Origin of the sequence: Rhizocola hellebori (assembly GCF_016862955.1) — a bacterium.
In the GTDB taxonomy this organism is placed as follows: Bacteria; Actinomycetota; Actinomycetes; order Mycobacteriales; family Micromonosporaceae; genus Rhizocola; species Rhizocola hellebori.
In genome coordinates, this window is the sequence record NZ_BONY01000018.1 from 1 (window position 1) to 115,343 (window position 115,343).

The 115,343-nt window shown below is 65.5% G+C and carries 95 protein-coding genes, 1 tRNA gene and 2 pseudogenes; 43 read left to right on the top strand and 55 right to left on the bottom strand.

The features are described 5' to 3' along the window. The coding region (locus tag Rhe02_RS16610; RefSeq protein ID WP_203909144.1) for a hypothetical protein at positions 1–233 on the top strand (233 nt) is incomplete at its 5' end. Positions 234–1,020: 787 nt separating this feature from the next. Beyond that, complete coding sequence (locus tag Rhe02_RS16615; protein ID WP_203909145.1) at positions 1,021–1,380, top strand: hypothetical protein; 360 nt, start codon at positions 1,021–1,023, stop codon at positions 1,378–1,380. A gap of 940 nt (positions 1,381–2,320) precedes the next feature. Here Rhe02_RS16615 and Rhe02_RS16620 read toward each other — a convergent pair. After that, the gene (locus Rhe02_RS16620) at positions 2,321–3,289 is read right to left on the bottom strand and encodes an LPXTG cell wall anchor domain-containing protein (protein WP_203909146.1); all 969 of its coding nucleotides are present in this window, start codon (positions 3,287–3,289) and stop codon (positions 2,321–2,323) included. 289 nt (positions 3,290–3,578) lie between these two features. Here Rhe02_RS16620 and Rhe02_RS49825 point away from each other — a divergent pair. Together Rhe02_RS49825 and Rhe02_RS16630 are read left to right on the top strand one after the other, a co-directional pair. Then, positions 3,579–4,097: pseudogene (locus Rhe02_RS49825) on the top strand (hypothetical protein); the annotation flags it as partial. A 240-nt stretch (positions 4,098–4,337) separates the two neighbouring features. Continuing rightward, entirely contained in the window at positions 4,338–5,309 is a 972-nt protein-coding gene (locus tag Rhe02_RS16630) for an IS110 family RNA-guided transposase (RefSeq protein ID WP_203909147.1), read from the top strand. A gap of 284 nt (positions 5,310–5,593) precedes the next feature. Here the strand turns inward: Rhe02_RS16630 and Rhe02_RS16635 are convergent, their stop codons facing one another. The 3 genes from Rhe02_RS16635 to Rhe02_RS16645 form a co-directional block, all read right to left on the bottom strand. After that, on the bottom strand, positions 5,594–6,547 hold the full coding sequence (locus Rhe02_RS16635) for a hypothetical protein (RefSeq protein ID WP_203909148.1): 954 nt from the start codon (positions 6,545–6,547) through the stop codon (positions 5,594–5,596). A gap of 1,328 nt (positions 6,548–7,875) precedes the next feature. Continuing rightward, positions 7,876–8,277, bottom strand: a complete 402-nt coding sequence (locus tag Rhe02_RS16640) for a hypothetical protein (protein WP_203909149.1) — start codon at positions 8,275–8,277, stop codon at positions 7,876–7,878. A gap of 99 nt (positions 8,278–8,376) precedes the next feature. Next, positions 8,377–8,802, bottom strand: a complete 426-nt coding sequence (locus Rhe02_RS16645; protein WP_203909150.1) for a hypothetical protein — start codon at positions 8,800–8,802, stop codon at positions 8,377–8,379. A 1,708-nt stretch (positions 8,803–10,510) separates the two neighbouring features. Between Rhe02_RS16645 and Rhe02_RS16650 the strand changes: the two genes are divergently transcribed. Further along, the gene (locus tag Rhe02_RS16650; RefSeq protein ID WP_203909151.1) at positions 10,511–11,191 is read left to right on the top strand and encodes an Rv1352/Rv1906c domain-containing protein; all 681 of its coding nucleotides are present in this window, start codon (positions 10,511–10,513) and stop codon (positions 11,189–11,191) included. Between the two features lie 474 nt (positions 11,192–11,665). On the opposite strand, the gene Rhe02_RS16655 is transcribed toward Rhe02_RS16650, so the two are convergent. The 5 genes from Rhe02_RS16655 to Rhe02_RS16675 all read right to left on the bottom strand — a co-directional run bounded on the left by Rhe02_RS16655 (position 11,666) and on the right by Rhe02_RS16675 (position 20,222). Next, positions 11,666–12,184: a monooxygenase family protein gene (locus tag Rhe02_RS16655; protein ID WP_203909152.1), complete on the bottom strand. Its 519-nt coding sequence runs from the start codon at positions 12,182–12,184 to the stop codon at positions 11,666–11,668. Positions 12,185–12,752: 568 nt separating this feature from the next. Then, complete coding sequence (locus tag Rhe02_RS16660; protein ID WP_203909153.1) at positions 12,753–13,226, bottom strand: hypothetical protein; 474 nt, start codon at positions 13,224–13,226, stop codon at positions 12,753–12,755. Positions 13,227–13,579: 353 nt separating this feature from the next. Continuing rightward, a complete protein-coding gene (locus tag Rhe02_RS16665) occupies positions 13,580–15,100 on the bottom strand; it encodes a hypothetical protein (protein WP_203909154.1) in 1,521 nt (506 codons plus the stop codon). Positions 15,101–15,257: 157 nt separating this feature from the next. Next, positions 15,258–19,712 carry a S1 family peptidase gene (locus tag Rhe02_RS16670; protein WP_203909155.1) on the bottom strand — a complete coding sequence of 1,485 codons (4,455 nt, stop codon included), beginning with the start codon at positions 19,710–19,712 and terminating at the stop codon, positions 15,258–15,260. Positions 19,713–19,913: 201 nt separating this feature from the next. Beyond that, entirely contained in the window at positions 19,914–20,222 is a 309-nt protein-coding gene (locus tag Rhe02_RS16675) for a trypco2 family protein (protein ID WP_203909156.1), read from the bottom strand. Between the two features lie 142 nt (positions 20,223–20,364). On the opposite strand from Rhe02_RS16675, the gene Rhe02_RS16680 reads away from it, so the two are divergent. The 3 genes from Rhe02_RS16680 to Rhe02_RS16690 all read left to right on the top strand — a co-directional run bounded on the left by Rhe02_RS16680 (position 20,365) and on the right by Rhe02_RS16690 (position 22,103). Beyond that, positions 20,365–20,619: a hypothetical protein gene (locus Rhe02_RS16680; protein ID WP_203909157.1), complete on the top strand. Its 255-nt coding sequence runs from the start codon at positions 20,365–20,367 to the stop codon at positions 20,617–20,619. A 450-nt stretch (positions 20,620–21,069) separates the two neighbouring features. Continuing rightward, positions 21,070–21,594, top strand: a complete 525-nt coding sequence (locus tag Rhe02_RS16685; RefSeq protein ID WP_203909158.1) for a hypothetical protein — start codon at positions 21,070–21,072, stop codon at positions 21,592–21,594. Between the two features lie 182 nt (positions 21,595–21,776). Further along, complete coding sequence (locus Rhe02_RS16690) at positions 21,777–22,103, top strand: hypothetical protein (protein ID WP_203909159.1); 327 nt, start codon at positions 21,777–21,779, stop codon at positions 22,101–22,103. A gap of 275 nt (positions 22,104–22,378) precedes the next feature. Here the strand turns inward: Rhe02_RS16690 and Rhe02_RS16695 are convergent, their stop codons facing one another. Further along, on the bottom strand, positions 22,379–22,657 hold the full coding sequence (locus tag Rhe02_RS16695; protein WP_203909160.1) for a hypothetical protein: 279 nt from the start codon (positions 22,655–22,657) through the stop codon (positions 22,379–22,381). 52 nt (positions 22,658–22,709) lie between these two features. Then, positions 22,710–22,925 (bottom strand): hypothetical protein, encoded by a 216-nt coding sequence (locus Rhe02_RS16700; RefSeq protein WP_203909161.1) that lies wholly within the window; start codon positions 22,923–22,925, stop codon positions 22,710–22,712. Between the two features lie 272 nt (positions 22,926–23,197). On the opposite strand from Rhe02_RS16700, the gene Rhe02_RS16705 reads away from it, so the two are divergent. After that, positions 23,198–24,682 (top strand): hypothetical protein, encoded by a 1,485-nt coding sequence (locus Rhe02_RS16705; RefSeq protein WP_203909162.1) that lies wholly within the window; start codon positions 23,198–23,200, stop codon positions 24,680–24,682. 1,422 nt (positions 24,683–26,104) lie between these two features. Here Rhe02_RS16705 and Rhe02_RS16710 read toward each other — a convergent pair. Beyond that, positions 26,105–26,263 (bottom strand): hypothetical protein, encoded by a 159-nt coding sequence (locus tag Rhe02_RS16710; protein ID WP_203909163.1) that lies wholly within the window; start codon positions 26,261–26,263, stop codon positions 26,105–26,107. Between the two features lie 223 nt (positions 26,264–26,486). Here Rhe02_RS16710 and Rhe02_RS49830 point away from each other — a divergent pair, with 223 nt between their 5' ends. The 4 genes from Rhe02_RS49830 (at position 26,487) to Rhe02_RS16730 (ending at position 31,109) form a co-directional block, all read left to right on the top strand. Further along, positions 26,487–27,776 (top strand): ricin-type beta-trefoil lectin domain protein, encoded by a 1,290-nt coding sequence (locus tag Rhe02_RS49830; protein WP_239123871.1) that lies wholly within the window; start codon positions 26,487–26,489, stop codon positions 27,774–27,776. 158 nt (positions 27,777–27,934) lie between these two features. Further along, positions 27,935–28,177, top strand: a complete 243-nt coding sequence (locus tag Rhe02_RS16720; protein ID WP_203909164.1) for a hypothetical protein — start codon at positions 27,935–27,937, stop codon at positions 28,175–28,177. Between the two features lie 170 nt (positions 28,178–28,347). Next, on the top strand, positions 28,348–30,009 hold the full coding sequence (locus Rhe02_RS16725; protein WP_203909165.1) for an MFS transporter: 1,662 nt from the start codon (positions 28,348–28,350) through the stop codon (positions 30,007–30,009). A 65-nt stretch (positions 30,010–30,074) separates the two neighbouring features. After that, positions 30,075–31,109, top strand: coding sequence for an RNA polymerase subunit sigma-70 (locus Rhe02_RS16730; protein ID WP_203909262.1), 1,035 nt, complete (start codon positions 30,075–30,077; stop codon positions 31,107–31,109). 282 nt (positions 31,110–31,391) lie between these two features. On the opposite strand, the gene Rhe02_RS16735 is transcribed toward Rhe02_RS16730, so the two are convergent. Then, positions 31,392–31,793, bottom strand: coding sequence for a S24/S26 family peptidase (locus tag Rhe02_RS16735; protein WP_203909166.1), 402 nt, complete (start codon positions 31,791–31,793; stop codon positions 31,392–31,394). A 219-nt stretch (positions 31,794–32,012) separates the two neighbouring features. Next, positions 32,013–32,459 carry a hypothetical protein gene (locus Rhe02_RS16740; RefSeq protein ID WP_203909167.1) on the bottom strand — a complete coding sequence of 149 codons (447 nt, stop codon included), beginning with the start codon at positions 32,457–32,459 and terminating at the stop codon, positions 32,013–32,015. Here Rhe02_RS16740 and Rhe02_RS16745 point away from each other — a divergent pair. Then, entirely contained in the window at positions 32,443–33,675 is a 1,233-nt protein-coding gene (locus Rhe02_RS16745) for a sensor domain-containing phosphodiesterase (protein ID WP_203909168.1), read from the top strand. The genes Rhe02_RS16740 and Rhe02_RS16745 overlap by 17 nt on opposite strands. Before the next feature lie 5 nt (positions 33,676–33,680). Here the strand turns inward: Rhe02_RS16745 and Rhe02_RS16750 are convergent, their stop codons facing one another. Together Rhe02_RS16750 and Rhe02_RS16755 are read right to left on the bottom strand one after the other, a co-directional pair. Continuing rightward, complete coding sequence (locus Rhe02_RS16750; protein WP_203909169.1) at positions 33,681–34,034, bottom strand: hypothetical protein; 354 nt, start codon at positions 34,032–34,034, stop codon at positions 33,681–33,683. Between the two features lie 215 nt (positions 34,035–34,249). After that, the gene (locus Rhe02_RS16755; RefSeq protein WP_203909170.1) at positions 34,250–34,423 is read right to left on the bottom strand and encodes a hypothetical protein; all 174 of its coding nucleotides are present in this window, start codon (positions 34,421–34,423) and stop codon (positions 34,250–34,252) included. Between the two features lie 78 nt (positions 34,424–34,501). Here Rhe02_RS16755 and pepN point away from each other — a divergent pair, with 78 nt between their 5' ends. The 4 genes from pepN (at position 34,502) to Rhe02_RS16775 (ending at position 38,789) form a co-directional block, all read left to right on the top strand. Continuing rightward, entirely contained in the window at positions 34,502–36,964 is a 2,463-nt protein-coding gene (pepN, locus tag Rhe02_RS16760) for an aminopeptidase N (protein ID WP_203909171.1), read from the top strand. Positions 36,965–37,633: 669 nt separating this feature from the next. Beyond that, on the top strand, positions 37,634–37,831 hold the full coding sequence (locus Rhe02_RS16765) for a hypothetical protein (protein ID WP_203909172.1): 198 nt from the start codon (positions 37,634–37,636) through the stop codon (positions 37,829–37,831). Then, the gene (locus Rhe02_RS16770; protein ID WP_203909173.1) at positions 37,819–37,956 is read left to right on the top strand and encodes a hypothetical protein; all 138 of its coding nucleotides are present in this window, start codon (positions 37,819–37,821) and stop codon (positions 37,954–37,956) included. The genes Rhe02_RS16765 and Rhe02_RS16770 overlap by 13 nt, the downstream gene beginning before the upstream one ends. After that, the gene (locus tag Rhe02_RS16775) at positions 37,953–38,789 is read left to right on the top strand and encodes an oxidoreductase (RefSeq protein ID WP_239123873.1); all 837 of its coding nucleotides are present in this window, start codon (positions 37,953–37,955) and stop codon (positions 38,787–38,789) included. The genes Rhe02_RS16770 and Rhe02_RS16775 overlap by 4 nt, the downstream gene beginning before the upstream one ends. 410 nt (positions 38,790–39,199) lie before the next feature. Here the strand turns inward: Rhe02_RS16775 and Rhe02_RS16780 are convergent, their stop codons facing one another. Further along, positions 39,200–39,910: a hypothetical protein gene (locus Rhe02_RS16780; protein ID WP_203909174.1), complete on the bottom strand. Its 711-nt coding sequence runs from the start codon at positions 39,908–39,910 to the stop codon at positions 39,200–39,202. 346 nt (positions 39,911–40,256) lie between these two features. On the opposite strand from Rhe02_RS16780, the gene Rhe02_RS50900 reads away from it, so the two are divergent. Then, positions 40,257–40,421, top strand: coding sequence for a PH domain-containing protein (locus Rhe02_RS50900; RefSeq protein WP_373320642.1), 165 nt, complete (start codon positions 40,257–40,259; stop codon positions 40,419–40,421). A gap of 203 nt (positions 40,422–40,624) precedes the next feature. Here the strand turns inward: Rhe02_RS50900 and Rhe02_RS16785 are convergent, their stop codons facing one another. Further along, positions 40,625–40,837, bottom strand: coding sequence for a hypothetical protein (locus Rhe02_RS16785; RefSeq protein WP_203909175.1), 213 nt, complete (start codon positions 40,835–40,837; stop codon positions 40,625–40,627). A 28-nt stretch (positions 40,838–40,865) separates the two neighbouring features. Here Rhe02_RS16785 and Rhe02_RS16790 point away from each other — a divergent pair, with 28 nt between their 5' ends. From Rhe02_RS16790 to Rhe02_RS16810, 6 genes and pseudogenes are all read left to right on the top strand, one after another. After that, the gene (locus tag Rhe02_RS16790; RefSeq protein WP_203909176.1) at positions 40,866–41,474 is read left to right on the top strand and encodes a hypothetical protein; all 609 of its coding nucleotides are present in this window, start codon (positions 40,866–40,868) and stop codon (positions 41,472–41,474) included. Between the two features lie 334 nt (positions 41,475–41,808). Further along, complete coding sequence (locus Rhe02_RS16795; protein ID WP_203909177.1) at positions 41,809–42,738, top strand: WD40 repeat domain-containing protein; 930 nt, start codon at positions 41,809–41,811, stop codon at positions 42,736–42,738. Between the two features lie 422 nt (positions 42,739–43,160). Further along, complete coding sequence (locus tag Rhe02_RS16800) at positions 43,161–43,733, top strand: hypothetical protein (protein WP_239123874.1); 573 nt, start codon at positions 43,161–43,163, stop codon at positions 43,731–43,733. Between the two features lie 85 nt (positions 43,734–43,818). Then, a pseudogene (locus Rhe02_RS50905) lies at positions 43,819–43,917 on the top strand (DUF2716 domain-containing protein); the annotation flags it as partial. Positions 43,918–43,942: 25 nt separating this feature from the next. After that, the gene (locus tag Rhe02_RS50910) at positions 43,943–44,152 is read left to right on the top strand and encodes a DUF2716 domain-containing protein (protein ID WP_373320640.1); all 210 of its coding nucleotides are present in this window, start codon (positions 43,943–43,945) and stop codon (positions 44,150–44,152) included. A 66-nt stretch (positions 44,153–44,218) separates the two neighbouring features. Next, a complete protein-coding gene (locus Rhe02_RS16810) occupies positions 44,219–44,968 on the top strand; it encodes a hypothetical protein (protein ID WP_203909178.1) in 750 nt (249 codons plus the stop codon). 282 nt (positions 44,969–45,250) lie between these two features. Here the strand turns inward: Rhe02_RS16810 and Rhe02_RS16815 are convergent, their stop codons facing one another. From Rhe02_RS16815 to Rhe02_RS16825, 3 genes are all read right to left on the bottom strand, one after another. After that, on the bottom strand, positions 45,251–45,685 hold the full coding sequence (locus tag Rhe02_RS16815) for a DUF6210 family protein (RefSeq protein WP_203909179.1): 435 nt from the start codon (positions 45,683–45,685) through the stop codon (positions 45,251–45,253). 231 nt (positions 45,686–45,916) lie between these two features. Further along, positions 45,917–48,682 (bottom strand): M48 family metalloprotease, encoded by a 2,766-nt coding sequence (locus Rhe02_RS16820; RefSeq protein ID WP_203909180.1) that lies wholly within the window; start codon positions 48,680–48,682, stop codon positions 45,917–45,919. Positions 48,683–48,693: 11 nt separating this feature from the next. Continuing rightward, on the bottom strand, positions 48,694–49,116 hold the full coding sequence (locus Rhe02_RS16825) for a hypothetical protein (RefSeq protein WP_203909181.1): 423 nt from the start codon (positions 49,114–49,116) through the stop codon (positions 48,694–48,696). A 918-nt stretch (positions 49,117–50,034) separates the two neighbouring features. Between Rhe02_RS16825 and Rhe02_RS16830 the strand changes: the two genes are divergently transcribed. Continuing rightward, the gene (locus tag Rhe02_RS16830) at positions 50,035–51,939 is read left to right on the top strand and encodes an MFS transporter (protein ID WP_203909182.1); all 1,905 of its coding nucleotides are present in this window, start codon (positions 50,035–50,037) and stop codon (positions 51,937–51,939) included. Positions 51,940–52,065: 126 nt separating this feature from the next. On the opposite strand, the gene Rhe02_RS16835 is transcribed toward Rhe02_RS16830, so the two are convergent. Together Rhe02_RS16835 and Rhe02_RS16840 are read right to left on the bottom strand one after the other, a co-directional pair. Then, positions 52,066–52,371, bottom strand: coding sequence for a sigma factor (locus Rhe02_RS16835; RefSeq protein ID WP_203909183.1), 306 nt, complete (start codon positions 52,369–52,371; stop codon positions 52,066–52,068). A gap of 25 nt (positions 52,372–52,396) precedes the next feature. Continuing rightward, the gene (locus Rhe02_RS16840; RefSeq protein ID WP_203909184.1) at positions 52,397–53,821 is read right to left on the bottom strand and encodes an MFS transporter; all 1,425 of its coding nucleotides are present in this window, start codon (positions 53,819–53,821) and stop codon (positions 52,397–52,399) included. A 639-nt stretch (positions 53,822–54,460) separates the two neighbouring features. Between Rhe02_RS16840 and Rhe02_RS16845 the strand changes: the two genes are divergently transcribed. From Rhe02_RS16845 to Rhe02_RS16870, 6 genes are all read left to right on the top strand, one after another. Then, positions 54,461–55,177: a hypothetical protein gene (locus Rhe02_RS16845; RefSeq protein WP_203909185.1), complete on the top strand. Its 717-nt coding sequence runs from the start codon at positions 54,461–54,463 to the stop codon at positions 55,175–55,177. A 124-nt stretch (positions 55,178–55,301) separates the two neighbouring features. Continuing rightward, on the top strand, positions 55,302–55,814 hold the full coding sequence (locus tag Rhe02_RS16850) for a hypothetical protein (protein ID WP_203909186.1): 513 nt from the start codon (positions 55,302–55,304) through the stop codon (positions 55,812–55,814). Beyond that, positions 55,811–56,311 carry a hypothetical protein gene (locus Rhe02_RS16855; RefSeq protein ID WP_203909187.1) on the top strand — a complete coding sequence of 167 codons (501 nt, stop codon included), beginning with the start codon at positions 55,811–55,813 and terminating at the stop codon, positions 56,309–56,311. The genes Rhe02_RS16850 and Rhe02_RS16855 overlap by 4 nt, the downstream gene beginning before the upstream one ends. Beyond that, positions 56,311–56,505, top strand: coding sequence for a hypothetical protein (locus Rhe02_RS16860; protein ID WP_203909188.1), 195 nt, complete (start codon positions 56,311–56,313; stop codon positions 56,503–56,505). Before Rhe02_RS16855 ends, Rhe02_RS16860 begins: the two co-directional genes overlap by 1 nt. A 105-nt stretch (positions 56,506–56,610) precedes the next feature. Then, positions 56,611–57,078: a hypothetical protein gene (locus Rhe02_RS16865; RefSeq protein WP_203909189.1), complete on the top strand. Its 468-nt coding sequence runs from the start codon at positions 56,611–56,613 to the stop codon at positions 57,076–57,078. Positions 57,079–57,102: 24 nt separating this feature from the next. Next, a complete protein-coding gene (locus tag Rhe02_RS16870) occupies positions 57,103–57,432 on the top strand; it encodes a hypothetical protein (protein WP_203909190.1) in 330 nt (109 codons plus the stop codon). A gap of 13 nt (positions 57,433–57,445) precedes the next feature. Here Rhe02_RS16870 and Rhe02_RS16875 read toward each other — a convergent pair whose 3' ends face one another. From Rhe02_RS16875 to Rhe02_RS16915, 9 genes are all read right to left on the bottom strand, one after another. After that, positions 57,446–58,132, bottom strand: a complete 687-nt coding sequence (locus Rhe02_RS16875) for a hypothetical protein (RefSeq protein ID WP_203909191.1) — start codon at positions 58,130–58,132, stop codon at positions 57,446–57,448. Continuing rightward, a complete protein-coding gene (locus Rhe02_RS16880; protein ID WP_203909192.1) occupies positions 58,125–58,637 on the bottom strand; it encodes a SigE family RNA polymerase sigma factor in 513 nt (170 codons plus the stop codon). Before Rhe02_RS16880 ends, Rhe02_RS16875 begins: the two co-directional genes overlap by 8 nt. A 7-nt stretch (positions 58,638–58,644) precedes the next feature. Next, positions 58,645–58,980 carry a hypothetical protein gene (locus Rhe02_RS16885; RefSeq protein WP_203909193.1) on the bottom strand — a complete coding sequence of 112 codons (336 nt, stop codon included), beginning with the start codon at positions 58,978–58,980 and terminating at the stop codon, positions 58,645–58,647. 232 nt (positions 58,981–59,212) lie between these two features. Continuing rightward, complete coding sequence (locus tag Rhe02_RS16890; RefSeq protein WP_203909194.1) at positions 59,213–61,582, bottom strand: tetratricopeptide repeat protein; 2,370 nt, start codon at positions 61,580–61,582, stop codon at positions 59,213–59,215. Next, positions 61,579–63,918: a tetratricopeptide repeat protein gene (locus tag Rhe02_RS16895; RefSeq protein WP_203909195.1), complete on the bottom strand. Its 2,340-nt coding sequence runs from the start codon at positions 63,916–63,918 to the stop codon at positions 61,579–61,581. The genes Rhe02_RS16890 and Rhe02_RS16895 overlap by 4 nt, the downstream gene beginning before the upstream one ends. Continuing rightward, the gene (locus Rhe02_RS16900) at positions 63,912–64,556 is read right to left on the bottom strand and encodes a hypothetical protein (protein ID WP_203909196.1); all 645 of its coding nucleotides are present in this window, start codon (positions 64,554–64,556) and stop codon (positions 63,912–63,914) included. The genes Rhe02_RS16895 and Rhe02_RS16900 overlap by 7 nt, the downstream gene beginning before the upstream one ends. Positions 64,557–64,941: 385 nt before the next feature. Beyond that, the gene (locus Rhe02_RS16905; RefSeq protein WP_239123880.1) at positions 64,942–65,862 is read right to left on the bottom strand and encodes a tetratricopeptide repeat protein; all 921 of its coding nucleotides are present in this window, start codon (positions 65,860–65,862) and stop codon (positions 64,942–64,944) included. A gap of 109 nt (positions 65,863–65,971) precedes the next feature. Continuing rightward, entirely contained in the window at positions 65,972–68,215 is a 2,244-nt protein-coding gene (locus tag Rhe02_RS16910; RefSeq protein WP_203909198.1) for a tetratricopeptide repeat protein, read from the bottom strand. 16 nt (positions 68,216–68,231) lie between these two features. Next, positions 68,232–69,170 carry a CHAT domain-containing protein gene (locus tag Rhe02_RS16915; protein ID WP_203909199.1) on the bottom strand — a complete coding sequence of 313 codons (939 nt, stop codon included), beginning with the start codon at positions 69,168–69,170 and terminating at the stop codon, positions 68,232–68,234. Between the two features lie 389 nt (positions 69,171–69,559). Between Rhe02_RS16915 and Rhe02_RS16920 the strand changes: the two genes are divergently transcribed. The 4 genes from Rhe02_RS16920 (at position 69,560) to Rhe02_RS16935 (ending at position 74,529) form a co-directional block, all read left to right on the top strand. Further along, positions 69,560–70,738 carry a toll/interleukin-1 receptor domain-containing protein gene (locus Rhe02_RS16920; RefSeq protein ID WP_203909200.1) on the top strand — a complete coding sequence of 393 codons (1,179 nt, stop codon included), beginning with the start codon at positions 69,560–69,562 and terminating at the stop codon, positions 70,736–70,738. Positions 70,739–71,176: 438 nt separating this feature from the next. Then, on the top strand, positions 71,177–72,046 hold the full coding sequence (locus Rhe02_RS16925; protein ID WP_203909201.1) for a zinc metalloprotease: 870 nt from the start codon (positions 71,177–71,179) through the stop codon (positions 72,044–72,046). 144 nt (positions 72,047–72,190) lie between these two features. Next, positions 72,191–72,324: transfer RNA gene (locus Rhe02_RS16930), tRNA-OTHER, on the top strand. A 48-nt stretch (positions 72,325–72,372) separates the two neighbouring features. Beyond that, positions 72,373–74,529, top strand: coding sequence for a TerD family protein (locus tag Rhe02_RS16935; protein ID WP_203909202.1), 2,157 nt, complete (start codon positions 72,373–72,375; stop codon positions 74,527–74,529). Between the two features lie 16 nt (positions 74,530–74,545). Here the strand turns inward: Rhe02_RS16935 and Rhe02_RS16940 are convergent, their stop codons facing one another. Genes Rhe02_RS16940 through Rhe02_RS16950 form a run of 3 tightly spaced genes read right to left on the bottom strand, consistent with a single transcriptional unit; the run spans position 74,546 to position 77,459 of the window. Further along, the gene (locus Rhe02_RS16940) at positions 74,546–75,688 is read right to left on the bottom strand and encodes a sugar ABC transporter permease (RefSeq protein WP_203909203.1); all 1,143 of its coding nucleotides are present in this window, start codon (positions 75,686–75,688) and stop codon (positions 74,546–74,548) included. Continuing rightward, on the bottom strand, positions 75,685–76,407 hold the full coding sequence (locus Rhe02_RS16945; protein WP_203909204.1) for an ATP-binding cassette domain-containing protein: 723 nt from the start codon (positions 76,405–76,407) through the stop codon (positions 75,685–75,687). The genes Rhe02_RS16940 and Rhe02_RS16945 overlap by 4 nt, the downstream gene beginning before the upstream one ends. Further along, positions 76,407–77,459: a sugar ABC transporter substrate-binding protein gene (locus Rhe02_RS16950; protein ID WP_239123876.1), complete on the bottom strand. Its 1,053-nt coding sequence runs from the start codon at positions 77,457–77,459 to the stop codon at positions 76,407–76,409. Before Rhe02_RS16950 ends, Rhe02_RS16945 begins: the two co-directional genes overlap by 1 nt. A 132-nt stretch (positions 77,460–77,591) precedes the next feature. Here Rhe02_RS16950 and Rhe02_RS16955 point away from each other — a divergent pair, with 132 nt between their 5' ends. From Rhe02_RS16955 to Rhe02_RS16975, 5 genes are all read left to right on the top strand, one after another. After that, positions 77,592–78,770 (top strand): ROK family transcriptional regulator, encoded by a 1,179-nt coding sequence (locus Rhe02_RS16955; protein ID WP_203909206.1) that lies wholly within the window; start codon positions 77,592–77,594, stop codon positions 78,768–78,770. A gap of 143 nt (positions 78,771–78,913) precedes the next feature. Then, complete coding sequence (locus Rhe02_RS16960; RefSeq protein ID WP_203909207.1) at positions 78,914–80,515, top strand: beta-N-acetylhexosaminidase; 1,602 nt, start codon at positions 78,914–78,916, stop codon at positions 80,513–80,515. 61 nt (positions 80,516–80,576) lie between these two features. After that, on the top strand, positions 80,577–83,234 hold the full coding sequence (locus Rhe02_RS16965) for a glycoside hydrolase family 2 protein (protein WP_203909208.1): 2,658 nt from the start codon (positions 80,577–80,579) through the stop codon (positions 83,232–83,234). Between the two features lie 155 nt (positions 83,235–83,389). Continuing rightward, complete coding sequence (locus Rhe02_RS16970) at positions 83,390–84,382, top strand: CPBP family intramembrane glutamic endopeptidase (RefSeq protein WP_203909209.1); 993 nt, start codon at positions 83,390–83,392, stop codon at positions 84,380–84,382. Between the two features lie 354 nt (positions 84,383–84,736). Continuing rightward, positions 84,737–85,003, top strand: a complete 267-nt coding sequence (locus Rhe02_RS16975; RefSeq protein WP_203909210.1) for a hypothetical protein — start codon at positions 84,737–84,739, stop codon at positions 85,001–85,003. Here the strand turns inward: Rhe02_RS16975 and Rhe02_RS16980 are convergent. Further along, a complete protein-coding gene (locus Rhe02_RS16980; protein ID WP_203909211.1) occupies positions 84,985–88,674 on the bottom strand; it encodes an endo-1,4-beta-xylanase in 3,690 nt (1,229 codons plus the stop codon). The genes Rhe02_RS16975 and Rhe02_RS16980 overlap by 19 nt on opposite strands. Positions 88,675–89,112: 438 nt before the next feature. Here Rhe02_RS16980 and Rhe02_RS16985 point away from each other — a divergent pair, with 438 nt between their 5' ends. Beyond that, a complete protein-coding gene (locus Rhe02_RS16985; RefSeq protein WP_203909212.1) occupies positions 89,113–91,722 on the top strand; it encodes a hypothetical protein in 2,610 nt (869 codons plus the stop codon). A 38-nt stretch (positions 91,723–91,760) separates the two neighbouring features. On the opposite strand, the gene Rhe02_RS16990 is transcribed toward Rhe02_RS16985, so the two are convergent. From Rhe02_RS16990 to Rhe02_RS17070, 18 genes are all read right to left on the bottom strand, one after another. Beyond that, complete coding sequence (locus Rhe02_RS16990) at positions 91,761–92,438, bottom strand: TfuA-like protein (RefSeq protein WP_203909213.1); 678 nt, start codon at positions 92,436–92,438, stop codon at positions 91,761–91,763. After that, positions 92,435–93,772: a YcaO-like family protein gene (locus tag Rhe02_RS16995; protein WP_203909214.1), complete on the bottom strand. Its 1,338-nt coding sequence runs from the start codon at positions 93,770–93,772 to the stop codon at positions 92,435–92,437. The genes Rhe02_RS16990 and Rhe02_RS16995 overlap by 4 nt, the downstream gene beginning before the upstream one ends. Before the next feature lie 22 nt (positions 93,773–93,794). Further along, positions 93,795–94,517, bottom strand: a complete 723-nt coding sequence (locus Rhe02_RS17000; protein WP_203909215.1) for an ABC transporter permease — start codon at positions 94,515–94,517, stop codon at positions 93,795–93,797. After that, on the bottom strand, positions 94,514–95,425 hold the full coding sequence (locus Rhe02_RS17005) for an ABC transporter ATP-binding protein (RefSeq protein ID WP_203909216.1): 912 nt from the start codon (positions 95,423–95,425) through the stop codon (positions 94,514–94,516). Before Rhe02_RS17005 ends, Rhe02_RS17000 begins: the two co-directional genes overlap by 4 nt. Further along, positions 95,409–96,914 carry a nitroreductase family protein gene (locus tag Rhe02_RS17010; protein WP_203909217.1) on the bottom strand — a complete coding sequence of 502 codons (1,506 nt, stop codon included), beginning with the start codon at positions 96,912–96,914 and terminating at the stop codon, positions 95,409–95,411. Before Rhe02_RS17010 ends, Rhe02_RS17005 begins: the two co-directional genes overlap by 17 nt. Further along, entirely contained in the window at positions 96,911–98,041 is a 1,131-nt protein-coding gene (locus Rhe02_RS17015) for a thiopeptide maturation pyridine synthase (RefSeq protein ID WP_203909218.1), read from the bottom strand. The genes Rhe02_RS17010 and Rhe02_RS17015 overlap by 4 nt, the downstream gene beginning before the upstream one ends. Then, on the bottom strand, positions 98,038–99,036 hold the full coding sequence (locus Rhe02_RS17020) for a lantibiotic dehydratase C-terminal domain-containing protein (protein WP_203909219.1): 999 nt from the start codon (positions 99,034–99,036) through the stop codon (positions 98,038–98,040). The genes Rhe02_RS17015 and Rhe02_RS17020 overlap by 4 nt, the downstream gene beginning before the upstream one ends. Beyond that, entirely contained in the window at positions 99,033–101,732 is a 2,700-nt protein-coding gene (locus tag Rhe02_RS17025; RefSeq protein ID WP_203909220.1) for a lantibiotic dehydratase, read from the bottom strand. The genes Rhe02_RS17020 and Rhe02_RS17025 overlap by 4 nt, the downstream gene beginning before the upstream one ends. Beyond that, positions 101,732–103,306, bottom strand: a complete 1,575-nt coding sequence (locus Rhe02_RS17030; RefSeq protein WP_203909221.1) for a nitroreductase family protein — start codon at positions 103,304–103,306, stop codon at positions 101,732–101,734. The genes Rhe02_RS17025 and Rhe02_RS17030 overlap by 1 nt, the downstream gene beginning before the upstream one ends. 14 nt (positions 103,307–103,320) lie before the next feature. Beyond that, positions 103,321–105,294 carry a TOMM precursor leader peptide-binding protein gene (locus Rhe02_RS17035; protein ID WP_203909222.1) on the bottom strand — a complete coding sequence of 658 codons (1,974 nt, stop codon included), beginning with the start codon at positions 105,292–105,294 and terminating at the stop codon, positions 103,321–103,323. Continuing rightward, positions 105,291–107,330 (bottom strand): hypothetical protein, encoded by a 2,040-nt coding sequence (locus Rhe02_RS17040; protein WP_203909223.1) that lies wholly within the window; start codon positions 107,328–107,330, stop codon positions 105,291–105,293. The genes Rhe02_RS17035 and Rhe02_RS17040 overlap by 4 nt, the downstream gene beginning before the upstream one ends. Before the next feature lie 165 nt (positions 107,331–107,495). Further along, positions 107,496–107,759, bottom strand: a complete 264-nt coding sequence (locus Rhe02_RS17045) for a hypothetical protein (protein WP_203909224.1) — start codon at positions 107,757–107,759, stop codon at positions 107,496–107,498. Then, positions 107,708–107,881, bottom strand: a complete 174-nt coding sequence (locus tag Rhe02_RS50915) for a thiomuracin/GE37468 family thiazolyl RiPP peptide (protein ID WP_373320641.1) — start codon at positions 107,879–107,881, stop codon at positions 107,708–107,710. The genes Rhe02_RS17045 and Rhe02_RS50915 overlap by 52 nt, the downstream gene beginning before the upstream one ends. A 30-nt stretch (positions 107,882–107,911) precedes the next feature. After that, positions 107,912–108,076: a hypothetical protein gene (locus Rhe02_RS17050; RefSeq protein WP_203909225.1), complete on the bottom strand. Its 165-nt coding sequence runs from the start codon at positions 108,074–108,076 to the stop codon at positions 107,912–107,914. Between the two features lie 520 nt (positions 108,077–108,596). Further along, positions 108,597–109,367 (bottom strand): AfsR/SARP family transcriptional regulator, encoded by a 771-nt coding sequence (locus Rhe02_RS17055; protein WP_203909226.1) that lies wholly within the window; start codon positions 109,365–109,367, stop codon positions 108,597–108,599. Between the two features lie 3 nt (positions 109,368–109,370). After that, positions 109,371–110,108: a response regulator transcription factor gene (locus Rhe02_RS17060; protein WP_239123877.1), complete on the bottom strand. Its 738-nt coding sequence runs from the start codon at positions 110,106–110,108 to the stop codon at positions 109,371–109,373. Continuing rightward, positions 110,078–111,214 carry a sensor histidine kinase gene (locus tag Rhe02_RS17065; RefSeq protein ID WP_203909228.1) on the bottom strand — a complete coding sequence of 379 codons (1,137 nt, stop codon included), beginning with the start codon at positions 111,212–111,214 and terminating at the stop codon, positions 110,078–110,080. The genes Rhe02_RS17060 and Rhe02_RS17065 overlap by 31 nt, the downstream gene beginning before the upstream one ends. After that, positions 111,207–112,388 (bottom strand): sensor histidine kinase, encoded by a 1,182-nt coding sequence (locus Rhe02_RS17070; protein ID WP_203909229.1) that lies wholly within the window; start codon positions 112,386–112,388, stop codon positions 111,207–111,209. The genes Rhe02_RS17065 and Rhe02_RS17070 overlap by 8 nt, the downstream gene beginning before the upstream one ends. A gap of 593 nt (positions 112,389–112,981) precedes the next feature. Between Rhe02_RS17070 and Rhe02_RS17075 the strand changes: the two genes are divergently transcribed. Then, positions 112,982–113,560 (top strand): hypothetical protein, encoded by a 579-nt coding sequence (locus tag Rhe02_RS17075; RefSeq protein WP_203909230.1) that lies wholly within the window; start codon positions 112,982–112,984, stop codon positions 113,558–113,560. 769 nt (positions 113,561–114,329) lie between these two features. Here the strand turns inward: Rhe02_RS17075 and Rhe02_RS17080 are convergent. After that, the gene (locus tag Rhe02_RS17080; protein ID WP_203909231.1) at positions 114,330–115,040 is read right to left on the bottom strand and encodes a hypothetical protein; all 711 of its coding nucleotides are present in this window, start codon (positions 115,038–115,040) and stop codon (positions 114,330–114,332) included. Positions 115,041–115,343: the final 303 nt, after the last annotated feature.

Genomic DNA, 115,343 nt, shown 5'->3' on the forward strand with positions numbered 1-115,343 from the left:
GTGCAGGCTGGCTGTTTCCCTACAACGGGCGGGCCTATGTCGAGTCTGGTGACGTGTATCAGATGTTGGCGGGCAACCTGCCGGAGAAAACCACCGGTGGCGTGGACTTCGCAGGATCGCGCGACAAGGGCCCGCAAATAGTACCTATGGCAGGTGTCGCGTCCAGGCCAGCTGTGCTCGACACACACCGCTCCATACAGAGAAGGACGCGTAAGCCAGGTCAGATCTGCTGATGGAGGCAGCCGAGTAAATGCACACGGAGCCGACGTGATTCTGCACGGCTGCGCCTCGTGGTGGCCGGGGCGGTCGGCAGGTCCACTGGAATGGCGCCGCATTGTACTGGCTCGTTCGTTCAGAATATGAGCCAGTTTCTTGGAAGTGCGGATGCACCTACGCTCGTCTCGGACGCTGCCAGTTGTGCTGGCTTGCTGGGACTTTGATCGGAATCAAAGCCAAGGTCTTTGTCAGGAACGGCCCGATCGGTGTCACTGTGAACGCGGGAGAACTCACGTCGTGGATTAATGTCTACCGCAACAAGAACGGTTTCGTTCACGGAGCGCCAGGAAATGCACCATTATTGATCTTGCGCCGGTTCTTGATCGTTCTATGGCAAACGCGTCGCGACGGAGCCAGGACCTGTTCGTCGGCGAGCTGGATAGGCTTACGCGATTCACCAGCGCGCACGTGGACTGGGATGATGCAGCAGGGGAGGATTGGGCTCGTTTCCTTGACGGCGATTTGGTTGTGGGGTACTTGTCGAGGAAGATTCCTTTACTATTTGGCGACTCAATGTTCCGCGGCGTCGTCGGCGTGCCTGTGGTCTACGTTGAGGCTAGATCCGAAGATCCGGTTCTGTGGTGTGATGCTTCCGTTCTCCACGCTGCGTTCGGGCACTGCCCGCGGTTAGCTGGCCTGAACTCTAACAGCTTCTCACCAGATGATCTTTGGTACGCCACGGTGTAGGTGGGCCATGGACACCTGGAGGTGAAGAATCAAAAGGAGACCTTGGAGGAATCATCCGTGGATGAGAATGACGGCCTTTCGGCTGAACTGCGGCGGGCCATCGGGATGCTCAGTCGTGGATCAGAGGCGCAGCTGGCTTATTTGCGCGAGCTAGGAGTAGGCGATCTAGCCGACGAGTTGGCTTTGGAGTTTCATGACGCATTCATGGTGGCAAAGGAGCAAAGGTCGGGATCGATCTCAGTCGACGCTATGGCGGCGCTAGAGGATCTCGATGCACGCTTGGCCCGGTTGAGCGAGGACTCCGATGACGCCTGGCGCTCAGCTTCGCTGCGCACATCGGTGGCATGGGCTGACCTGCGCAAGGCGGCCGCGAATGCGCTAAGGCTGCTGGAGGTGCATGCGCCGGGTGTTCAATAGCATCCCAATTATCGCCCAACAAACTGGCCGCAAAAGAACGGATAGACCCCGGTGCCCCAGGGAGTCACCTCCATTCGCCTGCGTCACTAGCTCAGTGCCTCAATCATGCAGCAACAGGCATTTGTTGTAAATCGCCCGCAAGGAGGTCCGCCGAAAGAGCTGGGCGAGAAACTTACGTCAGGACGAACCGAAAGATCCAATGTGGATCCTGGAGCCGGCCGAGGTGCCCGTATAGCCATCGTGCGTGAGAATCTTCTGCGTACTGGTCATGTGAGAATTGGCTGCCAGCGCCCCTCCCTCGGACCCGACTCAAACAGCAATGTTCTGATGAGGACCCGCAATCGGACACTGCGAACGTCCTCATCGCGGCATGTGCGGACGTTGCCGAGGGCTGTCGGCGCGGCTGACACTCGTTGTTAGCGGCGGCGAACGGACCGCCGTCGGCTCCCAGCGCGTTAGGAGGGACGCATATGGGCTCAGTGCTTGTAAGTGTCATCGGTACTTTGCTGGGAGTCCTGCTCGGTGGTGCCTTCCGTCAGGTGCAGGCGTCCCCGGCGCGCAGGTGGCAGGGGCAGGATGAGCTCAGGGATACGAAGCGCTGTATACGCCGAATACCTGCGGTCGATCATCACGAGCTATGTGCAAGCGATATCTGGCCGTAAGCCATATTGATGTTGCTGGGCTCGGTGTGCCTTGGTCTGTGTCGACAGTCTGGGGTGGTGTTGAATCAGTGTGGGGCTGGTTGGCAGGCTGTCAGGCTTGGTGCCATTTCAGGGCGGTGATAGACCGGTGTGCCGGATATGCCGCCGGGTGGCCGGTGGTTTGTGACGTAGGGCGTGCTGCTCGCCGACCTTCCGTTGGGGCACCAGGATGAGGCGGTCCTCGCGTATGACGAGGACCCGGCCGGATCATCTTCGGCCGGGTCCTCGGTGTCGCTGGATCAGGCGACCACGCGACGGCGGCGCGTGATCATGAATAGGGTGCCGCCGGCGATGAGCATGATCCCGCCGATTCCCGCGATCAGCGCGACGTTCGTGCCGGTCTGGGGAAGGTTGCCGTTGCTACCGACGTACACGATGAAGTCATCGCCGTTGTCGGTCGGGTCGATATCCTTGTACTTATCGACGAGGCGGGCTGACGCGCCGGTGAACTTCTTCGCTGTGGCGGAGCGCGCCGTGGCGCTCTCGGGCTCGAGCTCGCCCATCGGCTCGATGGTGATGTTGCCAGGGGTCAGGTTCACCGGTCCGGCCACGGTCGAGGCCACCCTCACCGTCAACGGCTCGATGCCGTACCACGTGCTGTCGTCCTTGTGGCTGCCGCCGGTCGGAATGATCCAGTCCGGCTCGGTGCAGACCGCCTTTCGGTTGCCCTCGCTGTAAACACAGTGGGGCACCGCGCCCTCGAACGTTGCGCCTGCCGGCAGCATCACCGTCGTAACGACGCCCTTGGCCGCTGCCGTGCCCTGGTTGTAAAACGCGGCGATGAACGGGGCGGTCTCGCCCGGCTTGACCGGCACGATGTCGCCGTCCTCAGTGATGTCGGCGGCGACATCCCAGTTCAGGACCTTGAGGTCGACGCCGTCAGTCTCGCTGAGCATGACGTCCACGACAGCGACGTTGTTGGACGCATTGGGGTCTGTGGCGTCGGAGCTGACCGTGACCTTCAGCTTGCCGGCAGGGCCGGTCGTTGCTCCGCCTGTCGACCCTCCCGTCTTCAACAGTCTGAAGAAGACGGTGTCGAGGTTCTCGCCGGTGGTCAGTTGCACGCCCTCGGTGAACTCGCAGGTCTTGGTTGCCGTATCGCACCAGGCTGGCAGCTCGAGCCACACCATGGCGGGAGCGAGTTGGCTGGTGTCAAAAGTCAGCTTGATCCCGGTGGCGGCGCCCGGACCGTCGTTGATGATGCTCACAGCAATGTCCTTAGCGGACGCTCCGAGCGCAATGGTCGTGCCACCCGCGGATATCCGAAGGTCAGCGGTGGTCTCGGCGAACACCGGCGCGGAGACGGCCGACACGGCGAAAAATGCCACCGCGCCAACGGCGGCGCGGCGAAGCACTAGCTTCATTAGTTCTCCCCGTAGGGTCGATCGGAAACGACGGGTAGAAATATACAAGTAATGGTCCCGTTTGGCGGTCCCCGTCGCCGGACGAAGAAAGCGGATGGTTTTGAACGCGACCAGGGTGTGGTCGCCGCCAAGCCTCGGATGCGTCTACGTCGACGGCAGAAGGTGCGCCGACGTCCGAGTAGAGCACCCGACGTGGACACACGGAGTACTGGTGCAACGCATCCTGTCCGGCATCACCAGGGCGGAGCTGGTACGCCATGGGTACGCGGTCTTCGGCCGTTCGCCACGAGAGGTGTTGCCGGCAATAAGGGACGACGATGTTCGACAAGCCGCCCGCGCGGAACTCACCGGGTACTGGACCTGGGCCGCCCGGCGTCCGTGGCTGCGGCTTGACCCAGTCATCGCCGATCTCGGGTTCACAGCGATGGCCCGTGGGCGCTATGCGCTGCGCACCGGTGAACTCTTCACCAAGAGCCAGACGGTCGAGCAGGCTGACGCTCCCGCTTGGCTCATCAGCCAGCTACGCGCTCGGCGGCAAGGCGAAGACGTCACCTCACCCCGCCTTCGAACAGCTCTACTCGCCTGGCGCGACGCCCGCCGCACGCTGGACCGCATTCAGCGTACCGACACCCTCCCCGGCTGGGCACGCTAACGTCCGCTCATCGGCTTCTTATTAACTGGTGCTACGACCGTGGCCCGGCCAGGCTTGGTCGAGGTGACCGGCGGGGTGGCTCTCTTTTCGGCTGCCCACCGCGGTTTGGTGTGGCTCTCATCTGGCATGCGCTCTGCCGGTCGCCGTGGCGCGGAGAGGCTCAAGAGGGGTCTGACCAGCTCAAAGAAGCGTTGCCCTCCTCGCCGATATCAGCTCGGTTCGGATGAGGAGGAACAGCACATGGCACGCGTCATCATCGGCATGGACCCACACAAACGTTCCGCAACCATCGAGGTCATCAACGACCGTGAGCAGGTGCTTGCCCAAGGCCGATTTAGCACCGACCGTGACGGCTACCAGACGATGCTCAACCTGGGCCGCCAGCATAAGGACCGCGTTTGGGCGGTGGAAGGCTGCAACGGCATCGGCCGGCACCTGGCCCAACGCCTGGTCGCCGACGGCGAAACAGTCGTGGATGTACCCGCCAAGCTCTCGGCGCGGGCACGAGTGTTCGCCACCGGCCAGGGCCGTAAGACAGACGCCGTGGATGCCCACTCAGTGGCAGTGGTCGCGTTACGCACCAACGGATTGCGCCAAGTGGTCGTCGACGACACCGCGGTCGCGTTGAGGTTGCTCGTTGACCGTCGTGACGGGCTGGGCCGAGCCCGCACCGAGACGGTGAGCCATCTGCATCACCTGCTGCTAGAACTCGTGCCGGGCGGGCGAAGCAGTTCCTATCGGCTGCACAGGCCCGCCCTTGCTCAACACGGTGCGGCCGCGCGACATCGTCGGGCGTACCCGCCGCCAGCTAGCTCAGAGCTCATCACCGAACTGGCCGTCATCGACAAGAAGATCAAAGCCGCCAAGATCCAGCTGACCGAGTTAGTCGCGGCCACGGGCAGCAGCTTGCTTGAGCTCAACGGCATCGGCCCGTCCGGAGCCGCCCGGCTGCTCGGCGACATCGGCGACATCAGCCGCTTCGCCAGCCGCGATCACTTCGCATCCTGGAACGGCACCGCCCCGATCGACGCGTCCTCCGGCGACCAGCAGCGTCATCGCCTCTCCCGCGCCGGCAACCGGCGCATCAACCGGGCACTGCACATCATGGCCATCGTCCAGCTGCGTCACGACACCGAAGGCCGCGCCTACAACCGCCGCAGACTCGCCGCGGGCAAAACACCGATGGAAGCTTTGCGTAGCCTAAAACGATGACTGTCCAATGTGGTATATCAAAGGATGGTCACCGACGCCCATAAGGCGAGTCCGGGAGGGCAATCGGGGGCGACACTGACATCCAGCGCGGCCGGCTCAACCCCGACAGCCGACTCTTCGGATAAGCCACTTCCCGGACTCGACACCCACCCTACGCCACGCCCCATACCCTCCTCCACCAGCAGACCGACCCCACAACCCCCAACCAGGAAGAGACGATCTCTCACCAACGCTTGACATAGAGGGGTGCCAGATCCGGATGTGTAGTTGGCGGTCGGTGGTTCTCACGGGTATCGACGTGATGAGAATCCATGGCCATCAAGAACGAGTAACGCGGCCCGCAACGATGCCGCCGTCTCGCCGTCGTGATCGCCAGCCATCAGCTCAAGCGAGTCTCGGGATAGGGCCCCCAGCAGCTCTCGAAGCCGGCCCACGACGTCGTAATCACGATGCACCGCCCACCACTGAGCTGCATCCATCAGGTCGACGACAGACGATGCGTCGTTGCTCAGGCACTGCTGCGCAGTAGCAAGCCATTGCTCCTCGGCCGCGGCCAATGCCTCACGCACCACCGACGGATCGCGGTCGTGCGGCATCGGCACGGCCAATGCATGCAGAAACATGTTCCAGTGTTGGCGGCCGATCGCCTCAGTGAACGACTCGCCGGCCAGGAACACCGAAGCGGCCACCGCAGCCCGCCCGACCCGGCCGCCGGACTGCGTCAGCCGCTGCAGCACTGACGAACCGACCCGCGCAAGCGCCCGTTCGAGGTGCGGTCCCGGGTCGACACCGACCTCAAGCCACACCCACTCAGCCACCGCAATCAAGTCGTACACCGCGTCGTCGCGCACAGCGGCATCCTCGGCCAGGAGCTGAAGTCCGCCGAACGAGCCGGCATGCATCCAGAACCCGACCGCAGCCCACCGGGCAGTCTCGTCCGACGAATCCCGGACAACACACCGCTGCGCAAACTCGTCGACCTTGTACCACGTCGTACGGTTGTTGGTGCCAGACCAAAACTCATCGCTGCGCGGCAACGAATCCAAACGCGACCACATATTCTGCAACGCCAGATTCACCCGGTCGACAAGTGCGTCATCCTCGAACACGCCGCCCGCCCGCGCCACGCAACCACCAGATGAACCATGATCTCCAATGTTCACGCGGCGATTGTCCCAGCGTCCCAACCTCGGCAGCATCAGATATTCGAGGTGGCAGTCAACCACCGCGCCGATCAACCCCCTCCATTTGATCCGCGGTAATCGCATTCGCACGTTTAGTGGACCCGCAAGGGGACGATCAGATCAACGGCTCTGGGGCTCTTTCGGTGGTGACCGTGGGTGATCTCAGTTGAGCAGGATGCGGTGGCGTAGCAGTGCGAACCCGGCTCGGCCGTGTATCTGGCGCATGATTCGTTTGGTTTTGGTTTTCACGCCTTCGGTCCCGCCGTTGTGGTAGGGCGCTGTCCGTCGGCTCGGGCCGGGCCTTCCGGGGACCGCGGCCGCAGCTTCATCCTATGTCACCGGGCACCAATCCGAACCGATGGCCACGTCATAACAGGCTCTGCAGTGCAACGTGTTCGCTGCGAACCGCTGTCGCTAGGGGCAGGTTATTCGTGGTGGTGTGCAGGCAAGTGGACAGACTGAGATCACGTTATCGGCGTTGGTGGAAAATGGATCCACGATTCGAGCGGCGTTGCCAAATGCACAGCGTGCATCGCCTAAGCGGCATTTGACATTGGCGAAAGATGCCTCGGCAGGGTGACAAAGTGGATATCTCGCACATCGCGGGATAGTCCTTACCTAGCATCAGACCAGCAGCCTTTGACAACAGAGAGCGGCGTTCCAAACCGATGCGATCGGCCAGCCGCCGTTTGGAAACGCCGCAGGTTGAGGGCTCTAGCCCAATGGGAAAATCGCCGACAGGGTCAGGCGGCCAGGTTGGGCATTCGTCTGTGTCGATCCCGACACACGCCAAACTCCAACGCCGAGGTCAAACGAGTCCGTCGAGTCTCGTTGGGGTTCACCTCGACGGTGACTTGAACCCCAACCTGCATCTGCGCTTCGTCACAGCGGCGGTCTGGCCATCGCTGTCAAGTGCGGCGATGGAGGCTTGGCGGTGTTCGATGCAGTCATGGCGGCATGACATGCGTAACTGAGCGTGTCGGCGCTCGCCCAATTCCTCGTTTGTGCAAGATCGCGCTCAGGTAATTGGACACGACAGCCAGGATGCCAACGCGGCCGCTGTCCAACTGGGATGTCCTCGTTCGCTGTACTGGCGGAACACCCAACCCTTGGCTAAAGCGACTTCCTCTTCCAAGAGCCTCGATCCGCCAACCAGGCTTGTTGGCGTCGATGCCGTGATCCAGGAGGCGATGACGTGGCCACGGGTCCAGCCCACAAGCAGCGAGGGCGCACGGACATCCGCATCGGTAAGTATGCAAGGGTGGCGCAGCTCCGGGCACCGGAGCTAGTGATCTCCTCAACCGCGTTGATCGACCATTTCGAGTGCGTAGGTTTCTTTGAGGCATACGCTTTGCGACCTGGTTGCCCCGGCTCCCGCCGAGTCATTGTCGAATCTCGACACTTCCTCCGTAGTGCTGCTCAAAATCGGCGGCGAGCTCGGGACCGGCAAAGAGCAATGGCCTATCCCGCCACCAGGCACCGGCAGAGTCCGCATCCCTTGATCGTAGCAATTGCCTGAAACGACGATCCACCGTCTGCACCTTCTCGACCCACCAATCAAGGCGACTTCTAAGATCAAGATCGGCGTCGTTCAACAGCACTTCGATGAGGTCCCGTATCGATAAGTCGTTGTTGTACTCATAGATGTTTTCGTCGTATCCGCTCTCGCAGGCGACAACGAACCGCTCCCACTCCGCCGCAACCTCCGAGGCAGACAGGGATCGACTCCACCCAGCCCCCTGAACGGCTTCGCGAAACAATCGATCGATATCTGAGCTGATCATCACTGATTCCAGAAATAGGCGACGGGATCTCCATCTGGCCTGAAGAACGTGCGAATGGTCCCGGACAGTGATCTTACTCCGAAGTATCCGGTCGAGGGGTCAACCTTCACCGCCACCATCCCCACCGCCGCCCTGCCCGTCTACGCCGAAGCACTGCGCGAAGGAGACGGCCTCACTGCACCAGACAGCATCGATGTAGCCCGAGCAGTTCACGAACTGACCCGTGTCGGCCTGGCCAGCGCACACCCCGTCCTTAACGGATGGACACAGATCGTGCCAGTCCTGCCCTACTTCGTGCGCAGCAAACTGCGCGACCAGCCCAACCTTCATCACACCGCGACGCAGGTTCACTACCGCCTCTACACCCAGCTGGCCGTGGCGATCGAGCAAATGCTGGCAAGCCTCCAGGCAAAGCAACGCGCCATCGGCCACGTCCTGGCCGCGGCCGAGTACGCCAAACCTGACCTCCGCCGTCGAACACGCCCTCACCTCCGGGCAGCCCACCCTCCCGATCGTCAGAGCCATCGACCAGTTCCTCCGCCAAACCCAGCAGCATCAGCGGCGCCGCGGAATCCTCGACCGCACCATCAATCGCCACCGAATCTCGAAACCCCCGAACAACAACGGGAACTGCTGGACCTACACAACATGGCCGGCAACTGTTTGAAGTTGTCCACGCGTTGCTGTGCGTGTACCGCGTGAATGAGCTCGTAGATCGTCTGCGGTAGTCGCTCGCCTGGGGTCGTGTGGACCGATTTCGCCTGCCCTGGGGTCGGATCGGCCCTCCTTGACTGCGCGGTATCCGCCTCCCAAGCACGCATGCCTAGCTACCACCACCCTGCTGCGGCAGCCCGGGGGGAAGGTCTTTGCAATCAAGGAGAAAGATCAGCGTTACGGAGCGACGGCCATGCGGAAGCCGTCTCGCTCACCGTTTCCCGCGGGACAAGAACGAAGGCGCAGCAGGAAGATCCGGGCGGCTGCAGCCGTCATGGTGGGGCAGGAGATCTTTGGCTGGTCCTCGGGTAGGCACGCCAGTCGATTATCACTTATGGATCTCTAGCTTGGGTCTGAGACGATACAAGCATGCAGTCTGGCACAGAGGACGCGGTCCGCAGCGGTGCCCAATCGGGCGCGGTCGTGGATCTAGCGGGTGCTGAACTCTCCGCGGAGTTCCTGGGAGAGTTGCTCACCGTGCCAGACCCGCATGTCAAGGCAGTGCGCATCCGGTATGCGCGGATCGCGGGGGCGGGTGGCGGTTTTCGTTGCTTACAAACAAGCAATCCTGACTTGCGTAGGCGGGTGAGCATCTTGTCTCCGATCGGAAATCGGCTAGCGGCCGATACGGAACAGCTGGGTGTTGTGGCGCGAGGCCCCCCGGCATGGACTGGAGTTCAGCCGATGCGAAAACGTGGTGATTCCATCCGTTGCTCGGCGGGATGCTGTGATTGCAGTTCCAGCCCGCACCCCGTTGCCGGCGGCCCAAGTGAGAGCGACGTCGGCACTGTTGGCGCGGGCGGCGGAATGGGCGCTATGGCGGCGAGGGCACTAGCGGCAAGCGCCAACGCGACTGCCGCTGTGAGTGGTCGCCGGGATGACGCCACCGGTCTTCGGCTATGAGCCGCACGAGCAAAGGCGGCATCTCGAGACCGCGCACCATCACCCGCCAATGCTAGCCATAAGAACCGTGACATGACGAGCGCTGAGCGACCCGGCGCCCGACCGCTCCGCCTGCCGTCCCCAGAAACAGCACCGGATAGAACCGTCGCGCGCGACGACGCCATGCCAGCCGTCTCGGTCAACCTTCCCGTTCTGAGACATGGCTGCCGCTTCTGGTGAGGGCGCCTCAATGAGGCGAATGCCGTGATTGCAATGCATTAGCCGAGTGAAGATCCAGCTGTGTCGGTAGCGGATCAGATCCGAGTGTCACCGACGGTCATCGCGCCACCCGGCGTCCGTCTCAGATGGACCCCGCTATTCGGGCGGCCTTCAAGCAGTCTCAGTACGTACCCCACCCGGGCGACTTGGCGACTGGCTGGGTCCCGGGACAGATCAGGTGGACCAAGATCGAGGACAGTTCGGTCCGACGGCGCTGCACACGGCGGCCTTTGTCGTCGCCCAAGTCGGGCGGAAGTTTCGAGCATTCCCTCGCCGGATATGCCTGATAGCTACGGGACCTTCGCCGGGCCAGCCTCGCATTCATGCGTCGTCGGGTCACACCCGCCCGGTGACGGTTATGATCAGTAAAGAGGGCGTGGATTTGATGAAGCAACAACAACTGCCCAGCTCTGGGGTAAACCGACGCGATGTCAAAAGGCGCGCGCTTACCATCGCGGTCGCTGCTTTACTTGTCCTGCTCGGCCCTGTAGCAACTGGCACGGCGCACAGCGAACAGGCCCAACCCGATACAACGTTTGGTAGCGGGACGTTGGTCGTTGGCAAAGACGTGGCACCAGGGACCTATCAAACAGTCGTCCCGACAACGTCGGTTGGCTGCTATTGGGCACGGCTGAGTGACTTGACGGGCGAACTCGATGCGATCCTGGCCAATGCCAATCTGGAGCCCGGCGACATGGCCACCGTGACCATCAATCCCGATGATGCAGGATTTACATCAAGTCGTTGCGGCACCTGGCAGCCATCACAAAAGGTAGGCCCAACTGCTCCCGCAGCGACAATTGCCGGCGGAACCTGGATCGTCGGAGAGGACATACAGCCGGGTACTTACCGAGCGACCGTCCCCGATGAGTCAATCGGTTGCTACTGGGCAAGATTGAGCGGCCTGACCGGCGAACTCGATGCGATCCTGGCCAACGCCAATCTGGAGGCCGGAGACCGCGCCACCGTGGTCATCGCCGACGGCGACGCCGGCTTCACATCCAACCGCTGCGGTTCGTGGGAAAAGACAGACTCATAGGTACACAGGAGACGTGCAGCACATGCCAGGCAGCCAATGGCATACGACCACACAGCCAGCAGCATCCCGGACCTCCCGCCGATGTACACGTCCGATCAGGGATCGCTAACTGAGACGTATGCCGTGATCGCAATGCATTGGCCAGGTGAAGATCCAGCAATGTCGGTCGGCGACCCCTTATCGGACACGGAGAACGCGCCCATCGCGGCTAAATGAGGATGTTCCAGGATCCTCGTCGTAGAAGATGTGGGTGCACTCAATGCGGCCTTCACTGGCCGGCAAGCCCTGTACATCAGACCCTCCTCCGGGCCTACGGGATCCGCCGTGTGGCTGCCCGAAGCCGGCGGCCCCGCCAACCTCGATAACCCCACCCACTCAGCGCTGATCATGATGCTCGGCCACCATCCTCGACCTCGCCGAAATGCTCGACTGGCTCCGCGCTGTACCCGACGGCCTTGATCTATAACACAGAACCTAGTGCCCGGTCCCGGGGGCGTAGAGGTCGTCCTCGGTGACGACCGGGGCGAGGTCGTCCTCCGGGCGGCCGACCCGCGCGGCCGCGCCGAACATCGCGCCGCGGGCCGGGTGCACCGGGGCGAAGGATGCGAAGCCGCGGCGCTGCGGGATGTCGTCGTAGACCGCCTCCATGCCGCCGCGCAGCAGGTAGGTCTCGTGCCAGAAGCCGGTGCCGCCGCTGTCGCGCAGGAAGTCGCGCCACCACAGGCGGTGCGGCTCGGAGCGGGCCCAGGTCAGCAGTGCGGGCAGGTCCCGCCAGTACTGGCGGATGCCGAGGTGCATGGGGAACAACGACCAGAGGAGCGGCTCGTGCGCGAGCAGGCCCTCCGGCTTGTCGTCCGACCGGCCGATTCGCGGGCCGCGGGTCATCAGGGTGCGCAGGCCGTAGAGCCGGTTGACGCGCATACCCAGATAGACCACCACCAGGTCGGGATAGGACGACAGGTCGACGGTCTCTCGATTGACGCGGCTCAGCATTGCCGATCTCCTTCAGGTCAGGATCCTCCGATGGTAAGGTCGCGCACCGACCATCTACTTGATGCGCATCGGCGAATGGCATGGAGGATCGCGCGGCGTGCCCATACTGAGCTTGTCGACCTCGGCGACGCGCCGGTTAGGTCGCCGGCGACACGCTCCCGATCCGTTCCAGGATGTATGCGGCCAGTTTGTCCGACCGATCCATGATTGCGCACTCTGCGGGAACCCTTGCAGGAGAACGACTGTCTTTTGCGTCCACCTGCCCCTCGTCCAACACGGTGAACCGCATGCCGCTGCTGGAGAACGCTTCCACAACGTGGACGCTACCCTCCTGCGGTTCGGCAACGTTGGATGGCCCAGAAGTAGTGACGATCGAACCGTTTCGTTTCGATGACGTCGCCACCGAAGGCGAATCTGGTGAGGCCACGGAACCGGGTAGGCGAACATCCGCTCATCGGCAGATCCGCGTGTTTGTCTGGTCCACGACGAAGCCCAGCGTCCCCAATTCGGCAGGCTGGGCACTTGCGAACCCTCACTTCGCGACAGTCCGACGCCGATCTGCGACTTATCACGCCACATTATCGAGCGTTGTGCTGCTGCGCGATGGCACACTGGCCCACAAGGCCTGCAACGTCGGATACTGCTCAATCTCCCACAGCGCCTCGCGAAGAGCGCGGTCCATTTCAGGACCTGGACGTTCGAAGTAGAAGCCACTGTTCGACACATTCAACTGGTCAAGATCGGCAAGCGTGGCGTGATCCGGGAAAACCATGTCGAGTGAGACCTGCCAGTATTCCGGCTGGTACCACTCCTTATCCGTCCACTGTGCCCGGACGTCCACCGCTAGCTGCCTGGTGAACGAGAGACTAGGCAGCCCGTCATTCCAGCTATAGCGGCCCCACTGAACAATGAATCCGTCCGCGTCGCATTGGGGGTCAGTCTCAATACCATCAATGTCGACGGCGAGGAACCCACAAAACACACGCCACGCTGCCTTCGGACTCCCGACCCGCTCAGGATCCAATCCGTGATCACGAAGCATGTCACGTAGGCAGTCGGCCGAACCCCGCCAAGAGACGCGCACAAGGCAAGGTAGCAGAGGAGCACCATCTGCGCAGGTCACCGAGGCTCTGGCGATCAAAGCGCTAAGACCCGAACGAGTAGGCCTCCTACGCACCACAGGAACCGCTCCGCAACATTGGCAGGATTGTAAACGCCTTTCGTGACTGCATGATCTGGTGCGCTGTCATGAGCGGAATTGGCGACGAAGGCCCAGCGCAATATCCGCTCACCGGCAGATGCGGGCGTGTGATCTTGTGTGATGGTGGTCGTCAGCTGCGTCGGTTGGCGGCGTGTGAGCCGGGGTATCGGTCGGGAAGGTTCCGGGCGTTCGGGTCAGAAGTCCAGGTGCTCGTATTCGACGTTTGCCAGCCAACCGGTCAGCTCTGCGAGTTGGTCGCGGGTGACGCCGTGGGCGACCCATTCGTCCTGCTGGTCAAGCCGGAGGAACCCTTTTCCTGCGAAGGCGCGCCGCAGGTAGTCGGTGAAGGTCAGGCAATGCTCTTCGTCGCGGACGAGCGGATCTGCGCCGGCGTGGGGTAGCCAGACGGAGTATGGGGCGCCGCCGCTGATGTTGGCCTTATGTAGGTAGTCGGCGGCGATGGTGATTTCCAGCGGTCCGGCGATTTCGGGATGCAGTTCCGCCGATTCCTCCTGCCACTCCTCGACTGAGAACCACGCCGTGCTGAGGTCGATGATCTCCAGCGGGTCGGCGACCGTAAGTTGTTCGGGTACGCCGGGCGGGAACGGGGCGTCCCAGGTGCCGCGCGGGACGAGGTCGATCGTTCCGACGATGCGCCAGTAGGCGGCCAGCGCTGGCGGCACCGCCGATCCGGTGATCTGCTCCAGTTGTCGCAGCCGGTCCTCAACATCCGCGGCGGGGCCAGGTAGCGCCTGCTCGTTGCTGACCGGCCAGCCGCAGGCGATGAGAGCAGCGGTGAGGCTGGAGGCGTTTCGCCGGACGCGATCCATGGTCAGTACGGCTACCTGCTCGGCCTCCGCGCGCCACAGGTCGTCAAGGTGGGCGATTGCCCCGAGGTCGCGCCATACCCCGCGATGGTCTCCGTCCAGATAGCGTGCCACGAGATCCCCTCGTCGCAGGTGCCTGCCGGCAGGCGTTCTTGTCTGCGCCGCCCGTACGGCTCTGGCAGCGTCCAGTGCTGGACCGGTAACGGCGGGATCGGCATACCTGAGCACTTGGCGGGCCTGATGGCCCAGGACTTCGTGGTCGCGAAGACCGACGCACAGGTCAAGCCAGCGGTGGTCCTGCGACACCAGATCGCGCAGCTGCTCCGAGTGCCACTCAGGGCCCGATCGGGTAAACGACCACGGCGACAGCAGACCGAGAGCCTCGGCCGCAGCCGTCAACCCGGCCGTGGTTGCCAGGCATTCGTCGGAGAACAGGTGGGCGACGTTGTCCCAGGCTGTTCCGTCGTCAGTGAACATGACCTTCAGTGCCATGAAGCGGGCAAGGTGGTCGTGGTCATGGATCCCGTGCCGCAGGGCATCGCGGGCCTCGGCGGTCCCGATCCCGAAAAGCGCGTGGGCGGCGGCTACCGCGACCGGATTAACGGGGCACTCCTCCCACAGCCCGATCAAGGTCGGAACGGCCGGTTCATAACGCAGCTGGCCAAGTTCGCGAACCTGGTCGGCCACCGACTGCCAGCCAGCAGCACCACGGACGGCGGAGATGCCTTTGTCCTGATAGGCCTTCACTTCGCCCGCGGTAAGACTGCTCCACCGCTCGATGCTGACACGGGCCTGGCTCCCGACATCCGGCCATCGCCCGAGAGCCTCGAGGAGCGACTCCAACACACGCGCGCCACCGATCTCATCTCCGCCCGCGTCGCCCGCCACGCGCACAGTATGCCAGCGGCCAGATGATGAGCCACCGTCGCTCAACGCCACCGGCGGCCGATCCGGATGGTGGATTTTCGGCGTCTGGGGGCGGCCCTTGCTGCCGCCGTCCCGACAGGCGCGGCCGAGCCGGCATTGATGGCGGTCAATGACCTGTTCAGGTCGGCGTGGGGGCACTTTGCTCGATCCACTTGAGCGCGAGCTGCTGTAGTGCTGTCGGCTCAAGACGGCCCACGATGTCGTAGGCGTGGTACAGAGAATGCGGCGCCACGAGCGCCTGTGTGAGCAGGTGCCGGGCAAGGCTGTGGTCTGGGAGCGCGAGGGCCGTCCGCGCGAGGGTGAGCAACCTGCCTGGTCCGCCTGGCAGGTCGGCGTAGATGTGGCGTTCCTCGGCGAGGATGAATTCCTCCAACTCGGCGTGTGGCATGGTCAGGGCTGCGGCTGCCATGACTGTCTCTAGTGGACGGTTGTCGAACGCTGCGTCCGGCAGGTTGGCTCCGAGTTCCCTGATTTCGGCGAGGAGCCCGCTGACCAGCTGCTGATTGCCGATGTCCACGTGCGCGGCCATGATGGCGGTAAGAGCGTCACGCAGCAGGCTCGGCGAATCGGTGAAGGATCGGGCAAGGTTTTCGGCCTCGTCATGGAAACCGTGGCGGGCCAAGCCTTGCAGGACGTATTTCACCTTCGATTCCACGATGATCCGGGACGGGTCGGACACGGTGTCGAGGGCCTTGCCGACCATCCCCAATGCGCAGTACGCGCCGATGAGCAGCGCCGGGTCATATAGGTCGTCGGTGGTGGCGATGGTGGCTTGCGCATGTTGCAGCCAGCGGATCGCTCGCTGGCGGTCCTGTCCGGCGGCGGTTGAGGCCAGGCCGCAATATGCGCGGATCTTGGCCCAGTCGGTGATGTCCGTCGACGCCACCGCGTCGGCTTCGTCGTAGCGGCCGCGGGTGGCCAGCAATACGGCCAGCGGCGGGTAGGTCCGTCGGGTGAAATCCGGGTGCTTAGCGGCCAGAACCATCTCGGTGGCCTCATCCAGACGGTCGTGCTGCGCCAGTGCCTTCACAAGATCCGGGATGCTGTCGGCAAGGTAGTTCACGGTCTCCAGGATGGTGATCGCGCGTACGCCGTCTGGTGGCTGGCTGATGAACCGGGCGGCTGTCTGCTCGGCTCGGCCAGCGCGGGAGATGGCGGCGTCGAGCTGCTCGGTGTGGGTCAGGACGCGGATGGATGCGCCCAGGCCCCAGGGCGCGGTGAGCGGCTGGTTGGCCGTCTCCGCGAGCAATCCTGCCAGCGCGTGGTCGTCGAGGCCGAGCAGCGCCGTCACCGCATCGGTCATTCGCCAGGCTCGCCGGAAGGGGTGGGGCATGGCCGCTGCAGCCTCGTCGGCAGCGGTGGCGGCCAGGTGGGCGCGCTGCGGCAAACCGTTGGCGTGCATGGCACGAGCCAGCCCGGCGAAGGCGATGGCCTTATCCGAAGGATCCTCGATCTGGTGTGCCTGTTCGGCTGCACGGTCGTACTGCCCGTCGGCGGTCAGGGCCTCGGTGACGGCCAGGCATGCTTGCGGCCGATAGTACTTGGGGATTTCCGCGATGATCCGTTCGGCGTGGTGCAGGTGTGTGGGGGCCAGCGCGGCGAGGAGGCTGTGGAGCACCTCGTGGTGAACGTCTCGAAGCTGCCGGGCGAGAGCCTCAGCGCGCTCGGGGTGCCCGCCGGCGACGAGTGCCGCGACGACGATCGGGGCGCCTGCGGTCCTGGCGTCCTCGTCGTCCTCATCGGACAGCAGCTGTTCGGCCCAATCGCAGTCCAAGGCAGCCACAGCTTCGATGAGCTGTCGGAATGCATGCTTGCGCCGGTAGGCGCCGGAGGTGTGGCCTTCGGCCAGCTCGGCGACGATGCCGTCGACGATGTCGCGGGCGATCCGGTGCTGGCCTTGGGACATGGCATGACCGGACAGCTGCAGGAGCAGGGCTGAGCGCTCCTCGTCGCCTGGGATCTGACCTGCCATCAGCGTGGCCTGTGCGAAGTCACCGTTGTTTGCGAAGGCGTGCGCCAGCTCCGCGAAGGGGGCGCCGCGCCAGCTGGCGGTGGCGGCACGAATGTACGCCTCTGCCATGCCGGTCTCATGCCGCCTGGCCAAGGCCACGGCGACCTCGCCGATAGGTTCGTCGACGATTGCCGGGGAGGCAACGTCGTAGCGGACCAGACCCCAGGCCTTCGCCAGCGTCTCGGGTGCGATGCCGAGATCGACGACAAGGCCGGCGATCATGGCTGGCCAGGACTTCACGTCCGGCAGCAGCCGGCCCAGGACGATGGCAAGCGCCTCGGGTAGTTGCTCGGCGTCGTTGATCTGGCGCAGGACGGTGAAGGCATGCGTCATTCCGTCCGTATTGGACACAAGTTCCCGCAGCAGTTCGATGCGGACTCGTCGGCGGCCCGCCTCGTCCGGCACCAAACCGACCAGCGTTTCGGCGTCGGCGAGCCGGCCGGCAGCGATTGATGAGCTCACCAGGGCGCAGGCAACCGCTTCGCGGACATCATGGTGTGTCAATATCTCGATCAAGTGCGCCGCTTGGTGCAACTCGCCGGCGCTGACAAGCGAATCGGCGAGCGAGCTGATCGCGGGCTTCATCGAGGCCAGGACGGCGCTTCGCTCGTAGGAAATGGTGGGGGAGTCCACCAGGGCCAGCGCACGCATCGTCTGGCCAAGATCGGCCCACATACCCGCCAGCTCGATGGGAATCCATTCGGCGCGGCTGACCAGTTCGCTGCGCCTTTCCGAAAGCATGGTCAGCGCCCGCAGGTCGGCTGGCGGCGAGCCCACGATCGCGTCCTGGGCATGGCGGATCTCGGCCAGAGCCTGGGTGAATGCGCCAGTGGACAGGTACAGCCGTTCTTGGCAGGCGGGATCGAGCGCTCGGGCGAGCAGCGCATCGGCATCGCCGGCATCCCTGAGCACCCTGGGATATTCGAACAGCAGGAACGCCGGTGTGCCGGCCGGCCAGCCTTCGGCCCGCCAGCGCCGGGCCCAGGCATGGATTTCGCCGTGGCTTTGCTCGATCAGCGCGGGGCCGATGCCGGCCTCGGCGGCCGCAAGCAGCGTGTCGTGGGCGACGGCCAGGGTTGCACGGGCTTCGCCACCGGTTTGCCGGCTGCGTCGCCTCGGCACCAGTACACGTTTCATCCCGGCCAGCACCGTGTCGATTTCGAAGGGCAGCCGTCCGGTGAGCGATTGCAGCTCGCTGGCCGACAGGCCACCGCGCCCGGCGATGACGAGGGCGAGGATCTGTGCGCTGAACGTGTCGGTCAGCACCGCGGAAAGTTCCTGCCGGGCTTTGGTTTCGAGGCCCTGCGCGTGCGCGGACTGGTTCAGATGCATGATTCTGGCGCGGCGCAGCGGATGCTGCGGGTCGTCGGGCGGGCGGTGGTCGCTGCGGCTGCTGACGATCACCTTGAGGCCGGGCTCCGCCAGCGGCAGGATGTCGGCGATCTGCAGTGTCGTGCCGGTGTCCTCGTCGAGCCCGTCCACGACCAACACTAGCCGTCGGCCGTCGGCGTGGGCTCGTCCGGCGGCCTCCGAGATCAGGCGATGCAGGTGGGATGCGCGGGCGGCCAGCGGGATGTCCAGCTCGGCGTCGGGTCCCAGCAGCGCGCAAACCTGGCGCAGCAGGTTGTCGACGGCGGCCGCACAGTCGGACTGGCCCAGGCCGCGGCGGCTCACAAAGAAAGACAGCAGATCGGCGTCCGGTGGCGGGCTGGTCACGAACGTGGCCAGCAGGGCGGTCTTGCCTGCCCAGGGTTTGCCCTGGCACCACAGGTATGCGTCGCTGCCTTCGCAGAACTGCGCCAGCGCCAGCAGTTCCGGCTCGCGGGCACGAAGCCCTTCCGCGGGTACAAGGTCGCTGGCGATTCCGCCGTAGGCCGCAAAGACCCGGCTGCGGACGGCACGCGGTGCCACGTCGGGTATGTCGACTTCGGTGGGCAGCCTCAGGGCCTGCCGCAGACCGCGGTCACCGCCGGATGCGCTGAAGACTGGCAGGGCCACCAGGAAGGCTGGGCCTTCCCGCTCATGGTGTTCCGTCACCACGGCCACCAGGCGGCCGTCAACCAGCACCGGGGCCCCGGACATACCGCCCCAGGAGGGCCAGCCGCTCGGGGCGCCGGCCAGGGCGCGGATGTGAAGCTCGAAAGTCCCGGACCGGCGATTGGAACCCATCGTGAGATAGCCGGAGCATACTTGCAGATCCCGATAGGCGACCGGCGGTGAGGAGCGGACCTTCCGAGCCGGGTAGCCCGCCGTCTGCGCCGCCACCTCGGTCACCCCGCCAAAGGTGAGCCGGCCAAGGCTGGGCGGGCCCGCGACGTCGGGAAGGCTGCCGGGCGCCACCGAGACAAGGGCAATGTCGTCGCCCAGATTTCGTCGGTCAAGTGCCACCGACTCGGTGTGTGTGGCGGAACCTGCGATGTCGGCGCGGACGGTCACGCTGGTGGCGTCGGCGACCACATGCCAGGCTGTGAGCACGGCAGTGGAGGTGAGCCGGTAGCCCGTGCCCAGAAGGCGGCTATCGCCGATCTGCGCGACGATCTGAACGATTCGGTCCAGTTCCATCAGCTGCTCCCACTTTCTCGGCGGCTGGACACCGTTTGGCGCTACGGCTTGGCGTGGTCCCGCCGCGGACGCCAGGAAGGCACGTTGCCGGAGCCGGGTCTGCCCCAGCGGGTCGGCTCACGGGTCTCGCAGGCGTTGGCACGCGTTTCACCGCAGCGGCCCCATCCGGCTCCACGGCACGCGCGGCCAAGGCGCAGCGGGCTATTCTTCACCTGGCATCGGCTCGCCGGAAATGTGCGGCGACCGCCCGTCCGGGCCAATCGGCTGCAGTGTCAGCCTGATGCGGTGCACCGTCTGCGATGTGCGCGTGGCACCGGCCGAGGCGTCCACCAGCACCAGTTTGGCCGCCACCCCGCCGGAGCGGGACGTGTCGACCACAACAGACACTTCCAGCTCGATCGGGCCGACGACAAACTTCGGATCCTTGTCTCTGCCCTGCCATGCGGCCAGGTTCAGATCCCCGCGCAGCTGATAAATCAGGTCAGCCAGCGTCAGCGCATCATCGGACACGACCACCATCCTTAAGATCGAAGCTTCAGCAACCGTCATCATCACCCATGCGAAAAGATCAATACAGCCGCCGAACAGGTATCCCGCGTCGACGTGCCGTCATCTATATGAATGGGCGTGGTCGGCCGCCGATGGTGCGGCCGTGTTCGGCGACCTGGAACTGCATCGCGGCTTTCAACCGGATCCGCGCCCGCTGCACTTCGCGTTTGGCATGCACACCAAGCAGTTTCAGGAGAGACAAGTGCATCGAATCCCGGGTGTCGGCTGGCCCGTCGAGCTCTGGCAGCCGGACGGCCAAACCGAGGGCCTCGAACATCGGCGCCAAATGAAGCAGCTGATCACCGTAGAAGGCGCGCTCGAACTCTCCAACAACGACGGCTTCGAATCCGCGGCGTAGATCCCTTATGGCTGTGAGGAGTTTACGGCTTCGGGTCGTGATGCCCGGCCTCTGCTGCGAGTGAATCCTTGGTCGATGTATTCGGCCACGATCGTACCGTGCCCGGCGATAAGGTCTTCGGCCATGGCCCGTTGCCAGCCTGCGGAGGTGGCGAAATCGTGGAACGGGTCAGTCGACATCCGTCCGTAGAACACGACCGGATCCCGGCGGAGGCGGCAGTCTTGTTGTGGCGTATGGACCAGGCCGACTTGCGGTCGGTGCGGGCGGTCAAGGATCCCAGCAGATCCGGTCCGCGGTGGTGGTGGGGGAGCGGCGGCATGAGGGGTAACCTTCGTTCGCCTGCATCACTCAAGCTATGGGCTATACGATCTGACGATCTGGCTCAGATTCGGCCCATCGGGCGGGTGGACAAACAAACACACAGGCTACAACCACTGGGGCCGCACCGTCGTGGCCACCACGGCCACCCAGCCTAAGCCCGACAAGCTGACCTGGCTGCTCGACCAGTGGGCTGGCATCCAAACCAGCTCAGTAGACACACTTTGGAACGCGGGCAGAGGCATCGCGCAGGCGGCTTGGAACTGCAGCACCATCGCCATGGCCGCAAGCGGTGGAGGTTGCGGCGTCTACGACCTGGCGGCCCTGGCCATCGACGACCCAGGCGCGGCCGGATCAATGCTCTGGCACGGCGTAGCCGACCCGATCGCCAACGACTGGAGCAACGGCAACTACGGCTCCGCCGCCGGCCGCGCAGGCACCGAAGCCATCATGCTGGTTTGGGTCCAAAGGGCGCGGGATCACTCGGTCCAACGAGCGGTGTTGCCACCAGAGCGGCAGAGGCGTCCGGCGGCGCGGCCAGATCAGCCCCGGTGGCCGTTGTCTCCTCGACAACTGGCATGCATCAACGTTCGAGAATCGCCTTCGTTCGGTCCAATACCGCTTGGGCAGTCATGGCAAGGGGAGATCGGCCATTGACTGCCCGCGCGATGCCATGGATTTTTCAATCAGCACAGGCAGCCGGGCGTTTCAGTCACACTCAAAGGCGGGTCCCCGGGTATCCAGATCAAGACCAAGACGTAAAATTGCAGCTGGAAAATTCAGAGAGTCGGTGGCTGCTGGACCGATGCCTGGCAGACTCGTAATCTTTTGGGTTTGACATGTCGAAGAGTGATGCGCTACGTGCGGCAGTAGCAAAGTTGGAAGGCCTCGGTTATCCAGACCACGCCGATGGTGAGGATTTGGAGGCATGGTTGATGGATCTGCTGCAGACCGATGGTTACATCGCAGGCATCGCCGGCACAGTCCTCAACGGCGGCCACCATCATGGCCGGCTCGACGAGCTAACTTCGTTGAGCCGGCGGCTCGCAAAGATATCGGCCGATACGTTGCATGATCAAGAGGTCGTGGCTGCGAGCCGTGAGTACCTTAAGGCGCTCGGGGAAGTTGTGGCGGCGTTGAATGCGTATACAGGTCGTCACGGGTGAACGTGTAGGCGGTGTCTCATGACCGGGGCTGCCGGCATGCCTTATAGTGATAACACTTAATATGCGGGCCGCATATTATCCTTACGCAGCACGCACTGTCCCGATCACGTGGATCGGCCTGCGGTCGGCCGACCGGGGGGTGCGTTTCCTTTGAGGGAGTTGGAGCGTGGTGATGTGTCCGCTCCGGATGCGTCACCGCATTACCAGCTCGGGCAGCTCCCGATCGATTGGCGGCCGGCCGCAGCGTGCGTGTGGATAGGTCCGGTGCCGGGCGATCAGTTGCCGGTGCCAGCGCAGCAGTGTGGCTGGGGTGACGAAGAACGCCGGCCAATGTGGTCGGGGCAGCAGCCGCGATAGTGCCGCCAGCACCACCCGATCCTCAGGCTGCAGACCCGGGCGGTGTACCTGCCGCGCAGGACCGCCACCTGATTCCGCAGCACCAGAAGTTCGACGTCCTTGGCGCCGCCGTCGCGGGCAAGCTGGGTGAGCAATTGCAGAATCTGGCGCAAGAGAATGTACACCAATGAGGCCGACATGCTCTGGATCGTCGTCACCTATGCTCCCGGGACAGCGCACAAAACCTTACGTCACAGCAACGAATCGGATTTACGAGCACCGCAGGGTGATCGCCAGCCCGACAAGCCCGGCTACTGTGAACGCGAAGACCAGCGCCGCGATCAGTGATGCTGTCAGGTTGTAGCGGCCGCCAAGACGCTGCTGCCAGGAAGACATCCAAGCGTGGACGGTGAAGGCCAAAACGCTGGTCCACGGCGACCTCCGCTCGGGCAATGCCTGCGGGAGCGGCGCCAGCCGCACGATCATCGACTTGGGTACGTTTCAGGGGCAGCCCGGCTTCGACATTCTCTGGCTTTCCGAAACGTCTGTCCACGCAAGACGGTGAAGCATTCGTCGCCCACGGGCCAAGCCAAGCTTTGGCGCGATGCGTTCCCGGCTGCGACCCGCTCGCCGCTGTCGAAGCTCTGCGCCCTGCGACCGCACTGCGCAACGCGGCCGTCTACGCCAACTTCCTGGCAGAAGCCCATCGCCTGGCCGGCGCCCCCCACAGTGCACGGTGAGGCACTACTCTTCGACAGATGTCACTCCTTAAGCGGGGCCTCGCCGCAGCGGCCTGCGTGGCAACGATCAGCACAATTCCCGTCCCCGCGGCTGCAGCGGCCAAGTCACCGGTTGTTCTCGCCTTTGCAGAAACGCTGGTGCCCGACGACGGTGCCGCGGCTCGGCGCTTTTTCACGCTGCGCTCGGCGGAGAATTTCACTTTCACGCAGATCAAGTTAACCGTTGACCTGACCGGGCTGAGCGGCGTCGCTACGGTCACCACCTCGCCCAGCTGCACCACCGCAGCAGCCACGATCACCTGCACCTGGCATGAGATATCCGGTCCATACACCGCTCTACCTTGGACGTTCGACGTCAAAGCGGCCCCCGGTGCCAAGATCGGAGACTCCGGCCAGATCAAGGCGACCCTCGAGTCATCAGACCAGCCGACCATCACGGGCAACGGAAAGATCACCATCGCCGAGGGTGTCGACCTCGCCGCTGCCACCTTCGACAGCATCGGTGTGCAGCCGGGCGCGACTTTCGACCTCCCGCTCGCAGTCATCAACGCCGGAAAAAAGGCGGTCAACGGCGTCGCGGTTGTTGTCTACAAGGGCTTCTGGCTCTCCGGCCCAGCGAAGTACACCAACTGTCTTTACGACGCCGGTCAGGTGCGGGCCTGCGTCTTCGACAACGACCTGGCCGTTGGGGCGCGTTACGGAGCGGCATTGCCGATGACACTGCGCACCGATTCTCCGGCCGGGGAATACGCCAGCCTCGAAGCGATCTGGCTCACGACGGCCGAGCTGGAGCTGCTCAAGGCGGAGTTGGGGCAGGAGTGGTTCGGCAGCCCGGGTAGCGGCGGCGGCGAGCTCGACCTCATCCAGACGCCGACGGCCATGGACGACCAGGTCGACACCGATCCGTTTAACAGCTGGACCGGGTACACCATCGAGATGCTGGGCGACAAGGTCCGTGACTTCGCGGCTATCGGCGGCACAGGGTCAGGAGCGGTCGGCGACACGATCACCCTGGACGTCGGCATTAAGAACGTCGGAAACGCCACCCACTACGTGGAAGGCGACCCCTTCGAGGGCCGCTCACAGGTCACCCTCACCGTGCCGCCCGGTGCCTCGCTGAAATCGCTGCCTACCAACTGCCAAGCGGTGACCGAGCCTGGTGTCCCCGACGCGAATCCGAAGCGCCTCGACGCGTCCCTCTACGAGTGCCTCGGGCCGGAGTTGATCGAAGCGGGCAAGAGCTACACCTTCCCGATCAGCTTTGTGGTGAATTCGGTGATCAGCTCCGCGACCGGGTCCCTAGAGGAGACCTGGCTCACCGACGCGAACCCGGCGAACAACAAGGCACCCATAGTGCTCAACGCGCCCGGGGGCGGCGGCGGCCTGCCTATCACCGGCCCGAAGGTCACCCTGATCGCGGTGGTGGGCCTACTGCTACTTGCCGCGGGGCTCGTCATCGTCGTGGCGACACGCCGTCGTAAGTCCTTGCCTCTGTCTCGCTGACTTTCCCATCCCCAAAGGCGCGTCCCCACCTGCGGGGCGCGCCTTTCGACTGCCGCTCAAAGGATCGCGAGCGGGGGAAGAGGCCGCGGCGGCCGGGCGCTCCACCACGATCATCTCTATCCGTGCCACTGCCGCCGCCACCTGAGCCTGCGCCACACCAACGAAAGCGGCCCGCTCGGCGACCAGCGCGCCGATTTTCGGCTCGGGTCAGGCCCAGCCGCGCGTCGGACGCGAGCCGATCGGAAGGTGGTTTTCGGTCAGGCCCCGGCAACCGTGACCAGCGACGTCGATTTGCCCCGGCCACTTTGATGTGGACTGTGAGCAGGTCGTCAGTGTCAAAGCCCGTCACCGGCTCAAATCTGGCGGGTATGGGTCGGGATGCAGCGCACGATCGTCCTCATTGGAGGATCGACTCCGTAGCCGGTTCGCCGTGCCGATAGGAAGGCCATGGTGAAAGCCTGCGGCGTAGCCGTGGAGATGCTGCCGGGGCCTAGCTGGATGCCAAGCTGATCAAACGGTTATCGGTGAACACGGGAACATCTACGCGATCACTCCTACGCCCTGGAACCCATCCAGCGGCGCGATAGGCACGTCGTCGGCTGAAGGTCGGTAGATGGGCGGAGGCCCGGTAGTAGTCCTAGCGTGTTAACGGCACGAACACGGCGAAGGGGGCCAGCAAGTCAGCAGTGGAAAAGTGCGGGAACATCAGGAGGACGACGTCGGTGAATGCCGGCGAGCTGGACTCGGCAATATTGCGCTGAGGTCCGGGTACACCATATCCAGACCAAGCTGCACCGTGAGGCCGTCATACCCTGCGGGACTTATGGAGAGCCCGGTGCGTTGTAAGGCGCACGCCGGGTTCGGGAGGCGGCATGGGGAAACGGACCAGCGGCACCGCTGACACCGCGCCCCATACCGACCTCACACGGCGACCGATGACCCTTCGGTTTCGGACGGGGAGTGGATCGCGTTGCTCGCTGCGCTTGCGATCTATGTCCGGTGCGGGTTCCGAGATGAGACCGGGCCAGCGCTGTCCGATAAGGACCGGCCGGCTGAGACGGCGCTGACATATAGGGATGTTGGCATGGAAACGCCTGCACCGATCGCTCGCGGATCCTTTGTGGACACCCGACTTCGCTAGATCAACGCCCGCTTCGTGGCAGATGAGTACGCGGGCGGCGACTGCCTGAGGCTGCCGTTGTCAACGAGACTGGCTGGTCCTCCCAAATCTAGGGCGCGGGGTGGACGGCGACACTCACCCGGCAGCGCGTCATCGGTGTGCAGCTCCCATCGTCCCGCAGGGACCACCCGGATCTTGATTCGGTTGCGTTCACCCTTGCTCATGCCACCGTAAAGAGCCATGACGAGGTCGTGCGCGTCGCTGCCCGGGTCCACGGCGCCTCCGACCTCGGGAATCCACAGTTAAACGTCGTGGTGCTCGAAGGGCGGGAACGTCAAGCCGAACTGGTTGCCGTAGAAAGCGTGCTGTGGTTCGCCGATCACGACGCCCTCGAACCCGCGATGAGGATCGCGCAGTGCGGCCGCCTCGTGTTTGTCGCCTCCTGCGCGAGTTCGTTGCATTTACATGGCTGGTTATTGACAACAAGGTTTCCAGTCGCGCACTATGAGAGAGCGCTCTCACGTCCGTCCACGTGGGGGACTCGAACAGGCATTTCCGCCCATCGCACCACCTCCGCTCCTGCTCGAGAAGGGCACATTCGCTGTGGAGATTCAACAAGAACGCGCACCCCGCATGCCCCGTGGCCGCGCCGTGAACCGAGCGCTGTCACGCGGCCGGCGCCTCATGATCCTCCTCACCGCGGCCGTCACTGCACTCGCCGGCAGCGTGGTCGTCCAGCAGCAGCCCGCACAAGCTGCGTGGAACCTCGTGTGGGCCGACGAGTTCAACGGGTCCGGCGCGCCCAGCAGCGCCAACTGGAACTACAACGTCGGCAACGGCCTCAACCCCGGCCTCAATGCTTTCGACGGCTGGGGCAACGGCGAGTGGGAGTGGTACCGCCCCGAGAACTGCACGCAGTCCGGCGGCAACCTCGTGATGCGCGCCAACTGGCTCACGACGCCAATCGTGGTCAACGGCCGCAACTTCTACCAGACGTCGTGTCGCATGACGACGGACACCAAGAGGTCCTTCCAATACGGCCGTATCGAGGCGCGCATGGCGCTCCCGACCGCCACCGGCTCGTGGCCGGCTTTCTGGATGCTCGGTGACTCGTGCGACGAGACATCCACGAGCGCCTACAACCCGGCGCAGACCTACTACGACCGCCTGCCCACCAACTGGGCCAGTTGCGGCGAGGTCGACATCATGGAACACGCGAACGCGAACGCGACCGTCACGAACAACATCTTCTGGGATGTGCGGACCGGCGTGTTCCCGTGGACAGCGGGTCAGAACGCCAACTACGTCGCGAACCCCGCCGTCAACAACGCCGCGGCCTTCCACGTCTATGCGATCGAGTGGACGGCCGCGCAGATCCGCTGGTACATCGACGGTGTGCAAACGCACGTGATCGACACGACACCGGCGACCTTGGAAGAGTTCCGCAAGCCGTTCCACCTCATCTTCAACCTGGCGCTGGGCGGCACGTACCCCGGACAGAACCCCGTGCAGGGCCAGTTCCCGCTCACCGCATCGATCGACTACGTGCGCTACTACCAGGACGGCGGGAGCACGCCGGGTGGGCCCTCGACGCAGATCAACGGGCCGGGCGGCAAGTGCGTGGACGTGGCCGGAAACGACACGGGCGGCAATGGCGCGGCCGTGCAGCTGTGGACGTGCCAGGGGTCTGCTGTTTCGCAGGACCAGCAGTGGAGCTGGGACGGCCAGACCCTGCGCACGCTGGGCCGGTGCCTCGACGTCAACGGCGCGGGTACGGCCAACGGCACGAAGGTGCAGCTCTGGGACTGCAACGGCACCGGCGCACAGAACTGGGTCCAGGAAGGTAACCGGTTGCGCAATCCGAACTCCAACAAGTGCCTGGACTCCCCGGGAGGCTCGACGGCGGACGGCGCGCGACTGCAAATCTGGGACTGCAACGGAACGGCCGCACAGTACTTCGTGAAGGCCGCGTGACGGCCCGCCAAGGGGCACGCTGACGGGTCAGGGCGCGGGAGCGGATAGGCTCCCGCGCCCTGACCGCACGTTCCGGGATACGACTCGCGCCAGGGTCACCACGGTGCTGACGAAGGCGGGCCGTCGACGCCGGGTTTGGGATCCGGGTCCAAGAGATCATGGCCGCTTTCGCGGCACCGCGGCTGCGTCAGCCCGATCTCGTGGAGCAGGCGATGGCAGATCAGGCCATCGCGCTGATCGAAACAGTCGACACCGAAACGTCCAACATCGACACTCTTGCGACCACGCTGGACACGCTGTATCGCGGGCCGTTCCCGATGCCGAAACATCGACACAATGTTCTTCCTTACCCGAACTTGCCCGGTGCTCATGGATGGGATGGTGCCCGGTGGAGCTACTGATGTCGATCGTCGCCGATGCCCGTGACTGTCAAGGAGTGGCTTGACTGCGCCGCGGGTCATCTGCGCAACGGACTGGAACTTCTTTCGTGGCGATGAGTTTCGCGCAGGATTGCCGTCTCAACAGTTAGGCGGCTGCTACCTGGATGCGGCTCGACGACGAGGACCCAGCAATGACGACAATCGACGTTGCAGCCAAGGCGGGCAGGCGGGAGTGGCTGGCGCTGGCCGTGCTGTGTTTGCCCACCATGGTGGCGGCGGTGGACATCAACGTGATGTTCCTCGCGCTGCCGAAGGTGAGCGAGGACATGCGCGCCAACAGCACCGAGCAGCTTTGGATCACCGACATCTACGGCTTCCTCATCAGCGGCTTGCTGATCACGATGGGGACGCTAGGCGACCGGGTCGGGCGGCGGCGAGTGCTGCTTGCGGGCGGCGCGGCGTTCGTCATCGCATCGTTGTTGGCGGCCTACTCGACCTCAACCGAGATGCTGATCGTCTCCCGGGCCATGCTCGGCCTCGCGGGCGCCGCGGTGACCCCGTCGGTGCTGGCGATCATCCGCACCATGTTCCGCGACCCCAAGCAGATGGGCGTGGCGATGGGTGTCTGGGGCACCACGTTGATGGGCGGCATCGTGCTCGGCCCGGTCGTGGGTGGCCTGTTGCTGGGCGCGTTCTGGTGGGGTTCGATCTTCCTCATGGCGGTGCCGGTCATGGGTCTGCTGCTGGTGTTGGGCCCGCTGCTACTGCCCGAATCGCGCAATCTGACCGCCGGGCGGCTCGATGTGCTCAGCGTGCCGCTCTCGCTGGTGGCGATCTTGCCAGTCATATACGGCCTCAAGGAGGTGGGCCGCGCCGGCTGGGGGGCCGTTCCTGTCGTGGCCGTCCTGGTCGGCCTGGCTAGCGCGGTATTGTTCGTGGTCCGCCAGCGGCGTATCACCAACCCGCTGCTCGACCTGACTCTGTTCAGCAACCGGGCGCTGGCTGTCGCGGTGGTGCTGGCACTGCTCGCGCCGATGTTCTCCGGCGGCGTCACCCTGATGTCCACGCTTTACCTGCAGATGGTTGAAGGGCTGACACCCGCCCGGGTCGCGGTGTGGATGCTGCTGCCCTCGATCGCCATGATCGTGTTCGGCAACTTCGCGGCCGGCGTGTCGCAGAAGGTGAAGCCGGCGATCGTGTTGGGCATCGCCGGGGTCTTCGCCGCGGTCGGCATGTTCATCGTGTCGCAAGTAGACACTGGTGGGTTGGGCATGCTGATGACCGGTCTGACCATCGCGTTGGCCGGGGGCGGGGCGCTGGGCATCCTGAGCGCCACCCTCATCATGTCGTCGGTGCCGCCGGAGAAGGCCGGTTCGGCCGGGTCACTATCCGGCACGTTGGGAGAGTTCGGCACAGCCCTCGGCGTCGCGGTGCTGGGTGTGGTCGGCACGTCGATTTACCGGTCGCAAATTCAAGTGCCTGCCGGTGTACCGGATACCGCCGCGGGTGCCGCGCAGGAGAGTATCGCGGGCGCTGTACCGGTGGCGGCGCAGATCTCCGGCCCGGTCGCCGAGCAGCTGATGTCATCGGCGCGGCAGGCGTTCACCCATGGATTGAACGTGGTGGCGATGGTGGCGGTAGCGCTGTTCACGATCTTGGCAGTGCTGGCATTGGTGGGCCTACGACAGGTACCCACGACAAACGGGATGCCGATACCGGGTGGACCGCTGCCCGTTGCGGCTGACGCCGAACCGGCAACGGGTCCGAAGGCGGGCTACCGGACACAGGGTCGTGGTAGCGTGCCGCCACCTGTGCCGACCATTGGCCCATCCGAGAGTGGGGCGCATTCGTGAGCCGTCTGGAGGCCGAGCCCGGCCACGACGTGCGGGATGTCAAGCAAGCACCCGATAGGCCGGCGATGCGGGACCTCGACCAGGCGGCGTTCGCTTCGCTTGTCGAGGGACATCGCCGTGAGCTTCAGGTCCATTGCTATCGGATGCTCGGTTCGTTCGACGACGCCGAAGACCTGGTGCAGGAGACCTTCTTACGGGCGTGGCGCAAGCGTGAAGCGTTTGAGGGCCGGGCGTCGATACGTGCCTGGCTTTACCGCATTGCCACCAACGCGTGTTTGGACTTCCTCGACCGTAATCCCCGCCGGCCGGTCGCGCGTTCTGCCGGGTCCGCCGCCTTGACATCGGACTCGCCCGACGACGTCAACTGGCTTGAGCCCTACCCCGATCTGCTGCTCGAACCGGCGTTGCCGACCGACGCGGAGCCGGATGCCGCGCTGGTCGCTAAGGAAACCATCGAGCTGGCGTTCTTGGTCGCCATCCAGCATCTGCCACCCAAACAGCGAGCCGCGCTAATCATGCGCGACGTGTTGGGCTGGCCGGCCAGCCAGACGTCGGCGGTACTGGGGTTAACGGTCGCCTCGGTCAACAGCGCACTACAACGCGCCCGGGCCACCCTCAAGGAGCACCTGCCGCCGCGTCGGCTGGAGTGGGCGCCCGCCGAAGACCCGACGCAGGCCGAACGAAGGTTGCTCCAGCGGTACATGTGGGTCTTCGAGCGGGCCGACGCCCAAGCGCTAGCCGAGCTGCTACACGAAGACGTCCGGGTGACAATGCCGATGCTGACGGCATGCACACCGGGCATGCCCGATCCACTGTGGCTGGCCAGGGATCCGCTAGTGGCCGATCTGACGGCAGTGCTCGACCCGTCGTCACCTCGCTACCTGGGTCGATGGCGCAGCATCCCCACCCGGGCCAACAGGCAACCGGCCGTGGCCCACTACGTGCAGCGGCCCGGTGACACATGGTATAGCCCGCAGAGTCTCGACGTGCTGCGGCCGGTCGACGGGCGCATCGCTGAGATCACCACGTTCGGCCCCAGCCGGTTCCCGGCATTCGGCCTGCCCGCAACCCTCGGGCAGGCCGAGACACTGATGTCGTAGCAGCTCAACAGAGGATCAGCACGCAGGCGCGATATGTCACCGGGTAGGTGGTGAACGTGGTTGGCGCTGCCGGTCAGGCTACGGCGCCGGGGTCCTTCCGGGTGACCGCTTCCGCTCACCATGGCTTACCGCGGGACAGTGTGGCAGCAACGCGGTCGGCGAACCTGTCCGCTAACCGTTAGGAGTGTGAGACAGCGGCCGTGTGCATCGCACACTGGTGGCTGAGAACCTAACGCTGAGCTCACGGTCGGGCCTGCCCGCGTGGGCCGCCAACTGGTTCATCTACGCGGCGACATCACGTGCTGGGTCTGGTGCTTCAGAGGCGGACTTGGCGACCTTGCCGTCGACGCCAGGACGTGGTGTGCCTGCCACTGTCACACAGATGCCGTAGATCTTGCTGTGGTGGGTCCAGCCGTTGACGAGGCCGCGGTTGTTGCTGATCTGTACCTGTGCGTAGCCCCGGTCGACCACCGATACCCGGTGTAAGTAGACGGTGCCCGTGACCTTGGCCAGCACGATGTCGCCGACCTCGACTTTGGCTGGGTTCACCGGCGCCACCACGACCAGATCGCGGCTATGGATGAGCGGGGCCATGGACGACCCTGTTGGTCGGAACTGGACTGTCTGGCCCGCCGCGACGCGGGCGGCAACGGCTTGCAGAATCCCCACGGGTACACCATCCATGCCCTCAGCGTTCTCGCGCCACCGATTTTCGCCTCGCCTCGATCCGACCCGAAGCGAGCTAGGCGGATTCGTCTCTGTGGGCCGCGACCCGCCGCAGCGCTTCGTATGCAGGACAAGGTGATTCGTGCCGGACAGTGATCGCGTGCGTAGCGACCCGGGTCGCCACGCTCCCACCAAGCCACGGACGTCAGTCGATCGCGTTGCTCGCTTCGATCGCGATCACTTATCGGTGCGGGTTCGGAAGTGATAGGTCATCAGAGGTGCGGGTAGATCAACGGTGTTGTTGTGCCGGGGCTGTTTGGTGGTGCAAATCCCAAGAACAAAAGGCCGATCGGCGATGACGGCAAGCGTGATTGCGGTGGAGGCGAGCCCTGTTGCTTTGGCCGGCCGAACTCGGGATACGACCCGGATCACTTGACAGGCGACGTAGGCCCGCCCCAGCAAGTCCAGGCTAGTCCCGAGGGCTGTCTGACGGCCGCGTCCTGCCAGATGGCAACCGTCGCCGAGAAAACCTTGAGCTTCGAGGTGGGCAGAATTGGCCAACTCCGTGTTGACAGCGCTGCGGCCGCTATTGTTGATCACGTCATCATCAACGGCTGAGCGGGGAACGGTGACTGATCCGGCTGAAGCAGGCGAGTTCGAGAACATCATGGCGACGAAGGCCATCCGCCCGGTCTTCCAGCCGATCATTTCGTTGGCCACCAACCGGGTGGCCGGCTATGAGGCGCTTGCCCGCGGCCCGTCTGGCTCGACGCTCAGCACTCCCAGGGAGCTGTTCAGCCGCGCGCGGAACCTTGGACGCCTCGCTGATCTGGACTGGCTGGCCCAAGCCGCTGCCTACCGCGCCGCGTTGACCGCACAACTGCCGAAGGATGTACCTCTTTTCGTCAACGTGGAACCGTCTGCGTTGCGCAGCGCATGCCCGCCGAACCTGGCCCCGATCATCGATCAGGCGGCGCAGGAACTGCAGATCGTCATCGAGATTACGGAACGCTCTCTGGGCGACGACCCGGCAGCTCTGCTGGAATCTGTTGCGCTCATGCGCGAACGGTCGGCTCGCATCGCGATCGACGACGTCGGCGTCAACCCGTCGAGCCTCGCTCTCATGTCCCTTCTCGGTCCGGATGTCATCAAGATCGACCGTTCTGTCGTCCAGGGAAGGACTACCCGCGCGACAGCGAAAGTCGTCAACGCTGTCATGGCCGAGTCCGACCGCACCGGGGCGGTAATCCTCGCCGAGGGAATCGAAAACGAGGACCACCTCCGCACGGCCTTGTCCATGGGGGCAACCCTCGGGCAAGGATGGTTGTTCGGTCGGCCCGGGCCATTGCCCGCGCGACACGAACTTCCCGGCAACCACCTGCCCCGGCACGAACCAGCAAAGTCATCCGCCGGTACGCCTTTCGACGTCGCCCAGCGGCGCCACACTCCCGTGCGCACCACCAAACAACGGCTACTGCCACTCAGCAACCACATCGAGGCAATGGGAAGCCAAGCACCCGAAGCAATGGTCCTGCTCGCGACTTTCCAGCAACAGCAATACTTCGATGACGCCACCCGCCACCGATACACCGCCATGGCGGCCGGCGGCGCCCTCACCGCCGTCTTCGCGCAGGACATGCCCGCTGAACCCGCCAAAGGCATCCACGGCTGCCCGCTGGACCCAGCCGACCCGCTGATCGGCGAATGGACCGTCATCATCCTCAACAGCTACTTCGCCGGCGCCCTGTTCGCCAAGGAAGTCCCGTCAGCACTCCCAGATCCGCAGCGCGAATTCGACATGATCGTCAGCTATGACCGCGCGACGATTACCGAAGCGGCCCACCAACTGCTGCACCGGATGCCGCCGACCTCATCACCCGTCGAAAACGCGCAGGGATAGGGTATCTATGTCAGCCGCGGGGGAAGATGAATCGTGCCGCTCTGCGGGTCATAGAGCACCAAGTCGTGACGTTGGGCAATCTCGATGAGCGTCGAGAGCATCGCGGCTGCGTGATCCCACACAATGTTGAGCTCAATGACGGGAAGCTCCTCGTCGCCGACCAATGGCCAAGAGGCCCACGGCGAATCGACGTCGTTGCCGGCGCCATCGTAGGCGGGCCATCGGGAGCTGCACTCGTCGATCATCGCGCGCATACGAGCGGTGAGCGGCTGCTCCGGTAGATCTGATTCGAGGACCTCATAGATCGCCTCGACGGTCGGGACGTTGTCGGGGTCGAGAAGCATTAGGTCGAAACTCACCGAGGCAGGATGGCAGAGATCGTCTACCTCATCAACGGGCGTCATGTGCCGAGCCGCATGAGCTTGCCCAGCGGGGCGACAAGGCCCTCGCTGTACGTTCTAGTACGCGTGCGTCGGTCGCGAGGAGAACATGCGGCACCGAGCAGGAGGCCGGGCCGATTACGGTCTGGCCCTGGCCGGGGCCAACGGCGAAACCACCTTCGGCATGGTGGAAATCAGCCGAATTCCTCGGGCGCATCCTCGATTGACTCCCGGTAGAAGCGCAGGACATACGCGCGGTGGTCAAGATCGAAGAAGAGGGGCCGCCATAGCTCAGGCTTGGGTACCGGCTTGGCCGGGGCGTCGTCCAGGCCTATTGGTTGATTGTCATCGTTGTCGTCTGTGGGCAATTCGCCTAGCTTCGTGACGTAGCACCCATCACACCGAGTCGAGCGCCGCCTGGGTACCCCCTTTTGAATGGAGGCTTTATGCAGGACTTGCCTAGCCTTACCAGAGCTGAGGCCGAGGATCGGGCCGCGCTGATCCATGTGGACCGCTACGACGTGGCGATCGACCTGACGAGCATGCTCGACGGCGCTGATTTCCGGGCCGTGGCCAGCGTCCGGTTCTCGTGCCGCAGGCCTGGCGCGACGACCTTTGCCGACGCGGCCCTCACCGTCGTGTCGGCGACGCTTAATGGTGTGCCGGTCGACAAGAGCCGGATCTCGATCGGACGCATCCAGCTCACCGACCTGTCCGAGGACAACGTTCTGGTGGTCGAGTCGGTTCAATCACAGACATCGCACGCGGAGTGGGTACACCGCTCCGTCGACCCGTCCGACAAAGCTGTCTACGTGTGGACCTCGTTCGAACCCGACGATGCCCGCCGCGCTTGGGTCTGCTTCGATCAGCCGGACCTCAAAGCACCACACCGCTTCACGGTGACGGCCCCGGCTGAGTGGCACGTGGTGAGCAACAGCGCGGACCCTATCGTGACCGCGGTCGGTAATGGTCACCGACAGTGGGCGTTCCCGGACACGCCGCCCCTGTCCACTTACGTTCCCGTGATCGCCGCCGGCGCGTTCCACGAAATCCGGTCCCAACGCGCGGGGTACGACCTCGGACTGCTGTGCCGGCGTTCGCTGGCGCGGTTCCTCGAACGCGACGCCGAAGAGCTCTTCGAGCTGACCGCGCGCGGCCTGATCTTCTTCGGCGACCGGTTCGGTTTCCCGTTCCCGCAACGCAAGTACGACCAGGTTTTCCTCCCCGACATGGGCGGCGCCATGGAGAACTACGGCTGCGTCACGTGGGCCGACTCCTCGGTGTTCCGCAGCCCTCCCACGTACAACGAGCGCCGAAGGCGAGCCGGCGTTCTGCTGCACGAGATGGCCCACATGTGGTTCGGCGACATCGTGACGATGACCTGGTGGGAAGATCTGTGGCTCAATGAGGCCTTCGCGGTGTGGGCAGCCCACTGGGCAGCCGAGGCAGCGACTCCGTTCACCGACGCCTGGTCCAGCTTCCTCGTCGGTGGCAAGCTGTCCGCCTACGCGGCGGACATGGCGCCCACGACACACCCGATCAGGCAACCCGTGGAAGATGTCTGCGCCGCAGTCGCCAGTTTCGACGCGATCACCTACTCCAAGGGCGCCAGCGTGCTCAAGCAGCTGTTTGCGTTTGTGGGCGAGGAAGCGTGTGTGGCCGGGCTGCGTAGTTACTTCGCCAAGCACGCTTGGGGCAACACCCGGCTTTCAGACCTGATCAGTGAGCTACAACAGGCCAGCGGCCGCGACCTGGACGGCTGGACGGCCGGCTGGTTCGACGCCTCCGGCACGGATCAGCTCCGCCTCGAAGCCGGCGAGGCCGGTGGTCACCTGCTGCACGCCGCAGGCCCCAACGGCATGCCGCCTCGGCCCCACCGGCTCAACATCGGTGTGTACCAACGGGATGAATCCGGAGCGGCGCTGGTGCGACGTGACGTTGTCAGCGTCGAAACCAGCGGCGAGCGAACCGAAATGGTGGACATCGGCGACGCCGCGATCCTCCTCGTCAACGACGACGACCTCACGTTCGCCTCCGTGCGGCCGGATCCGGCGACGACACGCGCGCTGCTCGATTCGGCCCACTACCTGCCCTCAGCGCTGTCGCGCGCCTTGGCCGTCTCAACTGCCTGGGACATGCTCATGCGAGGTGAACTGCCCGCTGCCGATATTGTCGGTGTTGTCGTGGCGGTCTTGCGCCACCATCCGGCCGATACCCTCATCGAACCCTATCTGTCGCTGGTCGTCGACGCGGCCGACAACTGGTCCGCCCACCCGCTACGCGACTACCTGCTCGAACAGGTCGCCGACCTCTGTCTCGAGCTTGCGACGCAGCAGCCGCAGCAAAAATCCGTCATACGCGCCTTGGCCGAAACTGCGATCACCGCTGACCAGCTGACCCGGCTGAATGCGATGGCCGACGGGGACATTGACTTGCAGTGGCGCGTGCTGATCCGGCTCGCCGAGATTGACACCGTCGACCAGGCGGAGGTCCAGCGGCTCGTCGCCCAGGACCCCGACCCGGATGCCTGGATCAAGGCGCTCGCCGTTGACGCCGCCAAGCCCGACGCGCAAACGAAGGAAGCGGCATGGATGGCGATGGTCAACCACACGGTGCCCGTGGGTTCGATCGGTGTGATCCGGCGTGCGTTTTGGCGCCGATCACAAGGACAGATCCTCGCCCAGTACGCCGACCGCTACCTTGACATCCTTCCGACCCTAGACCGCGGTGGCATGATCCCCGCCATCACGCTGTCGGCCGGACTGTATCCAAGTGCCGGTGTTGACGAGGAGTTCGCACAGCGAGCGGTCGCCGCCGCCCAATCCGAAACGGTAAGCCCCGTTGTCGCCAAAAGAGTCATCACCTCGACTGACCTGCTCACCCGGATGCTGAGGACCCGTGCGATGTGAATGTGGCGAACGCGACCTGGGCTGCGACGCGAAGCCGCAGCCCTCGAGGGTGCCACATTGGATCCGCGCATTGATCTGCCGCTACGTAAGGGGCGACGCAAAAGGTCGACGTCCAGCCGGAGCCGACCGAAGACTGCGTGATCGAGACGGTGCCTACGGCCAACTTGGTGCCCGCCGCGTAGTGACCCACCTCCGAAGGCAGCGAGCCGCGATCGCCCCTGCGTCGCAAAATTAACGTCAAGCTGTCGGCGTCGCCGGTTCGCGCCGACAGATCTTTCCCGTTGCACTTGTTGGTCTTGTCCGTGATGCTTTGGCGCCGGCCGGCGAGGAGTCGGCATGGATTGCCGGGCCGACTGTCGTCGATGAGCAGTGCCAGCCTGAGTGGCATCTGCTCTTGACACTTATGAGGTTCCGAAGTGTCGTGACACGACGTGGTGGCCTGAGAGAAATCCGGCGGAGGTGCCGGAGCCGCGGCCGCTGTCGTAGCCGTGTACCGCGTCAGCGAGTTCCAGGAAGCCCTGGTGGTAGATCCTCCCACCGTGCGGACGCTGGATCGCGTATTGGCAATTGCCGGCGTGGTGGGAGGTTGAGGCTTTTAGGCTGTTGACGGTTGATCTCTGGCACGATCAGAATGATCACTCTGTTCGTTGCAGGGGCTGGAGTTGTGTCATGGTCGTCGACGTTGTCGGCACGCCGAGGCTGCCGGGCTGGTTGCCGGTATTGGGTCACGCCTCGGGTTTGTGCGGGATCCGCTGGGCTTTCATCGAGGCGATCCGGTCCGCCGGTGATGTGGTCAGCGGCTGGCCGCGGCAGCAGAAGGTCTATGTGGTCAACAGCGCGGCGAGGCGATCATCATGCTGGCGGTGATCGTCCGCCATCGGCACCTGCTGCCGGTGCCGGGCTGGCCGGTGAAGGCAAGCGCGTTGCGTGCATGGAGAGCGGATCAGCTGCCGATGGTCGCCGGCGACCGCACGTGGATGGCCGGGCGATGACCGCGATGGATCGCAAGGTCGCCGTCGTCACCGGCGCCTCGGCCGGGATCGGGCAGGCGACCGCGCGGCGTCTGCACGAGCTCGGGTTCATCGTGTACGCGGTAGCACGCCGGCTGGACAGGATGACATCGCTTGCCGCCCTTGGCATCCACACGGCCGGGGTTGACCTCACCGATGACGCCGCGGTCGTGGAACTGGTCGATCGCGTACTCGCCGAGTCAGGCCGCATCGACGTATTGGTCAACAACGCCGGGTACGGGTCGTTCGGCGCGGTGGAGGACGTACCGATGGATGAGGCACGACGGCAGTTCGAGGTCAATGTCTTCGCGGTGGCCAGGCTCTGCCAGCTTGCCCTGCCCCATCTGCGGGCGCGAGGATCTGGCCGGATCATCAACGTCTCCTCGGTAGGGGCGAAGATGTATCAGCCGCTCGGCGGCTGGTACCACTCGACAAAATATGCCCTGGAAGGGCTCAGCGACTGCCTGCGGGTGGAGCTCAAACCGATGGGCATCGACGTGATACTGATCCAACCCGGCGGGATTGACACCGAGTTCCCGCAAGTAGCCAGTCAGCGACTGCTGGCCACCTCGGGCAGCGGAGCCTACAGCGACTACGCTCGGCGCTACGCCCTGACTCTGCTAGCCGAACCGAGATACATATCGTCACCTTCCGTGGTGGCCAAGGCAATCGCCCACGCCGCGACCGCGAAACGGCCACGCACCCGCTACGCCGTGGGACGTGGGGCACGAGCCGCCATCGTGGCACGCTGGCTGCTGCCCGACAGACTCTTCGACCGGGCAGTAGTAGCACTATTCTCGGCACTGGCCCGCTGAACCAGTCATCGGTCCAGATCGGACGACCGGCCACCTGCACTCGCCACACAGCCGACCACCGCAGGCTCGCGACTGTCTCAACTGACCACCGCCAAATGAGACACCGACATTTGTATGGCGAGATTCGATTGAATGCGTTGGGATCTCGCCCAAGACATGCCCTGGGATGGTCGGAGCGAATGTCAAGCTCCTCACGGAGTGGATCATCGACGCCTGGCAACGATCGCGGTCGGACTTCTCATCAAGACGACTTCAACGTCGGGTTCTTGGGCAGTGCGCAAGCAAAGCAGGATCGAATGGCGATCCGCCAGCCGCGAACGGGCGTGGACGCACGAGGTGCCAGGCGTCCGGACATATCTGACGGACTCTGTGGAATTCGCCAGGCCGGCAGATGATGTGGGGTGTCACGGTCACTGGCAGGGAAGACCGAAGGTTACGGTGGGGCGCAGGGCATGCGGGTCGAAACCTGCCTGCCAGGAACGTCCGTCGTTGGCGTCGACCGTGATGTCGTGCGGGCCGGTGAATGTGACAATGAGCGCGGCAGGCTCGGAGTTTGCCGGGCGGACGCATCCAAGGTCGGTGGATTCTCGGCTGAGCAGGCCGTTACGGGAACGCACACGAACGACCGCGGTATCGGCGGCGATAAGATCGCCGGAGTAGACCACGATTATCTCGTAGCGGCTGTCTGGTGAGACCGCCACCACGCTCGGCCCCTTGCCCGGGTCCAAGGTGGCGACCTCGTGCGCCACATCGGCCAGCGCCGCGAAAGAGGCGAAGGCAAGCAAGGCGAGCATGCCGAACGAGAACGCTGCCCGCACCGCCGTTGGGCTGCGCAGGCCCAGCCAACCCGCGAACATGAGCATCACCACGCTGCCGGCGAGCACTGCCGATGGATGCCAGTCGTGGGTGGAGGTCATCAGGTGGACAAAGCGCAGCGGGTTCCACCACGCAAAGGCGGCTACCGCCAGGACAACGACCGCTGCACCAGTTGTCCCCGTCGCAGCAACTCGACGCCGCCGCGACAGCATGCGCTCATCCGATCGCGGCTGATGACCACCCGGGTCTGTCCAGTCGATCCGGTCGGCATCAATCACATCACCACCGAGCCAGGTGCCCCTCATCGGACCAGTCTGACCGAAACGGCCGCCAGCCGTGAACCCACCTTCATCGAGCTGCGGCAGAAGACTTCCGAGCGAACAGAGATCACACCGGCCCGCCGCAACGCCGGAACCGAGTCACCCGAAGCCGTCGCACCTGCCGGTCCCTCACCGACCAAAATCAAAAGCGCACCGAGGAAGATCTGTCGGCGCGCAGCGACGACGACCGGAGACCGTTCCCTCCGTGACAAGACCCAAAGGCGCACCGAGGAGATCAGGTCGGCGCGAAGCGGGCGACGGCGTCCGCAACGGGTTCGCTCAACGAGACTGGTTCGCCGTTGCCCTCGGCGTGACTATCGTCCCCGGATCCGTGTGGGGAATCTGGCGAACCCTGCGCTTAGGGGTTCGTATCGACGACAACGGCGTCCGCATCCGCAGCCAGATCGATAGCCGCCAAAGGCTCATACCCTGGTCACAAGTCAAGTCCGTCGAATGCGCCGCCGTGGACGCCCGTGCCAGCATGACCATCTCATAAGGCCGGAGTTCTGACAAACAGCCGAGATCGTTCAACGCTAACGGCTTTAGCGCATATCTAGGTGAGAGCGTCCAGCGGGTCGTTGATACCTCGCGACTGTCGGCAGCGTGGCACTGTCGCGTCTGGGATACGACAAAGGCTGGAGATCCTGCTGGCCAAACCCGGTGCCCTGGCCGGATCGGCGGTACTGGCCCAGGGGCCCCTCATCGGGACAGGTGATCGACCCGGCGCACGCACACCACACCGGCGTGCGCGTCATAGCGCAGCTGCGCCTGCCCGGCCTGCCACACGTGTTTGGTACCAACGCATCGCTCGGATTTTTCTGCTTGCGCCGTCGGGTTGGGCTCCATGGCGTCGAGGGACCTTCCAACACCGATCTTGGCCCAGCCCGCCGGGCGCGTCCAGTGGCGATTCATCGGCCGCCCAGAAGGTGTCCAGCATGCGATGCGAATCTATCGATTCTATTCCTGTTTGACAGTGGAGGACGTGTTGTCAAAGCACTGGAAAACACTGCTTTCGGTCGTGACGACGGCCGTGGTCGTGTCTGCGGCCGTCGTCACGCCTGCGGCCGCCTCGGCCGCCTCCGGCGGGGTCGACGGCGGCTCCCACGCAGCGGCGCGGGCGGCCAAGGTGGCCGCGGGAGTGCAGATCCTGACCCCCGGAAAAACCACCGAGGTCGTGCTGACCAGCAAGGCGAAGGTCGGCGTCACGGCGAGGATCATCTGCTACGTCTCTAGCTGGGGCCCGGCCTACGGGGGTGGCCTCGTCAGGTTCGAGCTGTTCGTCTCGTGTCAGGGCGGCACCCCGGAACAGCTCGGCGCCACCATGGACATGTACTGGGTTTATCTCGGCGAGTCGCAGCAGGTTCCCGGCTCCTACAACTCCTGCCAAGAAGTGCAGTTCCCATCGCTGGCCTGCTGGTCCAACGGGCCTTGCTTCCAGGCCGGCACCTACTATGACGGCCTCGCGGACCTGCGCGCCGTCGATTCGGCCGGCAGGACGTACTCCGCGACGCTCTACGCGCCGCTGAGATGGGTCGGCTGCCCAGTGTAAGCGTCGTCGCGGCGGGCTCGGTTGCGCCGAGTCCGCCGCTGCGCCGTCCAATATGGACTTCAGGCCGACTTGACCATCCAGAACCGGGTGATTGCCGCCAAGGTAGTACCGAGGCGTGCCGAACCATGCCGACACCGGAATTTATCGAAACCGCAGAAGCTCAGACCCCGGAAGACTCGATCTCGATTTGGACCCCAGGCCGCGGCTGGGTGGCCCAGCTCGGTATAGGCGGTGTGCGCCTGTTGCCAGTGGCTCAGCGCGGCCGCCTTCAACGCAGCGTCGTCCCCATTGCCTGAGCTGCTAGGGTCAGCCGACGGTGGACCGAAGGGGACCGATGTTCGAGCAGCGGGTGCTACCGCATCCAGGGACGGCGTGGGCGCTGCGCACGTTTCGCGGGCCGGACGGCGGCCTACGTCTGCTGACGGGCGGCTCGAAGGCGGTCCGGGCCTGGGACGCGGCTACCGGTGAACAGGTCACGGTCTTCGACACCGATTGGCCTGGCACGCACGACTTCGCGGTCTGCCACCCCGATGGTGGCACTCCCGTGTTGGCGGTGGCCACTGAGAACGGCGTGTGGTGGCATGACGCCATCACGGGCGTGGCGATCGGTGGCGACGAGTCGATCACCGACATGATCTGGGGCATGGCCGTGGCCCGCATGCCCGACGGCACGCAGACCCTGTTCGGCGCCGGGCACGGACACCCGTTCGTGATCCACAGGTGGGACGCCGCGACGCGGCAGGCTCTGCCGGACCTCGGCAGCCACGACGATCACATCGTCGCCGTGTCGGTAATCGCGCTGCCTGGCCGCGATCCGATCGTATTGGCGACGGGTTGGTCGCACACGATCCACCGCTGGGATCCCACGACCGGCCTACAGGTCGGCCCGCCGCTGGTGGGCCACAAGGGCATCGCGCACTGGATGAAAGCGATCACCCTGGCCGGCGGCCGGACACTGCTCGTGTCGGGTGACTCGGCAGGCGAGGTGCGTCGCTGGGATCTGCTGACCGGTGAGCCAGTGGGAACCCCGATCCAGGCTCACCCCGGTGCCGCGACCGTGCTCCCGCTGTGGGTCGGGGGCCGAGCACAACTGCTCACGTCGGGCGATGACGACGTCGTGCGCCGCTGGGACGCGCTCACCGGCGAGTTGCTGGGCGAGCCCGCAGCGGGGTTCGACCCCGTGCTGCTGACCTTCGGCGGGGAGCAGGCGATCGCCACAGCCGGGCCCGGGGGTGTGCGGATCGCTCATTTTGGCCTGACCTGATTCGTGACACGCAGGCGCGACGCGCGTCGCAGCATCCGATCAATGATTCCGTGCACGTGTTCTTGGCACCGGATCCCCGCAAAAGCGGGCACGTCACCTGGGGCTGCAGTTAGAGGATCGCGAGCGGCACGGTCTCTCGGTGGATCTCTCACTTGGGGGATGTCGCATTTCCCGGGCGGAGCCGCATCTCCGCCCATCTCATCGGCACCGCGTGCGACGTGAAGGGATGTACCGCGTTGGACTCCGCTGCGCGCCTGGCGAGGATTGAGCGACTCCTCGCTGGACTGCCTGGGCCGTACGACAATGAACACCTGTGGAGCCTTGTCACATTCGCCGCCCTCGTCGTCGCCACAAGTGGGGGCGTCTGCGTGGTGGCCTTCGCGGTGGATGAAGACTGATATGACGGAGGTGCAGGCGGATTGGTGACTGAGTATCAGCAGCAGCTTCGGGATCGTTTCCTCGGCGCACCGGTTATGCCCGCACCGGCGCCATGGATCGGACTTCACGGACAGAACACGACCATCGCCGTCGGCGGGCTGATCGGTGTCGGCTTCGCACTGGACCCAGTCACCGGCGCCGACCTCCTCATGGTTACCTCGCACAACGGTCGCGGGCTCTTCGATTCGGCATCGGGCACGAGGACGGCCAGGGACTATGACGCCGATCTGTGCTACCCGATCGGACCTGACCTGTCATGCCCGGGGATCGGTGTCCTGGACGACACGCGCGTGCGGATCGCTGGTCTGTTCGGCGGGGGTCTCCACGCCACCACTGGCGACGGTTGGAAGATCGATGTCGTTGCGCCAGATTGGCCCAATGAGCGCATCCTGCTGTCCGGCCGAGGCGCCGACGCCTACCGCGGGATGCTCGGTGCCGACTGGTGGCACATCTTCCACTCGAACTACTCCGAACTGCGTGCCGCCGGATTCTCTCCCTCGGGGCGGACGCTCGTGGTGGCTACGAGCAGCGATATCACCGTGTGGCACCGGCCTTGATCGAGTACGGGTGCCGGAGGTGGCTTTGAGGGCGTACCGCGCATTGACCGGCGTCGACGACGCGATATGGGATCGCTTCTACGCGATGTTCAACTTTCGGCCGAGCATCCGCCGGTTCCCGGCCATCACCGAGCCGTCGCCATCAGTGACCTGGAGCCTGCGTAGCCTCGATGACGACCCGACTTACCGGCGATTGGACCGGATGGTGGATGTCGTGCACGCTGCCGTCACGACTCCGGCCGGCAGCGACCCCCGACGGCGACTGCTACATCTACCTCGCCGAGGACTTCCAGTTCGGTACCTTCGGCCACCCCTGGGAGTCGACTCTGTGCGTCTTCGGACAAGAACTTCTCGACCTCGTCGAAGCTGAACTAGACACGCTCCTGGGCAAACCGATGCGCCGCAACGACAGCCGATAGCGGTGTTGCTCGAAACTGAGACGCTGGCGAATTTCCACGAGGTTGACGCAGGCATACAGTGGCTAGGTGGAGCGGGCTGACCTTCTAAGGAACCTGGTGACTCACGGCACCAATACAGATCCGAGTCGATGTGTCGAACTAGCGGGCGCGCTCGGTATGCTCGCCTCGGACCTGTTGGTGATCGCTGGGCATCCGGTGCCCGCAGAACTCCGTCCGCCGGAGCGCGACCTGCGAGTGGTGCGAGAGTTCACCTACCGCGTTACCTTCTGCGATCACTCGCAGATGGCGGCGCTGAAGGCATTCATTCACACGTTGCCGGCCGCGGTGCCACACGTGGCCATGCTTGCGGAACCACTCGGCATGAGAGGTCTGCATCCAGACGCCAGCAGGTTCGCGACAATTCTCAGAGGTTTGTTGCACAACAGGGGTTTGGGGCCAAGGGAGCTTCCGTTTGTCGTGCTGTCGGTGAGCACCATTATGGGAAGGCTGGTGCGCGACCGGCAGAATGAACATCGATGGCCCACGCTGAGCAAGTTAGCCGGGCCTTTGGGTTGGAAGTTCCAGGACCTGATCGTCGTCGCGGGCGAGCCGCTAACGGACCGCCCACGATGGGAGATGCACTGCCACCACGTCGGTCAAATCTATGTGGCAGCAATCCCACTCACCACGGAGCAGCTCATCGCGGCGATCAAGGAGGCGGATCGGCTGAGCGGGCGTCCGGATCAGGGCGCTTGGCGACCGGCGTCGGAAGGGTTTGCCGCCGAGTGCCCAGACCTGACATCACCCGACCCGCTCCAACCACAGTTCTTCCGGTGACCCACATGCGAAATCGAGTGGGTAAGCCGTGCGCAAACGTCCAGACGGGACGGACACGAATGGTAGTAAGACCATAGAAGACCCTGAGCGGCGTTCCACCGCAAAGGTACCGAGCAATGGAACGCCGCAAATGACCAGCAGTTAGACCAACGGGATCAAGGCCGACAGGATCGGCGCCGATTGTTATGCATTGGTTTGTATTCAATCTTCGGACACAAACGCGATCGCGGGTGCTGCCGTAGTTGTCTCATCGCCCAATCCCGCCTATCCGAAGAACAAGCTCTAGTCGGAATTCGCGAACACGAGCGCCCCTACTTGTTCGCCTGCCCGGATCGGTATCCACCCCTCCGTGAGCCTCTGCACGTTGGTGCTGTCCAGAGCTAAGGGGATTCTTGAGTCGCCGCCTCCACTTTCCTCAACGAAATAGAACACCTCGTCGCGAACCATGGCTGCCAGCTGAGCAAGATCTGTTTCACTCCAGTCGGCGGCTCCTATTGGAGGTCGGCCCTTGAATTTTGCGAAGAACTCGATAAATGACTGAGCTCGACCGACATTCACAAGGTATCCCTCGAGTTCCTGGTACAGACAGGTCAAACCACCGCATTGATTGCCGTATAGCACGCCCGTTGGAGCGGCCACGATCAATCCAAGTACCTCTGGAACAGCATCCTGCGGGTTGAAGTCGACATGAATGGTCGTCTCCTCGTTGTTTGACATTTGTGTCCTTGCGGATTGGCGGAAGAGCATCTCGTCATTTCAGGGTCGGCTGTACATCTGATGTTAGACCTCAGTATTTCTGTGGGGCTTGCCCGATAGCTATGAGCAGGTTGAACAGTTTGGCCAAGGTCCAGCAGGCCAGCCACCGTAAGTGCTCATTGGAAAGCTGCCACTTCAACAAGCCGTTTGCGAAAGCAGGCAAGACCGAAGGTGAGCAGAAGCGAGTTGACGTCAGAGAACGGCCACGGCACGGCTGATGGCTGCGAGCAGGACAGCATCGTTGAGCGGTTCGTTCACTGCCACCATTGAGGCGACGATCATGGTTTGCCCGGTGCGTACCAGGACGCTGATGTGCCTGGCGCGAGTGTCGACGCCGCCTGATGTTGAGGTGAGCGTCAGGTCCGCGCGCCACGACTTGTCGCCGATACCGGGCGCGGTCCCTTTCTGTGCGGTGATATCGACTTCGAAGCCAGAGCTGGTAGTCACGCGAAACCTCGGGCAGTCCGCTACGGCTACGTCGGCCTGGGTGAAGGGTGAGTCGTCAAGGGGTGATCGGAAGGTCTTGATGGTGATATCGAAAGTGGACAGGGCAAGCTTGCCGTTGTTGGTGTAGGCGGCGGTAGCCATGTCATGCGGCCGAGCATCGAGCGCCTTGCCGTAGGCTTCGTCGTACAGTGGCTGGCAGGCGGGATTATCCAATGTGGAGGGCGAGGATTCGCTTGGCGGCTTGGGAATCCAGCTCGGTGGGAGCCCACTGATCGCAGTCTGGAGCGCCTTGTGCGGGTCACCGGGTGCGGCAGGCGCGGATGCAGTAGGAGCCGGCGGGGCGCTGGCCGGCGGCGCTGTGGCGTGGGTTGCGCCGACGCCCAGCGTGAAAGCAGCAAGAACGCCTGCCATGACTGCGATTCGCGGGGCTAGGCGCAGGCGTGTGGTCGCGGCGGTGAGTGCCTGAAGCAGCAGTGCGGCTATCGCTCCCTGAATCAGGATGTGCCGCAGCAGGAACCAGGTGAAGCCCCAGTCTGCGCTCAGAGCACAGGCGCTGCTTCCTAGCTGAATGGCGGTCACACAACCGCCGAGTAGTTGCGAGCCGAGAATGGCTGCGGTGCAGGCGATCCCGGAGAGGAAGGCGGCGAGCTGTCCTTGCGCCAGGCCCGTGGTGGCGGCTGCGGCCACCGCCATCGCCACAACCGCAGCCGCGATCACGGAGAAGCTGTAGTAGACGGCGAAGCCTTCGGTCGCTGCCAGACCGGCGGCATGCATGTGCAGTGCGGCCCGGTAAGCAAGCAGAACGGCAGTGAAGGTTGCGGCCGCGAACAGTCCGGTGCGGGCGGCCGGCCACACGGTGGCCGTGCGCGCGGCCAACGGATAGAGCCAGGCGAGGATCAACACCGGAATCGCCAGCGGAAGCGCCATGAACAGCGTCAATGGCGGGTAGGTCAGCGATAGCGCGCTCCACAGTGGGCCGGTCCAGATCTGCTCGCCCGGCCCGGCGACGACGTGATAGGTACGGCCGATGAGGAACGGTACGGTGTGGGAGTCGAACCAGATGCGAAACCAGGCAGCAAGGGGAATGGCGGTGACCGTCGCCCCGGTCAGCCATGCGGCCCGGGTGCTGGGGCTCCGCAGTCGAGGCAGCCAGGCCTGCGCCCCCGCGGAGCTGATCGCGGCCTGCCAGGCGATTGCTAAGACGAGCACTACGGCCGCTACGAGCGCAGAGGTCAGGCTGAACGCTCCGATGGCGACGCTGCCGGGCAAGGGGAGCTGGTTGGCTGCCGGTGCAGAGCCGAAAACTCCCCAGCTGCTGGTGCTGTTGCTGATGGTGAGCTGGTCGCCGATGAGCAGGCCCCCGCCCAGCGCCAATGCCGCCGGCATCACCGCCGCCCGGGCACTGGAGATCTCGGCTCGCCAGGCCACCGCGGTGAGCATCGCCGCGATTAGCAAGGCCGCGAGTGAAGCGGTGACGTGCGAGGCGAGCGTGCCCAGGCCGGTCCAGGCGAAGAAGTTCAGTGCGCCCACCGCGATCATCGTCGTGATGCCGGTTTCGACCAGTTCGGCGGGGCGAGGGCGCAGCAGCAGGAGCGGTTCCCGCAGAATGCCGAGGCGAGCCTGAGGATCAGGATGCACCCCAAGCCTTCTGCGCCAGCCTATCGCCGGCTTCATCCGAGCTAAAGCGGCCCGCAGCCCTTCGCCGGCACCGGCTTTGGCTGCGCGTGCGTCAGCGTAAAGCTCCCTGCTGCGCAGCACGGCGTTACGTGCCAGGTAGACCACGACCGCCAGGGCGGCGAGCCGTAGACCCGGGTCGAGCAGCGATTGCAGATAGTTACGGCCGGGCGCAGGATAGAGGGTCACGATAAGGATCGGGACCATGGCCACGGCGAAGAATGCCCGCCACAGAGCCATGGTGGCATAGGCCATATCGACGTCCCGGTTACGCAGATGCGCCAGCTCATGCAGCACGACCGCGCGAAAGACCGCCGGCTGCGTCATCCGCAGCGGAATGAGGCCGGCGTTGAGGCGCACGAAATGCCGGCGCAGGTGCCCGAAGGCGAGCCCGCCCGGGCTTCCCGCCGCTGGGTCGAGCAGGAACTCAGGTGCGGTCCTGAGCCCGGCTTCGGCCGACAGGTCGCGCAACGCCGCAGTCAGCGCACTGAAGCGCGGCCCGTCAATGGGCACCAATCGCGACCGACGGCGAATCCACCATGGCGTCAGCAGATACAGTGCCGCAGCCGTCAAGGCCAGCAACGCAAGCCCGACCAGCACCCACCGCGCCTGGTCACGTCGCACGCCCGCCACGCACTCGGCGACTAGCCGTCCTCGCTCGACGCTGTAGGGGTCGTTTTCCGATACCCTGCCACAGCCTTCGAAGGCGACAGCGGTCGCCGATGCTTTGGCGGGCACGCTGACATAAAGGATGCCGAACACGTACGTGCTTGTGCCCACGACCGCCGCGACCAGCGACGCGAACCTCAGTGTCGTTCCCGAAACGACATCGAACACGCCGCGCATGACTAGCCGTTGCGGCTCAGGGCGCCCAGCACACCATCGGCTACCAGGGCCGACCGTTCGTCGTCGACTCCAGCCTGACCGCACTTGCTGAGCACGATCTGTCTGACGTGTGCCAGCTGCCCGGCGCTCAGCTCTTCGGGCTGTTGCGCCCTGTTTCGCCGGAACAGCCCTCGGAACCCGGTCTCGGCAAGATACTTCACCACCTCGGCTGCCGCCGCCAGCACGACCGGCGTCAACAGGGCCGCCGCGGCTTCCACCCCGAAGCCGAGCATCTCGTCGCGTTCCTTCGGATCGCCGGTGAAACGCCCCGGATCACGCCGGTAAGCATCGCTGATGACACCAAAGAGCTCCTGCTCCTCGGGTACGACATCAGTAATGATCAGCTCGGCCAAACTTTCCGCAGCAGCGGTGTCCTCCCCATCCACGAGTACAGTTATACAGGTATATGCCACACAGCGGGCAACGGCGAAGCAAGCGCACGCTGTCCAATCACGAATTCCAGTGGACTTTTCGCTGCCTGCTGCCAGTCACGCTGACCCCGCGAACGCACGGAATCAACAGGGCCGGAAGGAAATGCCAGGTGCGCTGTCGCGGCAGCAGCCTGTGCGCCGCGTGACGCCAGCTCGGTGGGCTGGACGACGACGCTCGTGTCGATGTTGCGCCGGCCGGTGTACCAGCCCGGCGCTGCCACTTCGGCGCCGCGATCATCCAGGGGCTGCCCAATAGAGGACCCATCGAACAACGCTGGTGCTCTTAAGGTCCTTGTGCTGGGCCTGATCCGTCGTAGTGTCCACAGCGAACCGGGCCCGCCATGCGCCAAATGCACTCTTCTGCGCCGATCGGGCTGAAGAGGCAGGCTTGGCGCTGTGTCAACCCGAACGACGTGGCGAGATGGTTGCATGCAGTCGAGAGTCGACCGGCCACTGGGCTGGCCGCCACGCTGGCCGGCGGCGCGTGGCGCGCAGTGTGTTCAAGCACCTGTTTGTCGCGATGCGGTAGAGCCAGGTCCGGATTGACGCGCGCGTTCACCGAAGCCGTCGAGGCCCTGCCATGCCGCCAGCGGCGTCCTGGATCGAGCCCAGCATGCGGTAACAGTGCGCGCGCAGCGGTTCGGTCAGCGCTCGAAACGCGCCGCCATCACCGTCACGGGCTCGTGAAAGCAGGTCAGGAGTTACGACGGCGTCCCTTCGAATGTCTGAGTCCATTGCTGTATTGACACCACCAGAGCCTCAGATTGAGCGGGTCTGCGGTGCCCACTCTGCGCGACCGTTGGTGTCAACACCACTGCTGACGCCGTACCGATGACCGGGACGGCTGGACAACAGAGTGGAGCCGTTATGCCCATGAGGCGCAAAGGCGCCGTACTCGCACTGCTGTGCGTGGCGCAGTTCATGGTGGTACTGGACATCGCGATTGTGAACGTCGCGTTGCCCTCGATTGAGCAAGACATCGGTGTAGGACCAAAGGCGCTCCAGTGGATCGTCATCGCTTATGGCCTCACGCTCGGCGGTTTTCTTCTCCTCGGTGGCCGGCTGGCCGATCTGCTCGGCCGGCGGCGGGTACTGATCACGGGGCTGCTGCTCTTTTCGGTCGCGTCACTCGTCGCGGGCCTTTCCGGATCCGCGGGCCAGCTCATCGCCGCTCGCGCGGTGCAGGGCTTCGGTGCGGCGCTGATCCCACCTGCGGCACTGTCCATTCTCGCGGTGACATTTTCGGCGCACGCCGAACGCGCGCGTGCCATCGGGCTGTATGGCGCGACTGCAGGTGTGTCAGCGTCGGTTGGCGTCGTCTCGAGCGGTTTGCTGACTGATGGACCAGGCTGGCGCTGGATCTTCTTCATTAATGTTCCAATCGGTGTCGCGCTCGTGGCAGCAGCCGCCTCGCTTCTCATGGCGGAGCCACGTCGCGTCGGCACTCGCCGATCTGACCACGGCGGTGGGTTCGACATTGCCGGAGCGGTCACTGGGACGGCGGGCCTCCTGCTTCTCCTCTATGGGGTTAATCGTGGGGCCGACCTCGGATGGTCCTCAGCTCAGACACTCGGGCTGCTCGCCGGGGCGGTGCTGCTTCTCGTGGCATTTGTCGCCATCGAACGCCGCTCACAAGCGCCACTCATCCCCAACGTCGCGGTGGGTAACCGGACCCTGGTGGCGGCGAACGCCTCCGCCTTCTTCACGTTTGCGGCGTTCTTCGCCTTCATCTTCCTCGGTTCGCTGCTGATGCAGCAGATCCTTGGCTACTCGGCGGTGCGTACCGGCGAGGCGTGGCTGGCCACGACCGCGACATCGTTCGTGGCTGCCGCGGTGACGGGCAGCCAGCTCGTCACCCGTCTCGGCGTGCGGCGTCTACTTATCGCCGGCCAAACCTTGCTCGCCGTGGCGGTCGTGCTCCTCACCCGCATACCGGCTGACGCGGACTACCTGACCGACCTGCTGCCGGCGCTGGTGCTCGCCGGTATCGCGGGCGGGATCGCCGCCCCGGCGGCACAGATCGGTGCGTTGTCCGGGGTTCGGCCAACCATGAGCGGCCTGGCTTCCGGGCTTGTGGAGACGGCACGGGAGATCGGCGGAGCCGTCGGTGTCGCGGCCGTGGCCAACGTCTTGGTGTCTGGTACCGGCCTGGATGCGTTTCACCAGGCTTTTTGGGTCGTCTTCTTCATCGCCGCTGCTGGAGCAGTGGCAGCAGGTGCAACTTTTCCACGACAGAACAAGGAGGATCTTATGACCACATCCGAAGCATCAGACAACTCAACGGCCGGCTTCACCGTGGCCTTCACGGTCACCCAGACGCCGGCTGAGGTGTATACGGCTGTTGTCGATCCCCGTGCATGGTGGTCGCGCGGGATCGAGGGCTCCGCCTCCAAGGCCGGAGACGAGTTCGACTATCGCTACCTCGATGTCCACCGGTGCCGTATCCGGATTGCCGAGGCTGTTCCTGGCCAGCGGGTGACCTGGCATGTGGTCGACAACAGCTTCAGCTTTGTCGAGGACGACTCCGAGTGGGTAGGCACCGACGCGACGTTCGACATCTTCGCGGATGCTGACGGCACCAGGCTCGTCTTCACTCACCATGGGCTGGTACCAGAGTTGGCGTGCTACGACGCGTGCAGCAAAGGCTGGGCCCACTACATCGGGGAAAGCCTGCGCGGCCTGATCGTCACTGGCACTGGGCAGCCAAACGACGAAGACACCGCCTATACCGATTTCGAACGTCAACTGCGAGTGAGCCTGCCACCAGCGACCTCCTAACCAGCTGATCAAATTCGGTCCCGTCGGCAAAGGCCGGCGGGACCGATGCGACCCGCACCAAGCCCTATCGGCAAGGCAGTGTTTGAGGTCGCCCGAAACGTGCCATCAGGTGGCTGTCGAAGCGAGTCACGGCGCTGATCTGGCCGTCGGCCAAGGGAGCACGATAAAGCCGCGGGCCTGAAAGCCTTGGGCCTGCCGGGCTTTGTCCCTCTGGCGGTAGATGCCGAAGGTGCGAACCGAGGACCGGCTCTCGAATGCGGCGAGGCCCTGCCATGCGGCCAGCATGGTGTCTTGCAGTGCGTCCTCGGCGTCCTGCAGCGCCCCGAGCATCCGATAGCAATGCACCTGCAACTCATTGCGGTGCGGTTCGGTCAGCGCCCGGAACGCATCGCCTTCCCCGGCGCGTGTTCGTGTGATCAGGTCGGTATTCACTGTGCACCATCACTTCCAGGGCCACTCATAACGCCAGACCCGCCAGCACTGCGCCTGCGGCAAACAGTCCACATGCGACCATCGCAGCAGCGAACCCGGCTGTGAACTCGCCCGCCGACGCGTACCCGCCGGATGCCGAGAAGACGGCGACCATTGCGGCCACCCCAAATGCGCCACCGAGCTGCCGGAACACACTGTACGCACCGGATGCCTTGCCAATGGCCGATGGCGGGACAGCGCCCAGCACGGCGCTTTGCGCCGCCGGGATCGCCGCGGCCACACCGACTCCAGAAAGGACCAGGGGAGCAATGAATTGACCATAACTGGCTTCCGGTGCAGCCAATGCCGCGATCCACAGCATCGACACACCATGCACAAGCATGCCGCCGACCGCGAATGGCCGCTCGCCAAAGCGGTGGATCTGGGAACCGACGAGCCGCGGCACGATGACCGTCATGGCGCCCCAGGGCATTAACTGCAGCCCGGCCGTAAGCGGCGGCGAGGAAAGCCCGTCCTGGAGGAACTGGGCCATGAAATAGAGCGAGCCGAATGCAGACGCCCAGACGAAGAAGATAGCCGCGTTCCCAGCGGCGAACGCGGGTACCGCGAACAGCCTTACAGACAGCATCGGCTGGTCTGTGCGCAGCTCCACCACGATGAACACGGCGGTGAGAATGAGCCCGGTGCCCAGCAAGGCCAAGGTCTCCACGCTGCCCCAGCCCACCGTGTTCGCCCGCACAAGGCCCAAGACAAGACCGGATGCCGCCCCCGTGGCAAGGAACAGGCCAGGCATGTCGAGCCGGACTCGTGGACCCCGGCTCGGCTCGATCCTCGCCAAGGTCAACGGGATGAGCACAGCGACTATGGGAAGGTTGATCCAAAAGATCCATTGCCACGAGGTACCAGCCACAATCGCGCCGCCTAGGAGCGGTCCGGCAGGCACAGATGCGCCAACGACCGCAGTGAAGGTACCCAGCGCCCGCGCCCGAACCTGCGGTGGAATGGCCACTCCAAGCAATGCCAGAGCCAGCGGCATCACGGCTGCCGCCCCGGCGCCTTGCACGGCCCGTGCCGCGATCAGCCAGCTCACATTCGGCGCGAGCGCGCACGCCGCCGACGCGGCCGCGAAGATAGCCAGCCCGGCGACGAAGACCCGGCGGCGGCCAAACCGGTCGCCCAGCGCAGCCGCTGTCAACAGCAGCACGGCGAAACTGAGCGTGTAGGCATTGACTGTCCACTCCAGCTCCTCATTGGAGGCATGCAGGTCCACGCGGATGGCAGTCAAGGCGGTCGCCACAACAGAGGCGTCCAGTCCTATCAAGAGGGCGGCAGCCGCAGTCAGCGCAAGTACCCAGCGCTGACGCCCTGCTAGCGACGGTGTATGAGACAGGTTCACAACCGGGCTGACACCGGCGGCGGCCGAAACCGGGCGGCGCGTGATCAGGCCCACACCTCACGGGCTAGGAGCTAGCTGACGCCTGGCTGCGAATCGTGCTTGGTACCCAGCTGATCCGCCGTCGGTGGCGGTAGCCCTCCGCTGCGGCTTCACCTACCGGCACGCCAGCGACGACGGTGTCGAGTTGGCAATGGTGCGTTCGTGAACTTGCACGGACCGCCGGTTTCCGATGGCGCAGTGGGTTTGCCGAGTGCATGACGGTATAGGACGTCCGTGTGAATCTCGAGGCACAATGCTATCCCCGCGACGAGCAACGGTCCAATAGCGACAATCCGCATCAGGGAGCCGTGTCGGCGATCGCTTTTGGCCGCCGTGTGCCGGACCGGTCAGATCCCGGCTTGCGTGAGGCCGCCACGGACCTGCCGTTGGTGGTAGCTGTGAGGGCTCGCGTGCTCAGCGACGGGGTCACCGTTGTGGCGTGGAAGACCGGCCCGCTCACCGCTCGACACCGATGCCGGCCGCGCTTCCCACATCACGGCGCTGCGGATGCCCTTGACCGGCGCTCTGTCCTATGAGGAGACTCGGCGAAATTCTTTCGAATCATTGATGTCGATCTTTAGCGCCGGTAATATGCGCCCCGAACACTTCTGAGCGGAGGTTGGAATGCCTGTCCGCACTATTGATCGTCAGTCCGTGCGTTCGTGGCGGCCGAGATCCGGTGGCCGACTCGTCGCACCAGACGGAAGCACCCTCAGCCTGAAACATGACACGTCGCCGCTGGACGAGCCGTGGTTCACCGAATGCCGCATCCGTTACTCCGCAACGCCACAGGCCGGTGAGTTCGGCGGCAGGGCCTTTGAGACAGGCCCGGTCGGCACCGTGGACGGCCACGTCGCCGTTCTGCTCGAGGGCTCCTACATCGCCGAGTACGAGGCGCAGGGCGGCACGTTCCTGCTTGCCGCCACCGCCGATCGTGCTACCGGCCTTGTCGCCTGGCAAGGGCGTTGGCACGAGGCATACTGCTGGGTCAACGAGCCCGGCGCGACGCACGTCCAGATGCTCTCCAAATTTGACCGGCTTACCTTCGTGGACACGCCTGCCGGGCTGCGCGTCGAACTGCCGTCGGGGGAGACGTACCAGCGGATCACCGCCAACAAGCATGTCCCGGACATCGGATTCCTCCAGATCGTCCAGGCGGCCACGGCGGCGGCGGCGCTGCCGGCCTGGTCCGGGCACCGGGTGCGTGTTGGCGAGGTGTGGCGGCAGCTCAGCGATGCCAAGGACGCGAGTCCCACCACGGTCCTGGTGTGCGCGTCCCCGACCGCGGTCGTTTCGCTGCAACCGCGCGGCGGCACCGAGGATGCCGGGCTGGGCTTCCTCACCGGGCTCAGCACCGTGAGCTGGACCTGACTTGATGACCGCCCCGCTGCCCTAACCTCGCTATCCGGATGGGCCTGCTCATCCTGCTCGTTTCCGCGGTCGGCGCCAGCGCGGCCGTCATTACGTTGGCTTTGACCCCGCGAAGGATCCTTCGATGAGCTTCACGTCCGCGGCCCTCATCCTGTCCTGGCTGGCCATCGCTTTCCTGATGCTCGGCTTTGCCGCCCTCCTACAACAGGTCCGTGCCCTCCAGGCGGCGATCCTGCTGCCGCCCGGAGCTCGGGCCGGCCTGCCCGAGTCGGCGCGGGCGCTGCGCCCTGTCACCACCAACCGTCGGTACGTACTGACCGTCGACCCAGGGTGCACCGCGTGCGCCGACGTCATACCCGAGTTCCGCGATCTGGCTGCCAGGTTTGCCCCGACCGCCGAGTTCGCGCTCCTCGCGCCGTCCGGCGAATATGCCGGATCGTCCGGAGTGGATGTTCTGGTCGACGCCACCGCCTACCGCGACCTCGCGCCGTCATGGTCGCCCGGCATTGTGGTGATCGACTCGGACGGCAAGGTCCTCGAAGCGGCCCCGGGCGGCGATCTTGATCCGCTCAAGGCCGCACTCGGTGCCGATCGCTCATCGACATCAACGTCCACCGCATCGGAGGTATCGCTGTGACCATCACCGCCGACAGCCTGCCCGACTTTTACACCGCACCACCGGATGCCACACCGAGCGCCGTCACGGCGCGGGTGCGCCGCTCCGTGATCGGCCGCCGGACCCTGCTGAAGCTCGCCACCGGAGGCGCGCTCGGTATCGGTCTCGGCGTGCTCGACCTGGTGGCCCGCGCGCTGCCGAGCTCCGCCAACAATCCCAATCCGGTTCTGTCGGTTTGGAACGAATGCCGAGGTTACTTCGCCTCCTCAACCATCTGCGTGCCGACCAGCGCGTACTACGGCAGCAGCGTCTGCAACGGCACTTGGCACCGCAACGACAAGTATTACGGCAGCTCGGTCACCTACGATTACACGTTCAACAACACCAGCTGCGACACCCGCAACGCGTGGCGGTGGGTCGGCCGCGTCGCCAACCGCAAGTGCTCCGACGGCTGGACGTATTATTCGGACGGCGGGACATACCGCAACACGTTCAGCATCTGCCGCACGGCTATCTGATGGAACCAAGCCGCCGCACCACCATCGGTGTGAGACGGGCGCACTACCACCCTTGGACACCGACGGTCTTGCTGCTCGTCGTGGCGGTCGGAGCCGCTGCGGCAACGGCGCTGTCCAATGGGAGTGCGGTCATCGTCCTGTGGTGGATGCTCGTCGGCCTGGTGTCCGGATACGCCATCTCGGGCTCGGTTTGAAGTCTCAACTCGGCGGATCTGCTGAGCTCGTCAGTTTGGCGAGGAAATGCGCGGTGGCACTTCGCCGCCGCAGAGGTCCTGGGTGGCGTCACAACTGGCGCGCTCTTGGTCCTGATCGGTTCCTTGCTGCGGCCGGTGCTGCCGACGTGGCTCAGACTCGGGCTGATCGCCCTGCTGGCGCTAGTTGTCATCGGCAACGAAACGCAACTGTTGCGGATTCGCCTGCCGCAGAACGGTCGGCAGGTTCCGTCCACCGTCATTCTCGAGGGTGGACGGATCGGCGCTTGGCAGTTCGGATTTGAGATGGGCACCGGCTTACGGACGTATATGACCAGCTCCCTGCCGCACCTGGCCGCTCTGACCGTGGCGCTGCTGGCATGGTGGCCGTATGCCCTGCTGACCGGGGCCGCTTTCGGGCTGGGCCGCGCCATCATGCCGCTGATTCGCATCGGCTGGGGTGATGGCGCGGATTGGGATCGCCGATATCGCCGAGCCGGCCTGCCATTCCGGGTATTGAACATGATCACCATGCTGCTCGCCATCGGGGCAGTGGCTCTTCACGCACTTTCGTAGCGACTGGAGTTCACCATGAAATCGATGAGATTAAGGTCAGGTATGTTGCGGACGGCCGCGGTCACCGCGGTGGCTTCCGTCGCGGCACTGTTACCCGCCGCTCCGGCCCAGGCCGCCGCCACCGGCGACTACACCGGAAGCGGTGTCCGGATCCGCGCTTGCGCCACGCTTTCGTGCACCATTCACGGCCTTGGCTATGTGGGTCAGGGCGCCACGATCAATTGCTTTGTGTACGGTCAGTACACCGAGGGCACCTCAATCTGGTACCACAACCGCAACCGGACCACCGGCGTTGTCGGATACAGCCACTCCAAGTATCTGGATTTCCACAGCGGAGTCGTGAACCACTGCTGATCAGCACGCGCCGCTAGCGGGTGATGCCGCGTGCCACGGTCTCCAGCTCGGCTGCGGTGAATGCGGCATTGCCCTCGATCGTCATCACCACATGATCGGGTGTGGTGATGACCACCCGATGGCCGGTGGTCGTGCTGCCGGCCTCGACGAGCAGGCGGGCCGTGCCGACCGGGACGTCGAACGCCCCCGTCGAAGTCCCGCCCTTCGACGCCCACCGCGCGAGCCAGTCGGCGATCTGTGCCGCGCCGACAGCGGGATCGGTGCCGGGACGTGGCCGCAGCACGGTGACGAACAATCCGACGCCTGGGCCGCGGTCGAATCGCCGCATCGTCACCGACGCCTTCGGCTCCCCGGCGGCCGGCGTTGCGCCGTCGTTACGCAGTCCCTTGTCGGTAACCGCGGCGGTATAGATGCTGTCTGGCCCGGTTTGGGCGGCTCCCTCGGGCAGCTGGGTGATGCGGAAGCCGTCGAGCTCTGTGCTGACCGGCGAGCCCGATGCGGAGGGCGACGCGCTGGTCTGCGCTGGGCCGAAGGTATCAATGCGGGCAATGGTAAAGGTGACGACCGCTGCGACGGCGAGCAGCGCTCCACCTGCCGCCGCGCCGCGCAGCAGCCGACGCCGGCGCAACCCGCGGTGGACGCCATTGAGGAACTCGTCAGTCACGGGGATGTTCCAATCCGCCAGATTCCTGTCAGGCATGCATGTCCCCTTTCTCAGGCAGGTGGGCGCGCAGTGCCGCCAGCCCGCGGGACACCTGCGAGCGCACCGTTTCGGGGCTGCACCCAAGCAGCTCACCGATCTGGGCATCGGGCATGTCGTGGACGTATCTCAGGGCAACAGCGGCGCGCTGCTTGGGCGGCAGCTCAGCCAGCAGGCGCCGGACATCGGACGTGGCGTCCACCGCCGCGAACCCCGTGTCCTCCTTACCGGCCTCCGGGAGCGTTGCCACAGGTATGTCACCTCGGCGTCGCCGCCGGTTGAGGAAGACATTGAGCATTGTGCGGTGGGCATACCCGACCGGGTTGCCGTCCCGGCGCACCCTGGACCAGGCCAGCCCGACGCGGATCAACGTCTCCTGTGCGAGGTCCTCGGCCGCTGCCCGGTCAAGCGTCAGCAAGTGACCAAAACGGAGCAGGCCAGCGCTGACCTCCCGCACATACACCTCGAAATCAGCACCCTGACCGGGAAACCGAGACGTGTCCACACCTCAATTACACCCCGAAGCATCCGTTTCGTTGCAGGATCAGGATCGCGGGGGCGCCGACACGGCGATGGGCGGTCACGGCCAGGGCGTAGCGGGAGTGGTCGTCGAGGAAGGTCAGGATTTCGGTGTCGGTGCCGTCGGCTAGCCGGCGGTGGGTGAAGTCGGTCTGCCAGGTCTCATTCGGCAGGGCGGCTTGGAAGCGGATGTAGGACGACGTGGGTTTCTTCTTCGGTGGTGGCTCAACAAGTTCGGCCTTGCGCAGGTAGCGCCAGGACAGTGGCCGCGCTGTCGGTGACGCGGTGGTGGGTGGCCAGGTGCCAGCTGATGGTGTGGGCACCGGCATCGAGGCCCTGCCTGGCGAGTTCGTCGCGGATCTTCAGGATGAGGATCATCGAGCGAGTGCCGCGGTCATGCACCCTGGCCAAAGCCACTGGCACGCCCGCCACGGCGTCGTCATCGACGTGCTGAGTAATCGCCAAGGTGGCGGGCACAGCGCGGAAGCCGTCGGAAGGGACATCGGCTCGATGATCGTCGCCACCCTGCGTAACCGTTGCGCAGAACGGAGCGGTAATGACTCACCGCTCAGTCCCCCCGGCGTCCGCGCCGAGTGCAGTGCGGCTTTCCTCCAGGCGGTCGGCGAGGTCGGGCCGCACAGCCCGTAACGCCGTGAGGTCGACGCGGCGGCCGAGCTGGTGTGCCCACAGCACGCCACGGCCCTGCTCCAGCAACTCGACCGCCTCGGCGGGCCGGTCAAGGTCGATCGCCCACGCGGCCGCTGACGTGATGATCGGGTTCCAGGTCGTGAGCTGCCTTTCCTGGCTTCGTCTTTCGAGGCCGTGCCATGCGGCCAGTGGCAGCAGGCGAACTGCGCTTGCATATCCGGCGGCCGCCTGGTCGTGAAGTCCGTGTCCGGCTGCGGCCAGCCCCCAGCGCGCCGCCGCCAGGACCCGGTCTGCGGCTGGCGCCGCCCGGTGGCTCGCTGCTTCGCGCAACATCTCTATCGCTTGCCCGAGCGTGCTTGGTTCCCGGCGAACAGCGTCGGCGTCGAACCGCTCGACCAAGCGCTGGCCGAGTTCCGAAAGGTAGGTACAGCGAGCTGGGCTGAGCTCCGATACGCCAGCAAGCGCCTCCTGTAACAGGCTGACGGCCCGATCGAGATCGGTGACATCGCCGGTGATACGGAAACGCGCGACGTGGCAGGAGGCCAGATTCATCAGCCGTGTCGGACGCGGTAGCGTCGACTGTCCGCCGATCGAGAGGGCCTGTTCCGCGACATGGATAGCGGCGTCTGAATCGGTTACCTGTCTTGTACGTTCAGCGAGGGCCCGCCGTGCATTGCTCAGATTGGACAGCAGGTCGGCATGCTCGGCCGAGGAAGGCGGCGAGCACAGCACGGCTTCCTCTCCGGTCGCGATGGCGCCCAGCAGGTCATCGATGTTGTCGTGCAGCCGGTAACGAACCTCGAGCGCGCCGGCTAGGCCGGAGAGCTGCCCGGCTCGACGCGGGTCATCGCCGCTTTGCACCGACACGGCCAGCCGCCCAATCTCGATCGACTCATCAAGGTCGTCGATGCTGTGCGTGTTCTCGTAGCGCCGGAGCAAAGCCTTGGCGAGATTGTGCAAATGCAGCGACCGATCAGAATGGTCGGTAAGCGCGGCGGCCGCACCGCGTGCTGCCTCGATCGCTTCTGTCAGATCGTCGAGTCGGCCGAAGGCTTCGGCTCGGTATGTCAGGGCGATGGCCAGCAGGCCCAGTGCTATGCCGTGCTGGTGCCGGTCGCCGGGCAGCGTCAACTTCTGCCGAGCCACGGCTACCAGCTCGGCGAGATCGGCGTGGCTACGGCTCCGGTGATGTCGGGAAACCAGTACTAGGCCCAGGTTTCCGAGCCGCACGCCGCGATCCTCAGCCACGTCGATGCTGCTTGCCTCGCGTGCCACCGCCACCGCCTCTTCAAGATCATGCTCGCTGCTGGTGAGCGTGAACCTGGCGTGTAATGCCAGAGCGAGCATTGACATCGCACTGGCTCGATGTGCGGGGCCGAGCGTGGGGTCTGACAGGGCTTCGCGCGTCAGTGCCACGGCACGGTTGAGGTCGTCGGGGCTGCGCTCCCGGTGGCCCTTGGTGCGCAACGCGATGCCAAGGCTGACCATGGTCGCGGCGCGCTGCTGGTCGCCTGCCGGCGTGAGTTCCAGCGCCTCGGCAAGAACGGCCAGGCACCGGTTCAGGCTGGCCGCCGCACCCGTGCGATCAAACCGAGCCTGCTCCATCACCCCGATCTGTCGCAACGCTACGACCCGGCTCGACTCGTGAGCCAATGCCAATGCGTGCTCCGCGGCGTCGACCGCTTGCGCCGCATCGTCCAAATGCGACACAGACCCATACCGCCGCCACAAGGCCCGCATGAGCGCGTGCCAATGCTCAACCCTGTCACCCGCATCGTGCTCGATAGAGCTGCGTAGCAGAGCGATGGACACATCAAGGGCGGCCAGGTCCGTGTCCTCCCCACTGAGCAGCACTTCGGCGAGCTCACGTTCCCGGTACGCGAGGTCGAGCACCGCGCTGGTCGCGTTCAGGCGGTCAAGCCGTGTTCTCTGATGTGCTGGCACAAGATCCGGTTGCAATCGGTCCACCACAAGGAACAGGCGCATCGCGTTGGCGGCCTCGGTTCGGGAAGCAGTCTCGTCGCCCGCCCTGGCAAACGCGTTGTCCCGGAATTCCGCCGCCCACGCCGCAACCCACAACAGCCCGGCGTCAGCGCGGTCGAGATCCGCCACTTGGCTGGGCTCGTCGGCGACGGCCGCCACGATGAGATCACGTTGCAGGGCCGCGGTCTCCGGCGAAAGGATCTCTGCGCGGTCGGCGTTTTCGTCAGCGTCCAAGGCGGCGTTGTACCGATCCATGCGTTCGCGCAGCGTCGCCGCGAGCGCCTCGGCGGCGATTCTCATCCGAGCGCGCCGAGGACAGCCGCGAGAACACCCAGCACGAGGTGCACGCCGACGACAATCCACGTGCCGACCACCGGATGCCGAGGTACAGGCCCGCCAAGCCACGGGCGGAACAGCGGCCCGATAGCGATGGCACCGGCCGCGAGCGACAGCCATGGCAGAAGCAAGCACTGTGTGAGCAGAATCCCCACTCTGCCGATACCGGATGTGCTTAGAAGCAGGAAAGCGGACGGCGCCGAAACGATAAGTGCGGTAACCAAATAGGTGATCGCAGCCCGCCGCCGGGTAGACCATTCCGGAAGGCGACGCGGCTGTGCACCTGCGTCCTCAACAGTATCGATCGCCTCTTCGGCCTGCCAGACCAACCGCGCCGCATCAGCGGTGCCCCAACCGTCTCGCTGGGCCGGAACAGCCGCGGTCTGACCCAGCCGTTGGCGAAGAGTTTGCAGGTGCCGTTCCTGGCAGGCGATGGCCACACGCAACCGTGTCGCGACGGAGTCCGGCATGGATATTGCGGATGCGGCCGCGACAGCCTGCTGGTGCAGCGCCCAAGCCAGGGCAAGCGCCTCTTGCGGGCTCGAGGTGGCCACCTGCCCAGCGGGCTCACCGGATGCGGCCGGCGTCACGGCCGGTGCCAGGCGATCCTGAGCCGCGCTCACCAAGGCTTGGGGGACCCGCCCAGCGAGCTTGCCAGCGGCCGCCTCAACGACGGCCCCGCGCACCATCGCGCCAACAGAAGGGCCGCTCTGCTGCGCCCACGACGACGGATGCAGCCGCATTCTGCGGTGCATCCGCGCTCCGGCACGCTGCACGTTGCCGGCGCCCTCTCGACCGCGACTAGCGATCGTCGCCAACCGGCTCTCGCTACCCGTCAACGCGACGAGACTCTGCCGGATCTTGCTTACAATCACGGCCGTACCAGCCGCCGGCGGGCCGCCCGGGGCCACCGGTTCGCCGGTGGCCCACGCCAGGAGGACAGTGCTGAGCCAGGCGGCGTCGCGGCTGGCATCGCTGTGGATCGCGTATAGCTCACCGATCATCCGGATCTCGATGGCTGAGTGGACGATCACCTTGACGGCCTGCACCACCGGTGGCGGCCCGGGTACCGTCGCTGCAGCAGTCCATAGCAGGCTGACGAGGCGGCTGGCGTCGGCAATGACCTGCTGAGACTGAGTCTCAGTGTCGCCGCCGAACTTTCGGTGCAAAGTCTCAGCCCTCCGAATAGGTAGGCGGGTCGCCACATCGGTCAGCAGCTGGGCGCTACGCTCGGCCAGTGCGTCGCGGCTGTGCTGCGCTGCGGTCGCCGCGGCCTGAAGACGGGCGCGGAGGGCGGAGATGAATTCCTTCGCAGCCCGCATGCGGTCCGTCTTTGATGATTCCTCGGCGAAGAACGCGCCAAGGTCTCCGAGCGACTGGGTGTGGTCGCCCGTGATGGTGCCGGCCGAGGTCTGGTGCGCGATCTGATCACCGGGCAAGTATCCACCGAGGGCCGAGCCTTGTGCCGGTGGCTGCGGCGCGTGGAGCATCGCATCCGGGTGGCCGTCCGCCACACCCTTGCGCAGATGGGCTTCCGCCTCGCGGGCGGCGACCAGACGCTGCACGTGTGCGGATGCCTCGGGATGACCCTCCGCCATGGCCCGGCGCATCATCGCCTCAGCCTCTTCTTGCTTGCCCCTGACGTTGAGCACTATGCCCAGGTTGAACACCGCGTTGGTGTCGCCCGCCGCGACCGCCTCCCGCAGCAGCGCCTCAGCTTCGGAGGGGTCGCCGCGCTTCAGGCGAACGGTGGCCAGGTTGGTTAACGCATCAATGAGTCCGGCGGCAATGGCTTGACGCAGCAATCCTTCGGCCTCGGCGAGGTCACCCCGCTCGCCAACGAGTTCGGCAAGGTTGAAGGCGGCGTCCGCCTGCCCTGATGACGCGGCCCGCCGCCATACCGATTCCGCTTCCTGCACGCGTCCGGTGCGGCTCAACAGATTGCCGAGGTTAAAGGTTGCGTCGAGGTAGCCCCGTGCGTCCGCGGCGCGATAGAAGCGTTCGGCGTCCTGGTCATCGCCGAGCTGTGCCCGGACATAGCCGAGACTGCACTCGCAATCCGCAATGAGCTGCTGCTCGCCGGCTGGCAGGCCCGAGGCCAAAGCACGCCGGTAATGCTTCTCAGCCTCGGCGAGCTGTCCTCGGTCTTTGAGCAGAGCGGCGAATGTACATGCGGCGAGCGCGTGGCCGCGGTCGCTGGCCTGCCGAAAGAGTTCGGCGGCGGTGTCGAGGTCTCCGGCCCGCGCTCTTTCGATCGCCTTGTCGAAATAGGATTCCGCGTTGCCCAGGTCGTTCAGCATGGCGCCGGGCTCGACGGCTTGGTGTCATTGAATACAAGAGTCCACATTTTGACCGCCCCTTCGGCGCCTGTATCCCACATCCATGGCAAAACATTTCCGCCATCGAGGAAGGTTCCCTCGGAGGCGCGTAAGCCTTCGCGCCATCTCATGAGCTGACGCTTGATGCCAAAGTGGAAGCCTGGATTCCGCGCCCAGAGCCAGTCGACCATTTCATCGACAACATTGGACTGGTCCTCCAGGACGGCGCTTGGCGCGAAGGTTCGGAGAAACACGTCGAATGTTGCTCGATTACCGGTCTGCGCGCAAAAAGCTCCGGCCTGACCACCGAACATGGCCACCGTGCGCCCGACGAGCCGCGCGACGTTCTCAAACGTTGGCGTAATATCGGCGCTCGTCAGGATCTCCACGTAATAGTCGGGAAACAGGTGCGGCACCGACCGTGGGCGGCTTTCGAGGATGGCCTTATTAACTTGCGTGGCGAAGGCTAGTGCCTCGGCCGAACGCCGGAACTTGAACCAGAAGCCAAGATTGAGCTCGTTGAGACACACGGCAGCCGGCTCGGCCAAGCTCGCCCGATCTATCTCGGCCACATCCACCACCCGCTCGGGGATATGCGTTCCGGGTGCGAAAATGAACATCCGCCTACCCGCGATGATGGCCGTCCGCGGCGGGCTCATGTCGTCTCCCGCGGCCAGGACCAAACGCTCTTCCGGATGCCTGATTTGACGGAACCGCGGCTGGTGTCGTGCGATTGCGCGAAGGACGGCCTTGTCTTGCGTGAGCAGGACAGCCGCTATTTCGCCATCTACTTCCGGATCGCTTCTGAATAGGCCCACGTCAGTCCAATCCCCTGCTCGCTAACGCTTCCAATGGCCGCCGTGCTCGCCGCACACGTAGCCGGTTGAGTTGCAGGCGCGGCAGGTCAGCCCGCCGAGACCTCGCTTGCGCCCGCCATCGCAGGCGTGGCAGGGGGCGATCAGGCGTCCACACTTGCATTTCATTGCCCCTCCAATTTGTAATGTGTTACCTGGGTCGCACCATGTCGAGGTTCTGCTGGATCTGCTGCCGCGTGGGATGGTCGGACGGCAATGACCTCACGCAGACCGCGTGAGTGTGTTCCAGCAATGCGATCGCCTCCGTGTACCGTTCGGCCGTACAGTAGGCCACGAAGAGGTTGTTCGCGGAGTTAAGTGTGTGTATGTGCGCATCGCCGAGGACCCGCCGCCGGTCCGTCAGCGTCCGCTCGTGCAGGGCGATCGCCTCGGTGATACGACCTGCCATCTCGTAACTGGCTGCGAGGTTATTGCGGGTCGACAGCGTGTCCACATGATCGGGCCCGAGAACTCGGTCACATGCCGCCAGCGTCGTCTCATAAATCTCGATGGCCCGCGGGTAGTTTTGCCCCGCCTCGTAGGCGTGGCCCAGATTGTGGGCCGAGGTGAGCGTGTCGCGGTGGTCCGGGCCGAGTATCCGCTGCCGCACATGGAAAACGCGCTCATGCACACGCGTGCCGTCGGCGATTCGGTTCGCGGCGAGGTAGGCCTCGGCGAGGTTGCTCTCCGTGGTCAGCGTACGCGGATCATTCTCACCGGAGATCTCTCGCTCGAGGTCGATTGCCACCTCGAGGTGCTTCACTGCGGTAGCCGCCTCACTGGTGTTCAGCAGCGCCATGGCGAGGTTCACCATCACGGTGATCGTGGCACGGTGCTTTTCGCCCGAGACCTGCCGCTGCGCCGCGAGCGTCCGGGTCAATATGCCTATGGCCCGCGCGGGCTGTCCAGCCAGGACATACCCAAAGCCGACGTCGTTGCCGGCGGTCAGCGTGATCGGGTGTACCGGGCCGAAGTGGCGTTCGGCCTCGGCATACCTGGCCTCGTAGGCCGCGACCGCCTCAGCGAACCTACCGGCACGTGCCAGCTCGGCAGGATCGGCTGCCTCAGCCATCACCGTGGTCTCCTCTCTAAGCGTTCATCGCGTCCCAATCCTCGCCGTGGCAGCCCACTTGATAAAGGTTGCTTTGTTGCGTGAATAGATACGCAACGCAGAAAGTGCATCAGGGGTCGTCGCGCAGCCGTCCTAGGAGCGCGGCCGCTTGTGCGACCAGCCGAGCCGCGGATTGGTGGCGCCCATCGGCCTGCGCGACGGACCCTAGCCCTCGCAGCGCGCGGGCCTGTTCAGCGAGGCTGGCGCAGACCCTTGCGCGCCACCACGCCCGGACGTGATAGGTGCGAGCGGCCGACGGGTCCCCGGCCGCCCGCGCGGCCTCGCCGAGGCAGTTGAGCGCCATTGACTCGTCGAAGACCAGGTTCATCTCGACAAAGATTTCCAGCGCCGCGAGGAAATGCTCGGTCGCCGCGGCCAGCCGCCCCAGCGCGCCCTCGGCGAGCCCGAGCGTGCGCAACGTGATGCCAACGTGCCGGCGCGAATCGTGCGCCTGGTACAACGCAAGCGCATCAGATGCTTCCACCACAGCTGTGGCGTGGTCGCCGGTGGCATGCGCCAGCCAGGCACGGTGTCCGAGGGTGACCGCGACGCCTATGCGATCGTCCAAGTCCCGGAATACCTTCAGTGCCTCCGTGTATTGCAGCCCAGCGAGATCGTTTCGGCCATCGTGCAGATGGGCCAGGCCCAAGTTGTTGAGCGTTACCGCGACCGCCCAAAGATCTCCTGCCATGCGGGCCGAAGATAGAGCGAATTCGTGGGTCCGGATCCATGGTCGCAAGGCTTTTGTACGGAAGAAATGATCTCGCATGGCATAGGCGAGGCGCCAGCATTCGCCATGCAGGCCTTCGGTTGCGGCGAGCTCACATATTCCCACCAGATTGTCCTGCTCAGCTTCGAACCACGTCCGCGCCTCCGTGACGTTGGCGAAGCTTGCCGGCCAAACCGGGTCGGCGGGATGCACTGGCGGTGGGCGGTGCCGATCCGGAGTCACCGTTAGGTCGGCCTGCTGCGCCATAGCGAGATAGCCATATACAAGACGCTCGGTCGCGCCGCGTAACTCCGCATCGGACAGAATGGCCCGTGCGTGCTGCCGCGCGACGGCACGCACTAGCTCGTGCAGCGCGTATCGCCGCGGGGCAATCGGCAGGGCAAGGCTCGCGGTGACCAGTCCGTCCAGCCTCCGGCTGGCTAGCGCGGCCGACTCGCCAGATAGCACCGCCGCCACCCGAACGTCTACGGTCGCGCCAGGGTGCACTGCTAAGTACGCCAGAAGGTGCTGCTCGTCGGCTGAAAGCGCGCCGCAAGCGGCTAGGAAGGTCCGCGTAATGCTCCGTTCTCCGTCGTCGAGAACGGCCAGGTGGTCAGTGTCGCCGAGTTCAGCGGCCAGGTCCTTGAGCGACAGCCAGACTGCGCCGCGCAGCCGGGCCGCGACCACACGTACGGCGAGCGGTAAGTATCCGCAAGCGGCTAGCACAATGCCAAGGTCCGACCGGTCCTGGTCCTGGAGCCAGCTAAGCCGCTCACCGACGAGGGCCTCGACAAGCGCCCGAGCATCGTGCGGGTCGAGCGGATCCACGTGGATGTGGCGAGCCTCGTCGAGCGCGTCGAGACGGCGTCGGCTGGCCACCAACGTCACGGATTGCCCGCCCGGCGCCAACAACGCCGCGACATCGGCGGCAGACCTGGGATTGTCCAACACCAGCAGCATGCGACGGCCGCGCAGCACCCGTCGGTAAAGCGCAGAGCGCTCAGTCGGATCGGCTGGGATCAGCTCATCGGCCAGACCGATCCGCCGCAGCAGGCGGTCCATCGCGTCGAAGGCATCGATTGGATCGCCGTTGCCACGCAGGTCAAGGTAAAGGCAGCCATCAGGGTGGCGCTCCAGCAGCCGCTCGGCTACCTGGACGAGCAATTCGGTCTTGCCCACTCCGGGCAACCCCCACACCACCGCCACGCGACTGCTGTAGCGTCCTGCCTGCCGCGCAAAAGAAAGCATCTCGTCGATCTCAGTCACCCGGCCGACGAAGACCTCGGTAGCGCCGGGCAGGTCGACGGTGGGTGAAGTGGACCACGGCGATCGGCGACGTGGGGGCGGCGGAATGAGGCGGGTTAGCGCACCCTCGGCGCGCAGCACCCGCTCGCACGCCTCGGCCAGGGCGAAGCTCGGCCGTAACCGTCCACTTTCGACTCTGCTGATCTGACTCTTGCTGTAGTGCACGCCGCGGGCCAGCTCGGTCTGCGAAAGCTGGGCATGTTCCCGTAGCCGCCGCAGCTCTTCTCCGAACCCGGGTTTGCCTGCGCCGGGAGATCCGTCGACCTCAGAAACAAGCGGGTCACTAGGTCGGCTGGCCACATCAACCACCGCTCTGTTACGGGCCATAGTGGACAAACGGGAGCCAGTCAGCAAGCCCGGTGCCGCCATCGCGTAGGGACCGCACCGCGTGATGCAACGCGGCCGCCGCCCGGTCTGAGACGACCACACCGTTATGCACGAGCGCCGGATATACCGCCTCCGCCACGGTTGCCGAGATCGCCGGGCGCACAGTCCACAATGTTCCGATCACATGACGAAAGCCTGCGTAGCTGAGCGCAGCGCCGAGCGTGATCACTTCGTCAGCAAGGTGTATCCCGCCCGTGCCTGTGCGGCAGGCGGAAAGGTAGGCCAGCTCACCGGCGAACCGGCTCGCACCAAGCTGGGACACCGTAAGGGACCCATCGGCGAGCACGAAACCGGCCCGGGTCGGGTCGCTGAGATCTTGCTGCCCATGGCAGCTCATGTGGACCCAGGAGTGACGCTCCATCGCGGCTGAAACTGCGGCGACGGTCGCTGTCGCGCCTTCAACCGCGACCAATCCACCGGGCATCATTGCGCCAAGCACAGCTCTTTCACGCGCCACCACGTCGGTCAGCTCCAATTGCCCCAGCGTGGCAGGCATGCCGACGAAGAGTGCCGGTTGCTCGCCGCAGGAAATGGGAGGCCGCCTACGTGACTCGGCCAGGGCACGCAGGGTCGGGGTGTATGACGAAACGACACAGTCGAGAACTGCCCGGCTGGTGCCATCGTGATATCCGGCACCATGGATGGGCAGCAGAGTGAGCAGGCCGGTGGGGCACCACCACACGCGCCGCGCCCAACCAGGATCCTTTGGTCCGGCCCAGCCGAGGGCTTGCAGGACCGGTTCGGCCACGGCTTCCCACAGCCATCGCATGGTCGACTCCAGCTCGGCCTCTCGCGCCTGAAGCGCCGCCGCCCGCTGCTGCACTGCCTGTGCGAACGGCACTTCCGCGGGTGCCGGAGTATCGCGCAAGGCCTCAAGGTAACGCGAAGAACGTTCACTGACATCCGCGGCGGTCAGCCCAGGAAGTGCCACCGGCATAACACCAGCTGTGGTCACTATCAGTGCGTCACAGCGCCGGCTATCCACATTGACGATCACTACAGGACCGCCCCTGCCGACGTCAGCCATCGACGATAGCGCCGGCGGCCTGAGGAAGTCAGCAAAGCCGACGATACCGCGGACCTGCTCGACCAGGTCATCCCACTCATGGGCGAGCGCGATGCGCCGATCGGCTGACGCTCGACCATTCTGTCCTAAGCCCACCACGACAGGTTTCCCTTCGTTCTGCGGGTTTCCTGGCACACCGTATGCTGCCGTCACGACGCATGCCATCCGCCGGAGGATCGAAGGATCTACCCATGCCGCCATCCCCTGACCCGCTTGTTGGCGACATCCCGCTCTATCTCGCCGACGAAACCAAATCCATCGACTCCACGCCTTCCGGCATTGCCCTGGGCATGATCCGGCTGTGGGCCTGGCAGCTTTACCGTCTGCATCCGCTACCTAGGGACCTCTCGATGTACGAGGGCTACCTTGTCCGGATCAACTACGAGTTCGACATCGCGCTCGACGTGCCAGCCCCGGTGTGGGCAGAAGTCCAGCTGGCCTTTCCAGAGAATGTCATTGTCGTCGATGCCCTGCCCAGGGCGGTCCACTCGCCAGAACGGGCATACGCGTATCGGGTCAACGGAAGTCTTAACTTCGTTCGCCGCGACAGTCCTGACCCGACCGGGCCTGTGGCGCCAGAAGCAGCACTACCTGCCGCTGCGCCCCACATCGAGTGCTTCGGTGTCGGCGGCAACACAGCGCGCTGGCGCCACACCGGGGCCGAGGGCGCGGGTATCCGGGCGGGCAGCCATGTCGCCTGGCTGGTGCTCCTAACCCCGCCAGGCCAGGAGGAGCTTGCTGTGCTTGCCACAGGCCAGTACAGGGTCGAAATTGACCCGCAGCTCGGGCTCGCCCCGGTATGCCGGCCCGACGCCTTCAGCGTCCGGCTGCCCCAGCCGGTCCCCGGCGACAATCCGGCCCCGCCCGTGGGCCCTGCGCCGGCTACGCCTGGCACGGGAGCGCATGGGGGGCCGCGCGTCTTCATCTCCTATTCCCAGGATCCGCCTGAGCATTCCGAGGCCGTCGAGCAGCTGTGGCACCTTCTCAAAGGGTGTGGCGCGGATGTACGGATCGACAAGGAGCATCTCGAGCGACAACGCAACTGGAGCGACTGGACCACTGTCCAGATCCTTCGCAGCGACTACACCATTGTCGTCGCCTCGCCCGCCTACCTCGCCGCGAGCGAAGACCAGCTGCCAGCCGGCCGGAACCTCGGCATACGGTCTGAATACGTACGTCTCGCCGATCTGCTGCACCGAAATCGTCCACTGTGGACGATGAAAATCCTTCCTGTGGTACTGCCGGGAAGATCGGTCGACGAGATCCCGCTGACGTTCCTGCCGGGTACGGTCGACCATCACATCATCCATGACTTCACTCCCCAGGGTGCAGCCAGCCTCCTGCGCACGCTCGGCCTTGGACCCCGCTAAAAAGGCCAGCGGGCAGGTCATTGACCGGCCTGCAACACACGAACCCGATCACGTCAAATGCCCGACCGGCGCGCAATTTCGTGTTCAGCCCGACGATCCGCCGCCGGTGCCGTGTGGGACGGTGACAGGCATGTTTGTCCCATTGAACCTGCGCAAAAAGGATGAGCCTCAACGGTTCTCCGTTTAGCTGTCTGAGTCTCCATGCTCCGTCACAGCGGGGGGTCTGGGCCTGTCCAAAACGGATGGACAGTTGGGCAAGACGCTTGATCGAAGGGCTAGGCCGCGAAGGGCTCCTGGGACCACGGGCGGAATCGATGGTCCACTCTGGAGCGGGGCAGCGACGGACTCTCCCAACAGTTAGGCTCCTTTACCAAATGGTGCGGCTACGGTGCGCCAACACCGCAGCCGCGATGTTCCACAAAGGACCTAGGAGAGCCCGTGAGAACAGTGTCAACTATAGCGGCGGTCGTTACCGCCGCGATCGTTTCGGCAGGGCTGGCGGCGGCGCCTGCCACTGCCGCCCCCGGTCAAGGACCTCGGGGGCCACATGATCCGATCCCGGCCGGGGCCAAGGCACACATCGACGACGACGGCCTCACCATCGTGACCTCCAGCGGCGATGGTGGCGGAAGCATCGCGTTCTACCGTGCGAGGCCCGGCGGCGCAGGTGGGCTTGGGGTGCTCAGATCGTTGCAGGCAAAGGGAATTGTCAGCAACAGCCTCAGTGTCACGTCGGAGTCGGCGGGTGTGACTGCGGGGGCGGCACCGCCGAGTGGGGGAATGAACCCAACCGAATGTGGCAGCGGTTACGGGGTGGCCAAGTTCTGGGCCACCAGCAGCAGCTGCGTTACCAAGGTCCGCTGGGCCTGGAACGGTTTCGCCGATCCCCAGATCTATTTCCGTGACCATACGCCATCGGCATGGCCGGTCAAAGCTGCGGTGACCACGTGGAATCAGGCGATAGGCGTTGACTCCTACTGGACCGGTGGCAGCTGCCCCGGCGGTGGCCGCCACTGTGTCGAGGTTTGGAATGCCTGGTACGACACCGACTGGCTGGGCTACACCTACGTGCAATACGGCTCCAACGGATACTTCATTGACGGCACGGTCGCGGTTTTCCTCAACGACAACAACCTGGAGGGGTACAACCGGATGACGACCTGCCACGAGCTGGGCCACGCCCTGGGCCTGGGGCACAATTCCTCCTACAGCAGCCCAAGCTGCCTATGGGACAGTGCCAGCGGCGGGAACTACCAGACCCCAAGCCCGAATGACTTCTCTACCCTCAGAGTAGTGATCTATCCGTGACCTTCTAAAGGTCATGGAGTGACAGCTTCCTGCCGTCGCCGCTGGAGAACGGGCGGCGGTCGGCGGCTCAGGGTCGGAAGTGTCGGCGACATGATGTCGAATTTCACTGGCGGGTCCTTCATCGCGGATGCGATCATCGGTGCCGGGTCGCTAGCTCAATTGGAAGAGCATCCGACTGAATAGTGCGTCCGTTCTCCGCGTGTGCGGCTATGGAGGCACTTCCTTCTCCTTTCTGTTGGATCGGAAGGTTCGGGGTTCGATTCCCCGGCGGCCCACCACATAGCGGCTCAATACCGCACCCAGCGACAGCCCGGACGGGGGACCACGTGCTCGAGACCCTGATCATTCAGAAGACCCTGCGCGTGCCGGCGAGCACCGGCGCGGCCGGCGACGGCACTGGCGTGGCTCGGCAGCTGGAGGTGGTGCTGCTCGACGTCGGGTTCTCCGCGTCGAGGGCCCTGCTCGAGCACATCGGCGCTCTGGCTCCGGCGCCCGCGATGGACCTTGCCGCCACCGTGGTGTTGGCAGTGCGTGAACTGGTGGGCGACCATGTGCGTCACAATGCCTACTTCATCGATTTCCCAGACAATGTGCCTGACACCCTCGAGTTCTGGACCGAGCGGCTAAAGGCTGCCGTCCTCATCGGCGGTGAGGAAGCCACCGAGGTGCAGCTACGCGATCTCGCCGCGTCTGGAGTGAACCTGCTGGACCTGCCGGGCTACGGGACCTACCAGCACACCTATGCCGAACTGCTGGCAGCCCATGATGAGCTGATCACGGCGGCTGGTGACCGGTTGACGGTGCTGCATCTTGGGCAGACCGCCGAGACCGAGGCGCAGCGGCTTTACCTAGCCCTGGCCGGTAGCTCGACGCCGCTTGGCGAGGCGGACCGGGCGATCCTGAGCGACCTCGCGGTCGTGTGCATGGACGGCGCGCAGCCGGCGGAGATTCCGGTACGGGAGAACCGTGCGCTGCTCAACGGGATCCGGCTTGTCCTGGGTCGGCCGCTGATCGGCATGGACACGACAACCGATGTGCTGCGCCTGGCCTGCCAGGTGTCCGGCGGAGACGCCTCGCTGGTGACGCCGACGCGTTTTCGTGCCTTCCGGCGCCCGGAGCGGCGGATTCTGCTGGCGGCACTGGACCAGGTGGTCGGCGGGAACCCGGGCAAGCTCGGTGACGTCGCACGCTACGCGCAACGGTGGAAGCGGCTCGGAGAGCGGCTGCACCCGCACGAGTACAGGCAGTGGCCGCATGCTCAGGACGTGTTCGCGGTCGCTCGTGGCGAAAGGACCGTCAGAAACCTCACCGGCCGCGCCGAGGCGAAGCTACGGGCCGGAGCCGTTGCCGAGGCTGCATCGGTGCTGGCCGCTGCGCCAGGTCTGTTGCTGCGATCAGCCGATCGGCTGCTGCGGCAGAGTTCGGCATCGGAGCAGGTTGCGGTGATGGAAGCGGTCACCGGCGCAATGGGCTCGACGTCCGGCCGGGTGCTGCTGTCGTTGCGCGAGCACCTTGGCAACCGGCTGTCACCCGCACCGGCCCGGATCTACCCCAGTCGTTCGCGGCGTGCATGGGTCGGCCCAGACAAGCGGCTCCCGCTGCCTGCCGGTGTGGTGGACGGCTTGTCATCGGTTCTCGATGCTGAGATCAGCGCCCGACTGCCGCAACCGCAGTCGCCCGTGATGGTGGATCCGCAGGTGCTCGACGTTGCCCTGCCGCTGTCGGGCAAGGCGTCCGGAAGCGGATTTGCGGTGCTGCCTAGAGGTTCGCGGGCGTCGGTAACCGGTGAGCTGCTGCGATTTTTCATGTACTGGCGTCAGACAAGCCGTCGCACCGACTACGACCTGTCGGTGCTGCTGCTCGATGAGCAGTTCCACGCCGCTGGTCAGGTGTCCTGGACGAACTACCGTTACCGTGACGTGGTGCACTCCGGCGACATCACCGACGCGACCGACGGTGCTACCGAGTTCATCGACGTGCCCCTATCTGTCCCCGGCCACTACGTGGTTCCGCAGGTCAACGTGTACGCGGGCGAGTCGTTCGACGAGGTCGCTGAGTCCATGTTCGGGTACCAGACCCGGACGCGGAAGCAGCGGGGCGCGCCGTTCGACGCGCGGACTGTGCAAGCCCGTTCGCAGCTACGCGGCAAGGGTCGCGTCGCGTTGCCGATGGTGTTCGCCAAGACCAACGACGGCTGGAAGGCCGTGTGGTTGCACCTTTGCCTGCAAGGCATGCCGTCGTTCAACCGGGTGGAGAACAACACGTTCACCACAGCCCAGCAGGTGCAAGCGATGGTCCAGCGGCGATACCTGACCGTGTCTTACCTCGTCGATCTGTGGCGTGCGCGGGCCGAGGTGCACTTGTGGACCGGTCAGGTGCCTGACGAGCCGGTCACGTTCATCGGCATCAACGCACCCGACGGTCTGCCCGAAGGATCCCAGACGTACACCCTGGACCGGCTCCATGAGCTGATCCCCGAGTAGCTGGCGACAGCCGAGGCTATCGGGCCGCGCCCGGGGAGCCCTTGCGGGCCAGTGAATCGATCGCCACGGCGACGATGAGCACGCCGGCTGTCACCATGAATCTGATTGACGAATCCACATTGAGCAGCAGCATGCCGTTGGTGATGGACTGGATCACCAGGATTCCCAGCAGTGCGGCGTAGGTGCGCCCGCGTCCGCCGAACAGGCTCGCGCCGCCGATGACCGCTGCGGCGATCGCCATCAGCAGGATGTCGCTGCCGCCCGAACTTTGGTTTACCGCCGCCAGCCGGCTTGCCGCCAGGATGCCGCCGACCGCGGCGAGGGTTGCGCAGGCCGCGAAGGCTAGCACCCTTACCGCGTTGACGTTGATACCCGCACGCCGTGCCGCCTCAGGGTTACCGCCCACCGCGAAGATTCGCTGTCCAATGACGGTGTGCCGCAGACCCAGATCCAGCGCCACCACCATGCTGACAAAGAGGACCAGGAGCAGCGGGACGCCCCTGTCTGCGCCGAGCAAGACGATGGTGCCGGCGAGCAGGGCAGCAACCCCGGCGATGGGCGCGGCGGCGCGCCATAGGGCGGTCACCGGCAGGCCGGCCGTCTCACGTAGCCGCCGTTGCAGCGCCGTGACCGCAGACCAAGCGACGATTGCCAGTGCAGCGATGCTCCACGAAAGCCAGGCAGGAAGCCAAGTGTCGCTGAGTTTCGCGACGAAGCCGGTGAACGGCAGGTTGATGGTGCCGCCGCGGCCGAGTAGGTACAGCAGCAGACCCTGCCAGCCGATCAGCCCGGCCAGCGTCACCACGAACGAGGGCATGCCCAGCCGGGTGAACAAGACCCCTTGCAGCGTACCGATTGCGGCGCCGGTGAGCAGGGCGAGGGCGATCGCCGCGGCGACCGGCAGGTGCCGGTTGACCGACAGGATCGTCATGACCACGGCCGCCAGGCCGCTGACCGAACCGGCCGACAGGTCGATCTCGCCCAGTAGCAGCACCATGACGATGCCCAGCGAGATGGTGCCGGTCGCGGCCATCTGCAGCATCAGGTTGGTCAGGTTCTCCGGGGCCAGGAAGTGTTCGTTGAGCAGCCCAAAGGTGACCGCGATGACGGCAAGGCCGGCAACCACTGGTGTGATGCCGATAGTGAGCCGCTGACTCATGCCCGTGCTCCTGTGATTGCGGCGACGATGGTGTCCTGATCGGCGTCGTCGGTGCGGTAGTCGCCCGCGTTGCGGCCCAGGCGCAGCACGGTGATCCGGTCGCTGACCGCGAGGACGTCGGCGAGGTTGTGCGAGATGAGCAGCACGGCGAGTCCGCGTTCACGCAGTCGCCGGATCAGGGCGAGTACCTGGGCGGTCTGCTCCACGCCGAGCGAGGCGGTCGGTTCGTCGAGGACGACGAGTTTGGGCTGTCCTAATAGGGCGCGCGCGATCGCCACCGACTGGCGCTGCCCGCCGGACAGCGTCGCGACCGGCTGACGGATGTCGGGTATTCGTACGTCGAGTGAGGTGAGCAGCTCGTGTGCGGTGCGTTCCATGTGGATGTGCCGCAACAGGCCGCCGTGATGCTGTTCCGCGCCGAGGAACAGGTTTGCCACCACGTTGAGGTTTTCGCACAGGGCTAGGTCCTGGTACACGGTGGCGATGCCGAGGCTCTGCGCGTCGTGTGGCCGGTTGATGCGGACAGGCCTGCCTTCGAATGAGATGGTGCCGTGGTCCGCGGCGACGACACCGGCGATCACCTTGATAAGAGTGGATTTTCCGGCGCCGTTGTCGCCCACGAGCGCGGTAACCTCGCCAGCGGCGAGGTCCAGGCGCACGTTCTGGAGGGCCTGGACCGCGCCGTAGCGCTTACTGATGTCGCGCACCTGCAGGACCACTACGAGATGCCCTGCTTGGTGCACGCCGCGGCGACCTCTGCGGTGCAGATCTCGCTCGCCTTGTAGAAGCCGTCCTTGACGATGGTGCCCTTGATCTTGTCTGCGGTAACAGCGATTGGGTCGAGCAGGAAAGCCGGAATCTTCGCCGTGCCATTGTCCACTGTGGTGGCTGCCGCCGGCTGCTGGCCGTTGACCAAGGCGACTGCCAGCTCCGCGGACTTCTCGGCCTCGGCGCGGATGTCCAGGTAGATCGTCATGTATTGCTCGCCGGTCAAGATGCGTTGCAAGGCAGCGAGTTCGGCGTCTTGGCCGGTGATCGGCGGGAGGGCGGCGAAGCCGGCGCGCTTCATCGCCGCGATGGCGCCGCCGGCCATGCCGTCGTTGGCCGACAGCACGCCGGTGATGTTGTCACGGCCCAGTGCCGTGATGGCTTGCTCCATCTGTTGCTGCGCTTTGTCGGGGCTCCAGTCGGGAGTATCGAATTCGCGCCCGACGGTGACCTTGCCGTCCAGGATGCTGTGGGCGCCCTTCTTGTAGTCGGCGGAGCTGGGATCGGTGGGGGAGCCGTTGATGAACACGACCTGACCCTTGCCCGCGTTGCCCTTGGCGGTGAGCGCGTCCAGCAGAGCCTGGCCCTGCATCTCGCCGACTCGAACGTTGTTGAACGAAACGTAATAGGCGTAATCGATTCCGGAGATGAGCCGGTCGTAAGCGATGACCGGCACCTTCTTCTGCTTGGCCTGGTTGACCAGTGGCGCCACCGCGGCCGCGTCCACGGCGTCGAGCACGAGCACGTCGGCGCCCTGGGTGAGCGCGGCCTCGACCTGTTGCTGTTGCTTGGCGGCGTCCTGGTCGGCGTTGAAGTAGAGCAGCTTGCAATCGGCGCACAACGCCTTGACCTTGGCCTCGAAGATCGGGCGGTCGAAGGCCTCGTACCGTGTCGTCTTGGACTCAGGCAGGAACAGCGCGATCGTCTTGGCGGCGGCGGCATCGCCGCCCTCGTCCCCACTGCAGGCGGACAGGCTGACCGTTGCGACCAGCACCGCTGCCATAGGGATTGCCAACCATCCTCGATGCATTTGGGGTGCCCTCTCTGAAGTGGAGGTACAGATGCGCTGGGAGATTGATAAGCAAGGTATCTTACTATTGCGAGGGTGGCTAGCCTGCGTTCTAGGATTCCGTTCATGAGAAACCAGGCGGAGCAGCTCGGCAACTCCCGGTTGCTGAGAGTCATGAACGAGCGGCTCCTGCTTGAGCGCCTTCGCGAGACCGGCGCAATGTCGCGAGTGGAGCTGGCACGGGTGACCGGGCTGTCCAAGCCCACCGTCTCAGCGGCGCTGTCCGGCCTGGTCGATGCGGGGCTGGCCCGCCTGGTCGGCGAACTGGCTGGGCGTCCCGGGCCGGTGACGTCGCTGTACGACATGAACGCCGCCGCCGCACATGTGCTCGGCGTGGACATCGGCCGGGAGTGGATCAGAGTTGCGGTGGCCGACCTGCGTGGGCGAACCCTGGCTCGGCGGGACGGGGCGAGCTCGGCGCAGACCGCTGCCGCGTTGGTACGCCGCACCCGAACGTTGGCTCACCAGGCCGCCAATGACGCCGGTGTGCCGTGGGATGCCTTGACGCTAGCCGTGATCGGTAGCCCGGGCGTCTTCGACACCGCATCGAGCCGGGTGGAGTTCGCCCCAAACTTGCCCGGTTGGGGCGAGGCCGGTCTGGTAGACCGGCTGCGCCGCTCACTCGGACTGGAGCTGGCGTTTGAGAACGACGTCAACCTTGCCGCCGTAGGTGAGCACGCCTTCGGGCACGGCCGGGGCAAAAGCCACTTCGTGTTGGTGTCCATCGGAACCGGCGTCGGGATGGGCATCGTCATCCAAGGCCAGCTTTACACGGGATCGAGGGGTGCGGCCGGTGAGATCTCCTACCTGCCGCTGACGGACTTCGACGCAAATGTCGCCGCGGAGGCGCTGACGCGTGGACCGACCGAGGCCCTGGTGGCCGCGCCGGGGATAGTCCGGGCCGCGCACGCGGCCGGGTTGGCGCTGACGACGGCGAAGGAGGTCTTCGCGGCCGCGGCGGAGGGAGATCTGACAGCACTGTCCGTAGTGGAGGCAGAAGGGCGGCGCATCGGGGGGCTGGTCGTGGCGGTGGCCGCGGTGCTCGATCCCGAGGTGGTGGTGCTCAGCGGGGGAGTCGGTCACAACGTCGACATGCTGGAGCGGGCCATATCGCAGCGCATCGCCGAGCTAGGACCGTTGCGCCCCAAGGTGATCGCCAGCGCGCTGGGCGAAGGCGGCGTGGTGGTCGGCGCGATCGCCCGCGGCGTGGAGCGTGCCTGGGACATGATCTTCGAACGACGGTGAATCGAGTCCGCATCGGATTTGTTAGTCAGGTTGCCAAATCATCGGGGTGTCACTATCGTGGGGCCTGCTGGGAGAGCGGTCAATATAGGCATGTGCCGATGGGTTCGCCCGCGGCGCCTCGGTGCGTTCCTTGGAGGACGACCATGACTAATCTCGTTGTACGACGCCGCATCGGCGCGCTGTTCCTTACCCTCAGCGTGATCACCGTCTCCACGATTATGGGCGGTGTGGCCGCGGCGGCCGCACCCGTCCCGCTCAGCTCGGTTGTCCCTATCCCCGTTTCGGCAACCGCAACATCCGGGGTCACCCACACCCTCACCGCGGCTACGAAGATCTACGCCCAGTCCGGCTCCACTCCGGCGAGCGACATCGGCGGCTACCTCGCCGCGATCCTGCGCCCCTCGACCGGGCTGCCCCTGCCCGTCGTCCCCGCGCCCAATTCCGCACCCGCCGACGGCATCGCGCTGCTGCTGACCGGCGCTCCGGCCGCCGTCGGCGCCCAGGGATACCAGCTCGACATCACGGCGGCGAACGTCACCCTGCGCGCCAACCAGCCGGCCGGACTGTTCGCAGGCGTGCAGACCCTGCGTCAACTGCTACCACCGGCCGTGGAAAGCACGACGGTTCAACCCGGACCGTGGGAGATCGCCGGCGGCCACATCGTCGACTATCCGAGGTTCGGTTACCGCGGAGCAATGCTCGACGTGGCCCGCCATTTCTTCGGCGTCGCGGCCGTTCGCCGCTACATCGATCAGCTTGCGCTATATAAGGTCAACTATCTGCATCTGCACCTGGCCGACGATCAGGGCTGGCGGATCGCCATCAACAGCTGGCCAAACCTGGCCGTCTACGGCGGCAGCACCGCGGTCGGCGGCGGTCCGGGCGGCTACTACACCCAGGCCGACTACTCCGGGCTGGTGGCGTACGCGGCCTCGCGGTACATCACGATCATTCCCGAGATCGATATGCCTGGTCACACCAATGCCGCGCTCGCGTCCTACGCCCAGCTCAACTGCAACGGCGTCGCGCCCCCGCTGTACACCGGTACCAACGTGGGTTTCAGCTCGTTGTGCGTGCCACTCGAACTGACCTACACATTTATTGACCAGGTCATTGGCGAGCTTGCCGCGCTCACGCCCGGCCCTTACCTGCACATCGGCGGCGACGAGGCGAGCTCCACCACCCCCGCCGATTACACCACCTTCATCAACCGGGTGCAGCAGATCGTTGCGGCGCACGGTAAGACGGTGCTCGGCTGGCACGATGTCGTGCACGCTACCCCGCTGCCGTCGACCGTCGCCCAGTTCTGGGGCACCACCACCACTGACTCGGCTGTTGCCGCGGCCGCCGCGGCCGGCACCAAGGTGCTGATGTCGCCGGCCAACCGCACTTACCTGGACATGAAGTACCGCAACAACACCCGGCTGGGGCAGAAGTGGGCCGGCCTCATCGACGTCAATCAGGCCTACGGCTGGAACCCGGGTAACTACCTTGGCGGCGTGGGCGAGACGTCGGTGCTGGGCGTCGAGGCTCCACTGTGGACAGAGACCATCCGCACCACCGCCGACATCGACTTCATGGCGTTCCCCCGGCTGCCGGCGATCGCTGAGCTGGGCTGGTCGGCTTACGCCACACACGACCTGACCGTGTTCAAGACGCGGCTTGGCGCTCAAGGCCCGCGCTGGCGAGTCATGGGCATCAACTACTACCACTCCACGCAGGTGACCTGGCCCGCCGGATCCTGACTCCGCCCAATCCGTGATCTCACAGGCTGACCCGACCGGGGTCGGCAGGAGGAGGCTACCCATGTTCCTATCCAGAACCAGACCACGGCTGCTCAGCGCGGCCATCACCACCTTGGCGATGATCGCTGTCGTCGCCGTCTCGGGCTCGCCGGCCGCGCATGCCGCAACCGTCAGCTCCAGCGAATTGTCCAGCGGCTGGGCATTGCGCTCGGCCACCGGCCTGGCCGACAGCGGTGCCACCATCTCCCAGGTCGGCTACAGCACAGCCGGCTGGAATCCGGTGAGCTTGCCGTCCACCGTGCTGGCCGGTCTCGTGGCCAACAACGTCTACACCAACATCTACGCCGGCACTAACCTGCAGTCCGTACCGGACCTGACCGGGCAGGACTGGTGGTATCGCGGGCAGTTCGCGGCCGCCGCCACCAGCCCCGGCCAGGTCTACTGGCTGCGGTTCAAGGGCATCAGCTACCGCGCGCAGATCTGGCTCAACGGCCAGCAGCTCGACGCCAACGCGGTCGGCACCTTTGTGGCCCACGAGTACAACGTCACGAGCGTCATCAACCCGGGCGCCACCAATGCCATTGCCATCAGGATCACGCCACCGCGACACGGCTGCAACGACCTGTCGGTGTGCACAGTGGACTGGAACCCAGAAGCGCCCGACATGAACGCTGGCGTCTGGGGCAGGACGTTCGTCGACACCACGGGGCCGGTGGCGGTGCGCGACCCGTACACCAAAACAATTTTGCCGTTGCCGGCCATTAACTCTGCCGATCTGACCGTCTATACCGACGTTATCAACGCGACCAGCGCGCCGGTCAGCACGACCGTCACCGCCACGATCAGCAAGGCGGGCTTCCCGACGACGACGGTCAGCCAGGTGGTTTCGCTGGCCGCCAACGAGCGTCGTGAGATCGTCTTCGATCCTGCCGGCTATCCCGCGTTGCACATGAGCAACCCGGCGCTGTGGTGGCCCTATCAGTTCGGCAGCCCCGAGCTCTACCAGCTCTCGGTAGCTGCCTCGGTGGCCGGTGCCGCCTCCGACAGCAAGGCCATCAACTTCGGGATCCGGCAGTTCACCGACTACCGCACCGCCGTGCAGGGCACCACATTTGCCGGATACAAGGTCAATGGCCAGCCGATCCTGTTCCGCGGCGGCGGCTACGTGTGGGACATGTTGCAGCGCTGGAATACCAAGACAAACAAGGCACATGTCGACTACGTCAAAAGCATGGGCCTCAACACCATTCGGCTCGAAGGCACGTTGGGCAACGAGGAGATCTACGATCTCGCTGACGCAGCGGGCGTCATGGTGATGCCCGGCTTCGTCTGCTGCAGCGCTTGGGAGAACGACAGCGGGTGGAGCGCCGAGCAGGAGCAGGTCGCGCAGGCCTCACTCAACACCCAGATGCGCGCGCTGCGGGCTCACGCCAGCCCGTTCATGTGGAACTATGGCAGCGACCAGCCGCCGAACGCCGTCCACCTGGCCGCCTACAAGAGCGTCGCGACCGGGTTGCACTGGCAGAACCCGACCCTCGACAACGTCGCAACATGGTCGAACGCCAACGCGGGCATGAAGATGGACGGCCCATACAAATGGGAGCCGCCCGTGCTGTGGTGGGACACCTCTCGCCAGGGCAGCGCCTTCGGCACCACCGGCGAGGAGGGCACCGAAGCGCCGCCGCCGCTGGAGAGCTTGGCGAAATTCCTTACCCCGGCGCAGCAATGGCCCGTCGGCGGGACCGCTTGGAACTACCACGTCGGCCGCGGCGGCAGCGTCTTCGACAACACCGGCGTCTACACGACCGGCCTCAACCGCCGATACGGCACGACGACTTCGGCGGCCGACTATTCGAAGAAGTCGGAGGTGATGAACTACGAGAACACCCGCGCGTTCTTCGAGGCATGGAGCGCCCGCCAGCACACGCAAACCTTCGGCAGCATCTGGTGGATGCAGAACAACGCCTGGCCGGCCCTGCACTGGAACCTCTACGACTATTACTTCAAGCCCGGGGGCGGGTTCTACGGCACCAAGAAAGCCACCGAGCCGGTCCACATCGCCTATGACTACTCCGGCAAAAACGTCTTCGTGGTCAACTCGACCCTGGTGGCGCGCAACGGTCTCACCGCGACGGTTTCGGTGCACAACGTTCCCGATTTGAGCCAGAAGTACACCACCAGCGTCGCTGTGAACGCCACAGCCAACGCGGGCACCCAGGTGCTCACGCTGCCATCGATCACCGGGCTGTCGCCGACCTACTTCATCCGGCTGCAGCTAAAGGATTCGGGCGGGACGACCATCAGCAACAATCTATATTGGTACTCCACCACAGCCGACGCGTTGGGCAACAAGAAGAACTGGTATTCCACCAGTATCAAGACCTACGCCAATCTCACCGGGCTGAACAGCTTGCCCAGCAACAGCGCCGTCACCACCGCCGCGTCGCGGACCGTGGCGGCCGGTCAGGAGACGGTTGCGATCACTGTCACCAACACCAGCGCCACCAACATCGCCTTCTTCCTGCGGCCAGAGGTGACCGCGGGCAACGGCGGCAACGAGGTGCTGCCGGTGACCTATACCGACAACTACATCTCGCTGTGGCCGGGGGAGTCGACCACCATCACCGCCGTCTACCAGTCCACCGACCTGGGCGGCCAGCAGCCTTTCCTGCGCCTGCGCGGCTATAACGTGCCGACAGCGTCGACGCCGGTGCCATAAGTCCTTCAGATGAGGGGATCCCGTGTCCGCGGGATCCCCAAGAGCGAATAAACCTTGTGGGAGGTACGCGAGAACGGGGCAGAAGTAGCGCGGCAGCGGCTTGGCTGGCTCCGCGGTCCCCCCGAGTTTCGGGTGGACGCGTCAGACTGGTCGGCATGTCTTCACCATCACCCCTGACCTCGACGGGAACCCGACCCGCCTCGACCAGCAAAGATGCCGGCGGATCCCATCGAGATGTCGGCGTCTTCCTGGCCATAGTGTTCGCACTGCCCTGGATGCTGTGGGTCCTCGAACAGGCCAGCGGTATCCACATCCTCTTTATCGCGGCGCCGGTATGCGTGGCCATCGCCACCTTCGTCGCGGCGCGGTGGGTGTGGCGGCCCGCCAGCATTTCCCGCGCCACCTCGCTGGTGCCGATCCGTCCCGCCGGCCGGCTCCTGCGCTTCTGCCTGCTCGCCATCGCAATCTTCCTATCTGCCTCAATTCTCACGGTGGCGCTCAACGCCCTCACCGGCCTCTACCCCGCTGACCTGACCAGCTTCTCCTTGCTGCGGCACGACTTCGCCCCGCAAACCATGGGCCAGGCCGGCTTTCCCTTCGACGTAGCGCTTGCAGCGTTGGCAGCAAACCTTTTGCAGTTCGCGCTCATACTGCCGCTCATGTTCTACGAAGAGTGGGGCTGGCGCGGCTACCTGCTCAACCGTCTACGGGACCGGCTGGGCACCTGGCCAGCGCTGATCGCGATCGGGTTGATCTGCGGAGCGTGGCACCTGCCGTTCTTCGTCGGGCCATGGTTTTCCATGGGGCCTGACGCTCGGCAGACCGTCATCCCATTCACCATCTTCTGCACGTTGTTCGGCGTGCTACTGGGCCTGCTCCGATTGGCCTCAGGATCAATCTGGCCAGCAGTAGCGGGCCACGCGGTCAACAACACGCTGGTAACCGGATTCGTCCAGGTACTCGTCGCCGACAACGACGCAAAGACCAACGCCTGGCTCACCGGGCTAAGCGGCTGGCAAGGCTGGCTGGTCCTCCTAGCCGCGATAACAATCCTCACCTCCACCGGCATCGTCGCCCGCGCCAACCGCGATCGGCTCGCCTCGACACCTGACAACCCACCCCACAGCCGAGAATCTGACCCCCGGTAGAGGTTTCCCCCACGGACAGCACCGAGAAAAGATATCGGCGCCTGATGCAGGTTCCGTTCTGAGCGGTCATCGCTGCTTCAATGACGGACCGCTCATCGGACGGCGTTGCGGCTTCGTTGGATGAGCTGGATACTGTGTGCCGTTTAGGAGGAATTGGGTAGAACGGGGAGGTTCAGGTGACTGGCAGCCTATCGTGTCACGTCGGCTACGCCGTGGCCCGCGCCTTGCCGGTCACAGCGATCGCAGCGGTGATGTCGGTAGCACAGCAACCTACGGGTCGCCGTGTCACACGGCAACGGTGTGCGACGTTGGCGGCTGCTGTCCTGCGTGCTTTGGCATGGCATCATCGGAGCCGTGTCGCAGATCGGTGAGGGCACCCCGCATGACGATCGGGCGTGGCGTCGTGGCGCCTTGCCTGGTTCGATCGCCGTTGCCGGTATCGGAGCCGGGATCAGCATCGTGGTGGCGATCCATGAACAACGCGCCTTCGTCGCGATTGTGCCTGTCATTGCTGCGATCGTCGGCGCATGGTTGATGGTCATCATCGATGACGGTCGGCCGGTGCCGCCGCCGGTGGCCGAGGCGACCGGCGGCGGCGTCAGCTACAGGTTGGCGCAGTAGCCGATGCTGAACGTGCTAGCACCGGCATTCAGGTTCTGGTTCCAGGCCACGCCGTCGATTCTGAAGCTGCCGTTGGGCAGCTGTTCGCGATCGAAGTTCCAGGCGGTGTAGACGTCGCCCTCGATCTTGATCAGGGCGCTCCACTCGATGGCCGTGGCACGGGGGTTGGTGGCGGTGATGTTGGCGCAGTAGCCGCCGCCGCTGTCGGAGTTCCACCGGGTGAAGGTGCTCACGGTGACGTCCACGTTGGCCCCGCGCACCAGCCGGCCCACGCCCCACCGGGCAGTGGACTGGTAGCCGACACCTTCCTGCTCGGCCCAGTTGCGGATCGACGTCCTGGCGCCGTTGGAGGCGTCGTTGACCTGGAAGTCCAAGCCGTGGAACGTGTCCATGCCACCTGATTCGAGCAGGCTGATCGCGGCTTCGACGCGATAGCCGGTGGCGGTGCGCACAGTCGCGCTCTGCAACCTTCCTCGCTGGAACGCCTCGTCACCCGTACCAAATGAAACAATGTTGTCGGCATTGATTCTGATCTGGGTGTCGTCGAAGCGGAAGGAGCCGTTCTTGGCGTTGCCGGCATCGACATAGATCTCGACCGAGTCCTGGGTCCACGGATCGGAGCCGGTGACGTCCACGACCGGGTCGGTGACCTCGGCGAGCAGGTAGAGCGTCTGACCCCGCCACATGGTCCGGACCTTGGCGATCGCGCCATTTGTCCCGGAGACCTGCTTGTCGGTGCTCACCACGCCCGCGTGCGCCCAGCTGGCGTCGATCGCGCCGTCGATGGCCGGTGCGTTGGCGACCTCGTAAACCTCCAAATAGGACAGTGTCTCGACCAGGTTGAGCGTGCCGACCGCACCGGCTGTGTTCCAAGCGGTCGTGGTGCCATTGTCGGCGACCCGCACATCGAGAGTGGCCGTGCCGCCCTGCAATGCGCCGGACAATGGGAGATGCGCGACGAGGTGATAGCCGCCGTCGCGCTGGGCCGCCACAGCCGGCACATCACCGGTGCCATTGCGCGAGACCTGATAGGTCACGTTGTTGAGCACGAAGCTGACCCGGTCGTCGGCCGACACGGTGGTGTCATTGACCGTGACATAGGCGGTCAGGTGGTCCGATGCCCAGCGCAGCTGGAACTGTGCCTTGTTCTCTATCCGGTGCAAGGGGAGCTTGCGCCAGGTGAGATCCTTTGTGGCGTTGGCATTTATGGGAACGGTGCCCGCGAAAACATCGGCCGAACGCAGCCGGGCGGGCAGATCGCCGTCCACAGCCCCGAAGTAGGCGGGCTTGGCCCGCAGGTTGTCGCCGAAGATGAGCGGCGCGCCGCTGCTGGACCGCCAGGACCGGCCGTCGGTCAGACCCCAGGCGGTGACGGAGAACAGCTGGTTCGAATGCGCCCGGAAGATCCGGAAGGCATCCCGGAAGAAGTAACCCTGCTCGATCAGGTTCGCTTGGGTCACCGGGGTGCCGGTGGTGATGTCCAGCTCGGTGACCGCCTGCTTCACCGGCAGGTTCGCGAACGCGGCCAACGCGCCATCCAGGGTGCTCACCGGTGTGGCGAGGGAAAGATGGAACTGATGACCAACCCCATCAAGTGGTACCCCGCGCGCGAGCAGTCGTTCGACAAGCGCCTTGTAACGAGCCTGTTTGCCACCCTGCTCGGTGTTGTAGTCGTTGATGAAAAGGGTGACGGGATCGGCGTTCGCGACCGCATAGACGTCATTGAACGCTTGGTCGGCGTACTGGAAGGTCAGATCGATGAAGCTCTCACCGAGAATTCTGTACCACTCGCTGCGCCGCAGGCCGTCGGAGAATTCACCGCTGTCGCTTACCACCTCGTTGACGGCGTCGAAGGCGCGCAATGGGTTGGTGGCCGAGCCGAACAGGCCGTAGCGCTGGCTTAGCGACTGCGCCACGTTGAAGACGTGCGTGCGCAGCCGGTCGCGCAGCACCTGCTGGTGCTCGGCCGAGTTGGTCAGCGGCTGGCCGGCCGAGTCCTGGAAGAACCAGGCCGGGGTTTGGCTGTGCCAGACCAGCACGTGACCGTAGAGGCGCAAGTTGTTGTCCCGGGCGAAGTTCATCAGCGCGATCGCCTGATCGTGTGGGCGGAAGTTGCGCTGGGCGTCGTACCATGCCTCGGGTTTCATATGGTTTTCCGGGGTGATCTGGTTGAAGTGCTTGGTCAGCAGCTGAGCCGCGCCACCGACGGTCTCCCGGCTGTCGATCGCGACACCGATCGGGAAGTCGGTGGTCTCGTGGATGCCAGTGAGATCCTCGATGACCGGAGGCTCAGGCACCCTGACGAGGATGTCGTCGACGAGGAAATCGCTGGTGTTTCCGGTCGCGCCGCCCTGGTAGCGGGTCTCGAAGTAGAGCAGCGCGCTGTCCGCGGCCGGCATGGTGAAGCTGGCGCTGACCTGGGTCCACCCCGTGTTGGTGACCGTCGTGAACTGGGCCAGCGTGCTGAACGACTGGCTGCCACCGCTGGTGCTGGCGAGGCTGAGCCAGATCGCGTCGGTCGGCTGGCCGTCGGCGAAGCGCAGCCAGGCCTTGAACTCATAGGTCACACCGGCATCGAGCACGGTGCTCACGTCGCGGCCGAGTCCGGCGCCCTGGTTGACCCGGGCGGTGACCGCAGCCGCGGTGGCGCCGCTGTGCGCGCCGCCGACCAGGCTGATCGTTGGCGCACCAGGGCCGCCGTCGCGTGGCCCCCAGCTGTCCAGCCCGCTCTCGAAGCCGGTGTTGATGACGATCGTTCCCGGTGCGGGCCCCGATCCGCTGTCCGGCTTGGTGATCCTGATGTCGTCAACGAGATAGGTCGCGGTCGCCTCGGCGGCTTCGAGATAGACCTGGAAGCCGGCCCGGTCGGCGTCGGCAGGGACGGCGAAGTCGCCGGTGACGGTGGTCCACGAGCCTGCCGTGATCGTGGTGTTGCCGATCCAGGTGAAACTCGGCTTCATCACGAACCGGAAACCGGAGGAGGCCGGGCCGCCCGCGGCGAGCTGGACCCGTGCCGAGAAGGTGTGCGTGACCCCCGGGTCGAAAATGCCGGCCGGGCTCTGGATCCCGTCGAAGCCGTTGACCCGGTTGGAAATCTGCAAAGCCTTGCCGCCGTTGGCATCCACCACGGTCAGGGTCGGGTTGCCGCTGCGGGACCAGGTGCCGGTGGTGCCGTCCTCGAAGTTGACGGCGCTCACCGTGACGACCCCGGGCGTGGTGTCAGGGCCGGTGACGACGACGTCGTCGAGCAGGAAAGGCGTTTCCCCCTCCGCCTCCACATAGAGGGTGGCGGAGCTGAGCCCTTCGGGCATCGTGTAGTCGCCGCCGATGCGCACCCAGCCGTCGGCCGTGGTGGGGATGTTGCCGCCGACCCAGGTGTAGGTGTTGCTGCCGCCGCCCGCCGGGGTCGCCTCGACGGTGAAGTGCACACCGGATGTTCCGGAGGTTCCGGCCGGAAGTTTCGCCCACGCGGTGACCGAATACGGCACACCGGGGGTGAACAATGCTGTGGCGCTGGTCGCCGTGCCCTGCCAGTTGGCGGTGCGGCCGGTGACCGACAGGCTGTTGGCGCTCGAGTGACCCTCGGCCGCGATGGCGAGGGTCACGCCGCCGCGTGGCCCCCACGGGACGAACGAGCCGGACTCAAAGTCATTGGAGAGAACGGTTTGCACCGCGACAGCCGGAATCGAGGCTGAGGCGAAGGCCACGACTAGCGTGGCCGCCAGACACGTTGCGATCAAGGTTCGCGGCCGGCGAGGTGATCTATGAGGCAGATACCCGGAGAGCATCGGAGATCCTTACGCGAAATGGGACGGTGATTGGGTGGCGCCCGTTATCGGCTCCCGCCGAACGATCCAAGCGCGTGCATGCAGACACTACTGCCGCCATCACTATTTCCGGAAGATTTCCGGAACCCCAAATAGCTCTTCGACCCAAACGGCCGATGTCCAAAATCGACACTGTCGATTGGATATCTGCCGGTACCAGCGTCAGCGTCCGCGGGTCGGCAGGGGCCGCGATGACGAAGCCCACGCGGGCACCGTCAGCCTCCAGGGTAAATTTTCCGATTATCAAGGGTGCACCTGCCAATTTGGCTTTACGTTCCGCATATGAGTGACGCGGCTTTCGTACTGCGGGTCGGCGCTGGTCTATACATGGACTCCAACGGCATGATCCGCACGGGTCCAGATCCGGCACTGCCCACCTACACCGTGCCGGGCGGCCTTCCTGTCAGTCCCGACTCGGTCAAGAAGGTCTTCGATGGCATCGCCAGTGCCATGCCCGATCCCAAGGATCCCGAGACCCGCGAAAAGCTCGGCAGGCTCGGTGTCCTCGACGACACGATGAAGATCCTGCACGACTTCGGGAAGATCGCCAGCACCATCGGCAAGGTCATCGGGATGGTCGGCTTCGCTGTCGATGTCGCCAAGCTCCTTGGCTTGCTCAAGGACGGGCCGTCTGCCGTCGAACAGCTCATTGAGAAACGCTACAAAGACCTCGACCGGCGGCTTGAAGGTATGGAGATCCGCTGGCAGCAGCAAGACCTGCGGAACCTGCGGGTCGACATCAGCAACTCCTTGTCCGCCGTGGACAGTTATCTGGAGGAGCTGCGAATGGGCGTGATCAACCCAGCGAATCTGCAGGTCAAGTTGCAGGACATGCGCAACACCCACACCATGATGGCCAACGCGACCGGCCGGATGCTGCACCCGTCGACCTGGCTTGCGGGCTTCAAACGGGCCGACTATGAACGGGTCTGGCCGTGGGTGCCGTGGCCCGAGCTCCACCGGATGCCCGTGGGAATTGCCAACCCGAACCTGCTTCAGCCACAGAACCATGCCCGTTTTCTTGACCATGCCGAACTGGTCTTCGATCACCGCGCGATGGTTCCGGGTGCCAGTTATGCGGCCCTGAGCTACCTCACCCTGATCAAAGCGATCTCTCCGGAGTACCGGTCGACCGGCGAATTCGACGACTATCTGGTCAGGTTCGCCGACGCGCTGGAAGCTCTGGTAGCCACGATGCGCGACACCGGCATCGCCCGGACCATCCACGTCGACGGCAACTTCGGCCCGCTCGGCGAAGACGAGGTCGAGGATCCTTTGATCGGCCTGCCACGGGTGGGAAAGAACTGTTTCCGCTTCACCGTGGGAGCGATGGATCTGCGCTCACACACCAACGACGTCTGGGACGCCATGATCGAGGCGGCCAAGCTCGCTTCGCCCATGCCACCACGGCCGTGGACGGCGGGACCGCTAGCGCAGATGCCCGACCGGGCCGGTCCTATGTGGATGCGCTGGACTCCGCCGGCCAGACTCGAACGGGCGCAAGAGCCGCTGACGAACCGCACCATCTACGAAATCACCAACAAGGACGAGTGCATCGCCGCAGCCAACGCACAGGCCGAACGCGACTACACCGACGTCCTGTTCGGCAGCGGCTACTTCAACCTTGTGCACCTGGTTGCGACGCTGCGGCACAACGCGACCGAGCCTAACCGCAGTGAAACCGTGACCGGCCGGACCTACCTGTCGCACCTGAAGAGCGGCAGTTCCAAGGTCACCGTCACCGGCAAGGTCGTGCTCAGCGAAATCATCGCGGCTCAAGCCGAGCGGCGTACCCAGATCACGAAGGCTGGCGTGGATGTCACCACCCAGCCACCCGGCCGTCAGCGGCCACTGGAATACCGAGTGATGCTGCGGACCGTGCCCAGTTTCGTCCTTCCGTCACACTGGATGGAGCCCGACTACAGCGAGGTCCAGCGCGCTTCATACGTTGAGAAGACGGTCACCGATCTCGATGGAACGCCGCACAAGACCATGGCGTTGCAGCTCGACACAGCCGAGGCGATGTCGGAGGTGGAACTCTTCAAGGGCCGCCCGGACGCACGGGTTCGCAAGGCCGCCGGCAGAGCCACGCTCAAGGCGCACACCTTCGATTGGTGGATCCCGGTCCGCCCCTTGCCCGCCGAGGATGCCTGGATCAAAGCTGCCGGCAACGGCCTTTACCGCGAGGCCCTCGGAGCCGCCGCCGGTGCTGGTGGCAACGAAGGGACGGGCGGCAACGGGAGCAAAACCCGTATGCCCCAGGCAAGCGAGTACTTCGATTACGACGGCGAGATCTCCTTGGGGTCGGGCGCGGCCGTGCTCGAAGCGGCGGGCGCCGTCAGCGATGACGTCGATCCGCTGGCTTCCGGCGGCCAGCACCGGGAAGTGCGGCTGGCGGAAGATCTGGAACTCAGCTGGGAGCTCACCTGGGTGGGCGACCGGATGTCGGTGCGGCTCAGGAGCCGCGAGCAGGATCGCAACTATGTGGTCTTCCTCGTCATAGCCGAAAAGCTCGGGCCGTCGGGACAATGGCTGCACACGGCATTCAAGGTGCCGCTCAACAACCAGCTGACCTTCGTGCCGCAGGACTTCTTCGACCGGGAGCGGGCCGCCATGGGCAAGGCCAGCAAGACGCTGAAGGACTTCAACGACCGCTACTCCCCATCGGCACCGAATATCGGACCGAAAGCTCCAGGGCCGATGGCCGGTGTCATCAGCCCGGTTCTGATGAACAGTGCCGCCGGCTTGGAGCGCGCCCTGCAAGCCGCGGGTATAGCCGACCGCCAGCTGCTGCGGGAAACGCTGCGTGCCAACGGCTTGCACGACTTCGAGCCGGAGACCGACCCAGACGTCACCCAGCGGATCGTCGGCCGCGCGCAGGTTGGCCCATAATTTGGCCACCTGGCGCGACCGTTGGGCGGATCCTCAGCTCATTTCTGGCCGGTGGAGCCGTTGGGCGTTGCAGCCGCGCGCATTGCGGCGACCAGGGCCAGGGCATCATCCTGCTTGGCGTTCGGGGCGTCGCCGGCCAGGTACGCCCGCAAAGCCGACAGGTCCTGGGGTTCGACCTGGTCGGTGATGTCGTGCAGCAGCAATCGGTAGGTGCGGTCGGGAAAGTAGCGGCGTTTGGCGGCCGTGATCGCCGAAGCGGCGGTTTCGGCGCTGATGATTCCGGCGGTGACCGCGGCGGCGATCGCGACGCGGATGTTCACCATCGGCTCGGAGATCGCGGTCAGCGTCTCCGGGTCGAAGGTGATGGCAACCTCGTCATCGGCGTTGACCTCGCCGCTGCGGAACATCTCGAAGATGGTCCCGACGCCGCGCATGCCGAAATCTGCCAGCTCTGCCGCGCGCAGGGCACCGATGCTCGACGAGCCGAAGAAGATCGCCTCATGGTTGTCCATCGCGGCGAGGATCTCCTTGGGCGAGATCGCCAAGCTTTGCAGGAACACGCCGTCGACGATCCCCACCAGTTTTGGCGGCTGCGCCCGTGCGAACAGGCTGTCGATGTCGCCGCGTGCCACGGGTGCCAGCAGTTCCACTCCGGACAGTTGCCGCCTGCTCGCCTGGTCGAGGCTCGGGCCTGCGAACACTACGGGCGCTGTCATCGCACCGCCACCTCCGGCCGGCGGGCGATGAGCTCGCGCAGCGTGGTGTCCCACATGGCGCCGGCACGGCGGCCCAGCTTCCCCTGATCCATCGCGTACGTCTCCATGCCGGGCACGATGACCCGGGCCACGTGCACGGGAAGGTCCGCGATGGACAGATCGACAGCGATCACGCGAGGCAGGCCAAGCGCGCGAACGCGTTCCAGCAACAGCCCGAGGTCGGCCATCACGTCGTCGCTGGGATGGCTTGGCACGTCACCGAACCGGACCGGGTCACCGGCCTCGCCGTATGGCCATCGTGACGGGTCGACCTCCTGGCTGCGGTAGGTCTGGTGCTGCCACTTCTGCACTTTGGCACCCGGCAGGTTCAGGTCCTCCCGCACCGCTTGCAGGTCTACCGCACGGCTCTGGGCCGCCTCGGCCAGCGCGCGCATCACCGCCACCTCCGCGTCGGGGTGGCTTCCGTAGCCGGCGTGGCCGGCGGACACGGTGGGGCCCAGGTCTTCGCGGATAAGCGCGGCGAAGGTCGGTACCCCCGTCGCCGAGGTGACATTGCGGATCACGAGGTGGACGCCGGCATCGGCGAACATCTGGGCATATCGGGCCGGTGCGGTGGGCAACGTACCCAGATCGAGGGCAGGATGCTTGTCCTCCAGCCATTGCACCGACCCGGGCGGGGCGTTGGCGACCCGGGTCGCCACCACTGTGCGCAGCCGGTTGCAGACCAGCTCCGCCATGGTCCAGGCGTCGCGTTCGACAACCTCGCTGAGCGCGTGGCAGATGGCTTCCTCCAGCGAGTTGCCCGAGGCGATCCCGTTGGTGGTGGTCACCTTGTAACACGGCTGCTCATGGAAACGGATGTAGTAGCCGGCCAGGCAGAGCGGCACGAGCACCGTCTGTTCGTTGAGCAGGTCGAAGCCGCGTACCCAGGAAAGTGGTTGGTGTGCATGGTAAAGCGGGTGCGGTTGCATGTTGTGTGAGGCCGGGTCGAGCACTGGCTCTGTTCCGGCGCTCAGCTCGGCGAAGGAGGCGATGCGGTCGGGCCGCATCGGCTGCCACGCGCAGAAACGCTCCATCGCCTCCATCACCGCCGACGTCATCGCGTCGATCGGTGAGCCGCCTTTGCCGTTGTAGACCGACAATTCGTCGTGAGAGCGGGGAACGACGGCGTTGAAGACCGGGATCCCGATCCGGTCCAGGCCGGTGATGTCAGCGATGCGGGTGATGCCGGCGCGGCGCAGATGCGGTCGTACCCGGGCGAAGGTCTGCTCGGAGGAGAACTCGCGATGCCTTCCGATGTCACCGTGTTTGGGAACACTGGTGCGTAATTTCACGGCCAACCCCAATCGGATTTCGTTATGACGCGCGGCGGAAACGCCACGCCGCCAGCCCGAGGAAGGCGACTGTCCATGCCGCCAGAATCAGTGCGCCGCCGCTGAAAGGCGACTCTCCGGCGATGAGCCGCCACGACAGCTCCCCGGCCCGATAGGTGGGCAGCACCTCGGACACCTTGGCCAGCCAGGCTGGGAACGCCACCGTCGGCATCCACAGTCCACCCGCGACAGACATCAGGAAGTAGGCGGCCAGCGCCACGCCTTGCGCCGACTCGTCGCGGAACGTGTAACCGATCGCTATCCCCAGCCCGACGAACGGCAGCGCCCCGACCCATAGCGCGGGCACGAGTGCCAGCCAGGTCCCGAGATCGAGGTCGACACGGTGAATCAGCTTGCCGCACAAGAGGATAGCCAGGATGGCCGGCAGCGAGAGCACGCTTGCCGCCGCAATTTTTATCAGCAGGTACCGTCCCGGCCGCAGCGGAGTCAACGCCAGCTGGCGAGTCCAGCCCTTGCTACGCTCCATCGCGATCGGCGCCCCGACCCCGGTCAGCGCGGTGCCGATTGCGCCATAGAGTGCCATCGACACCATGTAGTAGGCGTCGAACGCCGAGCCGCCCACCGGCGACTGGTCGAAGACGACCGTGAACAACAGGTAGAAGCCGACCGGAAACCCGACCGTGTAGCCCGTGAACGCCCCGTTGCGCAGTACCCGCAACACCTCGTACTTCAGATACGTCATCATCGGTGGCTCCCGGCGTCGGTCAGGGCGAGCACGGCGTCGGCGAGCGGTGCAGCGGTGACTTCTATGTCGCTGGCCAGCGGGAAGCCATCCAGCAGCGCGCGCAGAGTGCGATCGGAATCGAGGCTGCGGATGGTGATCTGCGTGCCGTGCACCGTGATCGGACCGGCGCCGGGCAGCTTGCTCAGCGCCTCGGGCTGCGCGTCGGAAAGCGTGCAGCGCAGAGTTTTCGCCCCGGCGACCGCCCGGATCTGGGAGGCGGGGCCGTCGGCGACCACCCGCCCCTGCGCCAGCAGGATGATCCGGTCGGCGATGGCGTCGGCCTCCTCCAGGTAGTGGGTGCTGAACAGCACGGTGCGGTCGGCCGCCACGAACTCGCGCATCGAGTCCCAAAAGGATCTGCGGGCTGAGACGTCCATGGCCGCGGTGGGCTCATCGAGGATCAGCAGAGCCGGGTCACCGACCAGCGCCAGCGCGAAGCGCACCCGCTGCGTCTCACCGCCGGAAAGCTTGGTCACCTTACGATTGAGCAGATCGTCGAGCTGCGCGCGTTTCACCACCTCGGCTAGCGGCGCAGGCCGCGGTTGCAGGGCGGAGACCGCCCGGATCAGCTCGTGCACGCGCAGCCCTTTGAGCAGATCGCCCTGCTGCAAGACGCAGCCGACCTGACCATCGTCCAGCGCCTGCCGCGGTGTGGTGCCTAAGATCTGGATTTCGCCGCGATCGGGTCGCGTCAATCCGAGGATCATGTCGAGGGTGGTGGTCTTACCGGCGCCGTTGGGGCCCAACAGCGCCACCACCTCGCCGGGCTCGATGCGGAAAGTGACGCCGTCGACGGCACAGACGGTGCCGAACTGTTTGTGCACGTCGTGCACCTCGACGCTGGGCGGGCGTTTAGATTGGCTGGTCATAGCCCACATCCGTTCCTGTTGAACCGATCAGTAGCTGGCAAAGGGGACGCAGTGGGCCGGTCTGCAGGCCCAGGACGCCGGCCAGGTGGCTGACGTCGAAGGAGCAGACGACCCGGCAGGCCAAGCCAAGCGCCGCGCTGGCGAGGGTGGCCCGCTGAATGGAGATCCCGGCGGGAATGTTCTGCATTTGAAACCAGCGGTCGCCGGCGGCGGCCAGTCCCCGTTCGTAGTCGCCCAGCGGGATCAGCACCGCGCCTGCGCCGTGGTCGCCGAGGAACTGGGCGTGGATCAGATCCGTTGGCGCCATGGCCATCCGAAGGTCGGCCGGGCGCAGCAGGTGCAGGTCGTGGGTGTCCGGCCGGTACCGGTAGAGCCCCGGCTGGACACCATCGACGCGGTGCACGACGCATAGCGGTATCAGATGGTCGAGCCCGGCTCTGGCCGCCCGCGCACTCGGCCAGCGATACGCCGCGTCGAGTACGGCGGCGAGCCCGGCCAGCGGCACGGCGTCTGTGCCGAACCTGCCGTTCAGCGACCGCCGCTGCGCGATCGCAGCAGTTAGCGAGCGAGGGGAAGGCTGTGGCAGCTCGACACGAGCGATTGCCGCCGGGAGCGGAGCGTCGGCGGCCAGCGGAGCGGGCCAGCGCACGCCCACGGCCGTGCGGGCCGAGCGGTGCAGATCGCGGGTCAGCGGAAGAACATCGAGCACAGCAGCGGGCTTTGTCCGCGGCGATGGCTGCCGCGCGGCGGACTCGGGACGCTCACCAGTTGCAGCGGTGCCGGTGCCGGTGACGCCTTCCATGTCGATGAGCGCCAGCGGCGCTTCGACGTCGGTCTCCAACCCCAGCACTGCGGCTACGGCGGCGTCGTCGAAGCGCAGCCGCAACTGCGCGGACAGGCCAGCGCTCTCGATCGCGGTGAGCAGCTGTCCGATCAGGACACCCGCGTCGAGGCACTGTAGCCGGAACCCGAACTCCTGGTACTTGAAAGCCGTGCGCGCGAACACGCTCGTAACCACGATCGCCAGGCCCGCCGGGCTGGCGATCGCCTCGCGCCAGTCACCGGGCCGAACCGGGTCGAGGGCATGGCCGGCCGGGTCGTAATGCAGCACCGACGCCGGTCGCCCGCCGCCCCAGCCCTGCGCCGTCACCAGATACAGCTCCGACGGGTAGAGGCCGCCGCCGGAGGCGACCGCCCGGTGCGCCCGGCCGGGCGACGGCATGCCCGGGAACCGGTGGCCCGCATAACTTCCCACGTCGTCCCAGCGATACCGGACCAGACCGTAGGAGTCGGACAGCAGGCGCGAGAGCACCTCCAGCGCACTGCCGGGCGCAGCCAGGGACACGGCCCCGAAAGGGGCATACCGCTTGAGGGTGGACGGGCGCTGGCGCCAATCGGTGGAAAGGATCGCCGTCGTCGGCTGGCGTTCGGCCACCCGCAGATAGCGGCGCACCGCCTCCCCGGGCGGTGCGCCTGCGACGGCACTCATCGCGCTTCTCCGGTCCGGCTGCCGACCAGGTCCAGACCGCTGAACATGGCCGGAATCGGGATCTGGTAGGCCTCCTCGACGGTGCGCGCGGCCAGATAGCACAGCGTGAATCGTTGTACCGGAGCCATACCAAGCCGGTTGAACAAAAGGTACTGATAGTTGAGCAGCACCCGGTACACCGCGAACCATTCCGCGGCGGCCAGCTCGGTGCGGATCTCGTCATTGCCCAGCAGCGCGCGGTGAAAGTCGCTGACGTTCAGGTGTCCCGGCGCCGCCTGGGTGGCCTGCGCCTGCTCCGGCGTCACGATCGCCTGCAGCACAAGATGGCCGGCCCGGTGCAGGGCAAGCGCCCGGCTGTGATAGATGTCGACGATCGACGCCCACTCCGACATCAGCGGGGGCTCTTGCTCGCCGCCGTCAAGGAAGCCCAACACGCTGGTCAGCTGCCGTTGCAGCATCTCGGCATTGGTCCAATAGAGCTGCTCGAAACGTTCGCGGAACCCGGCCGGGTTGCTGCTGTTGGCCAGGAAGCCCTCGGCGTGCGAACGATAGGACAGGAAGCCCTTCTCGATCGGGGGGCAGCCCCTGGCCGCGGTGGCGAACATGAACGACAGCGGAATGTCGAACCTGTCTCCGGATTTCCGCGCCAGCTCAAGGCAGGCGTCGGCGATGGGGGTGGTGACTGCGTGAAAGTCTGCCAGCAGGTCCGACGACTGTTGCGTGCCCAGCACGTGCAGCCTTCTGTCGTAGTCGGTGTAGTGGATGCTGTTGTCCGGCTGCCAGGGCATGAGCGGCCCGTGCTCCTGTTCGAGCGCGGCCAGCTGGCGGTGGCTGGGCAGATCACGCTCGGGCGAAGCGGTGCCGGCCGAAGGGTGCTCGCGCAGATAGTCGCCGATGACCCTGTCGATCAGCGGCTGGACCTGTTTGGTCCACGCCGCCTCGGTGGCGCGCACGTTGAGCCGCACGTGCGGGCCGAGCCGCCAATGGCGCTGCCAATACCAGCGGCCGACCCCTTCCATGGTGGCGAACTCGGCGAACAGCGGCCGGACCGCGTCCAGCAGCAGATCGTCTTGATTGCGGTCGTAATAGTAGACGTGGGCGCTGTACCAGCCGGTCAAATCTCTCACCTCACGCGTCCGTTGCCGGCGCTGCCATGCTCGGCCAGCGCGCGGGCCACCAGATAACCAATGTGGATTTCGTCCGGCGTGGTGACGCCGATCCTGTTATCGAACAAATGCGTGCAGCGCAACAGGACCGACGCCACCGAACGCCGTGCCGGGTCGAGCCGGCTCAGGTACCAGGCGTGCGGTGAACCAGCCGGCGAGATGTCGAACTTGTCACCGGCTGCTTCGAGCGCCTCGCGCAGCGCGCGAATCGAGACGATCCACCGCGCCAAGGGATCGGCTTTCTCCACGACTCCGGCTATCCGCCAGGCTCGCGCGATCTCAGCCTGCACCTGCTCGCGGGCGCGCAGGTAGCTCTCATTCATCTGCGCCATGACATCCGGCGACACCCGCGCCGGGCCGACCGTGTCCTGAAAGCCCTGGTTGCCCGCCTCGGCGAAGGCGGCGCTCAGCTTGCCCAGATCGGGTTCGTGGTCGGCCAGCGTCATCAGGTTGACCGACAACGCCAGCCCGCGCAGGATGCCTGCCGTGGGAGCGGATTCGAGCACCTCCAGCGCCAGTGCGCTGGACTCGACGAAGTGACGCTCGGCCGCTTCAAGGGTCTCGCCTTCGCCGTAGACGTCATGCTCCGGCAGGTAGGGCACAGCGCGCACGGTGCCCGGCGGCAGCAGCTCCTGCTCAAAATCGTCACGGCTCTCGGCCCGCGCCAGGTATACAGCTACCCGGCGGTATTCCTCCGCCGAAAGGGTGGCCGGCGTCATCGGCCAATCGGCGAGGGCTTCGCGCAGCGCGGTCATCACCGCCGCCTCCCCGCCGGGCATGGTGGCCGCCCGCACCCGTACATGAGGCCCGCCTTCCCAATATCGCAGGAAGAACCAGCGGCTCACCGTCTCCTCGGCGGTCAGCTTGCGCATCGCCGGGGCGATCACGCCTGTGATCAGGTGCCCGAGGTCGCCTGTCCCGTGCACATAGACGCTTGCCCAAGAGGAATCATTCATGGCGTCGCCTCCCCGGCTTTGCCCGGCAGTTCGATGAGCAACTCGGTGATGTGCCGCCCATCGCCGTATCGCGGGGCCTGGTCGAGTGTGGGCAGGGCTTCGGTGAGCACGGCCAGCTCGCCGCCTTCGCCCACGGTCCGTTCGAAGAGCCGTACCAGGTGCCAGGCGGCCAGGTCGACGTACATCGGCTTGCGCGCCTTGGTCTGCGGCCCCCACTCCGGCTCGTCGGCCATAGGGTTGACCACCTTTACGTAGAAGCGTTCCGGCACCCCCTGATCGGTGAGCCAGTCGGCCAGCCGCAGCCAGTACGCGGCGTCGTGCTCGCCGCTGCGCCGGGCCGGGATCGCCCGCGCCGCAATGGCCCAGCACGCGCGGCTCAGCGTCACCCGCCCGGCGTCAAGGCGCGGCAGCGCCCTGACCGCCCCGTCGCGCGCCGGGTCCCCGTTGCGCGGGAAGAACAGCGGGATCGCCGAGTGCACCAGCTGGGCCGGCGGGCCGAAACAGGTCACCAGATGGTGTACCGGTCCGGGCAGCCACAGCTCGCCCATGAGCCCGGTGTGCACCGGCAGAACGCGGCGCCCGTCCTTTGCGGACTGCAGGTGCAGCAGCCCATCCTCGGGGTCGTAGCCGACCTGCAGGTCGCCGAGCGGGATTCGCGTGTCCGGGTCGCCGGACGGGTTGCTGAACGGCACATCCAGCTCGTGCCAGGTGCCTTGCGCGCGCAGGTTCAGGTTGCTGGCGAAAGTGCTGGAGCTTTCGGCCATCAGCTGCCCGGCCGGGCCGTGTCGGTAAGGCCGCCAGGCGGGCGTGCCGCTGGCGCCTGCGGCTTCGAGCAGCCGCGCCACCCGGGTGGTGCCGCGGCCGTAGCCGGCGCCGATCATGTTGACCACCGCCGTCGCCGGGTCATCGCCGGTGAGCTGGAGGTAGCAGGCCAGAGAGCCGTCGTAGGTGGACCGATGGCCGGCCAGCCGCGCCAGCTCGTCCGGGTCGATACGTACCACACCGTCGGGTCCGGGCTGGGCGCCGCGCACAAGTTCGGTCGCCGCGGCCATCGCCTGCGCGTATTGCGACGCGTAAGGAAGGCTGCTCCACGCTTCCCAGGACGCGGTGACCGGCCCGCCGGAGAGCATCCGCAGCGTCTCCCCGTCGACGTTGCCGCACACCGCAGCCCGGCCACCGGCCACGAGCCGGTTGATGTGCTGATAGAACAGCAGCCACGGTACCGGAGCGAGGTCTGGATAGGCGGCCACGAACACCTCGGCCAGGGCGCGCCGGATCGGAATGGTGCTGTCGAGCAGCGAGAGCATGCCGCGCAGGGCAGACAGGTCGTCGACGATCGGCTGCCACGCCTGCCTGGCACAGGCGACTGCCGGCCGGGTGAAGACCGCGTTCTCGTGGTAAAGGTTCTTACGTGGCAGCCGTTCCGTGTCGGTGCCCGCCACGGTCTGGTTCAGCTCCGCCAGCGCCGCGTAGATCCGGTGGTGCGCGGCGAGCCGGGTCGCCGGGTCGGTCGCGGATGGAAACGCAGCCAGCTCTCCGGCCACCAGGCCCAGTGTGTCCCGGATGCCTTGCAGCGACGGCATCGCGGTCGTGTCGAGCCAGCCGAGCATGGCGTTGAGGTGGTCTGCTTCCTGGTCGGCTATGGGTGATTCCAGTTGCAGCACACCGACATCCACCAGGCGGCCGACGAACGCGGCCACCTCGGCGTCGCCCAACTGCGGGTCGATGCGGTGCAGGTGCGCGCACATGTCCGACACCGTCACCGGCTTGGCCGCGACCAGGTCGAGGCACTGGGCAAGAGCCGCGCCCCGGCCGATCGTGGTCAGCGGCGAACCGGTGCCCGCGCCCAGAAAACGTACCGATGCGCCGTCCTCGACCAGGCTGGGGTTGCGGCGAAGGCGCAGCCCCTCGGGATATCCCGGCGGCGAGGCCGTCCACCGAAGCTGTTGCACCGTAAGGTGGCTGAATCGCTGGGTGAGCCAGACATTGAGCTCCACCACGCTTCGCCAGTCCCAGTCGCCTGTCGCGCCGATCGGCGGGCCTGCTCCGGGTTCCCAGGCGCCCATCCCGACCACGGTGAAAGTGCTGTAGGGGCTGGTTTTGGTGGCCACCCGGGTCAGATACTTCACCAGCCGAAGCAGCACCTGCCGATCGGGCACGATGTCGCCGGGCGCGTCGAGCCACTTGGCAAGCTCTTCAAGCAGCACCGGGCTTCCCTGCACGAGCCCGTAACGGAAGGCCGGTTGCTCGACCGCGACACGCAACCGGCGCACGGCTTGCGTATGCTCGGCGGCGAACAGATCCGGCAAGGCTGCTAGCAGCTTGTCGCGTTCGGCCAGCTTCTCTTGCCACTGCTCGATTTGCTCGGGTAAGCCGTCAGGCAGCACGGCGCGGGTGGTGTCGTTCCAGAACCGCTCCTTCATCGGCCGGCACCCGTAAAGGGCCCGCCGTAAGGCGACCACGGTCGGTTTGAGCGTGGTCAGTTCTCCGATGACCGGATGCAATTGGCCGGCAAGCTTCTCGCCGGTGCCGGCCAGCCAGCGCTGCTTGGAGCGCAGCTCGCCGATCGAGGCCCAGCATCGCTCGAAGCGCAGCTGTTGCACCGTTTCGACCGGCAGCGCGGCGATGCGTACCACGTAGGGATCGCGGGCACGTTCGGCGGCTGGGCCGAGCGTGGCTGGGTTCGGGTGCGCCATCAGAACGCGATCTCCATCTCGTACTGGGCGGTCGTGGCCCGGTGCCCGATCGCGATCTGGAACATCGGCAGGTGGTCGGGATGTTCGATGCCCAGCATCCGTTGCACGGGCGCCACGAGGTAGCCGTTTAGCGGGCGGGCGGCCAGACCGGCGGCAGCAGCCAACACGCAGATCCGTTGTGCCATAAGGCCTGCGTCCTGGTTGAGGATGCGGTAGCCGCGGTTGCCCAGGTGCGCCGAATGGGTCTGGTCGCCGACCACGAAGGCAACGAGGTTGGTCCGGCGGTAGTCGGTGATCGGAGGGCCTAGAGTCGCCACTGTTTCTGCATCTAAGGGCTTTTCTCGGGTACCGGCCACGAGCTGGAGGCGACCGTCATCAGTGCACCGGTAGACGCCGGGCGCCACTCCGGCGACGTCTTGAACGACGAGCACGGTGTAGCAGTGTGGTCCGATGCCGATGTCGCTGGCATAGCGCCGCCCGACATAGCGGGCCAACCGGGCCACCGTGTCGGCCGGTGCGCTTCGCGCCAGCGGGCAGAACAGGGTGCCGCCGGAGTGCCTGTCGCGCAAGGCAACCGCGAGGTCAACGGGCGCGATTTCGACCTTGCTGAGGTTCAGCTCGTTCCCTGCCGGGCCCGGCGGCGGCCCGGCCGGCAGCGGCTCGGCGAAATCGCCGACGCTGCGAAGAACCGAGGCTTCGGCGAGCTCGTAGACGCTGGAGGCCAGCGAGAGGTCCTTGACGACGTCGAGGAAGGCCGGGGTGATGGGCGGCACCGACTTGAGCACGGCCGAGGCGGCGTGTGATTGCGCGCGCGGTCGGGGCTGCGCCGGGGCGCCGGCTTCATCGGGGTAGAGCACGATCGCGGCGACGGTGCGCTCCTCGTCGGAAGGCAGCCCGAGCAGCCGGTCGAGCACCTCGTCGAGGAACTGGTAGTGCACGTGGCCACGGAGCCCGAGCACCTGGCCGACCAGCAGCAGGTTCCCAGCGACCATGCCCGCCTCCTGGCTGCACAGCCGGTGGGCGTAGTGGCGGTAGCGGAAAGCGGTCTTCCAGAAGTGCGAGGTGATGAAGAGGACCCCGGCCGCGCCTGACAGATCAGACCCCAGCGCGGCGCAGACCGTCTCCGCGGACACGTTGGCGCGCAGCTCGACCAGGCTGTGATGCAGCTGGTCGTAATGCGAGCAGCTGCCCGAATCCGGGCGCCACAGGTAAAGCTCGGTGGGGTAGAAGCAGCGTGCCGAAGGCACGAAGCGGTGGTGCGGCCATCCTCCGATCGCGCCGACATCGGTGCGCGAGTAGCCGTACCCGTGATAGAGCAGTAAACCCAGCCGTTCCTCGTCCAGCGGCCCACTCGGCGCGGGCTCGGATGCGCCGAACCCGAAGGCTTTCGCCAAGTCGCCAAGCCGAGCCGCGCTTCGCTGCGGAAGCCTTTGCCGCGGCAGGCCCCGATAGGCCTTGAACTTGCGCGGCTCGTCGGGGCCGCCTTCCGAGCCGACGCCGCGGGCCAGCACACTGACCGAGTCCCGGAACGTGTCGTGCCAATACCGGTCGGCCACCGAAGTGTCGCGTTGCACGTCGATCCTCCGCTTCACGGAAAGGGATGGGGATGCGGGTTGAGCTCGTCAGCGCGAAGTGGACGGTCGTAGTAGCCGAGCTCGTGCGGCACGGTGAGTAGCCGCGGCAAGCCGTCGACGCGGCGGTAGCGGTGGCCGAAGGTCATCGGCAACAGCCCCGGAATGAGCACCTTGACGCAGCGGAAGCCGCCCGCGGTGTGCTCGGCCGTGGTCTGGTCCACCACCACCACATCCAGACCACGTCCCAGGTACCTGTCCAGCGTCGCGGTCAGGTCATCGCGCAAGTCGTCGGCGCGGGTACGGAACGCGCCCCCGAACGACTCCTCGATCGGCACCACACGGTCGCTTTCGAACAGGAACCCGAACCGGTCGAACGCAGCCGGATGCGAGTAGAGCACGGTGTGGTCGTGCATGCTGCGCACCTGATCCGGGTCGGCGACCATCTGCCGCGCCCGGTCAACATCCTCGGCATAGGAGCCCTGCCGCCACTGCAGAATCGGCGCGAGTTCGAGCAGCGCGCCTGCGACGGCCTTCTCCGGCACGAGGCCTGCCCCCGCCGCGCAGACCGTCTTGAGGCGGCTCTCGTCGTCACCCGGCGCCACGGCCATCGCCCACACGCTCGGGATGCCTTGTTCGGTGGTGGTGTCGAAGACGTGGATGTCGCATACGGTCTCGCTTTTGAGTCGCGCCGCCATCAGCGGGATGGTGCGGTCGCGGGCGGAGTTGAGGTCGAGACGGCGCACGGGCAGTTTCGCGTACCAGGTCATGAGGAAGGCGTCGCGTTCGGCGAGTTCCAGCATGCCGTGCAGGATCGCCTCTTCCAGGCAGCTGCCCAGCGCGCACCCGTTGGAGATCTCGTAGACAAACGGCCGGAAGTCGTTGCTGGCCAGATGAAGCCGGTAGTAGGCGCAGCTTTCCGGTACCAGCACCGGGCCGCCGCGGGCGAACGAGTGCCCCCACACCCATCGCATCCGCAGATCCTCGGTGTAGCGCTCGTAGCCGAAGCCCGGCAACGCGTGCCGGTCCTCGGGATACAGCCCGAGAGTGCCCGGGTCCAGCGCTTGCTCGGCCAGCTCCCGGTAGCTGCCCTCGACGACGGTGCGGCGCCCGCCGGGCCGCACGCCGCCATATCGCTCGACGGCTTCGGCGATCGCGGTCAGCCGGGCTGTCCGGTAGTCCAGCTCTCTTCCCGAGCCACTTTCGGTCTGCGGCGGGTTGCCCGGCAAACCAATGGGCGCCATCATCGTCGGATAGATCTCCAGCGTGGTGCGCTGCAACGCTCGAATGAGCCCATGCTCGGCGTCGACATACGTGCGCAGGAGATCGTCCATTCCTGCTGACAGGTCCCGGACCCGATAGCGTTCCGGCCCTAGCTTGGGGGCGGGCTGAAGCGTAATTCGCGCCGCGTCCGGGCTGTCGTCGGCCAGACCGCCGCAGGTGGGGCAGTGCGGGTCGGGCAGGAACCGGTGCGAGCTGACGGTCATCGTGTTCAGCCGCAGCCGCACCGTGCCCAGGCGCAACCTGCCGGCCGCGACGCCGGTGACCTCGGTGCTGGTCAGCCGAGCTGCCACGGTGACGCCGAAGCTGGTCAGGGCCGGGTCGGGGGCGTGGTAACGGTCGGGGAACCGCTGCCGGGCGTCGGCGTGCAGTTGCGCGTCGGGCCGGGCCCGCGACCGCCGCACTTCGACGCAATCGGTGCAGCCTGCCACGCCCGGGGTCACCGTGGGTCCGATCACGACGGTGCCCAGCTCCACCCGTACCGGGGTCCAGGAAACGTTACCCGGCAACGCAGGCGCGTGCCCATTGCTGAACTGTTCCGGCCCATCGGCCACGATCACGACCGCGGGCGGCTTTTCACTCGCGGAAAATTTGGCGATCGACGTGACATCGTCCACTATGGACACGTTTGCGGCGATGCCCAGCTCGGCGGCGATAGCGGCACCCAGCCGGCCCTTCCCGACGACTACGAAATCGGGAGCGCTGCTCATCGGACGACGACCTGTACGACGGCCGGCAGCACGGCGGTGACCACCGGGTCGTGTCCTACCGCCACGGCGTGCACCCGGTGCCCTTGCGCGGCAAGCGTGGAAACCAGCTCCGGCCAGCCGAGACGGGCCACGGCAGCATCCGGCGCTGCGACGGACTCCCCGCGCAGCCTGGCGGGCAGTTCCGGGGCCGCGGGCGGTGCCAGACGCGGCCGGCCGGATTCGGCGGCCTGATAGTAAAGCAGGGCTTGCACCAGGCCGGCCTTGATCGCCTCGACGTGATCTGAGCCTGCCGTGTAGCCAATCGTGGCTTCACCGTCGCACCAGGCGAGCGCTGGCACTCCATGAACGGCGGTGAGGTCGTAGCAACGCAACCCGGGAAGCGCGGTGCGGGTCGCGTCAAGGTAGAGCGCGGTCGAGCCGGTCAGCTCGGCGGCGTCGAGCGGCAACTGCGGGAACGGCTCGCGGGCACGGTCAACGGCACCGGCCGCCAGCGCGGCGCAGTGGTCGAGTAGCGCCATGCGCAGCGCCTCGTCCCCGCCGAGCGCGGCCGCCAGCCCCACTGGCCGCATGAAGGTCTCCGCCGGGCCAGGCTTGGCCAGGGCCGGATAGGCCAGCTCGGCGTCGATGGCTTCCCAAGCGCCCGAGGCGAGATCGCGGGCGAACACACGGTCCGGCCCGTCACCGCGGCGCAGCCGCCGCCGGTCGACTGCCAGCGTCGCGTACAGCTCGAAGGCGCGCAGCGCCGCCTGATGCCGGGCGGCGGCGAAGCTGTCGCCGAGGCCTACCGCGCCCGGGTGCCCGTCGCGAGTGTCGAGCAACCCGAACGGGTCGGCGACAGTGACCTCGGCCAAATGGAGCGGAAGCTGCGGCAGATCGCTCTCGTCGAGCGTGCGCATCGGGCCTAACCTGGCGTCGAAAAGCTCAGCCGCGGCACGGGAGAATGCGGCCGGTTCATGAGCGGGCCGGGAGAGCAAGTCGGCAAAGCGTCGCGCCGTTTCGTCTTGCGACTCTGGACTGGCCGGGCCCGCTCCCGGATGCGGCAAGAACCTGTGCTCGGTGGTGTCCAGCGTCTCCAGATCGACCACGCTCACCGTCTCGGCGGGCAGGCCGCCGCGCGCGCCGGAAACCCCGGTCACATATTGGAAGGCGAGGAACGCCACCCGGTTGCCCACGATCGAGGCGGTCGGCCCGGCCAGGAAAGGGCTTTCCGGCACTGCAGTCTCGGGGAAAAGGTCGGCGTCGGCGGGCCGAGGGCGGTTGGACCTGGCGCGCAGCCACGCTGACTCCCAGCCCGCACCGACGCTGCCGCCGATAGGCCCGGTCCACGCTTCGTCATCCACGACGATGCCTTGCAGGAGGGGACGTCCATGCTCACGGCAGAGCCGATCGAGGTCGCGGGCGCGGGCGAGCACCGGCCGATCGCTGACATGCAGCAGCAGGTCCGCACCCGCCACGGCGTCGCTCAGCTCTCCCGCCGAATCGGAGAACGACCGCAGGTGTAGGCGCTGCGCGGGGTCGCTCTCGCGGGAGTCGGCCAGGTACCTGTCGAGAAGGTCAGTGTCTGTTGGGCAGTCGCCGGCGACCAGCACGGTCAGCTCGAGCACTCCGGCGCGCAAGCAGGCGTGGGCCAGCGCGTGCAGGCTCAACCCGGCGCCCAGACAGGTGATCCGCGTGGTGCGGAAGTCGTGGAAGCGGCGCGCCGCAGAGCTGAGATGATGGTCGATGTACGCGATTTCCGCGCCGTAGCGGGCCATTTCGGCAGCGCTCAGCGGATTCGGGTCGTCGTCTTGGACATCCTTGACCAGGCCGGCGTCGTGAAGCGCGGTGACCATGGTGAGCACCATGTCCCGCTTGCCTTCGGGCAGGCCGCCGACCAGCTCGTCAAGCTCGATCGAGCCGTCGAGGTAGGGCGCGAGCCGGTCCATCAGCGGCAGCGCGCTGCGGCCACGGACGGTCAGCGGATCGCCGGGGTGGATGAACGCCAGCGCGTCGCCCTGTGGAACCCAGTAGACGTCCGGCTTGAGCTTCGGTTTCATCGGGGCCGTCCTCTTGTGTCGAGCTATGAGCCAATTGCGCGCACGACGGCCACGATGCTTGGCGTCCCAGGGGGCCGGTCCTTCTCGATCCGGCCGGGACGAGCGCGCGGTACACCGACTTGCGCGAGGAATGTGTTGGTTGCGGTGATGCCTATCGGGTGCGGCTCAGCTGCAGCAGCAGCAACAGCAGGCAATACAGCAGCTGCAGCAACTGCACGGAGGGCCGAACGAAGCCGCCGTTTCGGTGGCGCCGTGGCCGAGGTCGAGCGCGTCCAGGGACGGGCCGACGATGCCGGCGGTGTGTAGTGGTTCGACGCCCAGATCGTGCAGATCGAGGGCGAGGCGTTCAGCAGCGGACATGCGGATCCTCCAAGGGTTTAGCTGCAGCAGCAGCAACAGCAGACAACGCAGCAGCTGCAGACCGAACACGAGGCGGCCATCTCGGCCATCGCGTGTCCACCGACGAGGGACTCCAGCGTCACCGACGGCGACTGACTGGCGATCTCGAGCACCTCTGTGTCCAGATCGGACAAACTAAGGGAGAGATTCATTTTTTCTGGTACCTCCGTACGCGCTGGCGGTTAGCAGCAACAGCAGCAGCTGCACAGGACGATGCCGACGCTGATTGAGGACCCACCGGTCTCGATCATCGCCTGGCCCGCCGACAGCGATTCGAGCGCCAGCTCGGGAGCAAGGCGCATCACTTCGATGTCTTCGACGAGCAGGTCGGCCAGGTCGAGCTTCATGAGCGTGCTCCTTTCATCCGCAGCAGCAGCAACAGCAGGTAGCGCAGCAGCTGCACGCGGGTACACAGGATGTGGCCAATTCGGCCATGGCATGGGCGCCCGAAATGGATTCGAGCGTCAGCGCATTCCCGACGACGGGTTCAAGCATCTCGACATCGATGTCGTCAAGAGCCAGCCCAGTTCCGTGAATCGCCATCTAACTCCTTTCAGCGCAACTCTTTGACGCATTGTTAAGGTGGCGAACCACCTCAGCTGCAACAGCAGCAGCAGCACGGAAGACAGCAGCTGCAGCAGCCGGCCGGCAGAACTGATCCGCCGAGTTCGGTCATCGCCTGGGATCCCAGAAGCGATTCCAGCGATACCTCATTCGGGTTGTGCGCGACCTCGATCCGTTCCACCTGAACGTCTCGGAGGTCCAGCGCGATGTGTTGGCCAAGTGTCATACTCACCTCCCTAGGGACGCAGTCGAGTATGACCTGGCCTTCTACACAGCCATCTATACAGCGGCCTACACAAACGCCTACACAGGCTGAAGTAAAGCCTGGTGACCGCTGGCGATGGCGTGGCGCAACGATCGCAGCTCAGTGCTCGGGCCGATTCCGAGCTCGGTGTCCAGGACGTCGCACACCTTCTGGTAGGCCCGCAGCGCATCCGTGCGCCGGCCCGAGCGGTAGAGCGCAGTCATGAATTGGCCCCAAAGCCTTTCCCGCAAAGGATTTCGGCGTACCAACGTCTCCAGCTCGAAAGCCAGCGCCTCATGCTGGCCCAGGCCGAGCCGGGCGTCGATGTAGTCCTCCTCCGCGCCCAGGCGGGTCTGGTCGAGCCGTGCCGCGAACGCGGCGGTGAACTCGGTGTCTATCCCTTGCAAGGCCTTGCCACGCCACAGGCTCAGCGCCATGAACAGGTTCTCGGCCGCTTCGGGATAGCGGGTCTCGCGAAGCGCCCGCCGCCCCGCAGCGGCCAGATCCTCGAACATGTAAGCGTCGCATTCGCCCGTTCGCAGATCGAGCCGGTAGCCGTTGGGGGTGTGGCTCGGCCGCGGCTCATCTGCCGGGGCGGCCACCGCGAGCACGCGACGCAGATCCGAGACATACGAGTAAAGGTTGGCCCGAGCCGACGCGGGCGGGGCCTCGCCCCACAGGGCGTCGACGATCTCCTCGACGTCGATGACGGCGCCCGGCCGCAGCAGCAGCAGCGCCAGCAGTTCCCGCATCTTGCGGCGGGTCAGCCTGGTCGGCTCACCGTCCGCGGCACGGACCTCCAGCGGGCCAAGCACGAGAAACGCCGGCATCGCCTACGCTCCTGCCGGTTTCACCTCGACGGAACCGGCCACCGCAGGCCGTATCGCGCGGCTGGCGGTGGTGGCCGGCGCCGGAAGCGGGAAGCCTTCGGCCACCTCGTCTCGGGTGAGGAGTCCGTCTTCGATGGCGCGCATCAGCATGTCAGTCTTCGTCGGCGCGGCCCGGCCCACCTGGGCGTATTTGAGCCGTGCCCGCCGGATGTACATGTCGACAGTGTGCGGGGAGATGCCCATCCGGCTGGCGACCGACGCCTTGGACATCGACTGGAACCACCACAGGAGCGCGGTGCGCTCGCGTTCGGAGAGCACGGGCGCCTCAGGACGCTGGTCGCTGACAAGGATTCCGGCGGCCATCGGCGTGACATAGGGCCTGCCTTCGGCAACCGCGAACACGGTCGTCAGCAGATGGTCGGGGCCTTCGCTTTTGGCCAGGAACGCATAGGCTCCGGCGTCGAGCGCGGCGAGCACTATCTCTTCCTCGGTGAACTGGGAGAAGACGATGACCCGCTGCCCCGCACCGGCCAGCGTCGCGATGTCGTCGATGGCCAGGCGCCGGTCGAGGTGCAGGTCGAGAATTATGACGTCCACATTGGACATTGAGGCCGGCACGTTGGTGCCTACGTGGGACACCTTGATCCGGGGCTCGACGTTCAGCCAGGCCCGGATGCCCTCGATCACGACCGGATGGTCGTCGATAATGCTCACCCGGACAGGGGCTGCGGCACTCGCCATCGGACCTCCACCCACAATTGTTTCGCCTCCTGGTCGTCGACAACCGACACGGGCAGGCTCGATCGCAAGTCGTCCAGCACCTCGGCGGGAGCGTCGGCTGTCACGCTCACCACCACTTCCGCGGCGTCCCCGACCACCGTTATGCGGGCACGGCTGGCCGCGGAAGCCAGTACCAGCAAAACAACCTCGGTCAAACTACGCCGCGCCGCCGCGGGCACCTGAGGCAGCGCGCCGTAATGGAAGAAGGTAACGTCCACGCCGCGCCGCTCGGCCAGATCGGTGCAGGCGCGCAGCTCGTGCAGCATCGGGTCGGAGGAGTCGTCGGTTTCGGCGAACAGCCGCCGCAGGCGGGCCGCCTCCACTCCCGCCAGCCGCCACACCTGCGGGTCGGCCGGGTCGAGTGTGCTGTCGCCCAGGCCGCGCAGCAACGGCGCGACTCGCTCGCCGATCTCCCGGTAGCGGCGCTGCCGCTCGCTGTGCACCGCCTCCTCGGCTGCGGCCCGCGACTCGTTCTCCGCGCGGGCGAGGGTCAGCTCCGCAGCTCGCCGCGCCACCCGGGTGAGGTGGTGGGCGACCACGACGAAGAGCAGCTGCGCGCCGGCGGTGGCGAAGGTGACCAGGACCACCCGGCCCGCCGTGACCCGGTCCATCGAGCCGTCCGCGGCCATGGCCACCACCGAGATCGCCGTGTTGGCGCCCTGCATGACGATCAGCTCCCACAGCGGCCGGTGCATCAGCAGCAGCACCCCACACCAGCCGACCGTGTTCCACGCCCAGCTGGCGTCGCCGAGCACCTGACCGGGCGGGTAGGAAAGGATCGCGACGAGGCTCGCCCCGACCGCCAGCGCGGCCAATAGGCGGCAGGCGAGCACGCTGGCCCCGGCACCACGGCGCAGCAACAGAACCGAACCGGCCACCTGGACGCCCGCCACGATCACCCAGGCCGTTACCGTGCCCAGCCGCGACTCGTACTGCGACCAGCTGCGCGCGATGATGATCACGTCATAGCAGACGTGACAGATGAGCAGGATGACGACGGCCGCCACCTGCGCGGCGCTGGCGTAGCGGGCGGCCACGGAGTCGCCACCCGTTGCGGGGCTAGACATCTGGCCACCTCAGCACGACCTGGGTGCCCAGGCCCGGCTCGGAGCGCACGCTGGCCGAGCCGCCGACCGACCGCATGCGGCCGTCGATCGACTCCCGCAGACCGCGCCGGTGGGCCGGAACGGAGGTCACGTCGAAACCGACCCCGCTGTCGCGTACGGTGATGCTCGCCCCGTCGGCGTCCGCGCGCGCTTCCAGACCGGCTTCGCCTGTCCCCGCGTGCCGTGCCACGTTGGTGAGCGCCTCGGCGACACACTGCGACATCGCCGTCGCCACCTCGGCGGGTAACTCGATCGGGGATACGTCCACCGACACGTTCAGCGGCGTGCTCGCGGGCGGCTGGACAGCGGCGAAACGCAGCATCAGGTCCAAGCGCACCTTCGGCAGGCTGGGCTGTGGCCCGCTCGGACCTTCGCGCAGGCTTTCGATGATGAGCAGATCGGCGGCGGCTCTTTCCCGCAGCGCAACCGAATCGCTGGCGATACCTCCGGTGTGCACCATCGTGAGGGTGGCCAGCACCGTGTCGTGCAGGTGCCGCTGATGGTTTCGCTCGTCGGCACGGATGGCCGCCCGCACGATCGCCGCTCGGCGCTGCTCTGCCAGCTCGGCCAAGGCGGCGTCGGCCGAGCTGGTCGCCCGGTGCACCAAGGTGGCCAGGCCGGCGCCGATCAGCGCCGCCACCGCCAGAAACACGGGTGCTTCGCTGATCTGGCCGTCGCCGACCGCGTACACCGCGGCGATGCCAAGGCCAGCCGCGAGCCCGATCGGCTGGCGCAGCCCGAACTGGGTGATCAACACCCCTGCTCCGGCGACGATGTCGACCCAGCCGGTCCCGGACGCCATCATGCGTACCTGTTCGGGGACAAGCCAGCGATGCGCGACCAACAGCACTGCGACAACAATGACATCGATGTAAATGAGGATCGGCGATGGGCCATGCCGTAGCACCTGACGGGCGAACAGCCCGCTCCACAGGAGGACCCCGACACTGCCGGCTATCACCAGGCCGGGCTGCGCCGGGGGTGCCATCCCCGCGATGGCGACCACAGCGCCCAGCACCCCGCTCGACAGCCGCATTGCAGCGACCAGCACGGTCAGCGTCCGGCGAGCGCCGGGGCCGGCCGAAGCCGTGTCGGCGCCGCCGGTGTCGGCCTGGCGCGAAGCGGGCAATCCCACGGGCGGACCTGCATTTCCTTGCGGCGAGAGATCGGAACATCGGCGATCTTGAGTGGTAACGCACCGAGCATATCGACGCCGAGGAGTCGACGCATGACCCGCGATCGGGGAACAGCGGCCTGCGTGTATTCATTGATCAACCCACCGAGAATCAGGCGTCGTTGAACACGGGCAACTACCTGCGACAGTAGGCTCGGTGATTGTTGGCCGAGTGGCGTACTCGGTCAGGACGCTGCACAGGTGCCGTTCGGCGAGACCTGACGCATATAGCTCACCGATCATCCGGATCTCGATGGCTGAGTGGACGGCCTGGGTACCGTCGCTGCAGCGGTCCAATAGCAGGCTGACGAGGCGGCTGGCGTCGGCACTGACCTACTGAGACTGCGTCTCGGTGTCGCCGCCGAACTTTCGGTGCAAAGTCTCAGCCCTCCGAATAGGCAGGCGGGTCGCCAGCCATTACCTCAAGGCCAAGGCACCTGCGTGCCTGCAGCGCCTGACGTGCCAATCGCGCCCACACCGCCTTGATAGGAACTAAAATTAATGCCGGTGGTGATGCATCTATTCGTGTGGAGTGAGAGGCATTTGCCGAACACGTGTTTGAAGTCAACGGAGGAGCAATGCCTCAAGCGCCAGACGAAAACGACGAACAGCCGCTCGAAACTTCGCCGGCCGTAGACGGGGAACAGCCGATCGAGGCTTCGCCGGCCGCAAACGACGAGCTGTCGTTCGAAGCTGTCCCAGGGCTGGCCGCGCTCTTCGAAATTATCAATAGCGGCGAAGGCGCTGGCGTCGGGCCAACGGGCCAACCCGGACTCAAGATACCGCCACACGTCTTTGTTTTCCGGCCGCACCCAAAGGTGGAGAATTGGCAAGAGACAGATTGCGTGCCGATTATTTTTACGAGTCCGTTGGGCCAGTTTCCGCGGTCATTGAAGATCGGAGTGAAGGTCGGTGCGCCACGAAAGTTGGCTAGCGGGAAGATGATCGGACCTGACGAAGCGGCACAAGACTCATCGTTTGCCGCAGAGGCAGCGGCCACCGCGATCACGAAACTGCTCGACATGGGAGCACCCACCGGCGCAATCCAAAAAAGCTTCTACCAGTTCATGCAGGAGCTACTCGATAACTTACGTAAGGGTTTCCGCGTCAACGACTGCTCCGGCTCCGTCTGACGCCCGCGCAGACACCCAATGACTGCAGGCGTGTAGAAGATCGCGGTGAGTCCAGGACGACTCCAGACTCATTGCTATCCCGTGAGTGGCGATATTCAGTGACGTACTCGGATTTGTCGCTGACTTGGCCCAGCGCATCGACTCACAGCGCCCCGTTCGAAAGCAGCGGTGTTCTGGCTGATTGGCTCGGGTCCTTCTCACAGTCCTGGAGGTACCCGCGGAGTGGGCGGGCTGGTTCGGCAGCTCGCGTGAACTGGGGTATCGGTTTATCACGATCGGTGAGTCGGAAGACGAGGTCGGATCGCTTTGGGCGCGTGCCGGCACGCGTGCCGGCGTCGAATCGTCACTGGTGGTCGGCGGCTGGGCGGAACACGCATTTCCCGCTCCTGCATGTCGTGGATCTGATGGCACAAATGATCAGAACCGCGGCCCCTACCGTTGGCATGCTCGACGCACTTCTTGACGGTGCCGGGGCGCTTGCACCGCCGGCCGCCCCGAACGGATAACCATGCCGGGATCACGGCGATCCCTTTCAATGCTGCATGTTTCGTGGGAATGGCCAGCCATGGAGCCGGACGTCGCGGGGCTGCGCATCTGCCCCCGTCATCGCGATCTGGTGCTGGCCGCCGGGCCACCGGTCACCGCAATGATGTGCATGGCATGGCATTGCCCGCGCAGGGATCATCTTGACCATCAGGGCCAGTCGTGGCGGTCGATGTGTCCACTTCGGAGAATCGCTCGCTGACAAATGGACGTCGCCAGGCACGGTTCACGGCCAGAGGGTCACTCGTAGTTCAATCTGCAGTGGGCTGCCCAGACGGCTTTTGACCGAGACGGCCGCGTAGATGATCTGGTCCTCATCCGTGATCAGGCAGATGCCGGTCAGGCCGGGGTCGTGGATCGGCAATTCGCTTTCGCCACGGCTTATCGCCAGCTGGTAGCAGTCGGAACTACTTGGGTTTGGTGAGTCTGCTTTGGCCATGAGCCCGCTCTGGCTGGTAATCACCATGTCGCTGCCGCATGAGTCTCTTCCCGCAATGGTCAGATCGCCACCGTCATCGCTGGGGGTGGAGTAACCGGCATCGATGGTGTCCATATCGATCGGGTGAGTGTAGGCCGCGCAGCGATCAACCTCGACGATCACTAGACGGTTGGTGAACATCGCGACGGCAGGCGAGGCGGGACGGATGACTTTCGGGGGCGGGCTGTTGCCGATCGGACCACTCACTACAGTGAGGCCACAGGTTGCGGTGGCGCCTGCCAGGGAGACCATGCCGATCGCCCGCCAGGTTTTGCCTTCCGCCTTCGCGTCCTTCTCCCGTTGCGAGGGTTCGCCGTCGCCGGACGGTCGTTTGCGAAGGAATGTCACCATTGCGGCGATCGCGGTCATCGCGGCCAGAAAGAAGCCTGCGATGCCTGCCAGCTGGTCGGCCTCCTCCAGACCAGATTGCAGCATCCTCAGACCCAGGCCCAGTATCACGGCGCAGATGACACTTCCTGCTATGCCAACGGCAAGCCTCTTCCGCATAGAGCTAAGCTACCTAGTCGTATACTTGTGGCACTCGGTAAAGCGGGTGCATATCAGCTCTAATCGTCTAATAGCTCCTCAGACGGACACCCAACCCGACGGCAAGCTTGACGAGGCGGCAGTGGCGTTCTGTCGCTTTGCCGATGCGGGCGACGGTGTGCCGACGGGCAGTTGGCTGAATTGCCTCTAGGGCAGGCGTTTTTGCTGTGCTGCGCCGCCGCGCCGGTGCAGGCGACAGTGAAGCCCCCCAACAAC

What these genes read in the sequence shown, in the direction of transcription:
- Rhe02_RS16660 (WP_203909153.1), bottom strand. Translation starts at nt 13,226, where the DNA reads ATGCTTCGTGATCACGGATTGGATCCTGAGCGGGTCGGGAGTCCGAAG.
- Rhe02_RS16765 (WP_203909172.1), top strand. Translation starts at nt 37,634, where the DNA reads ATGGTCGTCGACGTTGTCGGCACGCCGAGGCTGCCGGGCTGGTTGCCG.
- Rhe02_RS16885 (WP_203909193.1), bottom strand. Translation starts at nt 58,980, where the DNA reads ATGCCGGTGCCCACACCATCAGCTGGCACCTGGCCACCCACCACCGCG.
- Rhe02_RS16700 (WP_203909161.1), bottom strand. Translation starts at nt 22,925, where the DNA reads ATGATCGTGCGGCTGGCGCCGCTCCCGCAGGCATTGCCCGAGCGGAGG.
- Rhe02_RS16890 (WP_203909194.1), bottom strand. Translation starts at nt 61,582, where the DNA reads ATGAGAATCGCCGCCGAGGCGCTCGCGGCGACGCTGCGCGAACGCATG.
- Rhe02_RS16740 (WP_203909167.1), bottom strand. Translation starts at nt 32,459, where the DNA reads ATGGCCTTCGTCGCCATGATGTTCTCGAACTCGCCTGCTTCAGCCGGA.
- Rhe02_RS16815 (WP_203909179.1), bottom strand. Translation starts at nt 45,685, where the DNA reads ATGTCAAACAACGAGGAGACGACCATTCATGTCGACTTCAACCCGCAG.
- Rhe02_RS16950 (WP_239123876.1), bottom strand. Translation starts at nt 77,459, where the DNA reads ATGGCAGCGGTGCTGGTCGCAACGGTCAGCCTGTCCGCCTGCAGTGGG.
- Rhe02_RS17040 (WP_203909223.1), bottom strand. Translation starts at nt 107,330, where the DNA reads ATGAAACCGAAGCTCAAGCCGGACGTCTACTGGGTTCCACAGGGCGAC.
- Rhe02_RS16650 (WP_203909151.1), top strand. Translation starts at nt 10,511, where the DNA reads ATGATCAGTAAAGAGGGCGTGGATTTGATGAAGCAACAACAACTGCCC.
- Rhe02_RS16730 (WP_203909262.1), top strand. Translation starts at nt 30,075, where the DNA reads ATGCGGGACCTCGACCAGGCGGCGTTCGCTTCGCTTGTCGAGGGACAT.
- Rhe02_RS16985 (WP_203909212.1), top strand. Translation starts at nt 89,113, where the DNA reads ATGAGTGACGCGGCTTTCGTACTGCGGGTCGGCGCTGGTCTATACATG.
- Rhe02_RS17005 (WP_203909216.1), bottom strand. Translation starts at nt 95,425, where the DNA reads ATGACCAGCCAATCTAAACGCCCGCCCAGCGTCGAGGTGCACGACGTG.
- Rhe02_RS50910 (WP_373320640.1), top strand. Translation starts at nt 43,943, where the DNA reads ATGTCGTGCACGCTGCCGTCACGACTCCGGCCGGCAGCGACCCCCGAC.
- Rhe02_RS16970 (WP_203909209.1), top strand. Translation starts at nt 83,390, where the DNA reads ATGTCTTCACCATCACCCCTGACCTCGACGGGAACCCGACCCGCCTCG.
- Rhe02_RS16745 (WP_203909168.1), top strand. Translation starts at nt 32,443, where the DNA reads ATGGCGACGAAGGCCATCCGCCCGGTCTTCCAGCCGATCATTTCGTTG.
- Rhe02_RS16690 (WP_203909159.1), top strand. Translation starts at nt 21,777, where the DNA reads ATGTCGAAGAGTGATGCGCTACGTGCGGCAGTAGCAAAGTTGGAAGGC.
- Rhe02_RS17055 (WP_203909226.1), bottom strand. Translation starts at nt 109,367, where the DNA reads ATGCCGGCGTTTCTCGTGCTTGGCCCGCTGGAGGTCCGTGCCGCGGAC.
- Rhe02_RS17035 (WP_203909222.1), bottom strand. Translation starts at nt 105,294, where the DNA reads ATGAGCAGCGCTCCCGATTTCGTAGTCGTCGGGAAGGGCCGGCTGGGT.
- Rhe02_RS16965 (WP_203909208.1), top strand. Translation starts at nt 80,577, where the DNA reads ATGTTCCTATCCAGAACCAGACCACGGCTGCTCAGCGCGGCCATCACC.
- Rhe02_RS16785 (WP_203909175.1), bottom strand. Translation starts at nt 40,837, where the DNA reads ATGAATCGCCACTGGACGCGCCCGGCGGGCTGGGCCAAGATCGGTGTT.
- pepN (WP_203909171.1), top strand. Translation starts at nt 34,502, where the DNA reads ATGCAGGACTTGCCTAGCCTTACCAGAGCTGAGGCCGAGGATCGGGCC.
- Rhe02_RS16775 (WP_239123873.1), top strand. Translation starts at nt 37,953, where the DNA reads ATGACCGCGATGGATCGCAAGGTCGCCGTCGTCACCGGCGCCTCGGCC.
- Rhe02_RS17060 (WP_239123877.1), bottom strand. Translation starts at nt 110,108, where the DNA reads ATGGCGAGTGCCGCAGCCCCTGTCCGGGTGAGCATTATCGACGACCAT.
- Rhe02_RS17020 (WP_203909219.1), bottom strand. Translation starts at nt 99,036, where the DNA reads ATGAATGATTCCTCTTGGGCAAGCGTCTATGTGCACGGGACAGGCGAC.
- Rhe02_RS16770 (WP_203909173.1), top strand. Translation starts at nt 37,819, where the DNA reads ATGCTGGCGGTGATCGTCCGCCATCGGCACCTGCTGCCGGTGCCGGGC.
- Rhe02_RS16640 (WP_203909149.1), bottom strand. Translation starts at nt 8,277, where the DNA reads ATGATCAGCTCAGATATCGATCGATTGTTTCGCGAAGCCGTTCAGGGG.
- Rhe02_RS16850 (WP_203909186.1), top strand. Translation starts at nt 55,302, where the DNA reads ATGAGCTTCACGTCCGCGGCCCTCATCCTGTCCTGGCTGGCCATCGCT.
- Rhe02_RS16710 (WP_203909163.1), bottom strand. Translation starts at nt 26,263, where the DNA reads ATGCAACGAACTCGCGCAGGAGGCGACAAACACGAGGCGGCCGCACTG.
- Rhe02_RS17050 (WP_203909225.1), bottom strand. Translation starts at nt 108,076, where the DNA reads ATGAAGCTCGACCTGGCCGACCTGCTCGTCGAAGACATCGAAGTGATG.
- Rhe02_RS16870 (WP_203909190.1), top strand. Translation starts at nt 57,103, where the DNA reads ATGAGATTAAGGTCAGGTATGTTGCGGACGGCCGCGGTCACCGCGGTG.
- Rhe02_RS16955 (WP_203909206.1), top strand. Translation starts at nt 77,592, where the DNA reads ATGAGAAACCAGGCGGAGCAGCTCGGCAACTCCCGGTTGCTGAGAGTC.
- Rhe02_RS16895 (WP_203909195.1), bottom strand. Translation starts at nt 63,918, where the DNA reads ATGCTGAACGACCTGGGCAACGCGGAATCCTATTTCGACAAGGCGATC.
- Rhe02_RS17000 (WP_203909215.1), bottom strand. Translation starts at nt 94,517, where the DNA reads ATGATGACGTATCTGAAGTACGAGGTGTTGCGGGTACTGCGCAACGGG.
- Rhe02_RS17065 (WP_203909228.1), bottom strand. Translation starts at nt 111,214, where the DNA reads ATGTCTAGCCCCGCAACGGGTGGCGACTCCGTGGCCGCCCGCTACGCC.
- Rhe02_RS16875 (WP_203909191.1), bottom strand. Translation starts at nt 58,132, where the DNA reads ATGCCTGACAGGAATCTGGCGGATTGGAACATCCCCGTGACTGACGAG.
- Rhe02_RS16725 (WP_203909165.1), top strand. Translation starts at nt 28,348, where the DNA reads ATGACGACAATCGACGTTGCAGCCAAGGCGGGCAGGCGGGAGTGGCTG.
- Rhe02_RS16920 (WP_203909200.1), top strand. Translation starts at nt 69,560, where the DNA reads ATGCCGCCATCCCCTGACCCGCTTGTTGGCGACATCCCGCTCTATCTC.
- Rhe02_RS16705 (WP_203909162.1), top strand. Translation starts at nt 23,198, where the DNA reads ATGTCACTCCTTAAGCGGGGCCTCGCCGCAGCGGCCTGCGTGGCAACG.
- Rhe02_RS16720 (WP_203909164.1), top strand. Translation starts at nt 27,935, where the DNA reads ATGGCCGCTTTCGCGGCACCGCGGCTGCGTCAGCCCGATCTCGTGGAG.
- Rhe02_RS16940 (WP_203909203.1), bottom strand. Translation starts at nt 75,688, where the DNA reads ATGAGTCAGCGGCTCACTATCGGCATCACACCAGTGGTTGCCGGCCTT.
- Rhe02_RS16630 (WP_203909147.1), top strand. Translation starts at nt 4,338, where the DNA reads ATGGCACGCGTCATCATCGGCATGGACCCACACAAACGTTCCGCAACC.
- Rhe02_RS16655 (WP_203909152.1), bottom strand. Translation starts at nt 12,184, where the DNA reads ATGCTGAGCCGCGTCAATCGAGAGACCGTCGACCTGTCGTCCTATCCC.
- Rhe02_RS16790 (WP_203909176.1), top strand. Translation starts at nt 40,866, where the DNA reads ATGCGAATCTATCGATTCTATTCCTGTTTGACAGTGGAGGACGTGTTG.
- Rhe02_RS16830 (WP_203909182.1), top strand. Translation starts at nt 50,035, where the DNA reads ATGAGGCGCAAAGGCGCCGTACTCGCACTGCTGTGCGTGGCGCAGTTC.
- Rhe02_RS16960 (WP_203909207.1), top strand. Translation starts at nt 78,914, where the DNA reads ATGACTAATCTCGTTGTACGACGCCGCATCGGCGCGCTGTTCCTTACC.
- Rhe02_RS16905 (WP_239123880.1), bottom strand. Translation starts at nt 65,862, where the DNA reads ATGGCTGAGGCAGCCGATCCTGCCGAGCTGGCACGTGCCGGTAGGTTC.
- Rhe02_RS16645 (WP_203909150.1), bottom strand. Translation starts at nt 8,802, where the DNA reads ATGGCTCTGACGATCGGGAGGGTGGGCTGCCCGGAGGTGAGGGCGTGT.
- Rhe02_RS49830 (WP_239123871.1), top strand. Translation starts at nt 26,487, where the DNA reads ATGATCCTCCTCACCGCGGCCGTCACTGCACTCGCCGGCAGCGTGGTC.
- Rhe02_RS16860 (WP_203909188.1), top strand. Translation starts at nt 56,311, where the DNA reads ATGGAACCAAGCCGCCGCACCACCATCGGTGTGAGACGGGCGCACTAC.
- Rhe02_RS16670 (WP_203909155.1), bottom strand. Translation starts at nt 19,712, where the DNA reads ATGGAACTGGACCGAATCGTTCAGATCGTCGCGCAGATCGGCGATAGC.
- Rhe02_RS50915 (WP_373320641.1), bottom strand. Translation starts at nt 107,881, where the DNA reads ATGAATCTCTCCCTTAGTTTGTCCGATCTGGACACAGAGGTGCTCGAG.
- Rhe02_RS16780 (WP_203909174.1), bottom strand. Translation starts at nt 39,910, where the DNA reads ATGAGGGGCACCTGGCTCGGTGGTGATGTGATTGATGCCGACCGGATC.
- Rhe02_RS16990 (WP_203909213.1), bottom strand. Translation starts at nt 92,438, where the DNA reads ATGACAGCGCCCGTAGTGTTCGCAGGCCCGAGCCTCGACCAGGCGAGC.
- Rhe02_RS16900 (WP_203909196.1), bottom strand. Translation starts at nt 64,556, where the DNA reads ATGTTCATTTTCGCACCCGGAACGCATATCCCCGAGCGGGTGGTGGAT.
- Rhe02_RS16735 (WP_203909166.1), bottom strand. Translation starts at nt 31,793, where the DNA reads ATGGATGGTGTACCCGTGGGGATTCTGCAAGCCGTTGCCGCCCGCGTC.
- Rhe02_RS17025 (WP_203909220.1), bottom strand. Translation starts at nt 101,732, where the DNA reads ATGGCGCACCCGAACCCAGCCACGCTCGGCCCAGCCGCCGAACGTGCC.
- Rhe02_RS16795 (WP_203909177.1), top strand. Translation starts at nt 41,809, where the DNA reads ATGTTCGAGCAGCGGGTGCTACCGCATCCAGGGACGGCGTGGGCGCTG.
- Rhe02_RS17010 (WP_203909217.1), bottom strand. Translation starts at nt 96,914, where the DNA reads ATGAGTGCCGTCGCAGGCGCACCGCCCGGGGAGGCGGTGCGCCGCTAT.